Raw genomic sequence first — 107,776 nt, 5'->3', positions numbered from 1 at the left:
GGACGATCATGTCGGCCTTGCGGTCGCCGTTGACGTCGGCGAAGTACAGCCGGCCCAGGTCCTTCCAGGTCACGAAGCGGCCCCAGCCGCCGGACCAGTGGGTGCCCTGGTCCCAGTAGGTGCCGTGGTTGGTGCGGACCTCGATGTTGCCGTCGTTGGTGTGGACGATCATGTCGGCCTTGCGGTCGCCGTTGACGTCGGCGAAGTACAGCCGGCCCAGGTCCTTCCAGGTCACGAAGAGGCCCCAGCCGCCGGACATGACCCGGCCCGGGGCGAAGCTGTCCCCCTGGTTGCGGTGGACCGCGACGTCGCCGTTCGAGCGGAGGACGACCAGGTCGGCCTTGCCGTCGCCGTCGACGTCGGCTGAGTGGCTCCGGTCGCGGTTACGGACGTCCTTCACCCAGCCCGCCAAGCCGTCGACCCTGGCGTCCACGGCGCCGGTCCGGGTCTCCGTCCCGCCGAAGCACCCGCCCTGCCAGGAACGGCTGTGGATGGCCGTCAGCTCCACCCCACTGCCCGTGCGGCGCAGGGCCGGGCCCCCGGTGTCACCGTTGCAGACGGACGCCCCGTCCTGACCGGTCAGCGCCACGGTGGTGTCGGTGGTGGAGTCCACCAGGAACTCACCGGTGTGCAACTGGTTCGGGACCCACTCGGTGGCGGTCCGCCCGAATCCGGCACCGAGCAGAATCTCCCCCGCCTCGGGGGCGTCGGCGGCCAGCGCTACCGGCTCGACCGTGGTGACGGGCTCGGCGAGCCGGACCATGGCCACGTCCCGGTCGTCGCGCGGGACCACCTCGACGATGCCGAGGGTCTGCTCGCCCAGGGTCGCCTTGGACTTCAGCGCGGGCTTGCCCGCCTTGACCTCGCCGCCCGGGGTGGCGGCGAAACAGCTCGCGGCGGTCAGCAGCCACTGCTGGTGCACCAGCGCGGCGGAGCAGCCGCGCATGGCGTCGCCCTCGCCGATGTGAAGCCGTGCGGTGAAGGCATGGTCGCCCGCGGCCGCGGGCTTGCCCGACACCGCCTGCGCGGTCGGCGCCGTGGTGAGCAGGCCGGCAGTGGCCGCCAGGACGATGCCGGCGGTCATGGCGCCGCGAGTCTGCCGGGTGCGGATTCTTATGGTGGGCAACGTACTTCACTCTCCTGTTGCTCAACGTTCTGACTTCGTTGGTTGATCGTAAGGGTGATCAAGGCGACGTGACCCACGGCCTGTCACAGTCGCACGGTGGCCCGCTGAGCGGTGCGTGCGCACGTCCGCAAGGGAGTTGAGTCCGGCGAACGGTGACTGAGGTCGCACTCGTGACTCGTGAGGTCGTGCTCCCGTTCAGGTGGGTCTGACGGACGGGGCCCGTCCCGGCGAGGCAGCCGTCCATGAGCCCGGACGGTCACGGAGCGGGGCTGAGCGACCGTCGCGCACATACGGAGCGGGATGGAGGACACCGTGCGCACACAGCCGCTTCACTCCGACCCGCAGCCGATCCCGCGTACGCAGAACGCCGTCGCCGCCGCGATGCCCCTCCGCCCAGCCCATGGAGCTCCATCGCGAGAGGGGCGAAGCCACCCCCGAAACGATCAGCCATGTCCTGACGAACCGGCGGCTCCTCGTCCAGACGACAGGCGACTCCCGGACCGCTCGCACCGCCGCCGCGGTGAAGGCGCGCACCGCTCCCGGCCACCTTGCGTCCACAGTCATGCGAGAGCGGCGGGAGCACGGACGGTGAGCGACGGGTCCGGCCCGTACCGCGAACGGCGGCTTCCGGCGACGTCCACCTGCACATACGCGAAGACCCCGACCTCAGCGAACGCGCTGACGGCGGGGTCCTTGGGCACTTCGGGCGAAGTGCCCCCGGCAGGATTCGAACCTGCGCACACGGCTTCGGAGGCCGCTTGGGGCCTGGGCAACGCAGCAGGTCACGGGTCTGTACGCGGCAGGTTGGGCGCGACGAGTCCACAGGCAGGCCACGTCCAGCTTAAGGACGGTCCCGTAAACGATCTATGAGTCGCCCAGGGAAGGGTCGATCGCCGTGTGGTCGCTGGTCTATCCGGTGAGGGCGAGGTTGCGCATTCGGGCGATGCTTCCGGGGCCGGAGCGCGAGCAGGGGCCCGAGGTGGTCGATGATGCGGTCAGCTGCGGACTTCGCGATGCCGAACAGCGGGGCGAGCCGGCGCATTGTCAAGTTCGCGCGTCAGTACGTCGTGAAGTGGTATCCGGTCCTCCAGCGACAGACTCCACGGTCGACCCCTGCGAACTGCGTCCGCCCCGTCGCGCTGCCGCATCGTCACCAACTCGCTGAAACAGCGAGGGCTCAGCCCGGCGAACGGAGCTATCCACGCCGGCTGCGTAGCCGTGATCACAGCGGTCACGGCTGGATCGTTCAAACACCGCCCCGTGCCGTTGGACATTGTTGTGCGGGAGGCGCCAGCGCGGTGGCCACCTGAGCCAGGCGATCGGCTGACAGGGCGAAGAGGTTGGTGGGGTTGCGGAAGGAGTACTCGCCATCGTTCACGGAGAATCCGTGCCCGGCTACCGTCCAGCGCGCGGGGCCGGGGGCCCCTTGATCCTCCAGGAGAGCAGAGGCGAGGGTCTCGGGGTCTTCCACGCTCGTGCGGGCGCGTAGCGCACCCGCCAGGCGGCCAACAGCGTCGTCCGGTACTGCATCATCGCCGAACGCGGGCAGCAGGAGCAGCAGACGGGAGTGGGGATCGGTGGTGCTGCCGCCGGGCAGCAGTTGTCCGAAGCTGCCACGAGTTCAGACCACGACAGGCCCGGACCCATGAAGTGCCCGTCATCCCGGGCGAGGACCTCGGCCTGGCCCCAGTCGGGGTGGTGAACGAGGTAGTCGGTTCCGGTGTCGTCCGCGACTGTCCGGTAGACCACGCGAAGACGGTGATCAGCAGCGAGTGGAACCGTGAATGCCGGCCACTCGCCCCGCTTTCGCAGCTGCCGCTGGAAGTCGTCGGCCGCGTCGTAGTCCGCACCGAACAGCAGTTCCTCGGCCTCCTCACTCTGGATACGAGTAGAGGTGCCCCAGCCAGAAGAGCGGCTCGTCCAAGAGCCCGACCTGGTACGTGAGGGGACCACCGTCGTAACCCGCTATCCGGGCAGGATGCAGGTCTGCACTGTTCATCACGGAGGACATCATGCTGCTCTGACTCCGCGTCCTCGAGGCCGGGCGTACCAGATGATTTGGCTGGCAGGGGTGGTGGTGTTGGTGGCCGAAGCGGTAGGCACTCGCATGGGCCGAAGGCGGGCTCGTGCCGCTGAGCAGGAGCTTTGATGCCTTCAGGTTGCTGGCACTCAACTGCTGAATGCCTGCGTTGACCGTGGCTTCCCCCTGCATCGGGAGCGGCAGGCACTGCCGTCCGCCGTTGCCCGAGCCATGCGACGCGCCCTGTGCGAAGGATGGATTCCAACGGCTTCAGGTCCTCCTTGCACCTCAACCCGTCCGCCGACTTCATGCCCTGGCCCTGAGCGGAAGGTGAGCGCCGCTTGAGGAGTTCGGCCGGAGGTGGTCAAGCTCCTCGGCGTGCCCCACCGCGGTTTCCACTCAGGGTTCCCCCGGACAACCGTCATGCGCCAGCGTTGATGTCAGCTCACGGGTTCGGCACCTGCTCGTCTGCCGCCCTGCGCGGTCGCGCCAAGGCTGCCGCAGCCCGCCTGTCGTCTGCATGCTTTTGCTCTATCGAGGCTCGCAGCTCACCAGGAGTTGGCCATGGTGCGTGCCGATGGATCATGCGGTGACAGTTGGCGCAGATGAGGGCGAGATCGCTGAGCTTGGTGCGGCCTTCTCCAGCCTCGTGCAGCGGAACGACATGATGGCACTCGATGTACCCTCTCCCACGGGCACCGTAGATTCGTTCAAAATCGAAGCCGCACGACTCGCAGGCGAGCTGTCGGCCCTGGCGCAATGCCGCATCGATCTTCTTTTTACGCAAAGCCTTGTTCCGTTCACGGCTCCGATGGCGGCCAAGCAGCAACCTACCCTCGGGCGCGCTGAAGTCTTCTTCATCCTCGACCTCGGGTGACAGCTCCTGAAATTCTCCTGCGACCAGGCCTTGCCGGATGCGCCGGGCCACCTGCGCCATCTCAGTCGGCCGGGCGAGGAAGTCGTTCATGACTTCGACGTCCAGGGCATTCCCGTTCGTGGGCTTGCCCATGTAGCTGGGGTGCCGGCATGTGATGTCAACCGTCTTACGCGCTACGCCGTTGGGGTTTCGGAACAGCTCGTTGCGTAGCTCCTCGGGGTGGATCGGCATGGCCTGGAGCAGCGCAGACAGCTCGATCACACGGGGGTCGTCGAATTCCAGTCGCTTCCAGCCGTTGGCCATGGCCAGGTCGCAGGCAAGGATGATCTCGTCACGAGTCCAGTCGGGGCTCCGGGACGAACGGATTGTGAAGCCGAGTCGGGCGAGCCACCTGGCGGCGTGTGACCTTCCGCCGATCAGCTCGTCCGGCCTCAGTGCTCGACCTTGATCAAACTTGTGAGCCACGCCAGCGATGGCCTTGGAGTCGTAGGTTCGTTCCTCGTGCAGGAGGAAGTACCCGGTTGCCGGCTTGTACCCGTACATGGACAGAAACTCGTCCTGACCCAGGTCGTCATACTCCGCCAGAGCTTTGAGGACACCGTCTCGAGTGATCGCACCTTTGCGCATGGCGGAAGCGTAAGAGCCGCCACTGACAGACAGTCAGGCACGCGGCCCCTCACCGGTCCACCACTCACCCCAGCTCCCATGCCGTCCGCCTTCGACCCCCACACCGTGGAGCGGGTGCTGAACAACAGCGGCCTGGTGGGCCTGAGCGGGCATCAGGTGCTGGCGGCGGAGACCCTTGGCGGTCGTCAGGTGAGTGTGCGCATCGATGACGAGACGCTGTCGTTCTTCGATCCGGCCTCGCGGGAACTGCTGCGGGTGCGGTCCAACCCGCGGACCAGCGAGGAAGTCCGCAGGCTGCGGGGGCTGCGGGATCTGCGGCCGGCCGGGCCACAACCGCGGCCCCGCGTGGAGCCGGTGCAGGTGCAGCGGCGGGTCAGCGCGGTGGGCACGGTCACGGTCTGCCGCCAGACCGTCTCCCTCGGCCCCCTACGCGGGCCGGACGAAGCCCGGTGGGCAGAGGCACCGCCAGGCAGCGGGACAGCATGACGGACGCTTTGGCGACGGTCGTTCCCGTCCTGGCCAAGCCGGGACGGGAACGACCCGCTCCGGAGGCGCTGCGTCGGACCCTGCGGTCGTATGTCCTGCCTGTGCCGCGCAGGGAGTGAGAGCGCACGGAGGAGATCTCAGCTGCGGTGCGGTGGATCGGGAAGGCATCTCTTCCTGTGGGAGAGCTGCAAGAGATTGCCCGTGTGCATGAGCTGATCGACGGCCAGGAGCAGGAGATGAACGACCGGATCATGCAAGGGCTGGGGGAGGACGACGCCTGGAGCTGACGCACGACACACCAACCAACGACAGCCCCGGAGAGATCCGGGTTTTCGCCCGTCCACGGAGCTACGCCGAGAGCCTGCGTCACACCCGCTGACCTGCTGCGAAGCACTCCAAGATCAATACGCCATTACAACGTGATCACAGACAGACGGCTGCTTCCGACTGCTTCCGCCTGCACATACGCGAAGACCCCGGCCTCAGCGTTTCCGCTGGTGACGGGGTCTTGGACACACTTACACAGTGTGCCCCCGGCAGGATTCGAACCTGCGCACACGGCTCCGGAGGCCGTTGCTCTATCCCCTGAGCTACGGGGGCGTGTCCGCCGCGTTCGGTGTTGCTCGCGGCGACGGGTAGAACACTACCAGCTCCGCCGGGGTGGTCATGAACGGGTTTTCGCGGGTCGTGGGGTGTCCCGTGGGTGTCCCACGGGTCTCTCGGCGCGTCAGCCGCGCGGGCGTTGTCCCTCGCGCGGGGTGGAAGTGGGGAAAACCCGGACGCGGTGGCCGGTCCGGACCTACTCTCGAGTTGTGCCTAGGGCGTCTGGCCGAGTTCTTGTTGTGGACGACAACAAGGTCATCCGGCAGCTGATCAGGGTCAATCTCGAGCTGGAGGGCTTCGAGGTCGTGACCGCGGCCGATGGTGCCGAGTGTCTTGAAGTCGTTCATCAGGTGCAGCCCGACGCCGTCACGCTGGACGTGGTCATGCCCCGGCTCGACGGGCTCAGGACCGCCGCCCGGCTGCGTGCCGATCCGCGGACCCGGGGCCTTCCGATCGCCATCGTCAGTGCCTGTACCCCGTACGAGGTCGACGCCGGCTTCGACGCCGGGGCCGACGCCTTCCTCTCCAAGCCCTTCGAGCCCGCCGAGCTCGTCGGCCTGGTGCGGCACCTGGTCGAGCGGAAGGCCTCGTCTTCCTTCACCAGCCTCCTCGGTTTCGCCGGGGAGAGCGAATCGCCTGCTCAGGCCTAGTCGGTCCTGGACGGGCGGGTGGTGCGCGGCAACGGCTGCCGCGCGCTGGGCCGTCTCGCCACGCCCGTCCCCGCGAGGTCCCCGTCCACATCCCGGGACTGCCGCAAACCGGTTCGCCTACCCACCCCCCTCCTCCCCTACGCTTGACCCGTGACCCCCGTAGAGCTCTCCCGTACCGTGCTGCACGCGGTGCGTCGCGCTGTCGACGCGGGTGAGCTGAACGTGAGCGTCCCTGAGCGAGCCGTGGTCGCGCCGCCGGGGCCCGGAGGGTGCGGGGACTACGCCACCGGCATCGCCCTCCAGCTCGCCCGCCCGGCCGGGCAGCCGCCCCGCCGGGTAGCGGAGGTGCTGCGGCCGTACCTCGTCGACGTCGACGGAATCACCGACGTCGTCCTGACCGGGCCCGGGTTCCTCAACATCAGCCTCCACGGCACCGCGCCCACCGACCTCGTCGAGGAGATCCTGCGGTGCGGGGCACGGTACGGGTACGCCGACGGGACCGACCGGGCCGACGAGACTGACCGGGCCCAAAGGGCCGACAGGGCCGACCGGGCCGACACGGCCGGCCGTCGCATCGTGCGGCTGCACTGCCCCCACGACCTCCGTGCCGTCGTCGTCGCCGACGCCGCCGCGCGCATCCTGCGCTCCCAGGGCACCGCGGTCCGCACCAGCTGTGTCGCCCCGCTCGAACCCGAGTGGACCGCCGTGCTCGGCGTACACGTCGACGCGGCCGGTCCGGCGGTCGCGGCTCTGCCGGTGGACGTGCGGCCCGTCCCGGCCCCCGCCGACCCGCTCCTCCTCGGTCGCGACGCCGGCCGTTGGGCCCTGCTCCACCCCGCCGCCCACGACCGGCCCCGAATCGGCGACGAGCACCTCGTGCAGCGCGAGGGCAACCCGCTCTTCCGCGTGCGGTACGCCCATGCCCGCACCCGTGCCCTGACCCGCAACGCCGCGGATCTCCGCTTCGCCGCCGAGCCCGGCCCGGTGACCGGCACGGCGCGGGACGTCCTCGCCGCCCTCGCCGACCACCCCCGGGTCCTCGTCGCCGCCGCGGCGCACCGCGCCCCCGACCGGGTCGCCCGGCACCTCGTCACCGTCGCCGACGCCGCGCTGCCCCTGCTGCCCGCCGTGCTGCCCCGCGGTGGGGAGAAACCCTCGGCCGCCCACCGCGCCCGGCTGGCTCTCGCCGAAGCCGTCGGGGCGGTGCTGGCCGGCGGCCTGTCCCTCCTCGGTATCGACGCACCCGACCACCTCTGAGAGAGCGCAGTAGACGACATGAGCCGTTCCGCACACCCCGCCGGGCCCCGTCACGCCGACGTCCTTCCCGAGGGGCGCTCCGCGGCGAGCACAGCCCCGCCCGCCGACCTCAACGCCCTCGACGCCAAGGTCTGGGCCCAGACCGTCGGACGGGACGCGGACGGTGTCGTCACCGTCGGCGGGATCCCCGTCACGCGGCTCGCCGAGGAGTACGGCACCCCCGCCTACGTCCTCGACGAGGCCGACTTCCGGGCCCGGGCGCGGGCCTGGCGCACCGCGTTCGGCGCGGACGCCGACGTCTTCTACGCGGGCAAGGCGTTCCTGTCCCGGGCCGTCGTGCGGTGGCTGGACGAGGAGGGGCTGAACCTCGACGTGTGCTCGGGGGGCGAGCTGGCCACCGCGCTCTCCGCCGGGATGCCCGCCGACCGCATCGCCTTCCACGGGAACAACAAGTCGCCGGAGGAGATCGAGCGCGCCGTCCGCGCCGATGTCGGGCGGATCGTGCTCGACTCCTTCCAGGAGATCGTGCGCGTCGCCCACATCGCCCAGTCGCTGGGCAAGCGGCAGCGGGTGCAGATCCGTATCACCGTCGGGGTCGAGGCGCACACGCACGAGTTCATCGCCACCGCCCACGAGGACCAGAAGTTCGGGATTCCGCTGGCCGGCGGGCAGGCGGCGGAAGCCGTGCGGCGGGCGCTCCAGCTCGACGGGCTCGAAGTCATCGGGATCCACTCGCACATCGGGTCGCAGATCTTCGACATGTCGGGGTTCGAGGTCGCCGCCCACCGGGTGGTCGGGCTGCTCAAGGACATCCGCGACGAGCACGGTGTCGAGCTGCCCGAGATCGACCTCGGCGGTGGGCTCGGGATCGCGTACACCAGTGACGACGACCCCCGTGAGCCGCACGAGATCGCCAAGGCGCTGACCGAGATCGTCACGCGGGAGTGCGAGAGCGCGAAGCTGCGCACGCCCCGTATCTCCGTCGAGCCCGGGCGGGCCATCGTCGGGCCCACCGCCTTCACGCTCTACGAGGTCGGCACCGTCAAGCCGCTCGACGGGCTGCGTACGTACGTCTCCGTCGACGGCGGCATGTCGGACAACATCCGCACCGCGCTGTACGACGCCGAGTACAGCGTCGCCCTCGTCTCCCGCACCTCCGACGCCGAGCCCATGCTCGTGCGGGTCGTCGGCAAGCACTGCGAGAGCGGGGACATCGTGGTCAAGGACGCCTTCCTGCCGGGGGACCTGGCCCCCGGTGACCTCATCGCCGTACCGGCGACCGGGGCGTACTGCCGTTCCATGGCCAGCAACTACAACCACGTGCTGCGTCCGCCCGTGGTCGCCGTGCGGGACGGCGAGGCGCGGGTCATCGTCCGGCGGGAGACCGAGGAGGACCTGCTGCGTCTCGACGTCGGGTGACAGCCGGCAGACGGACAGGCGAACGGGCGGACGGGCGCGCAGGCGGACAGACGACGAGCCGGGCGGAAGATCTTCCGTCATCCGCCCGGCGAAAATGAAATAAACGTCTCACGATTCGGACGAATGGCAGAAAGTCCCGTCCGGTGCGTGAGACTGGTCCAACCGTAGACGGTATGAGGAAACGAGGTCGGATGATGCGTACGCGTCCGCTGAAGGTGGCGCTGCTGGGCTGTGGAGTGGTCGGCTCAGAGGTGGCGCGCATCATGACGACGCACGCCGACGACCTCGCCGCCCGGATCGGGGCCCCGGTGGAGCTCGCGGGCGTGGCCGTACGGCGGCCCGACCGGGTGCGGGAGGGCATCGACCCCGCCCTCGTCACCACCGACGCCACCGCCCTGGTCAAACGCGGGGACATCGACGTCGTCGTCGAGGTCATCGGCGGGATCGAGCCCGCCCGGACCCTCATCACCACCGCCTTCGAGCACGGCGCGTCGGTCGTCTCCGCCAACAAGGCGCTCCTCGCGCAGGACGGCGCCACGCTCCACGCCGCGGCGGACGCGAACGGCAAGGACCTGTACTACGAGGCCGCCGTCGCCGGTGCCATCCCGCTGATCCGGCCGCTGCGCGAGTCCCTCGCCGGCGACAAGGTCAACCGGGTGCTCGGCATCGTCAACGGGACGACCAACTTCATCCTCGACGCCATGGACAGCACCGGCGCCGGGTACCAGGAGGCGCTCGACGAGGCCACCGCCCTCGGGTACGCGGAAGCCGACCCGACCGCCGACGTCGAGGGCTTCGACGCCGCCGCCAAGGCCGCCATCCTGGCCGGGATCGCCTTCCACACGCGCGTGCGCCTCGACGACGTCTACCGCGAGGGCATGACCGAGGTCACCGCCGCCGACTTCGCCTCCGCCAAGGAGATGGGCTGCACCATCAAGCTCCTCGCCATCTGCGAGCGGGCCGCGGACGGCGGGTCGGTCACCGCGCGCGTGCACCCCGCGATGATCCCGCTCAGCCATCCGCTGGCGAACGTGCGCGGCGCCTACAACGCCGTCTTCGTCGAGTCCGACGCCGCCGGCCAGCTCATGTTCTACGGGCCCGGCGCCGGCGGCTCGCCGACCGCGTCCGCCGTGCTCGGCGACCTCGTCGCCGTCTGCCGCAACCGGCTGGGCGGTGCCACCGGACCCGGCGAGTCCGCGTACGCGGCGCTTCCCGTCTCGCCGATGGGCGACGTCGTCACGCGCTACCACATCAGCCTCGACGTGGCCGACAAACCGGGCGTGCTCGCCCAGGTCGCGACCGTGTTCGCGGAGCACGGTGTCTCCATCGACACCGTGCGCCAGTCCGGCAAGGACGGCGAGGCCTCCCTCGTCGTCGTCACCCACCGTGCGTCCGACGCCGCCCTCGGCGGTACGGTCGAGGCGCTGCGCAAGCTCGACACCGTGCGGGGTGTCGCCAGCATCATGCGGGTTGAAGGAGAGTAACCAGCAATGACCCACCAGTGGCGCGGAATCATCGAGGAGTACCGGGACAGGCTGCCCGTCTCCGACAGCACGCCCGTCGTGACGCTCCGCGAGGGCGGCACGCCGCTCGTGCCCGCGCAGGTGCTCTCCGAGCGCACGGGCTGCGAGGTCCACCTCAAGGTCGAGGGGGCGAACCCGACCGGGTCCTTCAAGGACCGCGGCATGACGATGGCCATCAGCAAGGCCAAGGAGGAGGGTGCGCAGGCCGTCATCTGCGCGTCCACCGGCAACACCTCCGCCTCCGCCGCCGCGTACGGCGTGCGGGCCGGGATGGTCTCCGCCGTGCTCGTGCCGCAGGGCAAGATCGCGCTCGGCAAGATGGGCCAGGCCCTCGTGCACGGGGCGAAGATCCTCCAGGTCGACGGCAACTTCGACGACTGCCTCACGCTCGCCCGCGCGCTCAGCGACAACTACCCCGTGGCGTTGGTCAATTCGGTCAACCCGGTGCGTATCGAGGGGCAGAAGACGGCCGCCTTCGAGATCGTGGACATGCTCGGCGACGCCCCCGACATCCACGTCCTGCCGGTCGGCAACGCGGGCAACATCACCGCGTACTGGAAGGGGTACAAGGAGTACGCCGCCGACAAGGTCAGCACGAAGGCGCCGCGCATGTGGGGGTTCCAGGCCTCCGGCAGCGCCCCGATCGTGCGCGGCGAGGTCGTCAAGGACCCGTCGACCATCGCCACCGCCATCCGCATCGGCAACCCCGCCTCCTGGGACCTCGCGCTCGCCGCGCGGGACGAGTCGGGCGGCGCCATCGACGAGGTGACGGACCGTGAGATCCTGCGCGCCTACCGGCTGTTGGCCTCCCAGGAGGGCGTCTTCGTGGAGCCTGCGTCCGCCGCGTCGGTGGCCGGTCTGCTGAAGGCCGCCGAGCAGGGCAAGGTCGACCCGGGGCAGCGGATCGTGTGCACCGTCACCGGCAACGGGCTGAAGGACCCGGACTGGGCCGTCGCCGGTGCCCCGCAGCCGGTCACCGTCCCGGTCGACGCGGCGACGGCGGCCGAGCGGCTCGGTCTGATCTGAGGGACCCCATCCGCGTCGTCCCCGGATCCCTGTGATCCCCGTGATCCTGTGGTCTCGCCGATCGCCGTGATCCTGTGGTCCCGCCGATCGCCGCGATCCCGTGGTCCCCGTGAAACGCGCCCAGCGTACGGGGGCGTAAGCGACGTCCAGCCGGGCATGTCCCTTACGGGGGGTGCACAGGGGGCTTACGACACGCATCGTGCGCCTCCTGTGCGCCCTATGTCGCCACAGAACCTTCCTTCGATAGGCTGTACCGAACCCGCCCGCCGCATATGCCGCGGTGCCGCGCCGTCTCCGCGGTCGGGAAGCGGCCGGGAGCCGTCGGGCAGGCAGTGGTCGGCCGTTGGGCAGGCAGCGGCGAGCCCGGGTTCCGTAAGTCATCGAATCTCATTCGACAGTCACGCAGCTCAAGGAGAGTCATCAAGCGATGGCCGGTCCAGCGTTCCGCGCCGCCGCCGTCCGGGTGCGCGTCCCCGCCACCAGCGCCAACCTCGGCCCGGGCTTCGACGCCCTCGGCCTCGCGCTGGGCTTGTACGACGACGTGGTCGTCCGGGTGGCCGACTCAGGGCTGCACATCGACATCGCGGGCGAGGGCAGCGAGACGCTGCCGCGCGACGAGAAGCACCTCCTCGTCCGCGCCCTGCGCACCGCCTTCGACCTCCTGGGCGGACAGCCGCGCGGCCTGGAGATCGTCTGCGCCAACCGCATCCCGCACGGCCGCGGCCTCGGCTCCTCCTCCGCCGCCATCTGCGCCGGCATCGTCGCGGCGCGCGCGGTGACCATAGGCGGCGAATCCCGCCTCGACGACGCCGCGCTGCTCGACCTCGCCACCGAGATCGAGGGCCATCCCGACAACGTGGCGGCCTGTCTGCTGGGCGGCTTCACCCTGTCCTGGATGGACTCCGGCGCCGCCCGGGCCATCAGGATGGAGCCCTCCGATTCCATCGTTCCGGTGGTTTTCGTGCCCGGAAAACCGGTACTGACGGAGACCGCGCGAGGCCTGCTCCCGCGCAGCGTCCCGCACGTCGACGCCGCCGCCAACGCCGGCCGCGCCGCGCTGCTCGTCGAGGCGCTCACCAGACGCCCCGAGCTGCTGCTGCCGGCCACCGAGGACCGCCTGCACCAGGAGTACCGCGCGCCGGCCATGCCGGAGAGCGCGGCGCTGGTGGAGCGGCTGCGCGGCGACGGCATCCCCGCGGTGATCTCGGGTGCCGGACCCACGGTGATGGCCCTGGCCGACGCCGACACGGCCGACAAGGTCGAGGCGCTGGCAGGTACGGACTGGGCGGCCAACCGGCTCAGCCTGGACCAGCAGGGCGCGAGCGTCCTGCCGCTGGCGCCCTCCAGCGACATTTAGAGGCATACGGTTGCCGGATTTCGAGAGGGGGAATATTTGTTGGATCCGGTAGTGTTAATCTCAAGTCTGCACCCGACCCCACCATGGCGAGGTGCCTCGTGTCCCCGTCCGGGACAGACATTCTTCCGGGAGCCCCCCAAGCCGCCTTGTGCCGTGGACGTCGTACGTGATCAGTACGGCCGACACGGACACTGAGCGGCCCGCCGGGCACGCTCCGGAACCGGTGCGACCACGCCGCATGACACAGACACTGGGTGCCACGGCTAGGGGAAGCGCCATCACCAGATATCTCTTCCGCCGTTCAGGCGGACCACCGCCCCGGCACGGTTCGCACAGCAAGGACCGAAGCCGGACAGCACAACCGGTCGCCGAGCCAGACAGGCCGACGTCCGCTCCAGGGAAGGACCCTTCGTGAGCGACACCACCGATCTGATGGGCGCACGTGTCGAGGAGACCGCTGCCGCGCCCTCCACGGACGCCTCCGCGCCTGCCACCGGTGCCGGCTCCCGGCGGCGCCGTGGTACCGGCCTCGAGGGCATGGTGCTGGCCGAGCTGCAGCAGGTCGCATCCGGCCTCGGCATCAGGGGCACCGCGCGGATGCGCAAGAGCCAGCTGATCGAGGTCATCAAGGAGGCGCAGGCCGCGGGCGGCGCCCCCGCCAAGGCCGCGCCCGCCGCGGCGGACGCCGCCGGCGAGACCAAGCCGAAGCGCCGCAGCACCTCCCGGGCCCGTACGGGTGACGAGGCCCCCGCCGAGAAGGCGGAGAAGGCCGGCCGGGCCGAGAAGAAGGCGGACAAGGCGGCCGCCGACAAGGCAGCCGCCCAGCAGCAGATCGACATCCCCGGCCAGCCGTCCCCCAAGGTCTCGCCGACGGCCGACAAGGCCACCGACGACGCTCCCTCCGAGCGCCGTCGCCGCCGGGCCACCGCCGACGCGGGCAGCCCGTCCGCCACCACCGAGACGGTGGCCGTCGAGACGAAGACCGAGCCGAAGACCGAGCCCTCCGGCCAGCAGCAGGGCCAGGGCGACGCCCGCTTCGACGGTGAGGGCGGCGAGGGCCGCCGTCGCGACCGCCGTGACCGCGGCGACCGCGACCGTGACCGTGGTGACCGCGACCGCGGCGACCGCGGACGCGACCGCGACCGCCGGGGCAAGGGCGACGACCAGCAGAACCAGGGCGGCGGCCAGCAGCGCCGGCAGCAGGGCGGCGGCCAGGACCGCCAGCAGCGGGCCGACGAGGACGGGGACGACTTCGACGGCGGACGCCGCGGCCGTCGTGGCCGCTACCGCGACCGCCGGGGCCGCCGCGGACGCGACGAGATCCAGGAGCCCCAGGTCAACGAGGACGACGTCCTCATCCCGGTGGCCGGCATCCTCGACATCCTCGACAACTACGCGTTCATCCGGACCTCCGGCTACCTGCCCGGCCCCAACGACGTGTACGTCTCCCTCGCCCAGGTCCGCAAGAACGGCCTGCGCAAGGGCGACCACCTCACCGGTGCCGTGCGCCAGCCCAAGGAGGGCGAGCGCCGCGAGAAGTTCAACGCGCTGGTGCGCCTGGACTCCGTCAACGGCATGGCGCCCGAACACGGCCGCGGACGGCCGGAGTTCAACAAGCTGACGCCGCTCTACCCGCAGGACCGCCTCCGTCTGGAGACGGACCCCGGCGTCCTGACCACCCGCATCATCGACCTCGTCGCGCCCATCGGCAAGGGACAGCGCGGTCTGATCGTGGCCCCGCCGAAGACCGGCAAGACCATGATCATGCAGGCGATCGCCAACGCGATCACCCACAACAACCCCGAGTGCCACCTGATGGTCGTCCTGGTCGACGAGCGTCCGGAAGAGGTCACCGACATGCAGCGGTCGGTGAAGGGCGAGGTCATCTCCTCGACCTTCGACCGCCCGGCCGAGGACCACACCACGGTCGCCGAGCTCGCCATCGAGCGCGCCAAGCGCCTGGTGGAACTCGGTCACGACGTGGTCGTCCTGCTCGACTCGATCACCCGTCTGGGCCGCGCGTACAACCTCGCCGCCCCGGCCTCCGGCCGCATCCTGTCCGGTGGTGTCGACTCGACCGCCCTGTACCCGCCGAAGCGCTTCTTCGGTGCGGCCCGCAACATCGAGGACGGCGGCTCGCTGACCATCCTCGCCACCGCACTGGTGGACACCGGGTCCCGCATGGACGAGGTCATCTTCGAGGAGTTCAAGGGCACCGGCAACGCCGAGCTCAAGCTCGACCGGAAGCTCGCCGACAAGCGCATCTTCCCGGCGGTGGACGTCGACGCGTCCGGCACCCGCAAGGAGGAGATCCTGCTCGGCAGCGAGGAGCTCGCCGTCACCTGGAAGCTGCGCCGGGTGCTGCACGCCCTCGACCAGCAGCAGGCGATCGAGCTGCTCCTCGACAAGATGAAGCAGACCAAGTCGAACGGCGAGTTCCTGATGCAGATCCAGAAGACGACCCCGACGCCGGGCAACGGCGACTGAGGGCCGGACTCCCGGCACGCATCGACGAAAGGGCCGCTCCCGCACCGGGAGCGGCCCTTCCGCGTCCGCCCGCCCACTCCACCCGCACACCGGCCGTTGCCGAAACGAGACCTTTGCCACACGCAACGTCACTGCCCGTATGGCGGACGTCCCTGGGCACCCGGAGCGAAAGTGCAGGTGAAAGCCGTGCGCGCACGGTCCGCGCACAGCGTCCGGACGCAACACGACCACACTCCGTGCCCGCTCCGTGTCCGCTGCGCACCGGGAGCCCACAGAGCGCTGTGCAACCCTGTGCCGGGTTTCCCCGTCCCTCCACGGAAGGGACGATGGTGAGGTACCGGCCATATCGCCGGCGCCGGCCGGCCCGACCCTGAGCGCAGGGGGCAACCGACCGTACTGGAGCCGAGGAGCACATGTCCGCCGAGAGCACACCGGATCCCGCCATACCCGGGAAGGCTTCCGGGCCCCGCCACCGGAGCAAGGGGCGCCGCCGCAGACCGCGCAGCGGGCGGCGCAAGGCCCTGCTGGTCGCGGCCTGGACCGCCGCGGGCGTCGTGGCCCTGGGCGGCACCGGCGCCGGAGTGCTGTTCTTCAAGCTCAACGGCAACCTCCAGAGCGTCGACATCGACCAGGTCCTCGGCACCGACCGGCCCGAGAAGGCCGGCAACGGCTCCCAGAACATCCTCGTCCTCGGCTCCGACACCCGCGCCGACGGCAACAGGGAACTCGGCGGCGGCACCGACGACGGCACCGCCCGCTCCGACACGGCGATGGTCGTGCACGTCCACAAGGGCCACAAGAAGGCCAGCGTGGTCTCCATCCCGCGCGACACCCTCGTCGACCGCCCCGCGTGCACCGACGCCGACGGCGGTGAGCACCCCGCCGCCGACGAGGTGATGTTCAACTCCGCCTACTCCACCGGCGGCGCCGCCTGTGCCGTGAAGACCGTGGAGTCGATCAGCGGTCTGCGCATGGACCACTACCTGGAAGTCGACTTCAGCGGCTTCCAGCAGCTCGTCGACGACCTCGGCGGCGTCGAGGTCACCACCAGCGAGGACATCGAGGACCCCGACAGCCACCTCGACCTGCAGGCCGGCACCCACACGCTCGACGGCGAGCAGGCCCTCGGACTGGTCCGCACCCGGCACGGCGTCGGCGACGGCTCCGACCTCGGCCGCATCCAGCTCCAGCAGGCCTTCGTCAAGGCCCTGGCCGACCAGGTCAAGGACATCGGCCTGCTCGGCAACCCCAAGAAGCTGTACGACATCGCCGACACCGCCACCAAGACGCTGACCACCGACTCCGACCTGGGCTCGGTGAACTCCCTGATGTCCTTCGCGAGCGGCCTCAAGGGCATCGACGCCTCGCACATGAACATGGTCACGATGCCGGTCGTCTACGACCCCGCGGACGCCAACCGCGTCCTGGTGGAGAAGACCAAGGCCGAGCAGGTGTGGACCGCCCTGAAGAACGACAGGCCCGTCCCGGCGGCGGCGACGCGGGGCACGGCGTCGGGCGGCGCCGAGGGCGTGGTGAACAGCGCCCCGTAGGGGCGACGGGAGGACCGGGGAATAGACGACCGCGGCCCCCGGTTTTGGGAGAGGACGACAGTCCTGGCAGACTGGTACGTCGGCCCCGGTTCACGCCCCCGCAGCCCGCGGCGGCGACCCGGCGCCCTCCCGGAACAGTAGGAGACACCTTGAAGCGCGACATCCACCCCGAGTACGTCGAGACGCAGGTCAGCTGCACCTGTGGCGCGTCGTTCACCACCCGCAGCACCATCCAGTCCGGTACCATCCGGGCCGAGGTCTGCTCCGAGTGCCACCCGTTCTACACGGGCAAGCAGAAGATCCTCGACACCGGTGGCCGTGTGGCCCGCTTCGAGGCCCGCTTCGGCAAGGCTGCCGCCGGCTCCAAGAAGTAGCGAGCCTCCAACCGCCGGTCCACGGCCGCGCCCCCAGCCGGGGCGCGCCGGGACCGGCGTTTTTGGTCGCCCGTCTTCCCCTTCCCAAGCAGTAGCAGGAGCCCAAGATGTTCGAGGCCGTCGAGGAACTCGTCGCCGAGCACGCCGACCTGGAGAAGAAGCTCGCCGACCCGTCGGTCCACTCCGACCAGGCCAACGCGCGCAAGCTGAACAAGCGGTACGCCGAGCTCACCCCGATCGTCGCCACGTTCCGCTCCTGGAAGCAGACCGGCGACGACATGGAGACCGCGCGCGAGCTGGCCGCCGACGACCCGGACTTCGCCGCCGAGGTCAAGGAGCTGGACAAGCAGCGCGAGGAGCTCACCGAGAAGCTCCGCCTCCTGCTCGTCCCGCGCGACCCCAGCGACGACAAGGACGTCATCCTGGAGATCAAGGCGGGCGCGGGCGGCGACGAGTCGGCGCTCTTCGCCGGCGACCTGCTGCGCATGTACCTGCGCTACGCCGAGCGGGTCGGCTGGAAGACCGAGATCATCGACGCCACCGAGTCCGAGCTGGGCGGCTACAAGGACGTCCAGGTCGCCGTGAAGACCAAGGGCGGCCAGGGCGCCACCGAGCCCGGACAGGGCGTCTGGGCGCGGCTGAAGTACGAGGGCGGGGTGCACCGCGTGCAGCGGGTGCCCGCGACCGAGTCCCAGGGCCGCATCCACACCTCCGCGGCCGGTGTGCTCGTCACGCCCGAGGCCGAGGAGATCGACGTCGAGATCAACCCCAACGATCTCCGCATCGACGTCTACCGGTCCTCCGGTCCCGGCGGCCAGTCCGTCAACACCACCGACTCCGCCGTGCGCATCACGCACATTCCGACCGGAGTCGTCGCCTCCTGCCAGAACGAGAAGAGCCAGCTGCAGAACAAGGAGCAGGCGATGCGTATCCTGCGCTCGAGGCTGCTCGCGGCGGCGCAGGAGGAGGCGGAGAAGGAGGCCGCGGACGCCCGCCGCAGCCAGGTCCGCACCGTCGACCGCTCCGAGAAGATCCGTACGTACAACTTCCCGGAGAACCGCATCTCGGACCACCGCGTCGGCTTCAAGGCGTACAACCTGGACCAGGTCCTGGACGGCGACATCGACCCGGTGATCCAGGCCTGCGTCGACGCGGACTCGGCGGCCAAGCTCGCCGCCGCGTAGGGACCGCCGCACCACCCGCACCGGACCACAGCTCAGCCCCCGGAGGACCAGCGTGAACCTGCTGCTCGCGGAGGTGGCCCAGGCCACCCAGCGGCTGGCCGACGCCGGCGTGCCCTCGCCGCGCACCGACGCCGAGGAGCTCGCCGCCCATCTGCACGGCGTCAAGCGGGGCGAGCTGCACACCGTGCCGGACGCGGACTTCGACGCCCGGTACTGGGAGGTGATCGCCCGCCGCGAGGCGCGCGAACCGCTCCAGCACATCACCGGACGCGCCTACTTCCGCTACCTGGAGCTCCAGGTCGGCCCCGGGGTCTTCGTGCCCCGCCCCGAGACCGAGTCCGTCGTCGGCTGGGCCATAGACGCCGTACGCGCCATGGACGTCGTCGAGCCGTGCATCGTCGACCTGTGCACCGGCTCGGGCGCCATCGCGCTCGCGCTCGCCCAGGAGGTGCCCCGCTCGCGGGTGTACGCCGTGGAGCTGTCCGAGGACGCCCTGGTGTGGACGCGGAAGAACATGGAGGGGTCCAGGGTCGAACTGCGCCAGGGCGACGCCCTGACGGCCTTCCCGGACCTCGACGGCCAGGTCGACCTGGTGGTCTCCAACCCGCCGTACATCCCGCTCACCGAGTGGGAGTACGTCGCCCCCGAGGCCCGCGACCACGATCCCCAGCTGGCCCTGTTCTCCGGCGAGGACGGCCTCGACCTGATCCGCGGCCTGGAACGCACCGCGCACCGCCTGCTGCGCCCCGGCGGCGTGGTCGTCGTCGAGCACGCCGACACCCAGGGCGGCCAGGTGCCGTGGATCTTCACCGAGGAGCGGGGCTGGGCCGACGCGGCCGACCACCCCGACCTCAACAACCGCCCGCGGTTCGCGACCGCCCGCAAGGCGCTGCCGTGACCGTCCTTCTGACTTCGACCCCGCAGTACGTGTACGAGGAGGCCCGCTAAATGGCACGGCGATACGACACCAACGACGCGACCGACCGTGTGACCGGTCTGCGCGAGGCCGCGTCCGCCGTCCGCCGTGGCGAGCTCGTGGTGCTGCCGACGGACACCGTGTACGGCATCGGCGCCGACGCCTTCACCGGGGAGGCCGTCGCCGACCTGCTGGACGCCAAGGGCCGGGGACGCAACATGCCCACCCCCGTCCTCATCGGCTCGCCGAACACCCTGCACGGCCTGGTCACCGACTTCTCCGAGCTGGCGTGGGAGCTGGTCGACGCCTTCTGGCCGGGCGCGCTGACGCTCGTCGCCAAGCACCAGCCGTCCCTCCAGTGGGACCTCGGCGACACCCGCGGCACGGTCGCCGTCCGCATGCCGCTGCACCCCGTCGCCATCGAGCTGCTCACCGAGGTCGGCCCCATGGCCGTCTCCTCCGCCAACCTCACCGGCCACCCGGCGCCCGAGGACTGCGACGCCGCCCAGCAGATGCTCGGCGACTCCGTCTCCGTCTACCTCGACGGCGGCCCCACCCCCGGCAACGTCCCGTCGTCCATCGTCGACGTCACCCGCGAGGTGCCCGTGCTGCTGCGCGCGGGCGCGTTGTCGGCGGAGGAGCTGCGCAAGGTGGTACCCGACCTCGAGGTGGCGAATTGACGGCCCCTGAGACGGGGCGTGGCATAGGCGACGGGGAACGCGCCGCGGAGATCACGACGACGTTCGGCTTCCCGCGCGACAGCTTCCGCATCCTCCACGTCAGCACCGGCAACGTCTGCCGCTCGCCCATCACCGAGCGGCTGACCCGGCATTTCGTGACGGAGCGGCTCGGCGTGCTGGGCGGCGGACTCATCGTGGAGAGCGCGGGCACCTGGGGCCACGAGGGCGCGCCCATGGAGTCGAACGCGGAGACGGTCCTCGCGGACTTCGGCGCGGACGCGGCCGGCTTCACCGGGCGCGAGCTGCTCGACGAGCACGTGATCCGCGCGGACCTCGTGCTGACCGCGACCCGGGACCACCGGGCGCAGGTCATCTCCATGGGGCACTCGGCCGGACTGCGCACCTTCACCCTCAAGGAGTTCACCCGCCTGGTGAACGCCATCGACCCGGCGACGCTGCCGCCCCTCGAGGACGGGGTGGTCGCCCGTGCGCGCGCCCTGGTCCGCGCCGCCGCCGCGCTGCGCGGCTGGCTGCTGGCCCCCACGGTGGAGGCGGACGAGGTGTACGACCCGTACGGGGCGCCGCTGCCGTTCTTCCGGTCGATCGGGGACGAGATACACCAGGCGCTGGACCCGGTGGTGACGGCGCTGACGGGGGTCGCGGCGCGGACGTAGGCGGGAAGGCCCGCGACGCCGGGCGGCTTCGGCCCCCCGGGCCTACATTGGTCGTACGTCACCGTCGACGCACGCCCGGAGCGCACCATGTCGGTCACCCGCGACCTCATCGAGGCCGATGACAGCATGCCCGGGGTCCTGCTGCGCCAGGACCCCGAACTGGCGGAGATCCTGCTCGCCGAACGCCGCCGGCAGTCGACGACGCTCCAGCTGATCGCCGCCGAGAACTTCACGTCCCCCGCCGTGCTCGCGGCCCTCGGCTCCCCGCTGGCCAACAAGTACGCCGAGGGCTACCCGGGCGCCCGGCACCACGGAGGCTGCGAGATCGTCGACGTCGCCGAGCGGCTCGCCGTGGAGCGGGCCCAGGACCTCTTCGGCGCCGAGCACGCCAACGTGCAGTCCCACTCCGGCTCCTCCGCCGTCCTGGCCGCTTACGCGGCGCTGCTGCGCCCCGGCGACACCGTCCTCGCCCTCGGCCTGCCCTACGGCGGACACCTCACGCACGGCTCCCCCGCGAACTTCTCCGGCCGCTGGTTTGACTTCGTCGGCTACGGCGTGGACGCGGAGACCGGGCTGATCGACTACGACCAGGTGCGCACCCTGGCCCGCACGCACCGGCCCAAGGCGATCGTGTGCGGTTCCATCGCCTACCCCCGCCACCTCGACCACGCCTTCTTCCGCGTCGTCGCCGACGAGGTGGGCGCCTACCTCATCGCGGACGCCGCGCACCCGATCGGGCTGGTCGCCGGGGGAGCGGCGCCCAGCCCGGTGCCGTACGCCGACATCGTGTGCGCCACCACGCACAAGGTGCTGCGCGGCCCGCGCGGCGGCATGATCCTGTGCGGCGGCGCACTGGCCGAGCGGGTGGACCGGGCCGTCTTCCCGTTCACCCAGGGCGGTGCGCAGATGCACACCATCGCCGCCAAGGCGGTCGCGTTCGGCGAGGCGGCGACCCCCGCGTACGCCGCGTACGCCCATCAGGTGATCGCCAACGCCCGGGTGCTGGCGGCGCACCTGGCAGCCGAGGGCCTGGTCGTCACCACCGGCGGCACGGACACGCACCTGATCACCGCCGACCCCGCCCCGCTCGGTGTCGACGGGAAGGCCGCGCGGGGCCGGCTCGCGGCGGCCGGGATCGTCCTCGACTGCTGCGCGCTGCCGCACGGCGACGCCCGGGGGCTGCGGCTGGGCACCGCGGCCCTGACGACGCAGGGCATGGGGGAGCGGGAGATGCGGGCGGTGGCCACGCTGCTCGCGGAGGTGCTGCGGGGCGGGACGGACGCCGCCGCGGCACGGAACGACGTGCGGGATCTGGTCACGGAATTCCCGCCCTACCCGGAGTGAGTCGGGGTAGGCGCACACGTGTGCACAGCCACACGTGCAACCATCGTCGATACCCGGAAGTCCTCAACCGTATGCGCGCATCGCTAGGGTGTGGGGTCGAGGATGGCCAGCGAGACCTGTGGGGAAGCCTGTGCGTGAATACCTGCTGACGCTCTGCATCACGGCCGCGGTGACGTATCTGCTCACAGGGCCGGTACGGAAGTTCGCGATCGTGGCGGGGGCGATGCCGGAGATCCGGGCACGTGACGTGCACCGGGAACCCACTCCGCGGCTCGGCGGGATCGCGATGTTCTTCGGACTCTGCGCGGGCCTGCTGGTCGCCGACCACCTCACCAACCTCAGTGAGGTCTTCGAGAACTCCAACGAACCCCGGGCCCTGCTGTCCGGAGCCGCCCTGATCTGGCTGATCGGCGTCCTGGACGACAAGTTCGAGATCGACGCCCTGATCAAGCTGGGCGGTCAGATGATCGCCGCCGGCGTGATGGTGGTGCAGGGCCTGACCATCCTGTGGATCCCGGTGCCCTGGGTCGGCACGGTGGCGCTCACCCAGTGGCAGGGCACCCTGCTGACGGTGGCGCTGGTCGTCATCACCATCAACGCGGTCAACTTCGTGGACGGCCTGGACGGTCTCGCGGCCGGCATGGTGTGCATCGCGGCGACGGCGTTCTTCATGTACGCCTACCGGATCTGGTACTCGTACGGCATCGAGGCCGCGGCCCCGGCCTCGCTCTTCGCGGCCATCCTCATGGGCATGTGCCTGGGCTTCCTGCCGCACAACATGCACCCCGCCCGGATCTTCATGGGCGACTCCGGCTCGATGCTGATCGGGCTCGTCCTGGCGGCCGGCGCGATCTCGGTCACCGGCCAGGTCGACCCGGACCTGATGAACCTGTTCTCCGGTTCCGAGCGCGCCTCGGTGCACCAGATGGTGCCGGTCTACATCCCGTTGGTGATGCCGCTGACCATCATCGCCATCCCGGCCGCCGACCTGATCCTGGCGATCGTGAGGCGCACCTGGCGCGGCCAGTCGCCGTTCGCCGCGGACCGGGGGCACCTGCACCACCGGCTGCTGGAGATCGGCCACTCGCACAGCCGCGCGGTGCTGATCATGTACTTCTTCTCGGCGCTGATCGCCTTCGGCGCGCTCGCCTACTCCGTGAACGCCGCGTCGATGTGGATCGTGCTGGGCGTCGTCTTCCTCAGCGCGATCGGCCTGGCCCTGCTCCTGACGCCGCGCTTCACCCCCCGTGCCCCCCGCTGGGCCGAGCGCTTCGTGCCGCCCCGCTACCGCCGCCGCAAGGCGGCCGTCGCCGCGGCGGAGCCCGCGGTGGCCGTGGAGGAGGGCAGGACCGGCCAGGGCACGAGCGACGAGGCCCCGACCGGCGACCGTGTTCCGGTCCCCGCGGGCGTCTCGGGCGTCAACGGGGCCACCGCCGTCGGCCCCCGTTCGCGCACAAGGTAAGAATCTGACTAGAGCATTGCCAACCCATGGGGAAGCGAATCGCCGCAATACCAGATAAAGCGGCTCTGTACTTGCACAAACGCGCACAGTCACTCTCATGTGTGACGGTCGGCACACCCTCAGGTAAAGACCTCATCAAATAGTTTGTGATACCGTTCACGAGAACCCCGGATGGAGCCGAAGGGCCGCAGTGCGACGGCCCATTGGTGAGAGTTATGCACTCGACCCGGGGGACTACGCTCGTCCATGACGACACCCCCTGCCCCCTGAAAGCGGAGCTGCCGCCATGCCCTCCAACGACGTCCGGATCCTGATCCAGGCTGCCGTGCCCACCGCTGTCGTCGGTGCGGTCGCAGTCGCGATCGGGGGTGCCGTCGAGGGGGGCGAGGGTGCGATCGGGGCGGTCGTCGGAGCGGTGGTCGTGATCCTCTTCATGGGAGCAGGGCTTTACGTCCTCCAGTGGACCGCGAAGTCGCTGCCGACGCTCTTCCAGGCGATGGCGCTGATGATGTACATGGCGCAAATTGCGCTGATGTTCATCTTCATCGTGCTCTTCAAGGACACGACGCTGTTCCATCCCAAGGTCTTCGCCCTTTCGTTGCTCGCCGGCACTCTCACCTGGGTCGCCGCGCAGGCGCGTGCCCAGATGAAGGCCAGGATCCTTTACGTGGAGCCCGAGTCGACGACGGCCGAGAAGAAGGAAACCCCGGGGCGCTCGTCGTGAGACGTAGGGCCGGGATAAAGGCGCATGAGAGACCCTGCTATCGTCCGGTGCCAACTGCGGCATCGCGGGCGCGGGCATCCCAGCTGACGCCTGCCACATCGCGAGGCGAGATGCCCCCCAGCCGCCCCCATACCCGTAACACCAGTCCCGTGCCGATCCGCGGCCCCGTGCCGCGCCGACACCACGAGGTTGCCGAATCCATGCGCCACGCTGAAGGAGCCCGCGGTGAGTGCTGACCCGACGCAGGTGCTCGCCTTCGAGACCGACTGCCACATCTTCGACGGCTGTGGCTTCCCGTCTCCCGGGCTGCACTCGTTCCTGTTCGAGCCCATGTGGGGCGACGGCGACAGCAACGTGTACTTCAACAAGACGATGCTGCTGGCGCTGCTCGGCTCGATCATCATCGTCGGCTTCTTCTGGGCGGCCTTCCGCCGGCCCCAGGTCGTCCCCGGCAAGCTCCAGATGGTCGCCGAAACCGGCTACGACTTCATCCGCCGCGGTGTCGTCTACGAGACGATGGGCAAGCGCGAGGGCGAGAAGTACGTCCCGTTCGTCGTCGCCCTGTTCTTCTTCATCTGGATGATGAACCTCTGGTCGATCATCCCGCTCGCCCAGTTCCCAGTGACGTCGATCATCGCGTACCCGATGGTGCTGGCCCTGCTCGTCTACATCGTCTGGGTCTCGCTGACCTTCAAGAAGCACGGCTTCGTCGGCGCCCTGAAGAACTTCACCGGCTACGACAAGTCGCTCGGTGGGGCCCTGCCGGTCGTCATGCTGATCGAGGCCTTCTCGAACCTGCTCGTGCGGCCCTTCACCCACGCCGTGCGACTGTTCGCGAACATGTTCGCGGGCCACATCCTGCTGGTGCTGTTCACCATCGCCAGCTGGTACCTGCTGAACGGGATCGGGATCGCCTACGCCGGCGTCTCGTTCGTGATGGTCATCGTGATGACCGGCTTCGAGCTCTTCATCCAGGCCCTGCAGGCGTACGTCTTCGTCCTGCTGACCGTTACCTACATCCAGGGCGCGCTCGCCGAGCACCACTGAGCGTCCCGCCCCGCCCCCAGTCGTCCGGTGGCCCACCCCCACCGGCCCGTGAAGAAAAGGAAGAACTGGCATGTCCCAGCTTGCTGCCGTCAGCGGTTCGATCGCTTCCATCGGTTACGGCATCGCCGCCTTCGGCCCCGGCATCGGCGTCGGCATCATCTTCGGTAAGGGCACCGAAGCCATCGCCCGTCAGCCCGAGGCCGCCGGCCTGATCCGCGCCAACCAGATCCTCGGCTTCGCCTTCTGTGAGGCGCTCGCCCTGATCGGCCTGGTCATGCCGTTCGTCTACGGCACGTGATCATCTGATCCGCGACCGGCTCACTAGACGAAAGGCACTCTGATATGAGCCCACTGCTTCATATCGCGGCCGAGGAGGCGCAGAACCCCCTCGTCCCGCCGATTCCCGAGCTCGTCATCGGCCTGCTCGCCTTCGTCATCGTCTTCGGCTTCCTCGCCAAGAAGCTCCTCCCGAACATCAACAAGGTTCTGGAGCAGCGTCGCGAGGCGATCGAGGGCGGGATCGAGAAGGCCGAGGCCGCTCAGACCGAGGCCCAGAGCGTGCTGGAGCAGTACAAGGCTCAGCTCGCCGAGGCCCGGCACGAGGCCGCGCGCCTGCGCCAGGAGGCGCAGGAGCAGGGCGCCGTGCTCATCGCCGAGATGCGCGCGGAAGGCCAGCGGCAGCGTGAGGAGATCATCGCCGCCGGACACACGCAGGTCGAGGCCGACCGCAAGGCCGCCTCGCAGGCGCTGCGCCAGGACGTGGGCAAGCTCGCCACCGACCTGGCCGGCAAGCTCGTCGGCGAGTCCCTCGAGGACCACGCCCGGCAGAGCCGTGTGATCGACCGCTTCCTCGACCAGCTCGAGGAGAAGGCCGAGGCCGGACGATGAACGGAGCGAGCCGCGAGGCCCTGGCAGCCGCACGCGAGCGGCTCGACGCGCTGACGGACTCCACGTCCGTGGACGCCGCGCAGCTCGCCGACGAGCTGGCCGCCGTCACCGCGCTGCTCGACCGCGAGGTCAGCCTGCGGCGGGTCCTCACCGACCCGGCGCAGGCCGCCGACGCCAAGGCCGAACTGGCCGGGCGCATCTTCGGCGGTCAGGTCGGCGGTCCGGCCGCCGACCTGGTGGCCGGTACGGTGCGCTCCCGCTGGTCGCAGTCGCGCGACCTGGTGGACGCGCTGGAGGAGCTGGCCGCCATGGCCGACTTCACCGCGGCCCAGAAGGCGGGCACGCTCGACGACGTCGAGGACGAGCTGTTCCGGTTCGGCCGGATCGTCTCCTCCGACACGGGACTGCGCTCCGCGCTGACCGACCGCGCGGCGAGCACCTCGGCCAAGAGCGAGCTGCTGCACAGCCTGCTCGGCGGCCGGGCCAAGGCCACGACCGAGCGTCTGGTGACGCGGCTTGTGACCGCGCCCCGGGGACGTAGCCTGGAGACGGGAATCGAATCCCTGTCCAAGCTCGCCGCCGAGCGTCGCGAGCGCACGGTCGCCGTCGTCACCTCGGCGGTCCCGCTGAGCGACACGCAGAAGCGGCGCCTCGGCGCTGCGCTGGCGCGGCTGTACGGCCGGGCGATGCACCTCAACCTCGACGTGGACCCCGAGGTCCTCGGCGGAATCCGGGTGCGGGTCGGCGACGAGATCATCAACGGCTCGCTCGCGGACCGGCTCGAAGACGCCGCCCGCCGCATGGCGAGCTAGCACCAACCGCATACGTAGGACTACGGCCCGGGTTGGGCCGTGCAGAGGATTCACCTCTTTCAGGGGGGAGTCCCCATCCCCCCAAAGTGAAACTTCGGGCCCAACAAGGAGAGCAGGGAACTCAGATGGCGGAGCTCACGATCCGGCCGGAGGAGATCCGGGACGCACTGGAGAACTTCGTCCAGTCGTACAAGCCGGACGCGGCCTCGCGCGAGGAGGTCGGTACGGTCAGCCTTGCCGGCGACGGCATCGCGAAGGTCGAGGGTCTTCCGTCGGCCATGGCCAACGAACTGCTGAAGTTCGAGGACGGCACCCTCGGTCTCGCCCTCAACCTCGAGGAGCGCGAGATCGGTTGCGTCGTCCTCGGCGAGTTCAGCGGTATCGAGGAGGGCCAGCCGGTCACCCGCACCGGCGAGGTCCTGTCGGTCGCCGTGGGCGAGGGCTACCTCGGCCGCGTGGTCGACCCCCTCGGCAACCCGATCGACGGCCTCGGCGAGATCGAGACGTCCGGTCGTCGTGCGCTGGAACTGCAGGCCCCCACGGTCATGCAGCGCAAGTCGGTGCACGAGCCGATGGAGACGGGCTACAAGGCCGTCGACGCCATGACCCCGATCGGCCGTGGTCAGCGTCAGCTGATCATCGGCGACCGCCAGACCGGCAAGACCGCCCTGGCCGTCGACACGATCATCAACCAGCGTGACAACTGGCGCACCGGCGACCCGAGCAAGCAGGTTCGCTGCATCTACGTCGCCATCGGTCAGAAGGGCTCGACCATCGCGTCGGTCCGCGGCGCGCTCGAGGAGAACGGCGCGCTGGAGTACACGACCATCGTGGCCGCCCCGGCGTCCGACCCGGCCGGCTTCAAGTACCTGGCGCCGTACACCGGCTCGGCCATCGGCCAGCAGTGGATGTACGAGGGCAAGCACGTCCTGATCATCTTCGACGACCTGTCGAAGCAGGCCGACGCCTACCGCGCCGTGTCGCTGCTGCTGCGCCGCCCGCCGGGCCGCGAGGCCTACCCGGGTGACGTCTTCTACCTGCACTCCCGTCTGCTGGAGCGCTGCGCGAAGCTCTCCGACGCCGAGGGCGCCGGTTCGATGACGGGTCTGCCGATCGTCGAGACCAAGGCCAACGACGTCTCGGCGTTCATCCCGACCAACGTCATCTCCATCACCGACGGCCAGTGCTTCCTGGAGTCGGACCTGTTCAACGCCGGTCAGCGCCCCGCGCTGAACGTGGGTATCTCCGTCTCCCGAGTCGGTGGCTCCGCCCAGCACAAGGCGATGAAGCAGGTCTCCGGCCGACTGCGCGTGGACCTCGCCCAGTTCCGTGAGCTGGAGGCGTTCGCCGCCTTCGGTTCCGACCTGGACGCCGCGTCGAAGTCGCAGCTGGAGCGCGGTCAGCGCATGGTCGAGCTGCTGAAGCAGGACCAGTACCAGCCGATGTCCACCGAGGACCAGGTCGTCTCCGTCTGGGCCGGCACCACCGGCAAGATGGACGAGGTGCCGGTCACCGACATCCGCCGCTTCGAGAAGGAGCTCCTCGAGTACCTGCACCGCCAGGAGCAGGGCCTCATGACCTCCATCCGCGAGGGCGGCAAGATGTCCGACGACACCCTGCAGGCCATCGCCGAGGCGATCGCGGCGTTCAAGAAGCAGTTCGAGACGAGCGACGGCAAGCTGCTCGGCGAGGACGCCCCGTCCGCCGCCAAGTGACGTAAGGAAGGGACCTGACTCATGGGAGCCCAGCTCCGGGTCTACAAGCGTCGCATCCGATCCGTCACCGCGACCAAGAAGATCACCAAGGCGATGGAGATGATCGCCGCCTCGCGCGTCGTCAAGGCGCAGCGCAAGGTGGCGGCCTCCACGCCGTACGCGCAGGAACTGACCCGCGCGGTCACGGCGGTCGGGACCGGTTCGGACACCAAGCACCCGCTGACCACGGAGGCGGACGAGCCGACCCGTGCGGCGGTCCTCCTCCTCACGAGCGACCGTGGCCTGGCCGGCGCCTTCAACTCCAACGCCATCAAGGCGGCGGAGCAGCTGACCGAGCGCCTCGAGCGCGAGGGCCGGCAGGTCGACACGTACATCGTCGGCCGACGCGGTCTCGCCCACTACAACTTCCGTGAGCGCAAGGTCACGGAGTCGTTCTCGGGCTTCACCGACGAGCCCACCTACGCGGACGCCAAGCAGGTCGCGGCACCGCTGATCGAGGCCATCGAGAAGGAGACGGCGGAGGGCGGCGTGGACGAGATCCACATCGTCTACACCGAGTTCGTCTCGATGATGACGCAGACGGCGGTCGACTCCCGGCTGCTGCCGCTCCGCCTCGAAGAGGTGGCTCAGGCGCAGACACCTGCGGCTGACGCCGCGGGGGCGACGAAGGACGAGGTCCTTCCGCTGTACGACTTCGAGCCGTCGGCGGAGGACGTCCTCGACGCCCTGCTGCCGCGCTACGTCGAGAGCCGCATCTACAACGCTCTGCTGCAGTCGGCCGCTTCCAAGCACGCCGCCACGCGGCGCGCGATGAAGTCGGCCACCGACAACGCGGGCGAGCTGATCAACACGCTCTCCCGTCTTGCCAACGCGGCCCGCCAGGCCGAAATCACCCAGGAAATCAGCGAGATCGTCGGTGGCGCGAGCGCACTGGCCGACGCGACCGCGGGGAGTGACAACTAATGACCACCACTGTTGAGCCGACCGCTGCGTCGGGCGTGGCCACCGGCCGCGTCGCGCGGGTCATCGGCCCGGTCGTCGACGTGGAGTTCCCCGTCGACGCGATGCCGGAGATCTACAACGCCCTCCACGTCGAGGTCGCCGACCCGGCGCAGGCGGGCGAGATCAAGACGCTGACCCTGGAGGTCGCCCAGCACCTGGGTGACGGCCTGGTCCGCACCATCTCCATGCAGCCCACCGACGGCCTGGTCCGCCAGGCCCCGGTGACCGACACGGGTTCGGCGATCTCCGTCCCCGTCGGCGACTTCACCAAGGGCAAGGTGTTCAACACCCTCGGTGAGGTGCTGAACGTCGACGAGACCTACACCGGTGAGCGCTGGCCGATCCACCGCAAGGCGCCGAACTTCGACGAGCTCGAGTCGAAGACCGAGATGTTCGAGACCGGCGTCAAGGTCATCGACCTGCTGACCCCGTACGTCAAGGGCGGCAAGATCGGTCTGTTCGGCGGCGCCGGTGTCGGCAAGACGGTGCTCATCCAGGAGATGATCTACCGCGTCGCCAACAACCACGACGGTGTCTCCGTGTTCGCCGGCGTCGGTGAGCGCACCCGTGAGGGCAACGACCTCATCGACGAGATGAGCGAGTCCGGCGTCATCGACAAGACCGCGCTGGTCTTCGGCCAGATGGACGAGCCGCCGGGCACCCGTCTGCGCGTCGCGCTGGCCGGCCTGACCATGGCCGAGTACTTCCGCGACGTCCAGAAGCAGGACGTGCTGTTCTTCATCGACAACATCTTCCGCTTCACCCAGGCGGGTTCCGAGGTGTCGACCCTGCTCGGCCGCATGCCCTCCGCGGTGGGCTACCAGCCGAACCTGGCCGACGAGATGGGTCTCCTCCAGGAGCGCATCACCTCGACCCGCGGTCACTCGATCACCTCGATGCAGGCGATCTACGTCCCCGCGGACGACCTGACCGACCCGGCCCCGGCCACCACCTTCGCCCACCTCGACGCGACGACGGTGCTCTCCCGTCCGATCTCCGAGAAGGGCATCTACCCGGCCGTGGACCCGCTGGACTCGACGTCCCGCATCCTCGACCCGCGGTACATCGCGGCGGACCACTACCAGGCCGCGATGCGCGTGAAGAACATCCTGCAGAAGTACAAGGACCTGCAGGACATCATCGCGATCCTCGGTATCGACGAGCTCGGCGAGGAGGACAAGCTCGTCGTCCACCGTGCCCGTCGCGTGGAGCGCTTCCTGTCCCAGAACACCCACGTCGCCAAGCAGTTCACCGGCGTGGACGGTTCGGACGTGCCGCTGGACGAGTCGATCGCCGCGTTCAACTCGATCTGCGACGGTGAGTACGACCACTTCCCGGAGCAGGCGTTCTTCATGTGCGGTGGTATCGAGGACCTGAAGAAGAACGCGAAGGAGCTCGGCGTCTCCTGAGCCGCGTGCTCAAGGTGAGCCCCAGGGCTCACACCGGAGGGGGCGGGCGCGTCCCGTCCCCTCCGTCACGCCCCTTAGACTTGTAACCAACACCCGGCTCTCCCGCCGGGTGGTGACCCGAGGAGCCACCCTTGGCTGCTGAGCTGCATGTCGAGCTGGTCGCCGCCGACCGTCAGGTCTGGTCCGGCGAGGCCACCCTGGTCGTCGCGCGTACCACGTCCGGCGACATCGGCGTCATGCCCGGTCACCAGCCGCTGCTCGGTGTGCTGGAGTCGGGCCCGGTGACCATCCGTACGAGTGACGGTGGGACGGTCGTCGCCGCTGTGCACGGCGGTTTCATCTCGTTCGCCGACAACAAGCTGTCGCTGCTGGCCGAGGTCGCCGAGCTGGCGGACGAGATCGACGTCCAGCGGGCGCAGCGGAAGCTCGAGCACGCGAAGGCGGAGGGCGACGCCCACTCCGAGCGTCGCGCGGACGTCCGACTGCGCGCGGCGGCGGGGCGCTGACCTACGGCGCTGTGCTATGACGTCACTCAGCCGCGGCTGGGACCGGAGCGATCCGGACCCGGCCGCGGCTGAGGCAGATCCGGGTGTTTTTTCCGTTCCGTTACCTAGGAGACGAGGAGGTCGGTGTCGATGGTCCTCGCTCTGACTGTGTGCGGAATTGTCGTCGCCCTGGTGGTGATCGGACTCTTCGTCTTCGGTCTGCGCCGCCGGCTGATCCAGCGATCGGGCGGCACCTTCGACTGCTCCCTGCGCTGGGACGCGCCCGAGGAGGGCGACGCCGGCGGCAAGGGCTGGTCCTACGGCGTGGCGCGTTACAACGGCGACCGGGTCGAGTGGTACCGGGTCTTCTCGTACTCTCCCCGTCCGCGCCGGGTCCTGGAGCGCTCCGCGATCGAGGTGGCCGGCCGTCGCGTCCCCGAGGGCGAGGAGGAGCTGGCGCTGCTCTCCGACGCCGTCGTCCTGGCCTGCCTGCACCGGGGCACGCGCCTGGAACTGGCCATGAGCGACGACGCGCTGACCGGTTTCCTCGCGTGGCTCGAGGCGGCACCGCCCGGACAGAGGGTGAACGTCGCGTAGAGCGACCTTCAGGGCCCCGCTGGGTGGGGGTGCCCCCGGCAGTGGAGCTACTGGGGGGAGGGTGAACGTGGCGTAGCCGCGTTCGCCCTCCCCCCAGGCAGCCCCGGGGGAGGGCGAACGCGGCTCGGAACCTGCCGGGACTACTTCAGACCGCTGTCGATGGCGCTCACCAGCTCGCCGTTCGCGGTGTCACCGCTGAACTCCCAGAAGAAGGCACCGCCCAGGCCCTGCTGCTCGGCCCAGTTCATCTTCGAGGTGATGGTCGCGGGGGTGTCGTAGGACCACCAGTTGGTGCCGCAGTGCGCGTACGCCGTGCCGGCGACGGTGCCGGTGGCCGGGCAGCTGTTCTTGAGGACCTTGTAGTCCTCGATGCCCGCCTCGTACGTGCCCGCCGCCGGGCCGGTCGCCGTGCCGCCGGGCGCGGACTGGGTGACGCCGGTCCAGCCGCGGCCGTAGAAGCCGATGCCGAGGAGCAGCTTGTCGGCCGGCACACCCTTCGCCTTGAACTTGGCGATCGCGTCGGCGGAGTTGAAGCCCTGCTGCGGGATGCCGTCGTACGAGGTCAGCGGCGAGTGCGGAGCGGTCGGACCGTTCTTCGCCCAGGCGCCGAAGAAGTCGTACGTCATCACGTTGTACCAGTCGATGTACGGCGCGGCGGCGCCGTAGTCGGCCGCGTCGATCTTGCCGCCGTCGGTGGCGTCGGCGGTGGTGGCCGCGGTGACCAGGTCGTCGCCGAACTCGGCGCGCATGGCCTTCATCATGGTGCTGAAGGCGTTCGGGGCGCTGGTCTCGTCACAGGTGAGACCGCAGGCGTTCGGGTACTCCCAGTCCAGGTCGATGCCGTCGAAGACGTCGGCCCAGCGCGGGTCCTCGACCAGGTCGTGGCAGGACTTCGCGAAGGCGGCCGGGTTCTTCACGGCGTCGGGGAAGCCGCCGGACCAGGTCCAGCCGCCGAAGGACCAGATGACCTTGATGTGCGGGTACTCGGCCTTCAGCTTGCGCAGCTGGTTGAAGCTGCCGCGCAGGGGCTGGTCCCAGGTGTCGGCGACGCCGTCGACGGACTGGTCGGCGGTGTAGGCCTTCTCGTAGTCGGCGTAGGCGTCACCGATGGTGCACTTGCCGTTCTGGACGTTGCCGAAGGCGTAGTTGATGTGCGTGATCTTCTCGGCGGAGCCCGAGGTGACCAGGTTCTTCACGTGGTAGTTGCGCCCGTAGACGCCCCAGTTGGTGAAGTACCCCAGCTTGACCTCTTCGCCGCCGCCCGGGTTGCCGCCGTCGTCGCCGCCGGTGGTGGTGACCTTCACCGAGCCGCTGGCCGGGCCGGTCTGGTCGGCGGTGTCGCGGGCCTGGACGGCGTACGAGTAGTCGGTGCCCTTGGTGAGGCCGGTGTCCGTGTAGGTGGTGCCGGTCACGGTGGCGACCTTGGTGCCGTCGCGCAGGACGTCGTAGTTCTTGACGCCCTTGTCGTCGGTCGCCGCCGTCCAGGACAGCTTCACCGAGGTGTCGGTGACGCCCGAGGCGGTGGGCGTGCCGGGTGCGGAGGGGGCCTCGTCGCCGGGGACGGAGGTGCCGTCGCAGCTGCCCCCGTTGAGCTTGCAGTTGGACGGGGAGCCGGGGCCGCTGCCGTTGAAGCCGAAGGTGACCGTCGCCCCGGGGGCGAGGGTTCCGTTCCAGCCGACGTTCTTGGCGGTCCAGTGGTCACCGGAGTTGGTGACCGTGGCGTCCCAGGCGGAGGTGACCTTGGTGCCGGAGGGGAAGTCCCACTCGACGTTCCAGGAGTTGATCGTCGTGGTGCCGGTGTTCTTCACGGTCCACTTGCCGCCGAAGCCGGTGCCCCAGTCCGAGGTCTTGGCGAAGGTGGCCGTCGCACTCGTGGCCGCCTGGGCCGGACTCGCCAGTCCGACGAGGCCGGCCAGGGGGAGCGCCAGGGTCGCGGCGAGTGCCGCGGCTCTGTGTCTGAAGCGCATGGTGCGCCTCCTTATGGGGAGTTGTTGTTGTGGGCATGACTGAGCCTCACACCCGCAGTGCCGCGAGAATAGAAAGGTCTGGACCATAGGTCAATAGGTCTGGACCACTGTTCCGGTGCGGTCTTCCCCGGACTGGCCCCCGGCTGTGACTGGTCTGGGGACACGCTCAACTGGTGCGCGGGGGGTGGGGGGTTGGGAACCGTTCAGTGACGTGACCTCGGCGGACGGGCGGGGCGGCCCGCTCCCCGGGTGGCTGTGTGAGCCATGGGCGCGGGGGGCCCGGCGGTCCCGCCGTGGTCGTGCCGAGGCCCGGAAACGGCGGAGCGGCCCCCGGGCGTAAATGCCCGGGAGCCGCTCGGCCTGCGATCAGCGAGTGCGGAGTCCACCGCGGCCCCTGTCGGTGCCGCGGTCGGGGGAAGCCGTCGGTGAGGACGGCTCGCCCGGTGGTCGACTCAGCGGTACTCGTGGTGCCGGTCCTCCGAGTCCTCGTCGGAGACGAGGAAGTTGGCCGTGGCGCTGTTGTCGTCCTCGTCGACGATGGTGACCTCGGTCTCCGTCTCCTCCTTGGTGTTCTCGGAGCAGTCGATGTTGTTGTTGGCCGACGACAGGATCGGGATGTCGATGACCTCGAGCGGCAGGCAGCTGAGGATCTGCGAGTTGTTCTCGAACTTCGAGGTGTCGTCGTCCGCGGCAACAGCAGTGCCGGCGGCGCCGCCGGCCATGACCAGCGCGGTGACGGTGCAGGCGAGCGCCTTCTTGAGAGCCATGCGGGTTTTCCTCCTGAATGGGGTCTGTCGAACTCGAGGCAGGCGAGATTCCTGAGGGCATCGCCCGCGCTCTGCGGTGACCGCGCCTTGCGGCTGCCAATCCGTCCTCCGGCAGCGCGTTTCCGACGCGACTACTCAATGAACGAAGCCGCGGTCGGGCGGGTGTTGCTCCGACGGAGTGAAGCCTTATTCGGGTGCCAGGTACGTGGTCGTCGTTTCCTCATGATGATCGGAACAATCGATGGTCGTTCCCGAAGTCGACGCGATCGGAAGGTCGAGAACTTCGATGTTCACGCAGGAGAGGATCTGGGTCTTGTTCACGTAGTACTTCACGGGCTCTTCTCCCGCTTGAGCGGTTCCGGCCTGCAGTGCCGCCAAGGGCACCGCGCACAAGGAGAGAAAGGCCAGACGAGTGCTCAACATTCCTTGGGTCCTGTCTGAGTCGGGGACGGGGGGCTGGGCGCCTGCGCATGACAAGAGTTCTCACCGGCCGCAGTTACCTGCGGCCGAACAATACTGAGCGTGCAGGCGGAGGCAAAGAAACGCGAAACCTGGTAGCCCGTTGGCGCCGGAGGTGAGGATCGCGTCCGAAGCCCGGGATTCGCAATTCACTCCGTTGGAGCAGAACTCGCGGGGTATGGATTCGTTGCATTAGTAGCCGCACGGAAAGCCCAGTCAAGTCCGGCTGAGCTTGTCCAAGCCCGGTGCAACTGCCGATTGCCTGATGCCCACCAGTGGGCAGACGGCTTCGGTGATCACACACCCCACTCAGGAGGAAACCCGCATGGCTCTCAAGAAGGCGCTCGCCTGCACCGTCACCGCGCTGGTCATGGCCGGCGCCGCCGCCGGCACGGCCGCTGCCGCCGACGACGACGTCTCGAAGTTCGAGAACGACTCGCAGGTCCTCAGCTGCGACGTCGTCGAGGTGATCGACATCCCGATCCTGTCGTCGGCCAACAACAACATCGACTGCTCCGAGAACAACAAGGAGGAGGACGAGCGGGAGCTCACCATCGTGGACGAGGAGGACAACAGCGCCACGGCGAACTTCCTCCTCCAGAGGGACTAGTACCCCTGACCGGTGGCCGGGCGAGCCGTCATTGACAGCTTTCCCGGCCCGGCACAGAGGCGACTGGTTGGCTTGCCTTTCCCAGCGGCCCCCGTTTCACTTCGGGGGCCACTTTCTTGTGCCCTGAGCACCGGGCGGGTGCTCGCTGCGGGCGCGTGGCGGGGGCGGCCGCTCAGGACCCGGCACCGGGCGCGACGGGGACGGCGCCCTAGACGCCCAACTCCTGCGCCAGCACCGCGGCCTGCACCCGGCTGCGCAGTTCCAGCTTCCCCAGCAGCCGGCTGACGTGCGTCTTGACCGTGGCCTCGGCCATGCCCAGCCGGTCGGCGATCGCCGCGTTGGAGAGCCCCTCGCCGAGACAGGCCAGGACCTCACGCTCGCGCCGGGTCAGGTCCTTCAGCACCGCCGGATCGACGGTCGGCTCCCGGACCGGCTTCGCGGCGAACTCGGCGATCAGACGCCGGGTGACGGCCGGGGCGACGATCCCCTCGCCGCCCGCCACCGTACGCACCGCCGCCAGGAGGTCCTGCGCCTCCGTGTTCTTCAACAGGAACCCGGCGGCCCCGGCCCGCAGCGCCCCGAACACGTACTCGTCCAGGTCGAACGTGGTCAGCACCAGGACGTCGGCGAGCTGCTCGGCGACCACCAGCCGGGTCGCCGACACCCCGTCCATGCGTGGCATCTGAACGTCCATCAGCACCAGGTCGGGCCTCAGCTCCCGGGCCAGCGCCACGGCCTGCTCGCCGTCCGCCGCCTCTCCGACCACATCGATGTCCGGTGCGCTGCCCAGGATCAGCACCAGTCCCGCGCGGACGGCGGACTGGTCCTCGGCGACGAGGACGCGGATCATGGCAGGTCTCCTTCGGTCAGGGGGAGGACGGCGCGTACCAACCAGATCTTGCCGCCCGGCGGGTCGGGGTCCGCCACCGGCCCGGCCTCGAAGGTGCCGCGCAGCAGCGCGGCCCGCTCCCGCATGCCGACCAGCCCGGCACCGGATCCGGGCGCACGCGGGGCTTCCCCGTCGCCGTACGGACTGGTCACCCGGACGCTCAGGACGTCGTCGCGCCGGGTGAGCTCGACCCGTACCGTCCCCTGCGCGGCGTGCTTGAGCGCGTTGGTGAGCGACTCCTGCACGATCCGGTACGCGGCCAGTTCGACCGGCGCGGGCAGGCCCTCGCCGGGTGCCGCCTCCAGGGTGACGTCGAGTCCGTTGGCGCGGGCGCCGTCGACCAGCGCGTCGAGGCCGTCAAGGGTGGGCGCGGTGGCCGTCCGCTCGTCCCCGGCGTCGTCCCGCAGGATGCCGATCAGCCGGCGCATCTCGGCCAGCCCCTCGACACTGTTCTCGCGGATCACGCCGAGCGCCTGTCGGGTGGTGGCCGGATCGTCCAGGGAGAGCGCGGCCGTGGAGTGGATGGCGATCGCGGAGAGATGGTTGGCGACCATGTCGTGCAACTCGCGGGCCATCCGCGACCGCTCGGCCGTCACGGCCTGGACGCGGTCCATCTCGGCCAGCAGCGCGGTCTGCTCGGCCCGCAGCAGGGCGGCGTCGGCGGCCTCGCGGTGGTTGCGTACGATCAGCCCCGTCGAGGCGGGCGCGAACGCCACGAAGGCGACGGCGACCCCGATGAGCAGCACCTCGGGCACCCGCCACACCGCGAACGGCACCAGCGTCGCGGCCACGGTGAGCAGTCCGGTGATCCACGGGACGCGCCGGGCCATGGCGGGCGGGCCGTACAGGACGGCGGCGTACATCACGTCGGTGTACATGATCAGCGTGACCAGGCTGCCCTGCGTGAGCGTGTCCGCGATCAGCGCGGCGGTGCCGATCAGCAGCCCGGGGCGCGGCGCGGCACGGCGCAGCAGCTCGCAGCCGGCCATGACGGCGAGCGGGACCAGCAGCGGCCAGCGGCCGTCGAACAGCACGATCGGCTCACCGGCGGGCCGTACGCCCAGACCGATGCCCCACAGCAGCAGCCCGCCGAGCAGACCGGCCGACGCGGCGTACACGTCGAAGCGGTGCGGGCGGGGGAGTCGTACGGCCATGCCACCATCCAACACGGCCCGTGTCCCGCTCGCTTGATCCCGGAGTAGGGTCCCGTGCTGCATCTTTCGATGTACCGGAGGTTCGTCACCGGCGACGACGACCCGGCCCGATCCGGACGGCAGCCTGGAAGGGCGATCGAAAGGAGCGAACCGTGATCGTCACACTGATCATCGTCTGCGAGATCGGCTTCTGGGTGCTTCTGGCGGCCGGGCTGTCCGTCCGATACCTGCTGAAAAGGGAACGCGCGGGTATGGCGCTGCTGCTGTGCGAGCCGCTGCTGGAGGTCGTGCTCCTGGTCGTCACGGCGCTGGACCTGAAGAACGGTGCCGACCCGAGCTGGAAGCACGGTCTGGCGGCCGTGTACATCGGCTACACCGTGGGGCACGGCCACCGCACCGTGAAGTGGCTCGACGGCCACGCCGCCCACCGGCTGGGCGGCGCGCCGAAACCGGCCGGCCCGCCGCGCTACGGCATGGCCCGCGCCCTGCACGAGGGCAAGGTGTGGCTCGGCACGCTGATCGCCGCCGCCGTGGCGACCGCGCTGCTCCAGGCCGCCATGTGGTACGTCGACGACCCGAGCCGCACCGGCTCCCTGGAGAGCTGGCAGTACACGGCCTGGCGCGCGGCCGGCATCCACGGCCTGGTCGCCCTGACGTACGCGATCTGGCCGAAGAAGGCTCCGGCCGGTCCGACGGCCGCACCCGGGTGGGAGAAGGAAGGCGCGGGCCGGTGAGGCACCTGTGGGAGGGCGGGGCCACCTTCCTGGCCGGCCTCGCCCTGTCGCTGTTCGCCGGGGACGTGGACGTCCCCGGCGTCGACCTGTCCAAGATCGGCATCGTGATGAGGTGCGTCGGCGGCGCGCAGACCGCCTGGGGCCTGTACCGGTCGGCGCGCCGGCCGCTCTAGCGCTCCCCGCCCGGTACCCACAGCACGTCCCCGACCTCCTTGTTGGCCACGCGGGCCAGGATGAAGAGCAGGTCGGAGAGGCGGTTGAGGTAGGTCGCGGTGAGCGGGTTCATCGTCTCGCCGTGGGCCTCCAGCGCCGCCCACGTGGACCGCTCGGCCCGGCGGACCACCGTGCACGCCTGGTGCAGCAGGGCCGCGCCGGGTGTGCCGCCGGGCAGGATGAAGGAGCGGAGCTTCTCCACCTCGGCCAGGAAGCGGTCGCAGTCCGCCTCCAGCCTGTCGACGTAGAACTGCTCGACCCGCAGCGGCGGGAACTCCGGGTTCTCCACCACCGGCGTGGACAGGTCCGCGCCCACGTCGAACAGGTCGTTCTGGACGCGGACGAGGACCTTGACGACCTCCTCGCGCAGGCCGCCGAGAGCGAGCGCCGTGCCGATCACCGCGTTCGCCTCGTTGGCGTCGGCGTACGCGGAGATCCTCAGGTCGGTCTTGGGGACCCGGCTCATGTCACCGAGGGCGGTGGTGCCCTGGTCGCCGGTCCGGGTGTAGATGCGCGTCAGGTTGACCATGGGGCCAGCGTAGTGAGGTCCCGGTGGTCCGGAGGGCGCGTGTGCCTCCCGTCACGGCCAGTGCGGAGCCCCGTGGCGACATCCGGGATGGTGGCGGCGCCGCCGGTGGGGGCGAGCAGTGCGGCGCGCTCTCCGACGGGCAGGGGCGGCGGCCGGCGGCCAGGGCGGCGAGCGCCGTGCCGCCGCCGGAGGACCTCTTCCTCGACCGCTCCAGGGGCGTGGTCGACCGGCTCCCCCGCTGGGGGCGCGGGCGGCGCGACGGGGAGCCGGCGGCGCGGGCCGTCCCTGCGCGGGCCGTCCCTGCGCGGGCCGCGCGCGGAGGCCGGGACGGTCTCGCGGATGTGGGCGGCCGGCCAGGAGGCGCTCCTCGACCGGGGGCGGACCTCGCGTGAGGAGACCGGCAGCGCGGACGGCGACACGACGCCCGCCCTGACGGCCGCTCAGGCAGGCCGGCTCCAGGCGACGGTCGTCGCGACCGGTCCGGGAGCGCCTGCCCGCGGGCGGGAAGCCGTCGGAGGCATCCCGCGACGTGCTCGTACTGCTGGACGGGACGGCGGAGTTGTTGAGCGAGAAGGTCCTCAACTACGCCGTACGGGGCGCGGACTGACGCCCGGACGCCACCCCTCGGTGTGATGTCCGTCATGTGAGACGTGACGCGCGTTACTAACCGGTCACACAGCCCTTCGGTCCCGATAATCTCCGGCCGAGAAGACATGAGCCTGTGCGGCGGATCAGGTCGCTGGAAAGTGGCGGACCCCGCGTATGCGGCACGATGTGCCCGGCAGGCCCTCAAGGACAGCCTGTATCAGGGGAGTCGCACAGTGGAACGGAAGCTCGCCGTCATCGGAGCCGGTCTCATGGGGTCCGGAATCGCCCAGGTCTCCGCCCAGGCGGGCTGGGACGTCGTCCTGCGCGACGTCACCGACGAGGCGCTGCGGCGCGGCACCGACGGCATCAGGGCCTCGTACGACAAGTTCGTGGCCAAGGGGAAGCTCACCGCCGACGACGCCGAGGCCGCCCTCGCGCGCATCACCCCGACCACCGACCTGGAGGCCGCCGCCGACGCGGACGTCGTCGTCGAGGCGGTCTTCGAGAAGCTGGACGTCAAGCACGAGATCTTCCGCGCGCTCGACAAGCTGGTGAAGGACGAGGCGATCCTCGCCTCCAACACCTCCGCCATCCCGATCACCAAGATCGCGGCCGTGACGGAGCGCCCCGAACGGGTCGTCGGCGCCCACTTCTTCTCACCGGTCCCGATGATGCAGCTGTGCGAGCTGGTGCGCGGCTACAAGACCAGCGACGAAACGCTCGCCACCGCGAGGGAGTTCGCCGAGTCCACCGGCAAGACCTGCATCGTCGTCAACCGCGACGTGGCCGGCTTCGTGACCACCCGCCTCATCTCCGCCCTCGTCGTCGAGGCCGCGAAGCTGTACGAGTCGGGCGTCGCCACCGCCGAGGACATCGACCTCGCCTGTAAGTTGGGCTTCGGCCACGCCATGGGACCGCTGGCCACCGCCGACCTGACGGGCGTCGACATCCTGCTGCACGCCACCGGCAACATCTACACCGAGTCCCAGGACGAGAAGTTCGCCCCGCCGGAGCTGATGCGCCGGATGGTGGATGCCGGTGACATCGGCCGCAAGAGCGGGCAGGGCTTCTACAAGCACTGAGGTCGCATCAGCCCCGGAAACGTCACACGCCGGGGTGAATTCGGTATCGGTTCGCTTACAGGCGGCAACCTCCGATCGTTTCGGCCAGTCAGAGGTTGCAACACCTGATGCCGTCGAGAAACCAGACGAAGAACCGTCACGAAGAATCGAAGAGACGACAAAGACGCACGCCGGGGAGCGCATATGCACATCAGGGGCGACCACGTCGAGCTGGTCGTCGGGGGCCGCCTCGACGTCCGTAGCGCGGCGGACGCCCGTACGGTCCTGCACTCGGCCGTCGACGACGGAGTCGGCGACCTGGTGCTGGACCTGACCGAACTGGACTCCTGGGACGCCACCGGACTCGGCGTGATCATGGGGGCCCACCGGCGGGCCGGGCGCTGCGGCCGGCGGCTGGTGCTGCGCGGTGTGCCACCGCAGATGCAGCGCCTGCTGGTGGCCACCCGGCTGCACCGGATCCTGGCCATCGAGGGCGGCATCGGCGTGGAGACCCTGCCCCGGGTGTGACGCCGCGGGCCGGTGTGGCGCGGTGGACCGGGGAGACCGGACACCACTCGGCGAACCGGTCGGCAAACGCCCGACGCACGCAATCCTCACGAGACTGTGACGTCTTGGACGGGTCGGCACCCCGGACTGTCGGAGATACTGAGAGAAGGTTTAGGGTCTGGCTGCCCGCTGTCTTGAGAACCCACTGGCGGGCCCGGACCAGAAGCGACAGCGCGGTGTGCGGCAAGGCCGGGAGGGGTGGCCCCGACCGGGGCCCGCACACGACGCTTTTGGGGGGCTTGAACCTATGGACCCGAACAACCGGGGACCCGAGGAGCACGGCCAAGACGGCGACCACCGGACGCCGCGCCCGCGCCCGCCCAGGGACCCGCTCACATCCGACTTCGGACAGCACACGCCCGCGCTCGCCCGCACGGTGCAGCTGGTGTCCGGCGACTTCCTGCTCACCGTCAACCCCGTCGACGGCAGCGAGATCGAGGTCTGCCCGCCCGCGGAGCGGCCCGCCCGGCCCGAGAAGCTCACCCCGGCCGAACGCGCCGAGGCCGAGCGCGCCGCGAGGCCGCCCGTCCCACCGGGACCGGTCCGGACCGTGCTGGGCCTGCTGGCCCGCGACGACGAACGCGAGCGACTGGTGCGGCTGCTCGCCCGCGGCCGTTCCGTCCGCCTCACCGGCCCCGCCGGCTCCGGCCGCACCAGCCTCCTCGACGTCGTCGCCGAGGACTGCTCGGGCCTCGCACCCGACGGCGTCGTCCGGCTCAGCGGCTTCCACCGCACGGCCGACGACCTGCTCCACGACCTCTTCTACGCCGTCCACCGCGCGCCGCTGCACCGCCCGGGGCGCGACGATCTGCTCGGTCGGCTCCGGGAGGTCGGCGCGGTCGTCGTCCTGGACGACATCGAGTTCGGCGGCACCGCCCTCGACGAGCTGCTGGACGCCACCCCCGAGTGCGCGTGGCTCATCGGCGCCACCCCTCAGGTGCCCGCCCCGTCCGCCGACTCGGCCGTCGAGGAGGTCTTCCTCACCGGCCTGGACCGCTCGGACGGCGTGGAACTGCTGGAGCGCGCCGCCGGCCGCACCCTCACCGAGGAGGAGGCCAACTGGGCCGGCGACCTCTGGTTCGAGTCCGAGGGCCTGCCGCTGCGCTTCGTCCAGGCCGGCGCCCTGCTGCGCCGACGCGACCGGCAGCGGGCCGGCGCCGACGCCGTCGACGAGTTCGGCGTCTTCGCCGACGCCCGCCCCGCCGACGACACGCCCTACGAGGCCGCCGAGGCCGACGAGGTGCCCCTGCCGTCCCTCGGGGAGGCCGCCGCGCCCGCGCCGCTCCTCGCCTCCCGGCTCAGCGCCTCCGCGCGCACCACCCTGGAGCTCGCCGTCGCGCTCGGCGGCGAGGTGCCGCACCAGGCGCACCTGCCCGCCCTGGTCGGCGACACCCACGCGGACGCCGCCCTCGGTGAGCTGACCGACTGCGGGCTGGTCTCGCCGGTCGGCTCCCGCTACCGGCTCGCCGCCGGGGTGCTCACCCAGCTGGAGAGCGCCGGATACGCCGACGGCGTACGGGAGAACGCGCTGGCCGCCGCCCAGCACTACGCCTGGTGGGCCGGGCACCCCTCGGTCACCCCGGAGCGGGTCTGCGCCGAGGCCGACGCCGTCCTGGCCGCCCTCGCCGTGCTGGTGCCGGCGACGACCCCGCCCGCGGACGGCACGGAGAGCCCCGCCGTCCTGCTGGCCCGCACCGCGGCACCGGCGTTCGCCGCCGGGCTGCACTGGAGCGCCTGGGAACGGGCGCTGCGTTCCGGTACCGAGGCCTCCAGGCTCGCCGGCGACGTCGCCGAACAGGCCTACTTCCACCACGAACTCGGCGTCCTCGCGCTGTGCGAGGGACAGCTCGACCGGGCCCGTGCCGAGCTGGAGGCCTCCATCGGGCTGCGCGGCGCGCTCTCCGACAAGCGCGGGGCCGTCGCGGGCCGCCGTGCCCTCGCGCTGGTCGCCGACCGGAGCGGGGACACGCCCGGCCTCGGCACCGGCGCGGGCGCGTTCGGTGGAGCGGGGGCCGCTGCCGGACTCGGCGTCGTCGGCCTCGGCCCGACCGCGGGGGAGGAGGTGCCCGACGCACGGAACGAGGAGTCGGCGTCGCCGCCCGGGGGCGTACCCGCGCCCTTCCCGCCGCTCCAGGCGCCTGTGCAGTCACCGACCCTGGTCACCAGCCGGGACCCGTCCACCGGGCCGTCCCGCAAGGCGGGCGTGAACATCAAGGGCTTCGCGCGGCGCAATCTGGTGGCCGCCGGAGCGGGCGCCCTGCTCGTCGCCGTGCTCGGCACGGTGGTGACGCTCGGCGCCACGTCGGAGAACGACGCCGGTGATCCGTCCGATCAGGTCGGCGTCAACCCGTCGGCCAGCCAGGGCGTCGACGACGGCAGTCTGGGCGCGGACCGGCCGAGTGACGAAGGCGAGGGCTCGGGCGACTCCCGCGGGGCCACCGGCCGGCCGACCGATCCCGGCCCGGACGGCACCCTCGGCACGTCGGACGACCCGACGCCGACGGATTCGGCACGGCCGTCGGACGACGCGAGCACGTCGGGTGAGCCCGACGACCCGGGCTCGGGGGACCCGGGCGACTCGGGGGAGCCGGACGACCCGACCTCGTCGTCCAAGCCGCCCACGTCCCACGAGCCGCCGCCGGACCCGACCTCGCCGAAGCCCACCGACACCGAGCCGGACCCCGACCCCACCACGTCGACGGAGGAGCCCACCACCCCCGGGGGCACCCCCACCGACACGGAGCCGCCCGCGCCGTCGACCCCGGAGACGTCCAACAGCGCCAGCGGCCCCGGTACGCCGCCCGGCACCGCCAGCTCCCCGGCCGGCACCGTGACCGCCTCGCAGAGCAGCACCGCGACGAGCGGCACGGGCCCCGGCACGCCGAGCGGATCGGGACCGGCGGCGAACCAGATCATCTGACCGGTCGCCGGGGCGGCGGGTGACCGCACGAGAGGGCCGGGTCCGTCGCACGGACCCGGCCCTCTCGCAGGCGATGTGACGTGACGCGGAAGCTCAGAACAACCGCAGCTTGTCGTCCTCGATGCCCCGCATGGCGTTGTAGTCCAGTACCTGGCAGCCGATGCCGCGGTCCGTGGCGAGCACGCGGGCCTGCGGCTTGATCTCCTGCGCGGCGAAGACGCCGCGCACCGGGGCCAGATGCGGGTCGCGGTTCAGCAGCTCCAGATAGCGGGTGAGCTGCTCCACGCCGTCGATCTCGCCGCGCCGCTTGATCTCCACGGCGACGGTCCGGCCCTCGGCGTCCCGGCACAGGATGTCGACGGGGCCGATGGCGGTCATGTACTCGCGGCGGATGAGGGTGTAGCCCTCGCCGAGCGTCTCGATACGGTCGGCGAGCAGCTCCTGGAGGTGCGCTTCCACGCCGTCCTTGATCAGACCGGGATCGACGCCCAGCTCGTGCGAGGAGTCGTGGAGGATTTCCTCCATCGTGATGATGAGCTTCTCGCCCGCCTTGTTGACGACGGTCCAGACGCCTTCCTCCTCGCCCGTGCCCTCCTTCAGGGTGCAGGGCGGCGACATCCAGTTGAGGGGCTTGTAGGCCCGGTCGTCGGCGTGGACCGAGACGCTGCCGTCCGCCTTGACCAGGATCAGCCGGGGAGCCGAGGGCAGGTGGGCGGTGAGCCGTCCGGCGTAGTCGACGGAGCAGCGGGCAATGACGAGACGCATGGTCGGCAACGCTACTCGACGCGCCCGGTCCGACGCGATTCGCCCATGCCGCGGCGACCCCGCACGCTGTCCCACTTCTCCCCTTGGCCCCATCTTGCACACTGGCCGATTGTGCGCCTACCCGATGGTGCCCATATAGCCATTCTCCTGGTGCGGTCACGATCGGTTGCTTACGGTATTGAACGGGAGGTCGCGAGGTGTGTACACAGTGTGTCCAATATCGCGCCCTCCCTCAACTGTCCGGCAACCCCTGCCAGTCGGGGGTGCGAGAGGAGAACTCATGTCGCTCGACGTCTCACCGGCCCTACTCGAACAGGCCGAGCGAGGCGAGGTCGACGAAGCAGCCTTCGTCGACTGCGTCCGGACTTCCCTGCCCTACGCATGGGAGATGGTCAGCTCCCTGGTGGCACAGCTGAAGGTCGACGGCGGTGCGTTCGCCGACAACCAGACGCCCCCGCCGGACGAGCAGGCACGCGGTCAGCTGCTGCGTGCGCTGGCCAGTGACGCCATACGCGGTGCACTGCAGCGGCACTTCGGAGTGCGGCTGGCCTTCCAGAACTGCCACCGGGTGGCGGTGTTCCCGTTGGACTCCTCCGTCGACGAGAAGCTGACCCGGTTCACCTCGGTACGCAGCCAGGTACTGAACCAGTCGCCCGAGTTCCGCGACTGCTGACGCGTCGCTCGTCCGCTTGCCGTTCCGTACGCGGGAGGTGCAGTTCGTACCGGAGCGGCAAGCTCGGCAGGGGCCGGCCTCTCGCGGGCGGGCGTCCGGGTGACGTCACCGGCTCGCTCAGCGGAGCTGGGGGAGTACCTCGGCCCCGAGCCGCCGGACGTTCTCCTCGGTCGCCGCGAGATCTCCGGATCCCTCGACGAGCAGGGCGAAACGGCTGATGCCGGTCCGTTCGCCGGTCGCCGCGAGCCGGTCGGCGCACAGCCGGGGCGGGCCCACCGGGTGCAGTCCGCAGAGCAGTTCGGTGTACGCGTACGGGTCGCGCATCCGCCGGGTGCGGCCGTCCACCGTGACGTGGGCGCCCAGCCCCTCCCGCAGCCAGCCCGGCATCGCCTTGAGCAGGGTCTCCGCCGCGTCCGTGCGGCGGTCCGCGATCTGGCAGACGCCGGCCGACACGTGGGCCGCGCGGTGGATCTCCGCCGCCGGCCGTCCGGCCGCGCGGGCGTGCTCGCGCCACAGAGCCACCATCTCGGTCTTCTCCTCGTCCCCGACGTGCATGCCGAGCAGCATCGGCAGCCCCCGCTCGGCCGCCGTGCGCACGCTCGCCGGGGACGTGCAGGCGACGACGACCTCGGGGCCGGGGCCCTCCGTCAGGGACTCCGACGGGCGCGGGACGACGGGTACCTCGCGGAACCGGAAGCGTTCGCCCGAGGCGCCGACGGACGGTTCGCGCAGCCAGCGGACCAGCAGATCGAGTGACTCCGGAAAGTCCTCCTCGTACGCCTCCAGACCGGCGCCGAACACCTCCAGGTCCACCCACGGGCCGCCCCGGCCCACGCCCAGCGAGAACCGGCCGCCGCTCGTGACGTGCAGCAGCGCGGCCTGCTCGCCGAGTGTCACGGGGTGGGCGGTGGGCAGGACGCTGACCGCGGTGCCGACCCGGATGCGACGGGTGCGGCCCAGCAGCAGTGCGGCCAGCGTGACGGCCGACGGGCACGTGCCGTAGGGCACGAAGTGGTGTTCGGCCAGCCAGACCGTGTCGAGCCCCGCCTCCTCGGCGACCTCGGCCGAGCGGACCGCGCGGTGCAGCGCCTCCCCCTGGCCCTGGCCCGGGAACTGGGCGCCCAACACGAAACTTCCTACGCGCATCGCTCTTCCTGCTTCCTCGGCTCCGACACGGAGCTCCCCCGCAGGGCATAACCGTCTGACACGTGCCGAGGACACGGCCGGGCGAAGGGATTGGCGGATTGTCTACAGAATCGGCCGTTGTGGAGAGGCCGCCAGGGCCTCCGCGCGGCCCGGCACGGGCGGAGTCGGGACGGTCGCGGGCGTACGCGGGCCCCTGCCCGTGCCGCGTAGGGTGGACGCCGCCCGTACTTCCTGTATAGCTCCGTGAGGTGTTCTGTGTCCCCGCGTCGCAACCGACCCAAGGGAGCCGGTTCGTCCGGCCGGAGCGCCGAGGAGGACGGCTCCGGCCGCTACGGCGGCTGGCAGTCGTCGGAGAGCTGGCAGGGCGAGGACTGGAGCGTACGGCATGTGGCGGGCGCGAGCGCCCAGGGCAAGTCGTACCGCTGCCCGGGCTGCGACCAGCTCATCCCGGGCGGTGTCCCGCACGTGGTGGCGTGGCCGGCGCACTCGGGTGTCGACGACCGCCGGCACTGGCACAAGGCCTGCTGGAACGCGAAGGACCGCCGCACCACGAGGGTGCAGCGGTCCCGTAACGCGCCGAGGTTCTGAGCGTTCCTACACGTTCCGCTTACTGGCACGTCCCGCGCCTTACACGTCCCGCTTCTCCAGCAGCGCCAACGCGCCGGCGAACGCGGCGGCCGTCACGCCGAGCATGATCCACAGCGGGTCCCAGCCGGACGGGCCGGAGTCGCTGAGCGAGTTGGCGTAGAAGATGCTCATCTGGTTCGGGATCGAGTACTCGAACAGTGCCTCCTGCACGTCCTTGAGCGAATCCGTGAACATGAACAACGCGATCACCAGCGGGGCGAGCAGCGTCCCGATCATGATGGTGATGGCGCCCGCGGAGTGCCGGATGACCGAGCCGACGGCGAGCGACAGCAGTCCGAGCAGCGCGATGTAGAGCGAGACGCCGACCGTGGCCTTCAGCCACTCGCCGCCGGTGGGGGCCTCGGCCCCGGTGCCGTCCAGGAGCGCCGTGTGCAGGAGGGCGGTGAGCGCCGTGCACACCAGCGTCACGACGAACGCCACGAGGAAGAACACGATCGCCTTCGCCGCGAGGACCCGGCTGCGGCTCGGACAGGCCGTCATCGTGGTCCGCACCATGCCGGTGCCGTACTCCGAGGCGGTGGTCAGCACACCGAGCGTGATGACGCAGATGCTGCCGAGGAGCAGTCCGAAGAAGCCCAGCTCCAGCCCGTTCGCTCCGGAGAGGTCGGGCGAGGAGCTCGCCACGACCAGGCCGGTCAGCAGCCCGATACCGAGGACCAGCAGGACGAACACGCCCAGCGTCCACATCGTCGAGCGCACCGACTTGATCTTCGTCCACTCGGAGGCGACCGCGTGCCCGAGGTGCGTGCGCACCACCGGGATCGGCGACGTGTAGGTCGGGTACGGCGAACCGGGCGTCGCCCGCCAGTCGGGTGCGGCCTGCTGCATCGGGGGCTGGGGCGTGCTCATCGGGCGTCCTCGGGCTTGGTCGGGTCGGTGACGGGCGCGGGCGCGGGCGCGTGGGCGGGTGAGGGGGCGGTGCCGGGCGGTGCGGCGGCCGGTGCGGGCGCCTGGGGAGCCTGCTGTACCGCGTACGGGTTGACGGGCGGGCCGCCCGGTACCGCGCCGGGCGCGACCGGGGCGCCGCCGTACGCTCCCGCCGGAGCCTGGCCCGGCGCGCCCTGGGGCGCCGCGAAGGGCTGACCGCCCTGCTGGGGCGGGGGCGGGGCGTACCAGCCGGGCTGGCCCTGGCCGGGCACCGGCATCGGCGGTTGGGCGCCGGGCGGCAGCGGCTGCTGGAGTCCGGCCTTCTGGTCGGTGGTCGACCGGTAGTCGACGGCGCCCTGGGTCATCCGCATGTACGCCTCCTCCAGCGAGGCCTGGTGCGGAGAGAGCTCCCAGAGCCGTACGTCGGTGTCGTGCGCGATGTCGCTGATCCGGGGGAGCGCCAGCCCGGTCACCCGCAGCGCGCCGTCCTGCTCGGGCATCACGTGCCCGCCGGCCTCGGCCAGCGCGGACGTCAGCTTCTCGCGCAGCTGCGGCTCGCTGTCCGGCGTCCGCACGCGCGCGAAGTCGGCGGAGTTGGCCGAGATGAAGTCCTTCACGCTCATGTCGGAGAGCAGCCGGCCGCGCCCGATGACGATCAGGTGGTCGGCGGTCAGCGCCATCTCGCTCATCAGGTGCGAGGAGACGAAGACGGTACGGCCCTCCGCCGCGAGCGCCTTCATCAGGTTGCGCACCCAGTGGATGCCCTCGGGGTCGAGGCCGTTGACCGGCTCGTCGAACAGCAGCACCTGAGGGTCGCCGAGCAGTGCCGCGGCGATGCCGAGCCGTTGGCCCATGCCGAGGGAGAAGCCCTTGGAGCGCCGCCTGGCCACGTCCTGGAGCCCGACCACGCCGAGCACCTCGTCCACGCGCCGGGCCGGGATGCCCGAGAGCTGGGCCAGGCTCAGCAGGTGGTTGCGGGCGGCCCGGCCGCCGTGCACCGCCTTGGCGTCGAGCAGCGCCCCGACCTGGCGGGCGGCGTTGGGGAGTTTGCGGTACGGGTGGCCGCTGATCGTCACATGCCCGGAGGTCGGGTTGTCCAGGCCGAGGATCATCCGCATCGTCGTCGACTTGCCCGAGCCGTTGGGCCCGAGGAAGCCGGTGACGGCACCGGGCCGCACCTGGAAGGAGAGGTTGTACACAGCGGTCTTGTCGCCGTAGCGCTTGGTCAGGCCGACAGCCTCGATCATGCTCCGCACCCATCGGAAGGTTCAGGGACAGCAGGGCACACGCCCCCGTAAGGGTTAGGAGGATATCGAGGCGCTGACGGTTCCGTTCAAGCCCGGGCAAAATCCGGGCGCGGAGGGAACCCTTCCAGCGTCTGCCCGGTCCTCATGCGTCCCGCCTCTTCAGCACAAGGTACCCGCCGACGAGCGCCGCGATCACCCACAGCGCCATGATCCCGAGTCCGCCCCACGGGCCGTACGGGACGTCGTCGTCGACCGGCGCGACCACCTGCATGATCTTGCTGCCGGCCTGGTCGGGCAGGAACCGGCCGACCTTCTCCGTCGCCGGGACGTTGCCCAGGATGTTGGAGATCAGGAAGAAGAACGGCATCAGGATGCCCAGGGACAGCATCGGTGAGCGCAGCATCGCGGCGACGCCCATCGAGAACATCGCGATGAGGGTCATGTAGAGGCCGCCGCCGATGACCGCGCGCAGCACGCCCGGATCGCCGATCGACGCCCTGAGGCCGCCGAGCATCGCCTGGCCGAGGAAGAAGGTGGCGAAGCTGGTGACCATGCTCACGATGAGGGCGAGTGCGGTGGCCACCGCGAGCTTGCTGAACAGGAAGGTGCCGCGCCGCGGCACGGCGGCCAGCGAGGTGCGGATCATGCCGGAGCTGTACTCGTTCCCCACGACCAGCACCCCGAACACGATCATCGCCAGCTGGCCGAGGCTGGTTCCGGCGAAGCTGATGAAGGTCGGGTCGAAGGAGAGCCGGTCCCGTTCGCCCAAGTTGTCGAACTCGCTCTTCGACAGCGCCGAGATCAGCATGCCGAGGGCGATGGTGACGACCACGGCGAGGCCCAGCGTCCACACGGTGGACGCGACCGACCGGATCTTGGTCCACTCGGACCGGACGACCTGTGCCGCCGCCATGCTCATCCCTTCCTCCAGTCGCTGCCCCACTGCTGCCGTTCCTGCTGCCGCGGCGGCACCGCGCCGGGCGGCTGCCCGTCGTGCGCGTGGTACTCCACGGACTCCGCGGTCAGCTGCATGAACGCCTCCTCCAGCGAGGCCCGCTGCGGGCTCAGCTCGTGCAGCACGATCTGGTGCCGCGCCGCCAGCTCCCCGATCGCCTCGGACCTGTCGCCGTCCACCTCCAGGGCCTCGGCGCCGGCCTCGACGACCGTGATGCCCTCGCCGTGCAGTACGTCGAGCAGCCGCTCGCGCTGCGGGGTGCGGATCCGGACGTAACTGCGCGAGTTCTCCGCGATGAACTCGGCCATCGAGGTGTCCGCCAGCAGCCTGCCCTGGCCGATGACCACCAGATGATCGGCGGTCAGCGCCATCTCGCTCATCAGGTGGGAGGAGACGAAGACCGTGCGGCCCTGGGAGGCCAGTGTCTTCATCAGGTTGCGGATCCAGTGGATGCCCTCGGGGTCGAGGCCGTTGACCGGCTCGTCGAACATGAGGATCCGCGGGTCGCCGAGCAGCGCGCCGGCGATGCCGAGCCGCTGGCCCATGCCGAGGGAGAAGCCCTTGGTCTTCTTGCGGGCGACCGCGGTGAGCCCGACCGTGTCCAGGACCTCGCGCACCCGGGTCGCCGGAATGCCGTTGCTCTGGGCGAGGCAGAGCAGGTGGTTGTAGGCGCTGCGCCCGCCGTGCCAGGCCTTGGCCTCCAGCAGGGCGCCGATGTACGTCAGGGGGTCCTTGAGCTGGGCGTAGTGCTTGCCGTCGATCCGGACGTCCCCCGCGGTGGGCCGGTCCAGGCCCAGCACCATCCGCATGGTGGTCGACTTGCCCGCGCCGTTGGGCCCGAGGAAGCCCGTGATGATGCCGGGTCTGACGGTGAAGGAGAGATTGTTGACCGCCACCTTCTCGCCGTACCGCTTGGTCAGCGCCTCGAGCTCGATCATGGAGCCCACGCTAGAACGGGACGAAGCCCCCTGCCACCCCAGTGACAGAGGGCTTCGTCCTCGCTCCGCACGCGTCCGGCCGGCGTGGGCCCGACGTCAGCGGGACTGCTGGGCCGGCACCCCGCGGGAGACCGGCTCGTCCTCGGCCGGCGTACCGGCGGCGGCCACCGCGGCGCCCGTGAGGGTCGCCAGCATCTCGCGCACGTTGGTCAGCTGCGCGTTGATGGAGTCGCGGCGGTTGGTGAGGGCCGCGAGCTCGCGCTCCGATTCCGAACGGATCCGGTCCGCCTTGGCGTTGGCGTCGGCCACGATGTCCTCGGCCTGACGCTGCGCCGTCTCGACGGTCTGGCGGGCGCGGCGCTCGGCGTCCGTGCGCAGCTTCTCCGCCTCCAGACGCAGCTGCTCCGCGCGGTGCTCGATCTCCGCGAGGCGCTTCTCGGCCTTGGCCTGACGGGAGGCCAGGTCGCGCTCGGACTGCTCGCGGCGCTTGGCGAGGTTCGTCTCGAAGTCGGCGGCGGCCTGGGCGGCCTTGGCGCGGGTCTCCTCGAAGAGGGCGTCCGCCTCCTCGCGCTTGGACTGCGCGTCCTTCTGCGCCTCGGAGCGCAGCTGCGAGGCGTCGCTCTTGGCCTTCTCGACGATCCGGACGCCCTCGTCCTCGGCCTTGGCCTTGCGCTCCGCGGAGTACGATTCCGCGTCGTTGCGCACCTGCTGGGCCGCCGACTCGGCGAGCTCGCGGTGCTGTTCGGCGGCGCGCCGGGCCTCCTCACGCAGGTCCTTCGCCTCTTCCTCGGCGAGGCGCAGGATCTTCTCGACCCGGGCGCCGAGACCGGCGTACGACGGCTCGGCGTCGTTGACCTGGGCCTGGGCGTTCTGAGTCTCGAGGTGGAGCTCCTCGATGCGCTTTTCCAGAGCGGTGATGCGGGCGAGAGCGCTGTCACGGTCGGAGACGAGCTTGGAGATCCGTTCGTCCACCTGAGCGCGGTCGTACCCACGCCGCACAAGCTCGAAGCCGTAGGGGGAAGTGTCGCTCATGGGGTTCCTGTCGAAAGAGACCGGGTGAGGTGATAGAGGGAATCCTAGGCGCCAACGCGGTGTGTCATCGAGCGGATGCACGTTTGGTACGGAGAATGACACCTCTTTCGGGTGGCTGACCCCCGGATGGCTTGCCAAAGGTCTGGTCAAAGGCTGGTCGGAAAAGCAGCCAAAGATCTCCAGGAGACACCGAATCCGTCCCGAACGCTAGCCGTCTGACGACTTGCCACCCGAACGTGGGGCACCGACCGCGGCTCCGGCCTTGACCCCGTTGTCCTTGCCGCCCGCCGGCGCCTCGAAGGACTCCAGCGCCTCCAACACGTCCTGCACCCGGGAGATCTCGGCGTTGATGTCCTCGCGGCGCCGCACCAGGACCTCCAGCTCGCGTTTGCCCTCCTCGACCGTGCGCCGGGCCTCCTCGACCGCTTCGGCCTTGAGCTCCTCGGCCTCCCGGACCAGGGACGCCTTCTTCTGCTCGGCCTCCTTGAGCAGTCCCTCCGCCTTCTTGACGGCGGCGATGCGCACCTTGCCGGCCTCGGAGTTGGCCTCCGACACCAGCTCCTTGGCCTTCGCCTCCGCCTTGGCGAGCTGCTCCTCGGCGGCCTTGACGAGCGCGTCGCAGCGGTCGCCGGCCGACTTCATCGTCTCGGCGGCCTCGCGGCGGGCCCGTTCGTGCAGCTCCTCGATCTCGGAGGTGAGCCGCTCGCGCAGCTCCTCCGCGCGCTCCCTGATGGCGGTCGCGTCCCGGCGGGCGCCGACCAGCAGCTCGTCCGCGTCCGTACGGGACTTCTCCACCCGCTTGTTGCCCTCGACCGTCGCCTCCGCGACGATCCGGTCCGCCTCCGCGCGGGCCGCGCCGACCATGGTGTCGGCCTGCGACTCGGCGTCCGCGGTGGCCTTCTGCGCCTGCTGCTGGGCCTCGGTGAGCAGCTTGTCGGCCTCGGCCGTGGTCTCCGTGATGAGCGTGTCGACCTGCTCGGCCGCCTCCGAGCGCCGCTTGTTGGCGTCCTTGCGGGCCTCGTCGAGGGTGCGCTCGGCCTCCTCGCGCGCGGCCGTGGTCACCCGCTCGGCCTCCGCGGCCGCCTCGGCCCGGACACGCGCCGCCTCGGTGCGGACGCGCTCGGCGTGCTGCTGGGCGGAGCCGACCGTCTCGGCGGCCTCGGCGCGCAGCCGCTCCGCCTCCCCGGTGGCGTCCGAGACCAGCTGCTCGGCCCGGGCGGTGGCCTCGGCGCGCACCCGCTCGGCCTCCGCGACCGTCTCGGTCCGCAGCCGCTCCGCCTCGCCGGCCGCCTCCGTCCGTACCCGCTCGGCCTCGGCCGCCGCCTCGGTACGGACGCGCTCCGCCTCGGCGAGCGTCTCCGTGCGGATCCGGTCGGTCTCGGCCGCCGTCTCCGCGGTGAGCCGCTCCGCCTCGGAGCGCGCCTCGGTGATCAGGGTGTCCGCCTGCGTCGCCGCGTCGGACCGGATGCGGTTGGCGTCCTCCCGGGCGTCCGCCCGGGTCCGCGCCGCGGACTGCTCGGCCTCGGCGATGGTGTCGGAGGCCTCCGTGCGCACCCGCTGGGCGTGCTCGGACACGTCCGAACGGATCCGGTCGGCCTCCGCGATGGCCTCGGACATCGTCCGCTCGGCCAGCGCCTTGGCGGCCTCCGTCTCCTCCTGCGCCTCGCGCCGCAGCCGCGCGGCGTCCTCGCTCGCGCGTTCCCGCTCCGCGTAGGCGTCGGCGCGGACCCGGTCCGCCTCCTCCTCGGACTCGCGACGGACGCGCTCCGCCGCGTGCTCGGCGGCGCTGCGCAGCCCGGTGATCTCCTCCTGGGCCTGCTCGTGCAGTCCGGCGACCGACTCCCGTACCTGAGTCGCGTGCTGTTCGGCGGCCGACACCATCTCGGTGGCGCGCCGGTCGGCCTCCTCGACCAGCCGGACCGCCTCGGCCTGCGCCTCCTCCACGCGCGTGCGCGCCGAGGCCAGCAGCTCCTCGCTCTGCTCGCGGGCCCGCTCACGGTCCTGGTCCGCCTCCTGCCGGGCGTCCCCCAGCAGCTCCTCGGCCTCGCGGCGGCGCCGGGCGGCCTCCTCCTGGGCGGCGGCCAGCGTCTCGGAGGCCTCGGCGGCGATGCGCTCGGCGGCGGTCTGCGCCTCCGCCCGCACCCGGTCGGCGCTCTCCTGCGCCTCCGACTTCAGCCGCTCCGCCTCGTTCGACGCCTCGGACCGCAGCCGTACGGCGACGGCCTCGCCCTCCGCGCGGGAGGCGGAGGCGTCCGCGGCGGCCTCGGTGCGCAGCCGCTCGGCCTCCGTCTCGGCCTGCTGCTGCAGCGTGCGGATCCGCTCCGCGGCCTCCGTGCGCAGCCGCTCGCTCTCCTCGGCGGCCTCGCGGCGGATCCGCTCGCCCTCCTCACGGGCCTCGGTCAGCGCCTGCTCGGCGGCGGTGCGGCGCTCCTCGGCCTCGGTCTGCAGCCGCGTCAGCTCCCCGGCGGCCTCCGCCTGCCGGGCCTCGACGGCGCGCTCGGTCTCCTCGCGCAGCTCGCGGGCGGCGCGCTCGGCGTCCGCCTGGAGCTCCTCGGCGCGCTCGACGGCCTCCACGCGGTGCCGCTCGGCCTCGGCGCGGGTGCGCTCCAGGGTCTCCTCGGCCTGCCGGCGCAGGGTCGTCGCCCGCTCGATGGCCTCGGTGCGGACCTTCTCGCTGTCCGTCGTCGCGGTCTGCCGCAGCTCGTCGGCGTCCGCCTTGGCCTTGGCGAGCAGCTCCTCGGCGGTCTTCGCCGCCTCCTCGATCTGCGCCACGGCCTCCTTGCGGGCCTCGGCGCGGATCTTCTCGCCCTCGGCGACGGCGTCGGCACGCAGCTGCTCGGCGTCGCCGCGCAGCCGGCGCGCCTCCTCCTGCAGCTCGACCGTCTTGGCGCGGTACTCCTTGGTGTCGTCCTTCGCCGCGCCCTTGAGCTCGGCGGCGATGTCGTGCGCCTCGGCGCGCAGCCGGTCCGCCTCGGCCTCGGCCTCGGTACGGATCCGCTCGGCCTCCTCGGCGGCGGCCTTCGTGGTCCGCTTGGCGTCCTCGGACGCCTTGTTCAGGACGTCCTCGGCGGTCTTCGCCGCCTTGGACAGCTGGGTGGCCGTCTCCTCGGCGGTGAGCGTGCGGGCCTTCTCGGTGGCCTCGGTGACGATCTTCTCGGCCTCGGCGCGGGCGTCCGCGACCAGCTGCTCGGCCTCGCTCCTGGTGGACTCGGCGTCCTTGGTGGCCTCGCCGACCAGCCGGGCGACCTGCTCCTTGGCGGTGCGGGTGCGCTGCTCGTTGGTCTGCTCGGCGCTCGCGAGTGCCTTGGCCGCGGCCTCCTTGGCCTCGGCGACCACCTTGTCGGCCTCGGCCTGCGCCTTGCGCAGCGCCTCCTCGGCGTCGGCCATGCGCTGCTCGGCGGCCCGGCTCAGCTCCTGCACCTGGCGGCGGGTGGCCTCCGACTCGGTGGCGGTGGAGGTGCGCAGCCGCTCGGCGTGGTCGGTGGCCTCCTGCGCCTGCGTGGAGGCCGCGTTCAGCAGCCGCTCGGCGTCGGCGCGGGCCCGGCGCAGGATCTGCTCCGCCTCGGCGCGGGCGCTCTCGGCGTCGTTGCGCAGCCGCTGCCGGGCCTCGGAGGTGAGCCGGTCCGCCTCCGCGCGGGCCGCGGCCATGGCCTGCTCGGCCTCGGCCCGGGACTCGTCGAGCAGCCGGCGGGCCTGCTGCTCGGTGCGGGCGCGCAGCTGTTCCGCCCAGGCCACGTTCTCGTTGACGTGCGACTCGACGGTCTGCCGGCGCTCGGCCAGCTCCTGGTCCAGCTGCTGGCGGCGGGTCACCGCCTCCTGGTGCAGCTCGGCCTGGAGCCGGGCGGCCTGCTCGGCGTGTTCCTGGAGGATGCGCTGGGTCTGCGCCCGGGCCTGGCTCAGCTCCCGCTCGGCGTCCGCGCGCAGCTGGTCGGCCTGCGTCTGCGCGTTGCGCAGCAACTGCTCGGCCTGGTACCCGAGGTCGCCGCCGTCGAAGGCGGGCCGGGACATGATGGTGCGCCGCGCCTCGTGCAACTTGGCGCGCAGCACCTCGACCTGGTAGCCGAGGTCCTCGGCGTGCTGGATCGCCTTTTCCCGCTCGGTCTTCAGCCGCTTCATCTCGGCCTCGAACCGAGAGAGGTGGTCGACGTCAGCCGCCGGCTCTCGCTCCTGGCTCTCGTAGCCCCGCACTGCGCGGTCCCATCCGTCCCCTGGTCGCAAATCTTCCCGAACGAGCTCCGTCCGTCCACCGGACGGGGCCCCCGGGGAATGGTGTCAGATCAACGGCGGAGCACGTGCTTCTGCCCCGGCGTCCGCCCCCCGAAACACGACCCCGGCGGTCCCGCCACCACTGACGGCAGGACCGGGTCACCCTGGACTGAGCGGCGACCGCGCCCAACCCTACCGGCCCATATGTACGGGAGTCAGTGCTCAGGTGACTCAACGGCCGCCGAAGTGACCAGTTCTGTCAGAACGCCATGGCAGTCCTTGGGGTGCAGGAAGGTGATCCGCGACCCCATGGAACCGCGCCGGGGCTCGTCGTACAGAACGCGGACGCCCTTGCCCCGGATGTCCGCGGCGTCCGCGTCCACGTCCGCCGTGCCGAACGCGATGTGGTGAACGCCCTCGCCGTTCTTGGCGAGCCACTTCCCGACCGCGGAGTCCTCGCGGACGGGCTCCAGGAGCTGGAGGTACGAGGCGCCGCCGTCCGACGTATCGTTGATCTTGAGCATGGCCTCACGCACGCCCTGCTCCTCGTTGACCTCGGTGTGGAACACCTCGAAGCCATAGGTGGCACGGTAGAACTCGACGGTCGCGTCGAGGTCACGGCAGGCGATTCCGATGTGGTCGATTCGCGTCAGCATGCATTGATTGCAGCGCTCCGGAGGTGGTTACGCAACGTGCGCGCGATCACACCGACAGCCCGGTGACGGGCGGGATACCGCTCAGTACATTCGAGTAAACCCTCGTTCACTCCTCGGCCTGTGCGGGCCGGAAAAGGGGACCGCAGCTCATGTCTTCTGGAACCGCTGAAACCTCTGGAACCACTGGAACGAACGGCACGACCTCCGTCATCGTCGCAGGTGCCCGCACCCCGATGGGGCGGCTGCTCGGCTCGCTGAAGTCCTTCTCCGGGGCCGACCTCGGCGGCTTCGCGATCAAGGCCGCCCTCGACCGCGCGGGGATCGGCGGCGACCAGGTCCAGTACGTGATCATGGGGCAGGTGCTCCAGGCCGGCGCGGGCCAGATCCCCGCCCGCCAGGCCGCCGTCAAGGCCGGCATCCCCATGAACGTCCCGGCGCTCACGGTCAACAAGGTGTGCCTCTCCGGTCTCGACGCCATCGCGCTCGCCGACCAGCTCATTCGCGCGGGTGAATTCGACGTGGTCGTCGCCGGCGGCCAGGAGTCCATGACCAACGCCCCGCACCTGCTGCCGAAGTCCCGCGAGGGCTACAAGTACGGCGCGGTCCAGATGCTCGACGCCATGGCGCACGACGGTCTGACCGACTCCTTCGAGGGCATCGCCATGGGCGAGTCCACCGAGAAGCACAACACCCGCCTCGGCATCGAGCGCGCGGCCCAGGACGAGATCGCCGCCCTGTCCCACCAGCGCGCCGCCGCCGCCCAGAAGAACGGCGTCTACGAGGCCGAGATCACCCCGGTCGAGATCCCGCAGCGCAAGGGCGACCCGGTGCTGTTCAGCAAGGACGAGGGCATCCGCGGCGACACCACCGCCGAGTCGCTCGGCAAGCTGCGTCCGGCCTTCTCCAAGGACGGCACGATCACCGCGGGCTCCTCCTCGCAGATCTCCGACGGCGCGGCGGCCGTGGTCGTCATGAGCAAGGCCAGGGCCGAGGAGCTCGGCCTGGAGTGGATCGCGGAGATCGGCGCCCACGGCAACGTGGCCGGCCCGGACAACTCTTTGCAGTCGCAGCCGTCCCACGCCATCCGGCACGCCCTGAAGAAGGCGGGCATGGAGGTCGGCGACCTGGACCTGATCGAGATCAACGAGGCGTTCGCGGCCGTCGCCGTGCAGTCAATGAAGGACCTCGGCGTATCCACCGAAAAGGTGAACGTCAACGGCGGTGCCATCGCGCTGGGCCACCCCATCGGCATGTCCGGGGCCCGGCTCGTGCTGCATCTGGCGCTCGAGCTGAAGCGGCGCGGCGGCGGGGTCGGCGCGGCGGCCCTGTGCGGCGGCGGCGGCCAGGGTGACGCGCTGATCGTGCGGGTACCCAAGGCCTGACGCCGCGTTACCGCGATACGACCTTCACCGACCGGGTGACGACTTCCCACTGAACGGAGCTGTGATGCAGGACGTCTCCTCGCTGGTCGCCCAGGCCAGGGAAGGCCGGCCGCGGGCCGTGGCCCGGCTGATCTCCCTGGTCGAGGGGGCGTCCCCGCAGCTCAGGGAGGTCATGCGGACGCTCGCGCCGTTGACCGGCGGGGCGTACGTGGTCGGGCTGACCGGCTCGCCGGGGGTCGGCAAGTCCACCTCCACCTCGGCGCTGGTGACGGCGTACCGCAAGCAGGGCAAGCGGGTCGGCGTCCTCGCCGTCGACCCGTCCTCCCCCTTCTCCGGCGGCGCCCTGCTCGGCGACCGCGTCCGGATGTCGGAGCACGCCTCCGACCCGGGCGTCTACATCCGCTCGATGGCGACCCGCGGCCACCTCGGCGGCCTCGCCTGGGCGGCCCCGCAGGCGATCCGCGTCCTCGACGCGGCCGGCTGCGACGTGATCCTCGTCGAGACGGTGGGCGTGGGCCAGTCGGAGGTGGAGATCGCCTCCCAGGCCGACACCTCCGTCGTCCTCCTCGCCCCGGGCATGGGCGACGGCATCCAGGCGGCCAAGGCCGGAATCCTGGAGATCGGCGACGTCTACGTCGTCAACAAGGCCGACCGCGACGGCGCGGACGCGACCGCCCGCGAGCTGAACCACATGCTGGGCCTCGGCGAGGCCCGCGGCCCCGGCGACTGGCGCCCGCCCATCGTCAAGACGGTCGCCGCGCGCGGCGAGGGCGTCGACGAGGTCGTCGAGGCCCTGGAGAAGCACCGCGCGTGGATGGAGGAACGGGACGTCCTCACCGAACGCCGCCGCTCCCGCGCCGCCCGCGAGGTCGAGACCATCGCCGTCACCGCCCTGCGCGAACGCATCGGCGACCTGCACGGCGACCGCCGCCTCGGCGCACTGGCGGAACGCATCGTCGCCGGCGACCTGGACCCGTACCGCGCGGCGGACGAACTGGTGGCGGGGCTGACGAGCGGCTGACGCCGGAACAGAGGAAAGCCGGTGCGGCCCCAGCGCCGCGCCGGTAAGTTGACCCGCATGTTCCTCCTCTTGGCCTAGGGCCCGCCCCGCACGCGACCGCCGCACCCGGCCGTCGCGTGCTTCGGCGTCCCCTCGTTGCCGTCCTCTGAGGAACTTCCGTGTCCACGCATGCTCCGCGGCCCTCGTACGCCGCCGTCCTCCGTGTCCCCCATGCCCGCCGTACCTTCGCCGCCGCCCTCGTCGGCCGGCTGTCGTACGGCACGGTCTCCCTCGCGCTGATGCTCTCCCTGACCCGGTCCACCGGGTCGTACGCCGTGGCCGGCACGGTCATGGCGCTCTTCGGCGCCACCAGCGTCATCCTGTCCCCCTACCGCGCGGCCCTCGTCGACCGGCACGGCCCGCGCCGGGCCCTGCTCCCCATGGCCCTGCTGTACGCCGTGCTGCTCTGCGCGCTGGCGGCGGTCTGCCGGCAGCCGGGCACACCCGCGGCCGTCCTCGCGGTGACCGCCGCGCTCGCGGGCGCCTGCACGCCGCCGCTCGGGCCCACGATGCGCGCGGTGTGGGCCGGACTGCTGCCCGACCGGGCCATGCTGCAGCGCGCCTACAGCCTGGACGGCGTCGCCGAGGAACTGCTCTTCGTCTCCGGCCCCCTCCTGGTCGGCGCGGTGATCGCGGTCGCCACCCCCGATGTCGGGGTGCTGCTCAGCGCGCTGCTGGTGGCGGTGGGCACCCTCGCCTTCGCCACGTCGCCGGCGGCGGGCGTGCTGCGTCCGGCGGAGCGTGCGAAGGAGGACTCGGTGCCCGCCGGCCGAGGGGGAGCGGGGCAGGGGAGCGCCCTGCTGCAGCCCGTGGTCGTCGCCGCCGCCGTCGGCGTCTCGGTGAGCGCCGTCGACCTCCTCGTCGTCGCCTTCGCGGGGCAGCGCGGGCTCGGCGGCTCCACCGTAGCCTGGGTGCTCGCGGCGCTGTCGGCGGGCAGTGCGGCCGGCGGGCTCCTGAACGGCGCCGTCGCCTGGGGCTCGTCCGCCCGCGCCCGGCTGCCCTTCCTCTCGGCCGGTCTCGGCCTCTGCCTGGTCGCCGCGGGCCTCGCGTCCGGCGTCGGCACGCTCGTCGTGGCCGTCGCCTGCGCCGGCCTGTTCGTGGCACCGGCGCTGACGACGGCGTACCTGATCGCCGAGGAGAGCGCGGCGCCCGGCTTCCGGATCCGGGCGGGAGCCTGGTGCAACACGGCGGTGAACGCCGGGAGTTCCGCCGGTGCCGCGGCGGTGGGCCTGCTGGTGGAGCGGCTGCCGCTGCCGGTGTGCTTCGCGGTGTCCGGCGTGGTCGCCGTGGCGGCGGCGCTGGTGCCGGGTCGCCGCCACGGCCGGTCCGCCGGGCGGACGGGGCTGCTCAGTCGTCGTCCGAGCCGGAGTCGTCGGAGTCGTCGGAGTCCGAGTGGTGTGAGCGATCGGCCGTGACCTTGCCGGTCTCCGGGTCGACCCGCCAGTCCTGCTCGTCCTCGCCCGAGGTGCGGGTCTCGACCTCCCAGGCCACCTCACCGTCGCCGTAGTAGCCGTCGTCGTCCAGCTCCACGGAGGTCACGGTGCCGTGGCCGGCGGCGGCCTTCGCGGCCTCGGCGGCGTCCACGGACGTGCCCCTCAGCGCGGCCCGCACCTCGTCGGTGTCGTCCTCGTCGTCGTCCTTCTCCGAGCCGAGGACCGTGCCGTCGACCGGGTCGATCCACACGCTGTGCCAGGTGCCGTCACCGGAGAGGACGTCGACCTCCCAGGCCGCGCGCTCGTCGCCGTCGTCGCCGTCGTCATCGTCCTCGTCGTCCAGTTCGGCGGAGACGACGGTGCCGGGGGCCTCCTTCAGGGCGGCGGCGATGGCGTCGGCCGCCGTCACCTTCGCCGAGGACACGCGGGAGGCGTCGTCGTCGCCGTCACCGTCGCGGGAGTCGTCCCGGTCGTCAGCGTCGTCGGCGTCGGCGTCGTCGTCCGCCCGGTCGCCCGCGTCGTCGTCCGAGGCGCCACGCACGTCCGTCTGACGCGTCGTCGTACCCGCGTCGTCGTCGTCCGTGGTCGCCAGGGCCGTCGCCGTACCGCCTCCGATCAGTGCGGCGGCGGTGACAGCGGCGATCACGATGTTGCGCTTCATGCGAGTTCCTCCCGAGTCGTACGGAGTCGCTTCGATTTCGACGCCTTCACTGTCGTCCACCGACGCTGAGGCCAGCCTGAAGCCGCCTGAAGGGATCTTCAGCTTGGTTTTGGGACCCTCTACCCATGCGTCTGTTGATCGTGGAGGACGAGAAGCGGCTGGCCCTGTCGCTCGCCAAGGGACTCACCGCCGAGGGCTACGCCGTGGACGTCGTCCACGACGGCCGGGAGGGCCTGCACCGGGCCGGCGAGGGCACGTACGACCTGGTCATCCTCGACATCATGCTGCCCGGCCTCAACGGCTACCGGGTCTGCGCCGCCCTGCGCGCCGCCGGGCACGACGTGCCGATCCTGATGCTCACCGCCAAGGACGGCGAGTACGACGAGGCGGAGGGCCTGGACACGGGCGCGGACGACTACCTCACCAAGCCCTTCTCGTACGTCGTCCTCGTCGCCCGCGTGAAGGCCCTGCTGCGGCGGCGGGCGCAGGGCGCCGGGGCGTCGCCCGTGCACGTCCACGGCGATCTGAAGGTCGACACCGCCGCCCGCCGGGTCTTCCTGGCCGAGCGGGAGGTCACCCTCACCGCCAAGGAGTTCGCCGTCCTGGAGCAGCTCGTGGTGCGGGCCGGCCACGTCGTGTCCAAGGCGGAGATCCTGGAACACGTCTGGGACTTCGCCTACGACGGCGACCCCAACATCGTCGAGGTGTACGTCAGCGCCCTGCGGCGCAAGCTGCGTGCCGGTCTCATCCGCACCGTGCGCGGCGCCGGTTACCGGCTGGAGGGCGGGCGGTGAGCCGGCTCTTCGGGTCGGTCCGGGCCCGGGCCACGCTCGGCGCCACCCTCGTGGTCGCCGTCGCCCTCGTCGCGGCCGGCACCGCCGTCCTGCTGTCCCTGCGTTCCAACCTGCTCGGGGAGGCCGGCACCCAGGCGGAGCGCTCCGCGCGGGAGGTCGCCGCCGAGCTGTCCGTCGGGACGCGGTACACCGAGCTGTCCCTGGACGTGGACGACCGCCCGGTGCAGATCGTCGACGAGGAGGGCACGCTCGTCGCCGCCAGTGAAGACCTGGAGCGGATCAGCGGCACGGGCGTCGACGCGGTGCAGCCGCAGCCGACCCCCACCGGCGACGACGGCGACGGCGACGATGACGGCGACGATGACGGTGGCGACTCGGACGACGACGGCGATTCGCTGGAGCCCGGTGAGATCGGCGAGCGGACCACCGTCAGCGACGGTTCGGCGACGATCGACGGCGACACGGAGGACTACCGCTTCGCCGCCGTACCCGTGGAGACCCGGGACGGTGACCGGCTCACCGTCTACGCCGGTGCCCCGCTGTCCGCCGAGCACGGCGCCGTGAACACCGCGCTGACCGTCATGCTGATCGGCTTTCCGCTGCTCCTCGCGGTCGTCGGGTGGGTGACCTGGCTGGTCACCGGGCGTGCGCTGCGCCCCGTGGCGGGCATCCGCCGGGAGATGGCCGCGATCACCGCCAGCGAGGACCTCGCACGCCGCGTCCCGGTGCCGGACACCCACGACGAGGTGGCCCGGCTCGCCTCGACCACCAACGAGACGCTGGCCGCCCTGGAGTCCTCGGTGGAGCGGCAGCGGCGCTTCGTCGCCGACGCCTCGCACGAGCTGCGCAGCCCCATCGCCTCGCTGCGCACCCAGCTGGAGGTGGCCGCCGCCCACCCGGAGCTGCTCGACCTCGACGGTGCCGTGGAGGACACCGTACGGCTGCAGCGGCTCGCCGCCGACCTGTTGCTGCTGGCCAGGCTGGACGCGGGGGAGCGGCCCGCCGACGCGCGCGTCGACCTCGCGGCGCTCGCGCGGGAGGAGGCCGGGGGCCGGCCGGGGGTGAGCGTGCGGTCCCAGGGCGACGGAGCGGGTGACGGAGCGGAGGAAGCGGGCGAGGTGACGGTGGCGGGGTCGCGGGGGCAGCTGGGGCGGGTGCTGGCCAACCTCCTCGACAACGCGCAGCGGCACGCACGCTCGGCGGTCGAGGTGTCCGTGCGCCGCGACGGTGATCTGGCCGTGGTCGCGGTGGCCGACGACGGGGAGGGTGTGCCGGCCGCCGACCGGGAGCGGATCTTCGAGAGGTTCGTCCGGCTCGACGCCGCCCGCAGCCGCGACGACGGCGGGGCCGGGCTGGGTCTGGCCATCGCCCGTGACGTCGCCGTGCGGCACGGGGGCACGCTCACCGTCCACGAGGCGCCGGCGGGCGGCGCCCTGTTCGAGCTCCGCCTGCCGACCGCCCAGACCTTCACGCCCCCGAGGACGTGATCAGGGACGTGAGGTCGGGGACGTGATCAGGGACGCCCCCGCTGCCCGCGCAGGTGCTCCGCGATCGGCTTGAGCGCCTTGTCGAGGGCGGTCAGGGCCTCGGGGGCCAGCAGGTCGATGAAGTGCCTGCGGACGGACGCCACATGGTGCGGTGCGACCTTCCGCATCGTCTCCAGACCGTGCTCGGTGAGGACGGCGTAGAGCCCGCGGCGGTCGGACTCGCAGTTCTCCCGCCGGACCAGGTTCGCGTTCTCCATGCGGGTGATCTGGTGGGAGAGGCGGCTCTTGGACTGCATCGTGGCGGTGGCCAGGTCGCTCATCCGCAGTCTGTCGTCCTCCGCTTCGGAGAGGTTCACCAGGATCTCGTAGTCGTTCATCGTCAGGCCGAACGGCTGCAGGTCCTTCTCGAGCTGGTGCGTCAACAGCCTGTTGACCTCCAGGTGGGTGCGCCAAGCACACTGCTCCGTATCGGTCAGCCAGCGGGTGGCCGTCTCGGTCTCCATGAATGAAGTCTACCTAAAAGGTTGAAAGGCGAACTAGTAAGGGGCGTGACGACGACGGTGCGCACGCGTTCGACGTCACACTCCGCAGATTACCGCTCACAGCCCGAAGCGGCGCTGGAGGTCCCCCAGCTGTCCGGGAAGCCCCGGTACCCCTGACCGGCCGCCCTGAGGTGCGGGGGGCCCGCCGCCGGGCACCCCCGGCTGCTGCGGAGCGGCTCCCGTGGACTGCTCCGCCATCAGCGCCTCGCTCGACTGCAGCAGCACCGTCCCCGCCCCCGCGAACTCGAACTGGTGCTCCTCCCCGGAGGCCCCGCCGAGGCCCGTCATCGCACGTAGACCGCCCAGCAGGCCGGTCATGTACCCGTGGTCGTAGTGGTGGCACGGAGACGGGCAGTCGGCCCAGCCGACCAGGGCCTGCGGGTCGACCCGGATCGGGGGTTCCATGAACACCACCGGCCCGTTCGACGCGGCCACGAACGTCCCGGTTCCGATCAGTGTCAGGAAGCCCGGCACGATCGACTGCTTGAGGGCGAGACTTGGCTGAAAAGCAAGCAGGTTGCCTGAGCGAATGGTCAGGTTGCCGTCTTCCAGGTCATACGAATTCACATCGAAGGCCCGGTCGGCGAGGAGCATCTTGCCCGAGCCCTCGGCCACGACCCAGTCGCTCGCGTGCAGAGGCGAATGGAAGGACGTCCGCACCAGACGGTCCAGCCGGCCGTGCCCGATCCCGTTGAACTCGATCGTCCCGTAGTAGGCGATCATCTTCCCCTTCTGCAGGAACCACTGGCTCCCCCTGAGTTCCACACAGAAGGTGTACGCGTTGACGTTGTCATCCGCCGGCAGCGTCGCCGGGTCGTGGTGAACGGTGCTCACAGCTTCTCCTCCGACGCCTGGACGTACACCGTGCCGCTGCCGCTGAGCTCCAGCTGGAACGCCTCGCCGGAGCCGCGCCCCACCATGTCCCGCCAGCCCATCGCCGTGGACAGCTTGTTGCGTACGTCGCCGTGGTGGGCGACGTACGCCTGCGGGTCGACCCGCACCGGTCGCTGCGGGGTGACGGGGATCCCGAAGACGCCCCCGTGGGCCATCACCGCGACGGAGCCGTGGCCCTTGAGGGAGGTCGTGAACAGCCCCTGCCCGCTGACCTGGCCGCGCACCATGCCCATGACCCCGCCCTGCGAGCCCAGGAACACCGTGCCCTGCTCCAGGGTGCCCTCGAAGGCGAGGAGGCGGTCCGCCTCGACGTACAGGGTGTCCCCGGCGAGGGCGATCACCTGGACGTGGTGGCCGCCGTGCCCGAAGAGGACGGTGCCGCTGCCCTCGACGGTCATCAGCGGCGTGTCCTCGTTCGCCACCCGGCGGCCGATCATCGACATGACGCCGCCCTGGCCGCCCCGCAGGTTGGGGGTGAAGGACACCTCGCCCTGGTAGGCGAGCATCGCGCCGCGCTGACTGAACAGCCGCTGCCCGGGCGCCACGGTCGCCTGGACCATCTTGGAGTTGATCTCCCGGAAGGCCATCTCACACATCCCCCGCGATCGTGTTCCGCTCGCTCGGCTGCACGTACACCAGGCCGTCGCCCTCGAAGCGGATCTGGAAGGCCTCCCCGCCGCCCTCCCCGAACAGGGTGCGGAAGGTCACACCCGACTGGAAGGACTGCCGCAGGTTCCCCTGGTGGGCGACGTACGCGCCCGGGTCGACCGTCAGCGGGTACTGCGCGCTGACCCGCAGCACCACCGCCGGCCCGTCCGACATGATCGCGACCTGCCCGTGCCCCTGCACGGTGGTGGTGAACAGCCCGTTGCCCTGGGAGGCGCCGCGCGTCCCCGTGAAGCCGGTGCCGGTCCGCAGCCCGGCGTCGGCCGCCAGGAAGTTGCTGGACTCGACGTACAGCGTGTCGCCCTGGAGACCCACGAGGCTGATCTCCGAGGCCCGGTCCGCGAACCAGCAGGTCCCGTGCCCCTTCACCTCCATCACCGTCATCTGTTCGCCGGTGATCCGCCGGGTCACCATCCCCCGGATCCCCTCACCGCCGCCGCTCAGCTTCTTGAAGGCCATTTCCCCGTCGTACGCGACCATCGAGCCGTTCTTCGCCTTCACGGCGTCCCCGGTCATGTCGACGGCGAGTACCTTGCTGTCTTGGAGTCGGAACATCGCCACAAATGCGAAGGTAGCCCCCCGGCGTGCCCGCCGACAGATCCCACGGACACGGACGCGCCCCGGGCCGGGGTGTCACAAGCGGGTGTCCGCCCCCCTCACCCGGGCGCGTCGGGGGTTTGCCACAATGGACGCGCGCTTGTGCGCACGTTCACAAACCGCCCGTCCCGGCGGTGCCCGACGTATCGACACCCCTCTCACCGAAGGTGACCCGTGGACCTCAAGACCGCCTCCGCCCTCCGCCGCCTCCGCCTGGTCTCCGGCCCCGAGGCGATCTCGTTCCTGCTGCTGATGGTCTGCTCCGTCCTGAAGCGGACCACCGACTTCAACGCGGTGCCCGTGATGGGCGCGGTCCACGGTTTCCTCTTCGTCGTCTACGTGATCTTCTGGGCGGACGCCTGGAACCGCGCCAAGTGGTCCTTCGGCACCGCCGCCTTCTACTTCGTCATGTCGGTCCTGCCGACCGGCGGCTTCTTCGCCGACCGCAGGCTCAAGCGGGAGGCCGAGGACGCGGTCATCGCCTCCCGCGCCCGCCAGGAAGGCGTGGTGGGAGCATGATCGTCGCCTTCTCCGTGACGCCGCTGGGCGTCGGCGAGGACGTGGGGGAGTACGTCGCCGACGCCGTACGGGTGGTCCGCGAGTCGGGCCTGCCGAACCGCACCGACGCGATGTTCACCTCGGTCGAGGGCGAGTGGGACGAGGTCATGGACGTCGTCCGGAGGGCCGTCGCCGCCGTCGAGGCACGGGCGCCGCGCGTCTCCCTGGTCCTCAAGGCGGACATCCGCCCCGGCGTGACGGACGGCCTCACGTCGAAGGTCGACACGGTGGAGCGGCACCTCGCGCAGTAGGGGCAGCCGTGCGGCGCGGGCGGTGGTATCGAAAGGCGAGACGGGGCTGACCGGGATATGACCGGCCGGTAGGGTCTGGTGCCGTGCCGAAGCCCCTCAGTCTCTCCTTCGATCCCATCGCCCGTGCCGACGAACTCTGGAAGCAGCGCTGGGGCGCCGTGCCCTCCATGTCCGCCATCACCTCGATCATGCGGGCCCACCAGATCCTGCTGGGCGAGGTCGACGCGGTGGTCAAGCCGTACGGGCTGACCTTCGCGCGCTACGAGGCGCTGGTGCTGCTCACCTTCTCCAAGTCGGGCGAGCTGCCGATGTCCAAGATCGGCGAGCGCCTCATGGTGCACCCCACCTCCGTCACCAACACCGTCGACCGGCTGGTGAAGTCCGGCCTGGTGGACAAGCGTCCCAACCCCAACGACGGCCGCGGCACACTCGCCACCATCACCGACAAGGGCCGCGAGGTGGTCGAGGCGGCCACCCGCGACCTCATGGCGATGGACTTCGGCCTGGGCGTGTACGACGCCGAGGAGTGCGGGGAGATCTTCGCGATGCTCCGGCCGCTGCGGGTCGCCGCGGGAGACTTCGAAGAGGCCTGAGCGAGTCGCGGGCCCGCTCGAAGATCGCGCGAAACGGACGGTTACGCTCGGACCCATGAAAAAGAGCGTGCTGACCCGCTACCGGGTCATGGCGTACGTCACCGGTGTGCTGCTGATCCTGCTCTGCCTCGGCATGATCGCCAAGTACCTGCTGGACATGGACGGTGCCGCCGACTTCACCCGCATCGTCAGCATCGCGCACGGCTGGCTGTACGTCGTCTACCTCGTCTTCGCCTTCGACCTGGGCGCCAAGGCGAAGTGGAAGGTCAGCAAGCAGCTGTGGGTGCTGCTGGCCGGGACCGTCCCGACCGCCGCGTTCTTCGTGGAGCGCAGGATCAGTCAGGAGCTGGACGCCAAGTCCGCCGCCGCGGAGGCACCCGCGGCAGCCAAGGCGTAGCCGGCCCCCGCCGGGCCCTCTCACCGCCGTACGGACACCCGTACGGCGGTACCCCATCGACATTTACTTGGACGTCCTAGTAAATTCGAGGGTATGGACGCTCACGCCATAGAGGAGGGCCGCCTTCGCTGGCAGGCCCGGTACGACGCGGCGCACAAGCGCGACGCGGACTTCACCACGCTCTCCGGCGACCCCGTGGAGCCGGTGTACGGGCCCCGACCCGGGGACGCGTACGAGGGCTTCGAGCGGATCGGCTGGCCGGGGGAGTACCCCTTCACCCGCGGCCTGCACCCGACCGGCTACCGGGGGCGGACGTGGACCATCCGGCAGTTCGCCGGGTTCGGGAACGCCGAGCAGACCAACGAGCGCTACAAGATGATCCTCCGCAACGGCGGGGGCGGGCTCTCGGTCGCCTTCGACATGCCGACGCTGATGGGCCGCGACTCCGACGACCCGCGCTCGCTGGGCGAGGTCGGACACTGCGGGGTGGCCATCGACTCGGCCGCCGACATGGAGGTGCTGTTCCAGGACATCCCGCTCGGCGACGTGACGACCTCCATGACGATCAGCGGGCCCGCGGTGCCCGTGTTCTGCATGTACCTGGTCGCCGCCGAACGGCAGGGCGTCGACCCGTCCCTGCTCAACGGCACGCTCCAGACCGACATCTTCAAGGAGTACATCGCCCAGAAGGAGTGGCTCTTCCAGCCCGAGCCGCACCTGCGCCTGATCGGCGACCTGATGGAGTACTGCGCGGCCGGCATCCCCGCCTACAAGCCGCTCTCCGTCTCCGGGTACCACATCCGCGAGGCCGGATCGACGGCCGCGCAGGAGCTCGCGTACACGCTGGCGGACGGTTTCGGGTACGTGGAGCTGGGGCTGTCGCGCGGACTGGACGTCGACGTCTTCGCCCCCGGCCTGTCCTTCTTCTTCGACGCGCACCTCGACTTCTTCGAGGAGATCGCCAAGTTCCGCGCGGCCCGCCGCATCTGGGCCCGCTGGATGCGCGACGTGTACGGCGCGCGGAGCGACAAGGCGCAGTGGCTGCGTTTCCACACGCAGACCGCGGGTGTCTCGCTCACCGCCCAGCAGCCGTACAACAACGTCGTCCGTACGGCCGTGGAGGCCCTGGCGGCCGTGCTCGGCGGCACCAACTCCCTGCACACCAACGCGCTCGACGAGACCCTCGCGCTGCCCAGTGAGCAGGCCGCCGAGATCGCCCTGCGCACCCAGCAGGTGCTGATGGAGGAGACCGGCGTCGCCAACGTCGCCGACCCGCTGGGCGGCTCCTGGTTCGTCGAGCAGCTCACGGACCGGATCGAGGCCGACGCCGAGAAGATCTTCGACCAGATCAAGGAACGGGGGATGAGGGCCCACCCCGACGGACAGCACCCCATCGGGCCGGTCACCTCCGGCATCCTGCGCGGCATCGAGGACGGCTGGTTCACCGGCGAGATCGCCGAGTCCGCCTTCCGCTACCAGCAGGCCCTGGAGAAGGACGACAAGAAGGTCGTCGGCGTCAACGTGCACACCGGTTCCGTCACCGGCGACCTGGAGATCCTGCGGGTCAGCCACGAGGTGGAGCGCGAGCAGGTGCGGGTCCTGGGCGAGCGCAAGGCCGCCCGCGACGACGCGGCCGTGCGTACGGCCCTGGACGGCATGCTCGCCGCGGCCCGGTCCGGCGGCAACATGATCGAGCCGATGCTGGACGCCGTACGCGCCGAGGCGACGCTCGGGGAGATCTGCGGGGTGCTGCGGGAGGAGTGGGGGGTGTACACGGAGCCGGCGGGGTTCTGACCGCCCGCGCCGGAGCCCGGTCCGGCGCGGGCGACTCCCCGTCGGCCCGCCGCGGCCCGGTGAGCGGCGTCAGCCGGAGGCACGGAACGTGCGCCGGTACGCCGACGGTGCGACCCCCGCCTCCGCCGCCAGGTGCCGCCGCAGCGAGGTGGCGGTGGCGAAGCCGACCTCGTGGGCGATCCGTTCCACCGGGAGATCGCTGGACTCCAGCAGGTGCCGTGCCCGCCGCAGCCGCTGCTGGGTCAGCCACCGGCCGGGGCTCAGACCGGTCTCCTCCCGGAAGCGCCGGGCGAAGGTGCGCGTGCTCATCGCCGCGTGCCCGGCCAGGTCGTCCAGCGACAGGGGCAGTTCCAGCCGCCGCAGCGCCCAGTCGCGGGTGGGCCCGGTGCCGGTCGCGCCGGCCGGCGGCAGCGGCCGCTCGATGTACTGCGCCTGCCCGCCGTCGCGGTACGGCGGCACGACGCAGCGGCGGGCGACCTGGTTGGCCACCTCGCTGCCGTGGTCCTGGCGTACCAGGTGCAGGCAGACGTCGACGCCGCTCGCCGCGCCCGCGGAGGTCAGCACGTCGCCGTGGTCGACGAAGAGCACACCGGCGTCCAGCTCGACCCGGGGGAACAGCTCCTGGAAGTGGTCGCTGAGCGCCCAGTGGGTGGTGGCCCGGCGCCCGTCCAGGAGGCCGGCGGCGGCCAGCAGGAAGGCACCGGTGCAGATGGACACCAGACGGGTGCCGGGGCGGACGCGGGCCAGGGCGGCGAGGGCCTGCGGGTCCGGGACGGCGGCCGAGGCGGCGGTGATGGCGTACGGGGGGATGACCACGGTGTCCGCGCCGGCCAGTACCTCGGGACCGTGCCCGGGGGTGACGGTCAGGTCGGAGTCGGTGCGCACGGGCCGCCCGTCCACGCTCGCGGACAGCACCTCGTAGCGGCCGTCGGCGGAGCCCAGGACGCGGTGCGGGATGCCGAGTTCGAAGGGATAGACGCCGTCCAGCGCGAGGACGACGACCTTGTGGGAGCCGGGCAGCGGGTCCGGGCGCATCCGGCTCTCCAGTTCGGCGGCGCGGGCGGCGGAGTCGATGGGCATGGCAGAAATGTATCGGAGGATGACCTTCTTGCCATCGCCCCGGGTCGCGTCGTACCAGCACGATCGGGGCATGACCTCGACGGACACCTCTGCGAACCCCACCTCCTCGGATCCGGCGGCCGCCCAGGACGGCGCCCCCGTGATGCTCGCCCTGCACCAGACGGCCCTCGGCGGACCCGAGGTACTGCGGCTGACGGCCCTGCCCCGGCCCACGCCCGGCCCTGGCGAGATCCTCGTCGCCGTGCACGCGGCCGGGCTCAACCCCACGGACTTCAAGCACCGCGCGCTGACGGTCTTCCTGCCCCCGCCGCCGCTGACCCTCGGCTGGGACGTCTCCGGCACCGTGGTGGAGACCGGCTTCGGCGTCACCCTCTTCCAGCCCGGCGACGAGGTGTTCGGCATGCTGCCCTACCCGCACGGGGCCGGCTCCCACGCCGAGTACGTGACCGGACCCGCCCGCGCCTTCGCCGCGAAGCCCGCCGGGATCGACCACGTCCAGGCGGCCGCCCTGCCGCTGGCCGCGCTCACCGCCTGGCAGGCCCTCGTCGACACCGCCGGCCTCCGGGCCGGGCAGCGGGTGCTGATCCACGCCGCGGCCGGCGGCGTCGGTCATCTCGCCGTACAGATCGCCAAGGAGCGCGGCGCGCACGTCACGGGGACGGCGAGCGCCCCCAAGCACGACTTCCTGCGCGAGCTGGGCGCGGACGCCTGCGTCGACCACCGCACCGAGGACTTCACCGACACCGGCGAGCCCTACGACGTCGTCCTCGACGCCCTCGGCGGGGAGACCGCCACCCGGTCCGCGGGCGTGCTCCGACCCGGCGGTGTCCTCGTCTCCCTGCTGCCGGGCGCCGCGGACACCCGGGCAGCGGCCGAGAAGGCCGGGATCCGCGCCGTGAACCTGCTCGTCGAGCACGACCGGGCCGGGATGTGTGCCGTCGCCGACCTCGTCGAACGGGGCAGGCTCCGCGCCCACGTCTCCGGCACCTTCCCGCTCGCCGAGGGCGCCCGGGCGCACGCCCAGGCCGAGACCGGCCGCACCACGGGGAAGCTGGTCCTCACCGTGCGCTGAGAGGGTGTCCGCCGGCCGTGTCCTGCCGGGGCGCGGCCGGAGGCTTTTCCGCCGAGCCGGCCAGGCCGGCCAGCAGGACCCGGGTCAGGCCGCGCACCCACTCCTCGTCAGCGGCTTCCGCGCTGACCAGCGTGCGGTGCACCACCGCGCCCGCGACCAGGTCGAAGATCAGGTCCACGGTGCGGGCCGCCTCCGCGGCGTCCGGCTCGGGCGGCAGTTCGCCGCGTGCCTGGGCGCGGGCCCTTCCCTCCAGCACCAGGCGCTTCTGGCGTTCGACGATCGACGTGCGGATGCGCTCGCGCAGCGCGTCGTCGCGGGTGGACTCGGCGACCACCGCCATCAGGCCGCTCCTGGCCTCCGGGCGGGCCAGGATCGCCGCGAACTGGAGCACCACGCCCTCGATGTCGGCGGCGAGGGACCCGCGGTCGGGGAGCCGGAGCTCGTCGAAGAGTTCGGCGACCGCGTCGACCACCAGCTCGTTCTTGCCCGTCCAGCGGCGATAGAGCGTCGTCCTGGCAACCCCGGCCCGCGTGGCCACGTCTTGCAGGGTGAGCTTCGACCAGCCCAGGTCGACCAGGGCCGCCCGCGTCGCGGCCAGGATCGCGGAGTCCGCCGCGGTACTGCGCGGGCGCCCGGTACGGCCGGCGGGGGTGCTGCTCTGCATTCCCCGACCATAACCGGCGGGTAACCCGTTGAATCGCCGTGATGTAGATCACGGAAGCCGGGTGTTCCGGGGGTCACTTGTGGCATTACGCTACGGGTCGTAGCGAAAGTGCGGGTCCGCCCGTACCGCAGCGACGACCACCGGCGTGGGGTGGGGACCCGGCGTCAACGGAACACTTCAGGGCGGGCTTTCGGCCCGCTTTTCACGCACGCGCGGAGTACGGGGGAGGATAGACCCATGCAGCCACGGAACATGTCCATGAGCGGGGTCGTCGACCTCGCCGCGGTGAAGCAGGCCCAGGAGGCCAAGGCGAAGGCGGAGCAGGCGCGCGCAGAGGCGGCCCGGCACGGCGGGGCGGGGGCCGTCTCCCCGGCCGATCTCGTCATCGACGTCGACGAGGCCGGCTTCGAGAGCGAAGTCCTGCAGCGGTCCACCGAGGTCCCGGTCGTCATCGACTTCTGGGCCGAGTGGTGTGAACCCTGCAAGCAGTTGAGCCCGGTGCTCGAACGGCTCGCCGTCGAGTACAACGGCCGCTTCCTGCTCGCCAAGATCGACGTCGACGCCAACCAGATGCTGATGCAGCAGTTCGGTGTCCAGGGGATCCCGGCCGTGTTCGCGGTCGTGGCCGGACAGGCGCTGCCGCTCTTCCAGGGCGCCGCCGGCGAGGCGCAGATCCGGCAGACCCTGGACCAGCTGGTGCAGGTCGCCGAGGAGCGCTTCGGCCTGACCGGTCTCGCCGTCGACCCGGAGGCGGAGCCGGGCGCACAGCCCGCCGCCCCCGAGCGTCCGGCCGGCCCGCACGACGCGGCCCTGGAGGCCGCCGTTCAGGCGCTCGACGCGGGCGACCTGGCCGGGGCGGTCCAGGCGTACCGGAACGTGCTGAGCGAGGACCCGGGCAACACGGAGGCCAAACTCGGCCTGGCCCAGGCCGAGTTGCTCCAGCGCGTGCAGAACGCCGACCCGCAGCGGGTCCGTCAGGACGCGGCCGACAAGCCCGGTGACGTCGAGGCGCAGATCGCCGCCGCCGACCTGGACCTGGTGGGCGGTCACGTCGAGGACGCCTTCGGGCGCCTCATCGACACGGTGCGCGTCACGGCCGGGGACGACCGGGAGACCGTACGGGTGCGGCTGCTGAAGCTGTTCGAGGTGATCGGCGCCGACGATCCGCGGGTGACCGCGGCCCGCAGGGCGCTGGCTCGCGCCCTGTTCTAGGGGCGGTGCGGGCGCCCGTAACCGACCGGTCGGCGACCGTTCGTCCGGGTGATGCCCGTGTGAAAGAGCTGTCGACGGAACGCCAGTGCGGCCGCGCTTTGCCAAATCTTGGCAATCGCGGCCGCTGTTACTGCGAGTAAGTCGGTCTCGCCGATCTGTCGGACTCTGTCCGGCGATCCACGGTTTTGTTCCGTCCGTATGGCACACCCTGCGTCGCCGTTCGGGGCCGGTGTGTCGTTCCCCGGTCGTCCGGCCGTTACCAGCGAGTAACGAACCCCCTTGTGTCGGCGGCGAGAATGCACCACGATCGGCGACGCTCGGTCCGTTCCCGTACCCCGAAAGCCAGTCGGGTCGCGGGGGTTCCTGGGTCCCCACCGAGCAGGGCCGGCGGCAGTGGAGCCGGCTCTTGGGCAGGGGGGTCTTCGCCCACCCGGCGAAGCCTGTCCAGCAGGGTTGTGCGTGATCGTGTCAGGCGCGACCAGTGGTTGTCGCTCGGGGGTGATCGCCGGTGATTCGGGCGCGTCGTACGCGCCGCCGAGTGCGGGCGCTCTCCTTCCCGAGGACGTAGCACTTCTCCCATCCCTGCCCGGCCGAGCCGCCGATCCCGGGGCCGGCCGAGGCCAGGAGATGTACGTCCGAGAAGGAGGAAATATGGAGTCCCAGGTGCGTGGCGGGACCAGATGGAAGCGGTTCGCTGTGGTCATGGTGCCCAGCGTTGCCGCGACGGCGGCGATAGGTGTCGCGATGGCGCAGGGCGCTCTCGCCGCGTCGTTCAGTGTGTCGGGGCAGTCGTTCAAGGTGACGGCGAAGGAGCTTCGAGGCGAGGGCTTCACGCAGTACGGCGCTCTCACCGAGGGGTACACGCTCACCGGCGACAAGGTCCACCACCCGGTGGCGGTCTCGTCGTTCCGCGAGGCGCACATCGAGAAGATGTGCCAGTCCGTCGTCACGCCGAACATCCCGGTGATCGGCTCTGTCACCCTCCGGCTGGAGGCGGGTAACAGCTCGGACGAAGACAAGCAGGTCTTCGCCAAGAACCTGCAACTCGACGTCGAGAAGCTCGAAGCCGACGCCACCTTCGAGGGCATGGAAATCGGCGTGGCCGCCGGTGACCTGAGCAAGGGCCCCGGCATGCAGGGTGGCAAGGAGCAGGCCAACAGGTTCGGCTTCGCTCAGCAGTCCGACAGGGCCGTGCTCAAGGACGTGAAGCAGACGGCGTGGGCCACCACCGCCGGAACCTTCAAGCTCCCCAATCTGAGCATGTCCCTGCACAAGGGCAAGGGCAAGAACATCGAGTGCTACTGAGCGCTCGCTGACGGGCGGGGCCCCTGGCGCCCCGCCCGTCTCCCCACCGGCCGCGCCGTCGTGCGCGGCCTGCTTCTCCACCACAGCAAAGCCGTACCAGGGAGCTGTTTTCCATGAGCGCCGAGACTCCTGCCGCCGTACCCGGCCAGTTCACCCGCCGGAGGCTGCAGTTCCGTGCCTGGCGAGGCGCGCGGCCGTTCTGGGCCGGTCTGTTCGTCGCGCTGGCCGGATTTCCGATCATGTACTTCCCGTACGCGAATCTGCAGATCGGTCACCTGACGCTGGCGATGTCGACCACCGCGGGTGCCGGGTCCCTGATCATCGGTGTGCTGCTCGTGGTCCTCGGACTGAGCCTGTGGTTCCAGCGGCACATCAGGGTTTTCGCGGGCGTCGCGGCGATCCTTCTGGGACTGGTCTCCATTCCGGTGTCCAACTTCGGCGGTTTCGTCATCGGGTTCCTGCTCTCGCTGGTCGGCGGGGCGATGGCGGTGTCGTGGGTGCCGGGCACGCCCCCCGAGCCCGAGCCGCCGGCCGCGGGCAACGGAACGGACGACACCCCCGAGGGCGCGGTCCTCGACGGCCCGGAGCCCGACACCGTCATGCCGCGGCGGACGGGAGCCGGCATGCCGGACGAGCCGAACGACCTGTCAGGAACGAGCCCGGGCAACGGGGCGAACGGGAGGCACAGTGCCGGCTGACGAGGCGACCCGCGGAACTGACGTGGAGGCGTCCCGCGCGAGAACCGGGCCGCGCCACGCGGCTCCCAAGAAGCCGCTGCTCACGAGGCTCCACATGCCGGCCGGGAAGGCGATCGCCCTGGCGGCGATGCCCACGGCGGTCCTCATGGGGCTGGGGTTCACGCCGACCCTCGCCGTCGCGGACGGCAACGACCAGGGCGCGCCGTCGGCCAACAGCATGACGGCCGAGGAGTACAAGGCCTGTGTGGAGGCCATGACGGGCGCCGACAAGGGATCGTCCGCCTCCCCCACCCCCTCGGCGCCGGCGACCGGCAAGGCCGGCGACGCCAAGGGTGACGACGCCAAGGACGACGCGGGCGAGCCGAGCCCCTCGGCCTCGGCAGGGGGCTCCGGCAGCGACAAGGGCACGGAGACGGGTGCTGCCTCTTCGTCGGATTCAGGTTCCGACGACAAGGCCGAGCCCGCCCCGAGCGCTTCCGCCTCGCAGGAGAAGGAGCCGCGGAGCGAGGAGGCGTCCCCCTCGGCGACCGAGAGCGGCGGCGGTCTGCTGGAGGGCCTCGGCGACGCCATCGAGGGCATCTTCACCGGCGGCGAGAAGGCCGAGGAGAGCCCGAGCCCCACGCCGTCCCCCTCGGCGTCCGGGAGCACCGGCGAGGACGCGTTGGACCCGGCGAAGGACACCACGGACAAGGACACCGGCACGGCGTCGGGGGCGGCAGGGTCCGCCGAGGAACCGGGGGACGAGGCGACCGGGAAGGCGAAGGGCGAGGCGGAGGACGGAGCGAAGGGCGAGGCGGAGACCGGGGCGAAGGAGACGGCCGGGGAGGCCACCGCCTCGCCCGGCCCCAGCGCCTCCGAGAGCGCCGGCACGGACCCGGAGGACTGCCCGGTCGCCACGGACGAGGTGGGCGGCGTCGACAACTCCATCCCGGTGCCGGACGACCCCTGGCACCTCGAGGCCAGCTCGCTGCTCCTCAAGGGAGCCTCGTACGAGGGGATCGTCGAGGTGAAGACGGCGAGCGGCAAGACCAAGAAGGCGCTGAAGTACGTCATATCGAAGGGCACCGACATCGGTGACCTGCACCAGATCGTGAAGGACGAGCAGATCGGCAAGACCTACCACGTGCAGGCGGCCAAGGGCTCGACGTCCACGATCACCAACGGTGACACGGTGATGTACACGGAGAGCATCTCGGGCAACCTGCTCGGGCTGATCCCGATCACCTTCGACCCGGAGCACCCGCCGCCGCTGGACATCCCGCTGATCTACTTCACCGACGTGAAGGTGGTGCAGGCCGGTCAGTTCGGCGGGACCCTGCACATCCCCGGGCTGCATCAGTACATCACCGACTGAGAGCGGCCGGAACGGTGCCGAGGGCGCCCCCTGCCACAGGGGGCGCCCTCGGTGCGTACGGGACGGAACGTCAGCCGCGCCGCGTCTCCCCCAGGTGGTGCACGCGGACCATGTTGGTGGTGCCGGGCACGCCGGGGGGCGAACCGGCGGTGATCACGACGATGTCGCCGTCGCTGAACCGGCCGAGGCGCATCGTCTCCTGGTCCACCAGGTCGACCATCTCGTCGGTGCTGTTCACGAACGGCACCACGTGCGGCTCCACGCCCCAGCTGAGCGCCAGCTGGTTGCGGGTGGACTCGTCGGTGGTGAAGGCGAGGATCGGCTGGGCCGCGCGGTAGCGGGACAGCCGGCGGGCGGTGTCACCGGACTGGGTGAAGGCCACCAGGCCCTTGCCACCGAGGAAGTCGGCGATCTCGGCGGCGGCGCGGGCCACCGAACCGCCCTGGGTGCGCGGCTTCTTGCCCGGCACCAGCGGCTGCAGGCCCTTGGAGAGCAGTTCCTGCTCGGCGGCGGTGACGATCTTCGACATCGTCTTGACGGTCTCGATCGGGTACGCGCCCACCGACGACTCCGCCGACAGCATGACCGCGTCCGCGCCGTCCAGGATCGCGTTGGCCACGTCGGAGGCCTCGGCGCGGGTCGGGCGCGAGTTGGTGATCATCGACTCCATCATCTGGGTCGCCACGATCACCGGCTTGGCGTTGCGCCGGCACAGCTCGATGAGGCGCTTCTGCACCATGGGGACCTTCTCGAGCGGGTACTCGACGGCCAGGTCGCCGCGGGCGACCATGACGGCGTCGAAGGCCGCGACGACGCCCTCCATGTTCTCCACCGCCTGCGGCTTCTCCACCTTGGCGATGACGGGGACCCGGCGGCCCTCCTCGTCCATCACGCGGTGCACGTCGGCGACGTCCTTGGCGTCCCGGACGAAGGAGAGCGCGACCAGGTCGCAGCCCATGCGCAGCGCGAAGCGGAGGTCCTCGATGTCCTTCTCGCTCAGCGCGGGCACGTTCACGGCCGCGCCGGGCAGGTTGATGCCCTTGTGGTCGGAGATGACGCCGCCCTCGATGACGATCGTCCGCACCCGGGGGCCCTCGACCTCGGTGACCTTCAGCTCGACGTTGCCGTCGTTGATGAGGACCTGGTCGCCCTTGGTGACGTCGCCGGGCAGGCCCTTGTACGTCGTGCCGCAGATCGTCCTGTCGCCCGGCACGTCCTCGGTGGTGATGGTGAACTCGTCACCGCGCACCAGCTCGACGGGGCCCTCCGCGAAGGTCTCCAGGCGGATCTTCGGGCCCTGCAGGTCGGCGAGGACACCGATGGCCCTGCCGGTCTCCTTGGCGGCGGCCCGGACACGGTCGTAACGCCCCTGGTGCTCGGCGTGGGTGCCGTGGCTGAAGTTGAAGCGGGCCACGTTCATGCCGGCCTCGATCAGCGCTACGAGCTGCTCGTGGGAGTCGACCGCGGGGCCGAGAGTACAGACGATTTTCGAACGGCGCATGGGGCGATCCTATCGGTTTGTTTCGCTGCGGAATATTCCGTCTGGCGGAATGTACAAAAGGGCGGGATGCCGCTCAGGTGAGATTCCCCGAACCATTTACCAGCGCGTAGGTCTGTGACGCGATCTCCATTTCCTCGTCCGTCGGCACCACGGCCACCGCCACCCGCGCGCGGGCCGGTGAGATCAGCCGCGCCCCGTCGCCGCGCGCGGCGTTCAGCTCGCCGTCGACCACCAGGCCGAGCTCCTCCAGGCCCGCCACCGCGGCCTCCCGCACCGGCGCCGAGTTCTCCCCGACCCCGGCGGTGAAGGCCACCGCGTCCACCCGTCCGAGAACGGCGTAATAGGCGCCGATGTACTTCTTCAGCCGGTGAATGTAGATGTCGAAGGCCAGCCGCGCCCGCTCGTCGCCGGCGTCGACACGGCGGCGGATCTCCCGCATGTCGTTGTCGCCGCACAGCCCGATCAGACCGCTCCCCTTGTTGAGAAGAGTGTCGATCTCGTCGGCGGACATTTCGCCAACACGCATCAAATGGAAGATGACGGCCGGGTCCATGTCTCCCGAGCGCGTACCCATCACGAGCCCCTCCAAAGGCGTCAGCCCCATGGAGGTGTCCACGCAACGCCCGCCCCGCACCGCCGAGGCGGACGCCCCGTTGCCCAGGTGCAGCACGATGACGTTCACGTCCTCGGGCGCCTTGCCCAGCAGCTGCGCGGTCCGGCGGGAGACGTACGCGTGCGAGGTGCCGTGGAAGCCGTAGCGGCGCACGCGGTGCGCGTCGGCGGTCTCGACGTCGATCGCGTAGCGGGCCGCGGCCTCCGGCATCGTCGTGTGGAAGGCGGTGTCGAAGACGGCGACCTGCGGCAGGTCCGGGCGCAGTGCCTGCGCGGTGCGGATACCGGCGAGGCCCGCCGGGTTGTGCAGCGGGGCGACCGGGATGAGGCGCTCGATCTCGGCGAGCACCGCGTCGTCCACGACGGTCGGCTCGGTGAAGCGCTTCCCGCCGTGCACCACCCGGTGACCTATCGCGGCCAGCTCGGGCGAGTCCAGGCCGAGGCCGTCCTTGGCCAGCTCCGCCGCGACGGCCTTCAGCGCCGCGTCGTGGTCGGGGACGGTTCCGTTCCACTCACGGGCCCCGCCGCCCGCCGGCGTGTGCCTGAGCCGTGAGGTCTCCTCCCCGATCCGCTCGACGAGGCCCACCGCCAGCCGGTCGCCGCCGCGCATGTCGATCAGCTGGTACTTCACCGACGACGAGCCGGAGTTGAGGACGAGGACGCGGGCAGCGCTCACAGGTCGGACGCCTTCTCGGTGGGGGACTCGGTGGGGGACTGCTGGGCCTGGATCGCCGTGATGGCGACGGTGTTGACGATGTCCTGGACGAGCGCGCCCCGGGACAGGTCGTTGACCGGCTTGCGCAGGCCCTGGAGCACCGGGCCCACCGCGATCGCGCCGGCCGAGCGCTGCACGGCCTTGTACGTGTTGTTGCCGGTGTTCAGGTCCGGGAAGATCAGGACGCTGGCCTGGCCGGCGACCTCCGAGCCGGGCAGTTTGGTCGCGGCCACCGAGGGCTCGACGGCGGCGTCGTACTGGATCGGCCCCTCGATCCTGAGGTCCGGCCGGCGCGAGCGGACCAGCTCGGTCGCCTCGCGCACCTTGTCGACGTCGGCGCCGGAACCGGACGTGCCCGTCGAGTACGACAGCATCGCGATCCGCGGATCCACCCCGAACCGCGCCGCCGTGGAGGCCGACTGGGTCGCGATGTCGGCGAGCTGTTCCGCGTCCGGGTCGGGGTTGACCGCGCAGTCGCCGTAGACCAGGACCTTGTCGGCCAGGCACATGAAGAAGACGGACGACACGATCGACGCCTGCGGCCTGGTCTTGATGATCTCGAAGGCCGGGCGGATCGTCGCCGCCGTCGAGTGCACCGACCCCGACACCATGCCGTCGGCCAGCCCCTCCTGCACCATCAGCGTGCCGAAGTAGTTGACGTCGGAGACGACGTCGTACGCGAGTTCCACCGTCACGCCCTTGTGGGCGCGCAGGGCGGCGTACTTCTCGGCGAAGGAGTCGCGCAGCTCGCTGGCGGCCGGGTCGACCAGCTGCGCGTCGCCGAGGTCGATGCCCAGGTCGGCGGCCTTCTTGCGGATCTGCTCGACGGGTCCGAGGAGGGTCAGCTCGCAGACGCCGCGGCGCAGCAGAACCTCGGCCGCGTGCAGCACCCGCTCCTCGGTGCCCTCCGGGAGGACGACCCGGCGCCGGTCGGAGCGGGCCTGCTCCAGCAGCTTGTGCTCGAACATCATCGGCGTGACGCGGTCGCTGCTCGGCGCGGAGACCCGCTTGCTGAGGTCGGCGGTGTCGACGTACCGCTCGAAGAGGCCGAGGGCGGTCTCCGCCTTGCGCGGGGTGGCCGCGTTGAGCTTGCCCTCCAGGGAGAAGAGCCGCTCGGCGGTGGGGAAGCTGTTGCCGGTCACCGAGAGCACCGGCGTGCCGGGGGCGAGGCGGTCGGCGAGGGTGAGGATGCCCTCGCCGGGCACCTCGTCCAGGGTGAGCAGGACGCCGGCTATCGGCGGGGTGCCCGCGCTGTGCGCGGCGAGCGTGCCGACGACCAGGTCGGCGCGGTCGCCGGGGGTGACGACCAGGCAGCCGGGGGTCAGGGCGGCCAGCAGGTTGGGCAGCATGGCCCCGCCGAAGACGAAGTCCAGCGCGTCGCGGGCGAGCCCCGAGTCGTCGCCGAGGACCACCTCGGCGCCGAGGGCGTGTGCGATCTGGGAGACGGTCGGCGCGGACAGGGCGGGTTCGTCCGGTACCACCCAGCACGGCACCGGCAGCCGGTCCGTGAGCCGCTCGGCGATCTCGTCCCGGTCCTCGCGGGCGACCCGGTTGGTCACCATGGCCAGGACGTCGCAGCCGAGCCCGTCGTAGGCGCGGAAGGCGTTGACGGTCTCGGCGAGCACGGACTCCGCGGGCTGCTTGCGGCCGCCCACCACCGGCAGCACCGAGGCACCGAACTCGTTGGCGAGCCGCGCGTTCAGCGACAGCTCGTCCGGGAACTGGGTGTCGGCGAAGTCGGTGCCGAGGACGAGGACGACGTCGTAGTCGCGGGCGACCAGGTGGAACCGGTCGACCAGCGCGGACACCAGCTCGTCCGTGCCCTGTTCGGCCTGGAGGGCGGACGCCTCCTGGTAGTCCATGCCGTACACGGTGGCGGGGTCCTGCGCGAGCCGGTAGCGGGCGCGCAGCAGCTCGAAGAGCCGGTCGGGTCCGTCGTGGACCAGGGGACGGAAGACGCCGACCCGGTCGACCTGCCGGGTCAGGAGCTCCATGACCCCCAGTTCGACGACCTGGCGGCCGTCGCCGCGGTCGATACCGGTCACGTACACGCTGCGCGTCACGCGTGGTCTCCGTTTCGTCTGGTGGCGGCTGTCCCGTGCACAGAGATCACCCACCGGGGTGAGCAGAGCCCTCTTGACAATACCTCCGGGGATGGCTAAGGCGCCCGTCAGTGTCCGTGAGTGCCCGCCGGGGGGCCGGCCATGAAAGAATTGGTTCGGCTCACCGGTGTCAACAGCGAGCAGGAGACACAGCACGATGCGTATCGGAGTTCTCACCGCAGGCGGCGACTGCCCCGGCCTGAACGCAGTGATCCGGTCGGTCGTGCACCGAGCGGTCGACAACTACGGCGACGAGGTCATCGGCTTCGAGGACGGCTACGCGGGCCTGCTGGACGGCCGTTACCGCGCCCTCGACCTGAACGCGGTCAGCGGCATCCTGGCCCGCGGCGGCACCATCCTCGGCTCCTCCCGGCTGGAGCGGGACCGGCTCCGCGAGGCCTGCGAGAACGCCGGCGACATGATCCAGAGCTTCGGTATCGACGCGCTCATCCCGATCGGCGGCGAAGGCACCCTGACCGCCGCCCGGATGCTGTCGGACGCCGGCCTGCCGGTGGTCGGCGTGCCGAAGACCATCGACAACGACATCTCCTCCACCGACCGCACCTTCGGCTTCGACACGGCGGTCGGCGTGGCCACCGAGGCGATGGACCGGCTGAAGACCACCGCCGAGTCCCACCAGCGCGTGATGGTCGTCGAGGTCATGGGCCGGCACGCCGGCTGGATCGCCCTGGAGTCCGGCATGGCCGCCGGCGCCCACGGCATCTGCCTGCCCGAGCGCCCCTTCGACCCCGCCGACCTGGTCAAGATGGTCGAGGAGCGGTTCTCCCGCGGCAAGAAGTTCGCGGTCGTCTGCGTCGCCGAGGGCGCCCACCCCGCCGAGGGCTCCATGGACTACGGCAAGGGCGCCATCGACAAGTTCGGCCACGAGCGCTTCCAGGGCATCGGCACGGCACTGGCGTACGAGCTGGAACGCCGGCTCGGCAAGGAGGCCAAGCCGGTCATCCTCGGCCACGTCCAGCGCGGCGGCGTACCGACCGCCTACGACAGGGTGCTCGCCACCCGCTTCGGCTGGCACGCGGTGGAGGCCGCGCACCGGGGCGACTTCGGCCGGATGACCGCGCTGCGCGGCACGGACGTCGTCATGGTGCCGCTGGCGGAGGCCGTGACCGAGCTGAAGACGGTGCCGAAGGACCGGATGGACGAGGCGGAGTCGGTCTTCTAGCTTCCTGGTCCCCAGATCCTGTCGCAGCAGGGAGGGCCGGGGGGGGGGCGTCGCCCCACCGTTCGACCTGGCTGATCCAGGGCGAGGTAAATCTGGAGCGGCTGTTCTCGATACCCGCGGGACGGTCCTGAGCAACGACTGAGGCCCCGCCCTTCCACCACGTGGGAGGGCGGGACGGACGGGGCCGCACATGGGAGGCGTCAGGGCGTGGGCCAGGTGACCCGCTGCCCTTGGGGTGTGATCATGATCTCGAAGCGGTCCAGGGCCGGAGAGCCGTCCGTCTGCCAGCGCAGCAGGTGATCCTCCATGGCGTCCCACAGCGGCACCGGCCCGCCTTGTCGGACGGTCCACTGCTCGCGATCCAGAGCGAGGGCTGCCCAGGCGCCGGCCTCCACATCGACGAGGACGTGCCGGGTTCCGTCAGCCGACGTCAGGCTCAGCCTCTGCGTACGCGGCGCCGCGAGCTGGGCGACGAACCGCGCGTCCCAGTCGTCCAGGACGTCAGCGCCGACCCGCGTCGACCGTTCCTCGCCGGACTCGAAATCGGGCAGTATCCCGAGCGGCGGCGGCAAGTGCGGCCGGGCAAGCATGAAGGACACCTGCCTCCCGAGAAATCGGCCGTGCGCCACCCCGTCATGACCGACGGTAAGCTGGGCCAGCTCCGAAGAATGCATCCACCCGCACAGGGTGGCGAGGACCATGCCGCCCGGTTTGGTCTGCTCGAGCCAGGTGTGCGGCACCTCCCGCACGCCGCACGTCGCGACGAGCCGGTCGTACGGGGCGCCGTCTTGGTGTCCGGCCAGGCCGTCACCGACGACCAGGTCCGGGAAGTAGCCGCACGCCCCCAGGCCGATGCCGGCGCGACGGGAGACTTCGGCGTCCACCTCCACCGACGTCACCAGGCCGTCGCCGAGCCGGTGGCAGAGCAGGCCGGTGGAGTATCCGGTGCCGGTGCCGATCTCCAGCACCCGGTCGCCGTCCTGGACCTGGAGGTCTTCCAGCATCTGCACCACCAGGCTCGGCAAGGTGCTGGACGAGGTGGGTTCGCGCAGGATCTCGCCGCGGATGTCGCCGGGCACGATGGTGCCCGCGATCTGGGTGACCAGCGACTCGTCCGTGTAGCAGCGCTCCAGCCAGTCTTCCCGGTCGGCAGGCACCGGCTGCCAGGCGTCGCCGAAGCGCCGGAAAAAGCCGTCGCGCAGGAACTCGTGGCGGGGCACGGCTTCGACGGCCGCGCGCCAGGGCTCGCTGCGCAGGGCACCGTCTGCGGTGAGCCGGTCGACGAGCTCCCGACGCAGGGCTGTGGTGTCCGTGAGGGTCATCAGCGGCTCCTTCTTTCCAGGAGGTCGGCCATGGCCGCGAGCATGGGCAGGCTGGTCTCGAGCTCCAGCCAGTACCACTGGCCGGAGGGATTGCACTCCAGGAACCACCATCGGTCCTCGCGGTCGATGGCGAAGTCGAAAGCGCCGAAGACGAGACCGAAGTGGGACAGGTAGGCGTACAGCGATTCGGCGACGCCGTGCGGGAGCGGGACCACGGTGTAGGTGAGGCGGTCGTAGGCGGTGCGCCAGTCCAGCAGGTCAGAGTCGATACGGACGGCGAAGACCTGTTCCCCGATGACAGTGACCCGTACGTCTGCGGTCTTGTCCACGCGCTGCTGGAACAGGTGCGCGGTGCCGGCCACGGCTTCGTCGATGTCGTCGGCCGCGACTTCGGCGACCTTCACCGTGGAGGAGATGCCGTCGAGGCGGTACAGCGGCGCCGACAACGGCTTGTAGATCACCGGGCAGTGCTGCTTGATGAAGGCCCGGGCTGCATCAGGGTCGCTGGTGATGGTCGTGGGCGGAAGACGGAAACCCGAACTCGCCGCTGCGGCGAGACCGGACGGCTTGAATTCGGCATCGCCGATGCGGTGGGGATGGTTGACGTACCGGCAGTCCGGCAGGGAGGCAAGGACGCCACCGAGACCGTAGCGGGCCTGAGCGACGGCGAACCGTGCGTCCTGATCGTTCAGGTGGGGGAACGCGAAGCCGGAAGGCCGGCGGTAGTACAGGGACCGGACCTTGGCGAGGTCGGCGGTCCGGGACGGCGTGGAGAGTGTGCCTTCCACACCGGTCGACGTGATCGTGGCCGCGACCGACAGTGCGTAGGGGAAGTCCCCCGAGTCGAGCTTCACGACCGGGACTTCCCGGTCGTGAAGCTCGCTGATCACCACGTCGGCCGTGGGGTCGTCCAGGTTGGTGACGACCAGCACCGGACCGGCATCGGTCACTGGTCGGTGTCGTTCCCGGTGTCGGTGTCCTGCGTGGAGCCGTTGCCGTCAGGGCTCGTGCCCGTGGCCGGGTTGGTGCCGGTACTGGTGCCGTGTCCGCCCATCTCCATGACGCGACCGTCGGCGTCGAAGTACCGGGTGGTCTGCGTGGCAGGGTCCAGGAGGGCCCGGGCGTAGCCGGGGGCGGGCGATGGGTAAGGGGCCATGCGGCGCACGCCCCAAGGGACCGGGGTGAGTGTGCCGGACGGCAGCGGCGTCCCGGTGGGCAGGCGGTCAGAGTGTGCGAACAAGGGATCGTCCTCTCTCGTGATCTTTCGGTGGTTCCGCCCGGGGGCTCGACCTCTCCGGGGTGGGGCGGGCGGGAGTCTCGGGACCTGTTTCGCCGGTGTCGTGCGCACCACCAGCGAGACGGGCGTTCTCGGGGGGTGCGACCGTGACCCTGCGGTCGCCGTGGGTCCGCCTGGGGCGCCGGGAGGCGCTGGGCGGTCACTCGCCTCTCGGGAGGCGCGCGCGAGCAGGGTGTGTGTCGTGGCACGGACGGTCACCGGATGCGGCTCGATGATTCGATCGGCGTGCGCGCGGTGGGTCCGCACGTGCCGGCCGGGCCGGAGCTGCCGGCCTCCTGTGTGATCAGGACCGCGTCATCCGGGCCTGCCGCACATGCGTTCGTGGTGCTCGCACAGGGCGTGCAGGACGCGGGCCAAGCGGCGGGCGTAGGCGACGGAGCCACCCGGTCGCAGGATCGGCTGTGTGCGGAGCTTGTCGCGGGCTTCGCCGATGCAGGCGAGCGCGCAGTAGCGTGCAATGCTGTCCGGCAGCGTCCCGACCGCTGCCTCCACTTCGGGGGCCAGCATCTGGAGGTGGCCGCGCAGCAGCTCGGTCAGCGTCGCCGCTTCCGGGTCCGCTGGTTCTGGGACGGCCGGGCTGCCGTCGGGGTTCAGGAGGGCGAGGACGGTCTCACGCATCTCCTCCAGGTCGACGGCGGTCGCCTTGCTCTGTTGCGTGGCGTTCACCGTGCCGTCGTCGTCGGTGACCGTGCCATGGGTGGTGACGCGGCAGACGTGCAGGGTCATCTTGACCCCGGCCGTTCTGCGGGCTGTAGCGTTCATGATGTTGGCGCTCCCTCGTTGAGCGTTGGCCGCGCCCCGGGGCCGTTCGCCCGGCCGCCGGGGTCTTGGAACGTCCGTGCACCGGTTACGTGGCACCCGCCGTGAACACCTGCCACACGCGGTTGCCGCCTCGGACCGTGACGTGCCCAGCTACGCGCAGGGTCTTGTGGACGGCCCCGCAGTCGAAGCAGGCCTCGCCACGCAGTCGGACAACGCTCGCGCGCCCGTGAATGACCGTGGGCGCGAACGGGAGTACGTCAGGCATCCCGGTTCCCGTCTGCTGGTTCCTGCGCGTGCAACAGATGGTGAGGGCCGGTGAAGGTCACAAGTACCCCGACAAGGGGTACCTGGGGCAGGCCGCTCAGGTCGCGGCGCACCACTCAGCGAAGTGCGTGAGTGTTTCCGCATCCGCTCGCTTCAGGCGGCGCAGCTTGGCCGCGTCCTCGCGGACCCACGGGTGTTCCCTCGTGTGCTGCGGCGCGATGTGCCGGGCGACCTTCAGGGATGCGAAGGCGTCATCGGGGAGTCCGGTCCACAGCTGGGCGCGGGCGAGTTCGATGTAGAAGCCGCTGCGGCGCTCCGCCGGCATGCCTTCGGGAGGCTTCCACTCGCGGGCGATGTCCAGGGCGCGGCCGACGTGTACGTCTCCGAGGCTGACGGCCACCGACACCTCGTGGGTACGCACTGAGTCGGGGCCGAACGCGGTGCCGCAGTACACGCCCTCCGGCACCTGGTCGGCCATCTCCCGGGCGTCGTCGAGATGGCTGGTCGCGGCAGTGGAGTCGTGCGCCCGGCCGGCGATGACCGCGGCTCTCATGTGAAGTGCACCGCGGGCGGCGATGGCCGACGCGCTCACCGGAGCAGGGGCCGCGTCCAGTGCCTGCTCCAGTGCCCGCAGACCGGCAGCGTGGGCGCGAGCCGCGAAGAACGTCTCCGTGCGAACGTAAGCGACGGACGCGGCCAACGTGGGATCGCCTGCCTCGGGGGCTGCCCACCGCATCAGGTCGACGAGGCGAGCAGACAGGTCCTGGGCGCCGAACTTGTAGGCGACTGCGTCCGCGGACCGGTAGGCCTTGACCAGCAGCCCGGCCGACTCGGCTCGGTCTTCGGCGGGCGCGTCGTGGAAGGCGCGGGCGAGTTCGACCAGCAGGCCGGGAAGCGAGCGGACGATGCGCGTGTACTGCGCGGCCAGCCTCCATCGTGCTGCTTCAGCTACCTCAGTACGCAGGTCGCGCAGCGGGCGGACCGGCCCGTCGTCGGGAAGATCGTAGGTGGCGATGGCAGCGGAGAGCGCAGGCAGCGCGGCCCGGACACGAGTGTGCGCCGCACCGCGATCGGAGCGCAGACGGGCAGGGTCGACCCCGAGGGCATCCGCGATGGCTTCCAGGGTGGCGTCGGTGACGCCCCGCTCGCCCCGCTCGATCTTCCGGACGGTGCCGAGTGCGACACAGGCCGCGTCGGCGAGCTGCTGCTGCGTCATCTTGGGTCGGACCACGCTGCGGTAATAGGCGATCCGCCGACCCACCCCGTCATCCGTGAGTGCAGGCATACTGACTCCAGTTCGGTGCGCCCAGTTCGAACGGTACTCGCGTCCACACGCTGCGTGCCCACGAGCGGCTACCGACCTCGGGTGGTGGGGCTGTTCCTTCCGGTCAGCCGCGGATGACTCCAATGAGGTCGGTGAGGCTGTCGATTCGCCAGTCCGCCGCCGCTACCACGTCCGGGTGGTCCGCCCACAAATGCCCCCAGGGGCCGCGGCGAAGCTGAGCGCATCGCAGCCCGGCTGCTTTCGCCGGGAACACGTCGTTGGCTGGATGGTCGCCAACGTACAGGGTCGCTCCTGGGGTCGCCTGCGCTACCTCCAGTACGCGGTGAAAGAACTCGGGTTGTGGCTTCGCCACACCCAACTGCCCCGAGGTGGTGATGAGATCCGCCGGGAGGTCCAGGTCGCGCAGCAGCTCCCCAGCGCGTCGAGTCTGGTTCCCCGCGATGATCACGCGTACGCCCAGTTTCCGCAGCTGCGACAACGCAGGTCGCACGTCATCGTAAAGGTCACTCTCGTCCAGATACTCGCCACGGCCGGCGGCGTCGCGGGCGCGGTACTCGGCAGCGACGTCGATTCCCGGCCGTGCGAGACGGAGAGCTTCGGCGTTGTCCTTGCCCTGAGCGACGACGGCACCGACGAGGGCTGACAGGGTATGCCGGGGAATCTCCAGCCAGTCAGCCCACGATGCCCAGTAACGGTCGTCCCGGGTGAGCGTCTCGCCGACGTCGAACACGATTGTTTCCATCACGACCGGAAGCGTAGGGCCTGTCCGACGGGTCCCGTGCGGGTGATGAGCCCGAGGTCAGTGCAGGTCTGCTTGGAAGGCGTGACGGTCATCGGCGGGGCAGGTGAAGATGCGCAAGTCTCCCCACCGGCCGACGACGACCCCTGTCTCGTCGTCGCTGGCTGCGGTGGACAAGGAGCGTCATGGGCGTGCCACAGTCACCGGCACCATGGCCGTGGCAGGCACACCGCCTGCCTTCGTCGGGCAAGGAGCACGTGGGCCACGGTTCATCAGCCGGCCACAGCAGGGGTCCGCCGATCGAACTGTTCCGGCAATCCGGCTCTGCCCGTTCGGGGTGGAGCACGACTGCTGCGCGCGCGTGGGGGGCGAGTTCCGGGAGCACGGCGAGTATCGCTTCGAGTGAGGGCCTGGAGGTGTGCGCCATCACGGCTGAGCCTGTTTGATCCGGCGCCTGCGCAGGTAATGCCGGTTGCTGCGGGACGAGTACGCCTGTCCCGCGTGGATGCGGTTCAGAAACGGGATCACCTGTGTCGCGCCGCCCCGCAGGCCCGGCAAGATCAGCAGTGCTGGCGGGGCGCCGCCTCCTCTGTGTCACCGCTCACGGGTGCTTCTCGACCGCCGCCCAGAAGTGCTCCACGATCCGGTCGAGGAAGTCGCGGCCCCCGGCGTTCGCGTCGGGGCCGCCGCCGCCCCAGCTGAGGGTCGCGGTCATGTGCCCCTGGTAGTCCTGGTGCAGTACCTGGAGGACGTTCGCCAGGACCCGCCGGTCCAGGGGTGCCACCTTGGCGACCGGGCGCACGTAGCCCTGCCAGCGGGTGGTCACCGCGCTCGTCAGCAGGTCGGCGAGTTTCCCCTCGCGTCCCGTGACGGTCACGAAGTCGGGCAGCGCGAGGCCGAGCACGTCGGCGAGGGCGGCCGACTGGCGGTCGGTGCCGCGCCAGCCGTCCGTCTCCTCCATCCGCAGGTAGGCCGGGAGCGCGACGCCGACGGCACGGGCCACGTCCTCCGGCGCCAGGGAACGGGCGACGCGGTGCTCGCGCAGGGTCTGCGGCCGGCCGATCAGGTCACCGGGCGAGCACCACAGCACCCCCGCGAGCGCGGTCAGCTCGGAGTTCCGGGGGGAGGCGACGCCCCGCTCCCAGGCGGCGACGAGGTCCGGGGTGACGTACGGCAGCCCGTACGAGACCCGCATGCCGTGGGCGACGTGCTCGGGCCCCATGTTGAGGGCGGCACGGAGCCGGCGGGCGGCGAGGGCGTTGAACGGGGGACCCGACTGATGCGGGTGGGGTGAGGGTCGGCGCACGCGCCACACCGTAGGGGGCCTGGGAGCCCTTGACTACGGGCTGTTCGGCTAGTGATACGGATCGTACGAACCTACGGATGCGTACGGGCGCGTACCGGCGCATGCGAATGCCGCGCGCGCCTGCCGGAGCCGCCCCCGCTCACCCCGCGACCGCCCGCTCACCCCGCGACCGCCCCCTCACCCCTTGACCGCCCCGCCCAGCGCGAACCCGCCGCCCAGCCGCCGGGAGATCAGCACGTACAGCAGGATGACCGGCGTCGAGTAGACGATCGAGAACGCCGCCAGCTGCCCGTACGCCACCATGCCCCGGTTGCCGAAGAAGTCGTTGATGCTGACCGAGGCGGGCATCTGGTCCGGGGTGAGCAGCAGCATGAACGGGACGAAGAAGTTCCCCCACATCATCACGAACGAGAACACCGTCACCACCGCCACCCCCGGACCCATCAACGGCAGCACGATCCGCAGCAGCGACTGGAACGACGACGCCCCGTCCGTCCACGCCGCCTCCTCCAGCTCCTTGGGCACGCCGTCCATGAAGTTCTTCATCAGCCAGATGGCGAAGGGGAGCTGCGAGGCGGCGAAGAAGAAGATCGTCCCCTGCACGGTGTCGATCATGTTCACCCGCACGAAGAGGGCGTAGACCGGCACCATGATCGCCGTGATGGGCAGGCTGGTCGCGAACAGGATCGTCAGCAGGAACGGCCGGTTCAGCCGCGACCGGAAACGGGAGAGCGGATACGCCGCGAGCGCCGCGCACACCACCGTCAGCGCCGTCGCCCCGCCGCACAGGACCAGGCTGTTGAGCAGCGGGGTGAAGGTGATCTCCGGGGTGAGGATCGCGTCGAAGTTGTCCAGCGTCACCCCGTCGGGGACCTTCACCCGCAGGCCGGCGTGCGGGTCCAGGGCGGACAGGACCACCCAGGCCAGCGGCAGCACGAAGGCCGCGGCCGCCACCAGCAGCCCCGCGTCGGCGGCCAGCCGGCGCCGGCCGCGACGGGAGGCGGGGGTGCGCCGGGGAGCGGGGGTTGTACGGCGGGCAGTGCGGGAGGTGAGCGTGGACGCCATGTCAGACCTCCGTCCGCAGCAGGCGCAGGTACACGACCGAGAACAGCGAGCCGATCAGCAACAGCAGCAGCGCCACCGCGGTGCCGTAGCCGATCAGGCTGTTCTGGAAGGCCTGCTCGTACATGAACAGCGGCAGCGTCTGGCTCTTGCCGCTCGGGCCGCCCCGCGTCATCACCCAGATCAGGCCGAAGACCGACAGGGTCTGCAGGGTGTTCAGCATGAGGTTGGTGCCGATGGACCGCCGGATCATCGGCAGCGTGATGTGCCACATCCGGCGCCAGCCGCTCGCCCCGTCCACCTCGGCGGCCTCGGTGACCTCCTTGGGGATCTCGTTCAGCGCGGCCGAGTACACCAGCATCGAGAACGCGGTGCCCCGCCACACGTTGGCGAAGGACACCGCCAGGATCGGCAGCGTGAACAGCCAGTTCTGGGACGGCAGACGGAGCCAGTCCAGGACGGCGTTGAGGGTGCCCTCGCGGCGGAAGAAGGCGTAGAGCAGGAAGCCCGCCACCACCTCCGGCAGCACCCACGCCGTGACGACGATGCCGCCGGTGAGCGTACGGACCGGCTTCGACGCCCGCTGCATCAGCGAGGCCAGCGCGAGCCCCAGCGTGTTCTGCCCGATCAGCGAGGACAGCACGGTGAACACCAGGGTCAGCCACACGGCGTTGAGGAACGCCTCGTCCTGGAAGGCCCGCCGGAAGTTCTCCAGGCCGACGAAGGACTCCTCGGCCTGCCCGGTGAGCTGGAGGTCGGTGAAGGCGATGACGACGCAGTACGCGATCGGGCCGGCGAGGAAGAGCAGCAGCAGGACGGCGGCGGGGGAGACGGGCAGGGCGCGCAGCAGGGAGCGGCGGACGGTACCGGACCGCGCGCCGGAGGCCGGGGACGCCGGGGCCTTCCGGACCTCCGGCCCCGCGTGCCGGGGCGTGGCCGCGGTCACCTGCTGACCACCTGGTTGCCGGTGGCCTCCCTCAGCGCCTCGTCGTAGTCGCGCGCCGCCTCCTCCACCGACTTGTCGCCGGTCGTCACGCCCTCCATCGCCTCCTGGATGGCGACGGACACCTTCGGGTACGCCGGGTAGGCGGGCCGGTAGTGGGTGTCGGCGACGAGGTCGGTGAAGAACTCGATGCCGGGCTGGGCGTCGACGTACGCGGGATCGTCCGCGACGTCCTCGCGGACCGCGATCCCGGAGTTGGCGACGTACCACTTCTGGGCGTTGTCCTTGGTCTGCATCGTCTTGATGAACTCGAAGGCCAGGTCGGGGTTGCCCGCCTTGTCCGGGATCGCCCAGGTCCAGCCGCCCGACATGCTCACCCGGCCCGGAGCCTGCCCGTGCTGCGTGGGCATGGCGGCCAGCCCCAGCTCCTTCGACCACTCGGGCCACTCGTGCCCGCTGCCCTCCAGCCAGTCCTGCGGCAGCCAGGAGCCGTCGAGCGCGATGCCGAGCCTGCCCTGCGGGAGCAGTTCGCCGCGGACCGTGGTGGAGAAGTTGGGGTCGAGCGCGTCGGAGACCTCCGGGCCGAGCTTCTCCTTGTAGACCGTCTCGACGAAGGCGAGGGAGTCCCTGAACCCCTGCCCCGCCGTGATCCACTTCTTGCTGCCCTTGTCGTACAGCGGGTCAAAGCCGCCGTTCCCCGTGCCGTACAGCAGCATCTGGAAGCCCTGCATGGTGGCGGCCTCGCCGGCGGGCTTGCCCGTGTACACGTTGAGGGGCACGACGCCCGGCACCTTCTCCTTGATGGTGCGGGCGGCGTCGAGGACCTCGTCCCAGGTCTTCGGCTGCCAGTCGGCGGGCAGACCCGCCTCGGCGAACACGTCCTTGCTGAACCACAGGCCCCGGGTGTCCGTCCCGTCCGGGACGCCGTACGTCCTGCCGTCCTCGCCCTTGGCGGCGGCCTTCGCGGTGTCGATGAACCGGTCCCAGTCCTTCCACTCGGCGAGGTAGTCGTCGAGCGGCTTCAGATACCCGCTGGTGATGTCGGAGTTGATGAGGAAGGTGTCCTCGTAGACCAGGTCCGGCGCGGTCTTGGGGGAGCGGAGCATCTGCTGGAGCTTGGTGTAGTACTCCGAGTCCGGGGCCTTGATGGGGACGAGTTCGACCTTCTTGCCCGGGTTGGCCTTCTCGAACTGCGTCTTGATGTCGCCGAGATAGGTGTCCATCACCTTGATGGAGTTGTCCGTCGACTGCTTGAAGGAGACCTTCACCGTGTCCGGGTCGCTGCCGGAGCCGCTCCCGCAGGCGGCGAGGGCGGTGGAGGCGAGTGCGGTGAGGGTGAACAGAGCGGTGAACCGGACGGTGGGACGCACGGTGGGACGCACGGGCACGACCTCCTACGGGCACGACGCTGTGGCCGGGACGGCTGCTCGGCGAACGTAAGAGGGGTGGTCCAGCCAGGTCAATGCGTGTGCGGTGGACAACCTGTGTTCATCGGCCCCGCTCGGCCTCCCGCACCCACCGGTACACCAGCTCCGGCCGTCCCACCTGCCCGTACAGGGGCCTGCGCCCCGCCCGCCCCGTGTCCACCAGGTGCTCCAGGTAACGCCGGGCCGTGATCCGCGAGATGCCCACCGCCTCGGCCACCCCGGCGGCGGTGAGGCCCTCCTCCGAGCCGCGCAGCGTGCCCGTCACCCGTTCCAGGGTCGGCCCGCTCAGTCCCTTCGGCAGGGCGGCCGGGCCCGGCGCCCGCAGGGTGGCCAGCGCCCGGTCCACCTCGTCCTGGCCGCTCGCCTCCCCGGCGGCGCCCCGGAACTCGGCGTACCGCACCAGCCGGTCCCGCAGGGTGGCGAACGTGAACGGCTTCAGCACGTACTGGACGACGCCCAGCGACACGCCCTCCCGGACGACCGCCAGGTCCCGCGCCGACGTCACCGCTATCACGTCGGTGTGATGCCCCGCCGCCCGCAGCGAACGGGCCAGCTGCAGCCCGTGCACGTCCGGCAGGTGCAGGTCGAGCAGGAGCAGGTCCACCGGTGTACGGTCCAGCACGCGCCGTGCCTCGGCCCCGGTGTGGGCCTTGCCGACGGCCGTGAACCCCGGCACCCGGCCGACGTACATCACGTGCGCGTCGGCGGCGACGGGGTCGTCCTCGACGACCAGGACACGGATGGGTTCCGGGCCGGTCATACGGCGCCTCCCACGCCCGGTCTGCCCGTCGGTGCGGCCGGCGCCGGCGCGCGGCCGGCGCCGCCGTCCAACGGCAGCCGGGCCTCGAACCGGGCGCCGCCGCCCTCGGCCTCCGTCACCGTCAGGGTGCCGCCGTGCCGCCGCACCGCCTGCCGCGCCAGCGCCAGCCCGAGGCCCCGCCCGCCCTCACCGGCCGGCTTCGTCGAGAAACCCCGCTGGAAGACCAGGTCGGCGTGGGCGGGATCGACCCCGGCGCCGGTGTCCGACACGCGCAGCACCAGCTCACAGCCGCCGCCGTGCGCCGCGCCCGTGTACGCCGCCACCGTCACCCGCGAGGGAACACCGCCCTGCGCCGCGTCCACCGCGTTGTCGACCAGGTTGCCCAGGATGGTCACCAGGTCCCGGGCGGGCAGGGACGGCGGCAGCAGCCCGTCGTCCAGTCGGCTGTCCTGCGACACCACCAGCTCCACTCCCCGCTCGTTGGCCTGCGCCGTCTTGCCCAGCAGCAGCGCGGCCAGCACGGGCTCGCCGACCGCCGCCACCACCTGGTCGGTGAGCGCCTGCGCCAGTTCCAGTTCGGCCGTCGCGAAGTCCACGGCCTCCTCCTCGCGCCCCAGCTCGATCAGCGAGACGACCGTGTGCAGCCGGTTGGCCGCCTCGTGCGCCTGCGAGCGCAGCGCCTGCGTGAAGCCGCGCTCCGAGTCCAGCTCGCCCGTCAGGGACTGCAGCTCGGTCACGTCGCGCAGCGTCACCACCGTGCCCCGGTGCTCGCCGCCGGAGACCGGCGAGGTGTTCACCACCAGCACCCGCTCCGCCGCCAGGTGCACCTCGTCCACCCGGGGCTCCGACGCCAGCAGCGCCCCCGTCAGCTGCGCCGGCAGCCCCAGGTCGGCGACCGAGGTGCCCACCACGTCACCGGTCACACCGAGCAGCTCCCGTCCGCCGTCGTTGATCAGCGCGATCCGGTACTGCCCGTCCAGCATCAGCAGACCCTCCCGCACCGCGTGCAGCGCCGCCTGATGGTAGTCGTGCATCCGGCTCAGCTCGTCCGCGTTCATCCCGTGCGTGTGCCGCCGCAGCCTCGCGTTGATCACGTACGTGCCGACCGCGCCGAGCAGCAGCGCGCCGGCCGCCACCCCGAGCAGCGCCGTCAGCTGCTCCTGCGCCCGCTTGCTGATCTCCTCCACCTTGATGCCCGCGCTGACCAGGCCCGCGACCCGGCCGTCGTCCAGCACGGGCGTGACCGCCCGCACCGACGGTCCGAGCGTGCCGGTGTAGGTCTCGGTGAAGGTCCCGCCCCGCTGCGCGCGCTCGATGTGGCCGCGGAAGGGATGGCCGATTTGCCTCGGGTCGGGGTGGGTCCAGCGGATGCCCTCCGGATCCATGATCGTCACGAAGTCCACGTCGGTGTCCCGCATGACCCGCACCGCGTACGACTGGAGCCGCGCCGTCGGGTCGGGGGTGCGGATCGCCTCCAGCACGGACGGCGAGTCGGCGATCGCGAGCGCCACCGACCTGGCCTGCCGCCCGGCCGCCTCCTCCGCCTGCTGCCGGTCGCTGACGTAGGTGAACAGCGCGTACCCGGCGACCACGACCGCTATCAGCACGGCCTGCATGGCGAAGAGCTGACCGGCCAGGCTGCGGGGTCTGGGGAGGCTGAGGCGCATGCCGCCAGTCTCTCGCGTGGCTGATTGTGAACTAAATGAACGCAAGGGTGACCGCGCTCACAACACGGGAGATAGTCACCAGATCCCCGATGCACACCCCCGGACGTGAGCCGCACGCCGGTGATGCCGACGACGTCGTCAAGGAGGGCCGCCGTGACCAGCGAAGCCGCTACGGCACCTGCCGCACCCAAAGCCAAGCGCGACCGCACGCACTTTCTCTACATCGCGGTGATCATCGCGGTCGCCCTCGGTATCGCCGTCGGTCTGATCGCGCCCGACTTCGCGACCGAGCTGAAGCCGCTGGGCACCGGTTTCGTGAACCTGATCAAGATGATGATCTCGCCGATCATCTTCTGCACGATCGTGCTGGGCATCGGTTCGGTGCGCAAGGCCGCCAAGGTCGGCGCGGTCGGCGGCATCGCCATGGTCTACTTCCTGGTCATGTCCCTGGTGGCCCTCGCCATCGGCCTGGTCGTCGGCAACATCCTGGACCCGGGCACGGGCCTCGCGGTCACCGACGCCATCAAGGAGACCGGCCAGGCGCAGGTCGACGCGGAGGCCAAGGGCACCACGGAGTTCCTGCTGGGCATCATCCCGACCACGATCGTCTCGGCGTTCACGGCCGGCGAGGTCCTGCAGACCCTGCTGATCGCCCTGCTCTGCGGCTTCGCCCTGCAGGCCATGGGTTCCGCCGGGCAGCCCGTCCTGCGCGGCATCGAGCACATCCAGCGGCTGGTCTTCCGCGTCCTGGCCATGATCATGTGGGCCGCCCCGATCGGTGCCTTCGGCGCCATCGCCGCGGTCACCGGCTCGGCCGGTGTCGACGCGCTCAAGAGCCTGGCCGTACTGATGCTCGGCTTCTACGTCACCTGCTTCCTCTTCGTCGTCCTGGTGCTGGGCGCGATGCTGCGCTTCGTCGCCGGTGTGAACGTCCTCTCGCTCTTCAAGTACCTGGGCCGCGAGTTCCTGCTGATCCTGTCCACCTCCTCGTCGGAGTCGGCGCTGCCGCGCCTCATCGCCAAGATGGAGCACCTGGGCGTCAGCAAGCCGGTGGTCGGCATCACCGTCCCGACCGGCTACTCGTTCAACCTCGACGGCACCATGATCTACATGACCATGGCCTCGCTGTTCATCGCCGACGCCATGGGTACGCCGATGTCGATCGGTGAGCAGATCCCGCTGCTGCTCTTCCTGCTGGTGGCCTCGAAGGGCGCGGCCGGCGTCTCCGGTGCCGGTCTCGCCACGCTGGCCGGCGGCCTCTCCTCGCACAAGCCGGCCCTGGTGGACGGCATCGGCCTCATCGTCGGCATCGACCGCTTCATGAGCGAGGCCCGCGCCCTCACCAACTTCGCGGGCAACGCCGTCGCCACCGTGCTGATCGGCACCTGGACCAAGGAGATCGACAAGGACCGGGTGGACGAGGTGCTCGCCGGGCGGGCCCCGTTCGACGAGAAGACGCTCCTGGACGACCACGTCGGCGCCGACGACGGGGGCGACGGGGACGACCCCACGGCGGTGCCCGACCGGGGCGGCGAGAAGGAGCTGGCCAAGGCCTGAGGCCTGGGGCTTGAGGCCTGAGGCCTGAGGCGAAGCCCCGAGCCAGGCCCTGAACCAGGGCCCGCGGCCAGGGCGACGCCCACACACTCCGGGCGGCTGAGGTGCTCCCCCCGTTGCTCAGCCGCCCGGTCTCCCTCCCCTCCTCCCCTTCCCCTCCTCCCCTTCCCCTCCTTCCCTTCCCCTCCTTCCCTTCCCCTCCCTCTCTCCGGTCCTCCGGCCCCGCGCTTTCGGCGCGGGGCCTTGTTGTCCCGAGGCCGTGCCTCGACGTCTTTCCTCGACGTCTTGCCTTGACGTCCGCGTCAAGGCTTACGTTCGTCCGTATGCGAATCGGCGAGCTGGCCGCACGCGCCGGGACCACGACGCGGACGCTGCGGTACTACGAGTCGCGCGGGCTGCTGTCCGCACGGCGCACCGGCAACGGTTACCGGACGTACGACGAGGACGACCTGAAACTGCTGCGGCAGATCAGGACGCTGCAGGACTTCGGGTTCGACCTGGAGGAGACCCGTCCGTTCGTGGAGTGCCTGCGCGCCGGGCACCCCGAGGGCGACGCGTGCCCGGCGTCCCTCGTCGTCTACCGGAGCAAGCTGGCGGAGCTGGACACGCTGATCGAGGAGCTCACGTCGGTGCGGGCGCAGGTCGCCGCACAGCTGGCGCGGGCCGAGGCGGCGGTTCCGGGGGGTCCGGAGCCCAAGTGCGAACTGGGAGGGCACGTATGAAGGGCACAGGGGTGGCCGAGGTGACGGACGCGGATTTCGCGGCGGAGGTGATCGAGGCGGAACTGCCGGTGCTGGTCGAGTTCACCGCGGACTGGTGCCCGCCGTGCCGGCAGATGGCCCCGGTGCTCAGCGCCCTGGCCGAGGAGGAGGGCGACCGGCTCCGGGTGGTGCAGTTGGACGTCGACCGGAACCCGGAGACCACGAACGCGTACAAGGTGCTGTCGATGCCGACGTTCATGGTGTTCCGCGGCGGTGAGCCGGTGAAGTCGATGGTGGGCGCCCGGCCCAAGCGGCTGCTGCTGCAGGAGCTGTCCGACGTGCTGTAGGCGGTGGCTCACCAGCGGTGACCCGCAACGAGAAATCCCCCGAGCAATTGCGCTCGGGGGATTTCTTTGCGTATATTCGTTGATTCGTGACTTCAACAAGGCGAGGGCACGAAGAAGTTCATGGGCAGAGTATATCCGGGCGGGAGTGGAATTGTCAAACACCGAATTTCCGGACGATGAATTGCGGCACGAGCAGGAATTCATCGACGGACTGTACGCACGCGTGGACGCGTTGCGCGGCGACACCGAGGGCTCGGTCACGGACGCGCTCGCGCAGGGCAACACCCCCATGCAGGCCCGGCTGGAGCGGGACATCCTGGTCGCCGAGCGCTCCGGGCTGCTCGCCGCGCTCAACGCGGTGGACGGCTCCCTCTGCTTCGGCCGCATCGACCTCACCTCCGGGGCGGGCCACCACATCGGCCGCATCGGGCTCCGTGCCGACGACGCCGAACGCACCCCGGTCCTGATCGACTGGCGGGCCGACGTCGCCCGCCCCTTCTACCTGGCCACCGGCCACACCCCGATGGGCCTGCGCCGCCGCCGGCACATCACGAGCGAGGGCCGCACGGTCACCGCCCTGCACGACGAGATCCTCGACCTCGGCGACGAGACGCGGACCGGCCACGAGGACCCGTCCGGCGACGCCGTGCTGCTCGCCGCGCTGAACTCCGCGCGCACCGGCCGCATGGGCGACATCGTGCAGACCATCCAGGCCGACCAGGACCGCATCATCCGCGCCCCGCACCGCGGCGTCCTGGTCGTCGAGGGCGGTCCCGGCACCGGGAAGACCGCCGTCGCGCTGCACCGCGCCGCCTACCTCCTCTACGAGCACCGCGAGCTGCTCGCCAAGCGCGCCGTCCTCATCGTCGGCCCGAACCCGGCCTTCCTCGGCTACATCGGCGAGGTGCTGCCCTCCCTGGGCGAGACCGGCGTGCTCCTCGCCACCGTCGGCGAGCTGTTCCCCGGGGTGAAGGCCACCGCGACGGACACCCCCGAGGCGGCGGCGGTGAAGGGCCGGGCCGGCATGGCGGACGTACTCGCCGAGGTGGTCCGCGACCGGCAGGCGCTGCCCGACCCGGTGATCGCCATCGAGCACGACCGCGAGGTCCTCATGCTCGACGACGACCTGGTCAACGTCGCCCGTGAGCGCACCCGCGCCACGAAGCTGCCGCACAACGCGGCCCGCGAGCACTTCGAGGGCCACATCCTCAACACCCTCACGGACATGGTCGCCGAACGCATCGGCACCGACCCCTACGACGGCACCAACCTCCTCGACCCCAGCGACATCACCCAGATCCGGGACGAACTCGCCGAGAACCCCGAGGTCTGGTCGGCCGTCGACGAGCTCTGGCCCCGGCTCACCCCGCAGCGCCTCGTCGCCGACTTCCTCGCCGCCCCCGAGGGCTACCTCCCCGCCGAGGACGCCGCCGCCGTCCGCCGCCCGGTCACCCGGCACTGGACCGTCGCCGACGTGCCCCTCCTCGACGAGGCGGCCGAACTGCTCGGCGAGGACGACCGGATCGCCCGCACCCGCGCCGAACGCGAACGGCAGCAGCAGATCGCCTACGCGCAGGGCGTACTGGACGTGTCGTACGCGTCCCGGACCTACGAGTTCGAGGACAAGGTCGAGGAGGAGGCGGAGGTCCTGTCGGCGCACGACATCATCGACGCCGAGCGGTTCGCCGAACGCCAGGAGGAGGAGGACCACCGCAGCGCCGCCGAACGCGCCGCGGCCGACCGCACCTGGGCCTTCGGGCACATCATCGTCGACGAGGCGCAGGAGCTGTCCCCGATGGCGTGGCGGCTGCTGATGCGCCGCTGCCCGACCCGCTCGATGACCCTGGTCGGCGATCCGGCGCAGACCGCGGAGGCGGCCGGCGTCGGTTCCTGGTCGAAGATCCTCGCCCCGTACGTCGAGGACCGCTGGGACCACACCCGCCTGGGCGTCAACTACCGCACCCCCGCCGAGATCATGGACGTGGCGGCGGCGGTGGTCCGGGCCGAGGACCCGTCCTTCGCACCGCCGAGTTCGGTCCGGTCCACGGGCGTACGCCCCTGGATCCGCGCCACCGGCGACCTCCCGGCCGCGGTGGCCGAGGCGGTCGGCGAGCTGACCCCCGAGGAGGGCCGCCTCGCCGTCATCGCCCCGCGCGAGCTGCACGCCGGGCTCGCCGCCCGGCTGGACGGGGTGACGGCGGGCGCCGAGCCCGACCTGACGCACACGGTCGTCCTCCTCGACCCGCGCCAGTCCAAGGGCCTGGAGTTCGACTCCGTCCTGGTCGTCGAGCCCGGCCGCTACGGCACCAGCGACCTGTACGTGGCCCTCACCCGGGCCACCCAGCGGCTCGGCGTCCTGCACACCGGGCCGCTGCCGAAGGGACTCGTGGACGCGTCCTGACCGTCAGCGTCCTTCCCGGCCGTCAGCGTCCTTCCTGACCGTCAGGCCGGACGCAGCCACACCGTCGCCAGGGGCGGCAGGGTCAGCCGGATGCTCGCCGGCCGGCCGTGCCATCCCTGCGGCTCCGGCTTGACCGGGTCCGGGTTGCCCACCTCGCCGCCGCCGTACCGCGCGGCGTCGGTGTTGAGCACCTCGTGCCAGGCGGGGACGTCGTCGGGGACGCCGAGGCGGTAGTCGGTGCGGACGACCGGGGAGAAGTTGGCCACCGCGAGCAGCGGGGTGCCGTCGGCGGCCAGGCGCAGGAACGCGAGGACGTTGTCCTCGGCGGCGTCCCCGGCCACCCACGCGAAACCGGAGGGGTGGGTGTCGCGCTGCCACAGCGCGGGCGTGGCCCGGTAGACGGCGTTCAGGTCGCGGACCAGGTCCAGCACCCCCCGGTGGTCCGCCGCCGCCCCGTACTGCGGGTCGAGCAGCCACCAGTCGGGACCGTGCGCCTCGGACCACTCCGCGCCCTGCGCGAACTCCTGCCCCATGAAGAGCAGCTGCTTGCCCGGGTGCGCCCACATGAAGCCGAGGTACGCCCGGACGTTCGCGCGCTGCTGCCACCAGTCGCCGGGCATCTTCGACACCAGCGACTTCTTGCCGTGCACCACCTCGTCGTGGGATATCGGCAGGCAGTAGTTCTCGCTGTAGGCGTACACCATCGAGAAGGTCATCTCGCCGTGGTGGTACTTGCGGTGCACCGGCTCGTGGCTCATGTACTGCAGCGAGTCGTGCATCCAGCCCATGTTCCACTTCAGCCCGAACCCGAGCCCGCCGAAGCCGCTCGGCCCCGTGTGGTGCGTGGCCCGGGTGACGCCGTCCCAGGCCGTCGACTCCTCCGCGACCGTCACGACGCCCGGCACCCGCCGGTACACCGTCGCGTTCATCTCCTGGAGGAACGCCACCGCGTCCAGGTTCTCCCGGCCGCCGTGCTCGTTCGGCGCCCACTGGCCCGGCTCGCGCGAGTAGTCCAGGTAGAGCATCGAGGCGACCGCGTCGACGCGCAGCCCGTCGATGTGGAACTCCTCGCACCAGTACACGGCGTTGGCGACGAGGAAGTTGCGCACCTCCCGGCGCCCGAAGTCGAACTCCAGCGTGCCCCAGTCCGGGTGGGCGGCCCGCAGCGGGTCGGAGTGCTCGTACAGCGGACGCCCGTCGAACTCGGCGAGCGCCCAGTCGTCGCGCGGGAAGTGGGCCGGCACCCAGTCCATCAGGACGCCGATGCCGGCCTGGTGGAGCCGGTCCACCAGGTACTTGAAGTCGTCCGGGTCGCCGAGGCGGGCCGTGGGCGCGTAGAAGCCGGTGACCTGGTAGCCCCAGGAGCCGCCGAAGGGGTGCTCGGCGACCGGCATCAGCTCGACGTGCGTGAAGCCGAGGTCCGCCACGTACGCCGGGAGCCGGTCGGCCAGCTCACGGTAGGTCAGCCCCGGCCGCCAGGACGGCAGGTGCACCTCGTACACCGACAGCGGTGCCTCGTGCGCGGGGGCGTCCGCGCGGCGGGCCAGCCACTCCCCGTCCCCCCACGTGTAGTCCGAGGCGTGTACGACGGAGGAGGTGGCGGGCGGGACCTCCGTGCGGCGGGCCATCGGGTCCGCGCGGAAGGTGCGGGAGCCGTCCGGCCGGGTGATCTCGAACTTGTACAGCTCTCCCACGCCGATGCCCGGCAGGAACAGCTCCCACACGCCGGTGCCGCCCAGCGACCGCATGGGGTGCCCGGTGCCGTCCCAGAAGTTGAAGCCGCCGGCCACCCGCACCCCGCGCGCGTTCGGCGCCCACACCGTGAAGCGGGTGCCCGCGACGCCCTCGTGGACCGTCGGGTGCGCGCCGAGCGCCTGCCACAGCTGCTCGTGCCGGCCCTCGCCGATCAGGTGCAGGTCCAGTTCGCCCAGCGTGGGCAGGAAGCGGTACGGGTCCTCGGCCTCCTGGACCGCGCCCTCGTACGTCACGAGGAGCCGGTGGACGGGGACCTCCCGGAGCGGCAGCAGCCCGGAGAAGAACCCGTCCCCGTCGTCGTGCAGCTCGACCCGCGACTCCCCGGACAGGACGGTCACCGCCAGGGCGTACGGCCGCAACGCCCGGAAGGCGACCCCGCCGGGCACCCGGTGGGCACCGAGCACGGAGTGCGGGTCGTGGTGCGTGCCGGCGAGCAGCCGCTCCCGGTCGCCGGCGTCCAGGGACGGGGAGACGGCGCTCTCGGCCGGCACGGCCGCCTTCACCGCCGTCCTCGCGGCCTTCCCGGCGGCCGGTTTCCCGGGAGGCGTGCTCTTCGCGGTCGTCTTCCTCGCGGCGGCCTTCTGCGCGGTCGTCTTCTTGGCGGCGGCCTTCTTCCCGGTGGTCTTCTTCCCGGCCGACTTCGCGGCGGCGGCCTTCTTCCCGGCCGCCTGTGCGGCCACCGCCTTCCGAGGCGGCACCGCCTTCTTCGCGGCGCTCCCCTCCTCGGCCGTCTTCTTCGGGTCGGGACCGCTGGACGAGGGGCGGGGGGTCACGGGCAGGGCCTCCTGGGCGAAGGGGGATCAGGAAGGGCGAGCGGAGGGCGGCGTCACGCCGGTTCGGGCGCGGACAGGCGGTGTACGGCGGACAGGGGGACCGGAAGCCAGTCGGGACGGTGCCGGGCCTCGTACAGGACCTCGTAGACCGCCTTGTCCGTCTCGTGGGCGCGCAGCATCACCGGGTCGGTGCGCGGGTCGGCGCCGGCGACCTCCGCGTATCCGGTGCAGTACGCGGAGCGGCAGGAGCCGGCCCAGCCCGGCAGCGGGGCGTCGGCCGAGTGCGCGGCGTAGTCGAAGGAGCGCAGCATGCCGGCGACGTCCCGCACCGGCGGCTGCGGCATCCGCCGCTCGGCCAGCGGTTTCGCCGGTTCCCCCTCGAAGTCGATCAGCGACCACTCGCCCGAGGGCGAGCGCAGGCACTGCCCGAGGTGCAGGTCGCCGTGGACGCGCTGGGCGGTCCAGGTACGGCCCTCGGCGGCCAGGTCCCCCAGCGCGGTGAACGCCGTACGCAGCGCCGGCGCGTACGGCCGCAGCAGGGGTACCGCGTGGGCGGCCTCCTCCAGCCGTCCGATCATGCCGTCGGCGAGCTGCCGCAGCTGGCCGTGGCCGAGGGTGACGGTCGGCAGTGCGCGGGCCAGCGCGGTGTGCACCTCGGCGGTGGCCCGCCCGAGGGCGCGGGCCTCGGCGGCGAAGTCCTCCCCCTTCGCCAGCTCGCGCAGGGCCAGCTCCCAGCCGTCGGTGGCGCCCTGCACATAGGGCTGGAGCACGCCCAGCACCCAGGACCGGCCGGCCAGGTCCGCCACCATCCATCCGGTCGGCGCCGGCACCCGCGGGCAGCCCTCGCGGGCCAGCGCCAGCGGCAGCTCCAGGTCGGGGTTGACGCCGGGCACGATCCGGCGCAGCACCTTGAGGATGAACGTATCTCCATAGACGACCGACGAGTTCGACTGCTCCGCGGTCATCAGCCGGGGCACCAGCCCGGCGCGTATCTCCGGGCTCCGTTCCCGCTCGAAACGGAGCCCGCCGATGCGGGCCCCGGTGCGCAGCGCCTCCAGGAGCACCTCGGTGGGCCGGGTGTCGTACAGGGCGTCGTAGGCGGTGCGGCCGGCCAGTGGGCCCTCGGTCACGTGTCCGATGAGCGCGGGCGCCAGCCGGGGCGGCAGCGCCTCGCGCGTGCCTATGAGGAGCTGGTAGCAGTCGCCGGGCTCCTCGGGCCCGCCCGGGGCCGGTGCGAGCTGCTGGCGGGCGCGCACCAGCACGTGGTGGAGGCCGAGGCGGGCGTCGGCCGGGAGCAGCTCGGTGGCGGCGACCAGCGAGAACCCGGTGACCGGACGGCCCTTGCCCGCGAACCAGCGCTGCCGCGGCAGCCAGTCCCGCAGCAGTGGATCGAGTGACGCAAGGAGGCCTGGCGGGCTCGTGACGGTGCGTGTGACGGCTTCCGACATGGCGTCGCGTCCTTTCCCCGGGTCGTCGGGGTGCTACTGATGCGTGCCCCGGGCGGGGCGGCGGAAACCGCCCCGCGCCGGGGATGGGGCCGCTGAGGCCTAAACGGCGTCCTTGCGGAGCCGGAACCAGAAGAAGCCGTGCCCCCCGAGGGTCAGCAGGTACGGCAGTTCGCCGACCGCCGGGAAGCGGACCCCGCCGAACAGTTCGACCGGGTGGCGTCCCTGGAAGGCGCTCAGGTCGAGTTCGGTGGGCTGGGCGAACCGGGAGAAGTTGTGGACGCACAGCACCAGGTCGTCCCCGTCCTCGCCGTTCGGGGGAGCCTCCCGCAGGAAGGCCAGTACCGCGGGGTTGGAGGACGGCAGTTCGGTGTAGGTGCCGAGGCCGAAGGCGGGGTTCTGCTTGCGGATCTCGATCATGCGGCGGGTCCAGTGGAGCAGGGACGAGGGCGAGGCCATGGACGCCTCGACGTTCGTCACCTGGTAGCCGTAGACCGGGTCCATGATCGTCGGCAGGAACAGCCGCCCCGGGTCCGACGACGAGAAGCCGGCGTTGCGGTCCGGGGTCCACTGCATGGGGGTGCGCACCGCGTCGCGGTCGCCGAGCCAGATGTTGTCGCCCATGCCGATCTCGTCGCCGTAGTAGAGGATCGGCGAGCCGGGCAGGGAGAGCAGCAGGGCGGTGAACAGCTCGATCTGGTTGCGGTCGTTGTCGAGGAGCGGGGCCAGACGCCGGCGGATGCCGATGTTGGCGCGCATGCGCGGGTCCTTGGCGTACTCCGCGTACATGTAGTCGCGTTCCTCGTCGGTGACCATCTCCAGGGTCAGCTCGTCGTGGTTGCGCAGGAAGATGCCCCACTGGCAGCCGGACGGGATGGCCGGGGTCTTGGCGAGGATCTCGGAGACCGGGTAGCGGGACTCGCGGCGGACGGCCATGAAGATCCGCGGCATGACCGGGAAGTGGAAGGCCATGTGGCACTCGTCGCCGCCCGCGGCGTAGTCGCCGAAGTAGTCGACCACGTCCTCCGGCCACTGGTTGGCCTCCGCCAGCACCACCGTGTCCGGGTACTGCGCGTCGATCTCCTTGCGCACCCGCTTCAGGAAGGCGTGCGTGGCCGGGAGGTTCTCGCAGTTGGTGCCCTCCTCCTGGTAGAGGTACGGCACCGCGTCCAGCCGGAACCCGTCGATGCCCAGGTCCAGCCAGAACTTCAGGGCGGAGATCATCTCCTCCTGGACGGCCGGGTTCTCGTAGTTGAGGTCCGGCTGGTGGGAGAAGAAGCGGTGCCAGAAGTACTGCTTGCGCACCGGGTCGTAGGTCCAGTTCGACGCCTCGGTGTCCACGAAGATGATCCGCGCGTCCTGGAACTGCTTGTCGTCGTCGGCCCAGACGTAGTAGTCGCCGTACGGGCCGTCGGGGTCCTTGCGCGACTCCTGGAACCACGGGTGC

General features: G+C 71.1%; 96 protein-coding genes, 2 tRNA genes and 2 pseudogenes. 54 read left to right on the top strand and 46 right to left on the bottom strand.

All coding sequences use genetic code 11. The annotated features are described in order from the left end of the window. The 5 genes and pseudogenes from ACP4IX_RS27950 to ACP4IX_RS27930 all read right to left on the bottom strand — a co-directional run. Positions 1–1,126: trypsin-like serine protease (locus tag ACP4IX_RS27950; protein ID WP_426557212.1), on the bottom strand; the 1,126-nt coding region annotated here is incomplete at its 3' end. A gap of 712 nt (positions 1,127–1,838) precedes the next feature. After that, a tRNA-Ser gene (locus ACP4IX_RS27945) sits at positions 1,839–1,897 on the bottom strand. Between the two features lie 175 nt (positions 1,898–2,072). Further along, positions 2,073–2,361, bottom strand: a pseudogene (locus ACP4IX_RS27940) (transposase family protein); the annotation flags it as partial. Positions 2,362–2,999: 638 nt separating this feature from the next. Next, complete coding sequence (locus tag ACP4IX_RS27935; protein WP_426557210.1) at positions 3,000–3,128, bottom strand: hypothetical protein; 129 nt, start codon at positions 3,126–3,128, stop codon at positions 3,000–3,002. Between the two features lie 463 nt (positions 3,129–3,591). Continuing rightward, positions 3,592–4,650, bottom strand: coding sequence for an HNH endonuclease (locus ACP4IX_RS27930; protein ID WP_426557208.1), 1,059 nt, complete (start codon positions 4,648–4,650; stop codon positions 3,592–3,594). Positions 4,651–4,755: 105 nt separating this feature from the next. Here ACP4IX_RS27930 and ACP4IX_RS27925 point away from each other — a divergent pair. After that, positions 4,756–5,092, top strand: a pseudogene (locus ACP4IX_RS27925) (IS481 family transposase); the annotation flags it as partial. A gap of 572 nt (positions 5,093–5,664) precedes the next feature. On the opposite strand, the gene ACP4IX_RS27920 reads toward ACP4IX_RS27925, so the two are convergent. After that, positions 5,665–5,736: transfer RNA gene (locus ACP4IX_RS27920), tRNA-Arg, on the bottom strand. A gap of 212 nt (positions 5,737–5,948) precedes the next feature. Between ACP4IX_RS27920 and ACP4IX_RS27915 the strand changes: the two genes are divergently transcribed. The 25 genes from ACP4IX_RS27915 to ACP4IX_RS27795 all read left to right on the top strand — a co-directional run bounded on the left by ACP4IX_RS27915 (position 5,949) and on the right by ACP4IX_RS27795 (position 32,321). After that, complete coding sequence (locus ACP4IX_RS27915) at positions 5,949–6,389, top strand: response regulator (protein WP_426526966.1); 441 nt, start codon at positions 5,949–5,951, stop codon at positions 6,387–6,389. Positions 6,390–6,539: 150 nt separating this feature from the next. Next, the gene (gene nrtL, locus ACP4IX_RS27910) at positions 6,540–7,646 is read left to right on the top strand and encodes an ArgS-related anticodon-binding protein NrtL (protein ID WP_426557206.1); all 1,107 of its coding nucleotides are present in this window, start codon (positions 6,540–6,542) and stop codon (positions 7,644–7,646) included. Positions 7,647–7,664: 18 nt separating this feature from the next. Next, a complete protein-coding gene (lysA, locus tag ACP4IX_RS27905) occupies positions 7,665–9,065 on the top strand; it encodes a diaminopimelate decarboxylase (protein ID WP_426523582.1) in 1,401 nt (466 codons plus the stop codon). A 194-nt stretch (positions 9,066–9,259) separates the two neighbouring features. After that, positions 9,260–10,549 (top strand): homoserine dehydrogenase, encoded by a 1,290-nt coding sequence (locus ACP4IX_RS27900; protein WP_426523588.1) that lies wholly within the window; start codon positions 9,260–9,262, stop codon positions 10,547–10,549. A 6-nt stretch (positions 10,550–10,555) separates the two neighbouring features. Continuing rightward, positions 10,556–11,614: a threonine synthase gene (thrC, locus tag ACP4IX_RS27895; protein WP_426523581.1), complete on the top strand. Its 1,059-nt coding sequence runs from the start codon at positions 10,556–10,558 to the stop codon at positions 11,612–11,614. A 427-nt stretch (positions 11,615–12,041) separates the two neighbouring features. Continuing rightward, positions 12,042–12,971, top strand: a complete 930-nt coding sequence (gene thrB / locus ACP4IX_RS27890) for a homoserine kinase (RefSeq protein ID WP_426523580.1) — start codon at positions 12,042–12,044, stop codon at positions 12,969–12,971. 411 nt (positions 12,972–13,382) lie between these two features. Then, positions 13,383–15,458, top strand: a complete 2,076-nt coding sequence (rho, locus tag ACP4IX_RS27885; RefSeq protein WP_426523579.1) for a transcription termination factor Rho — start codon at positions 13,383–13,385, stop codon at positions 15,456–15,458. Between the two features lie 413 nt (positions 15,459–15,871). Then, entirely contained in the window at positions 15,872–17,008 is a 1,137-nt protein-coding gene (locus ACP4IX_RS27880; protein ID WP_426557204.1) for an LCP family protein, read from the top strand. A gap of 149 nt (positions 17,009–17,157) precedes the next feature. Further along, positions 17,158–17,382 (top strand): 50S ribosomal protein L31, encoded by a 225-nt coding sequence (rpmE, locus tag ACP4IX_RS27875; RefSeq protein WP_030672379.1) that lies wholly within the window; start codon positions 17,158–17,160, stop codon positions 17,380–17,382. Positions 17,383–17,489: 107 nt separating this feature from the next. Continuing rightward, a complete protein-coding gene (gene prfA, locus ACP4IX_RS27870; RefSeq protein WP_426523577.1) occupies positions 17,490–18,566 on the top strand; it encodes a peptide chain release factor 1 in 1,077 nt (358 codons plus the stop codon). Between the two features lie 52 nt (positions 18,567–18,618). Beyond that, positions 18,619–19,464 carry a peptide chain release factor N(5)-glutamine methyltransferase gene (prmC, locus tag ACP4IX_RS27865; protein WP_426523576.1) on the top strand — a complete coding sequence of 282 codons (846 nt, stop codon included), beginning with the start codon at positions 18,619–18,621 and terminating at the stop codon, positions 19,462–19,464. Positions 19,465–19,514: 50 nt separating this feature from the next. Continuing rightward, the gene (locus tag ACP4IX_RS27860; protein ID WP_053137111.1) at positions 19,515–20,162 is read left to right on the top strand and encodes an L-threonylcarbamoyladenylate synthase; all 648 of its coding nucleotides are present in this window, start codon (positions 19,515–19,517) and stop codon (positions 20,160–20,162) included. Continuing rightward, positions 20,159–20,836 (top strand): protein-tyrosine-phosphatase, encoded by a 678-nt coding sequence (locus tag ACP4IX_RS27855; protein WP_426523575.1) that lies wholly within the window; start codon positions 20,159–20,161, stop codon positions 20,834–20,836. Before ACP4IX_RS27860 ends, ACP4IX_RS27855 begins: the two co-directional genes overlap by 4 nt. A gap of 87 nt (positions 20,837–20,923) precedes the next feature. Then, complete coding sequence (glyA, locus tag ACP4IX_RS27850) at positions 20,924–22,180, top strand: serine hydroxymethyltransferase (protein ID WP_426557202.1); 1,257 nt, start codon at positions 20,924–20,926, stop codon at positions 22,178–22,180. A 130-nt stretch (positions 22,181–22,310) separates the two neighbouring features. Next, on the top strand, positions 22,311–23,642 hold the full coding sequence (locus ACP4IX_RS27845; RefSeq protein WP_426523573.1) for an MraY family glycosyltransferase: 1,332 nt from the start codon (positions 22,311–22,313) through the stop codon (positions 23,640–23,642). A gap of 286 nt (positions 23,643–23,928) precedes the next feature. Then, positions 23,929–24,366 carry a hypothetical protein gene (locus ACP4IX_RS27840; protein ID WP_426523572.1) on the top strand — a complete coding sequence of 146 codons (438 nt, stop codon included), beginning with the start codon at positions 23,929–23,931 and terminating at the stop codon, positions 24,364–24,366. Between the two features lie 225 nt (positions 24,367–24,591). Then, on the top strand, positions 24,592–25,413 hold the full coding sequence (gene atpB / locus ACP4IX_RS27835; RefSeq protein ID WP_426523571.1) for a F0F1 ATP synthase subunit A: 822 nt from the start codon (positions 24,592–24,594) through the stop codon (positions 25,411–25,413). A 70-nt stretch (positions 25,414–25,483) separates the two neighbouring features. Continuing rightward, entirely contained in the window at positions 25,484–25,711 is a 228-nt protein-coding gene (gene atpE, locus ACP4IX_RS27830; RefSeq protein WP_426523570.1) for an ATP synthase F0 subunit C, read from the top strand. 44 nt (positions 25,712–25,755) lie between these two features. Further along, on the top strand, positions 25,756–26,301 hold the full coding sequence (locus ACP4IX_RS27825; protein WP_043379868.1) for a F0F1 ATP synthase subunit B: 546 nt from the start codon (positions 25,756–25,758) through the stop codon (positions 26,299–26,301). Then, positions 26,298–27,113, top strand: a complete 816-nt coding sequence (locus tag ACP4IX_RS27820) for a F0F1 ATP synthase subunit delta (RefSeq protein WP_426523569.1) — start codon at positions 26,298–26,300, stop codon at positions 27,111–27,113. The genes ACP4IX_RS27825 and ACP4IX_RS27820 overlap by 4 nt, the downstream gene beginning before the upstream one ends. A 125-nt stretch (positions 27,114–27,238) precedes the next feature. Further along, the gene (gene atpA, locus ACP4IX_RS27815; RefSeq protein WP_426523568.1) at positions 27,239–28,828 is read left to right on the top strand and encodes a F0F1 ATP synthase subunit alpha; all 1,590 of its coding nucleotides are present in this window, start codon (positions 27,239–27,241) and stop codon (positions 28,826–28,828) included. 21 nt (positions 28,829–28,849) lie between these two features. Then, positions 28,850–29,791: a F0F1 ATP synthase subunit gamma gene (locus ACP4IX_RS27810; RefSeq protein ID WP_426523567.1), complete on the top strand. Its 942-nt coding sequence runs from the start codon at positions 28,850–28,852 to the stop codon at positions 29,789–29,791. Continuing rightward, on the top strand, positions 29,791–31,239 hold the full coding sequence (atpD, locus tag ACP4IX_RS27805) for a F0F1 ATP synthase subunit beta (protein ID WP_426523566.1): 1,449 nt from the start codon (positions 29,791–29,793) through the stop codon (positions 31,237–31,239). Before ACP4IX_RS27810 ends, atpD begins: the two co-directional genes overlap by 1 nt. A 131-nt stretch (positions 31,240–31,370) precedes the next feature. Then, a complete protein-coding gene (locus tag ACP4IX_RS27800) occupies positions 31,371–31,745 on the top strand; it encodes a F0F1 ATP synthase subunit epsilon (protein WP_426523565.1) in 375 nt (124 codons plus the stop codon). A gap of 129 nt (positions 31,746–31,874) precedes the next feature. Continuing rightward, positions 31,875–32,321 carry a DUF2550 domain-containing protein gene (locus ACP4IX_RS27795; RefSeq protein ID WP_426523564.1) on the top strand — a complete coding sequence of 149 codons (447 nt, stop codon included), beginning with the start codon at positions 31,875–31,877 and terminating at the stop codon, positions 32,319–32,321. A 140-nt stretch (positions 32,322–32,461) separates the two neighbouring features. Here ACP4IX_RS27795 and ACP4IX_RS27790 read toward each other — a convergent pair whose 3' ends face one another. The 3 genes from ACP4IX_RS27790 to ACP4IX_RS27780 form a co-directional block, all read right to left on the bottom strand. Then, positions 32,462–34,288 (bottom strand): glycosyl hydrolase family 18 protein, encoded by a 1,827-nt coding sequence (locus tag ACP4IX_RS27790; protein WP_426523563.1) that lies wholly within the window; start codon positions 34,286–34,288, stop codon positions 32,462–32,464. A gap of 452 nt (positions 34,289–34,740) precedes the next feature. Then, positions 34,741–35,055, bottom strand: a complete 315-nt coding sequence (locus ACP4IX_RS27785) for a hypothetical protein (RefSeq protein WP_426523562.1) — start codon at positions 35,053–35,055, stop codon at positions 34,741–34,743. Between the two features lie 186 nt (positions 35,056–35,241). Continuing rightward, complete coding sequence (locus ACP4IX_RS27780; protein WP_426557200.1) at positions 35,242–35,478, bottom strand: hypothetical protein; 237 nt, start codon at positions 35,476–35,478, stop codon at positions 35,242–35,244. 361 nt (positions 35,479–35,839) lie between these two features. Between ACP4IX_RS27780 and ACP4IX_RS27775 the strand changes: the two genes are divergently transcribed. Continuing rightward, positions 35,840–36,124, top strand: coding sequence for a hypothetical protein (locus tag ACP4IX_RS27775; protein ID WP_426523560.1), 285 nt, complete (start codon positions 35,840–35,842; stop codon positions 36,122–36,124). 208 nt (positions 36,125–36,332) lie between these two features. Here the strand turns inward: ACP4IX_RS27775 and ACP4IX_RS27770 are convergent, their stop codons facing one another. Continuing rightward, positions 36,333–36,974 carry a response regulator gene (locus tag ACP4IX_RS27770; protein ID WP_426557198.1) on the bottom strand — a complete coding sequence of 214 codons (642 nt, stop codon included), beginning with the start codon at positions 36,972–36,974 and terminating at the stop codon, positions 36,333–36,335. Then, positions 36,971–38,167, bottom strand: a complete 1,197-nt coding sequence (locus ACP4IX_RS27765) for a sensor histidine kinase (protein ID WP_426557196.1) — start codon at positions 38,165–38,167, stop codon at positions 36,971–36,973. Before ACP4IX_RS27765 ends, ACP4IX_RS27770 begins: the two co-directional genes overlap by 4 nt. A 152-nt stretch (positions 38,168–38,319) precedes the next feature. On the opposite strand from ACP4IX_RS27765, the gene ACP4IX_RS27760 reads away from it, so the two are divergent. Together ACP4IX_RS27760 and ACP4IX_RS27755 are read left to right on the top strand one after the other, a co-directional pair. Further along, a complete protein-coding gene (locus ACP4IX_RS27760) occupies positions 38,320–38,901 on the top strand; it encodes a hypothetical protein (protein WP_426523557.1) in 582 nt (193 codons plus the stop codon). Continuing rightward, positions 38,898–39,074: a DUF5708 family protein gene (locus ACP4IX_RS27755; RefSeq protein WP_426557194.1), complete on the top strand. Its 177-nt coding sequence runs from the start codon at positions 38,898–38,900 to the stop codon at positions 39,072–39,074. The genes ACP4IX_RS27760 and ACP4IX_RS27755 overlap by 4 nt, the downstream gene beginning before the upstream one ends. Here ACP4IX_RS27755 and ACP4IX_RS27750 read toward each other — a convergent pair. Then, a complete protein-coding gene (locus ACP4IX_RS27750; RefSeq protein WP_426523555.1) occupies positions 39,071–39,643 on the bottom strand; it encodes a cob(I)yrinic acid a,c-diamide adenosyltransferase in 573 nt (190 codons plus the stop codon). The genes ACP4IX_RS27755 and ACP4IX_RS27750 overlap by 4 nt on opposite strands. 821 nt (positions 39,644–40,464) lie before the next feature. Between ACP4IX_RS27750 and ACP4IX_RS27745 the strand changes: the two genes are divergently transcribed. The 3 genes from ACP4IX_RS27745 to ACP4IX_RS27735 all read left to right on the top strand — a co-directional run bounded on the left by ACP4IX_RS27745 (position 40,465) and on the right by ACP4IX_RS27735 (position 44,779). After that, complete coding sequence (locus ACP4IX_RS27745) at positions 40,465–41,313, top strand: 3-hydroxyacyl-CoA dehydrogenase family protein (protein WP_426523554.1); 849 nt, start codon at positions 40,465–40,467, stop codon at positions 41,311–41,313. Positions 41,314–41,496: 183 nt separating this feature from the next. After that, entirely contained in the window at positions 41,497–41,820 is a 324-nt protein-coding gene (locus tag ACP4IX_RS27740) for an STAS domain-containing protein (RefSeq protein ID WP_279561763.1), read from the top strand. A gap of 286 nt (positions 41,821–42,106) precedes the next feature. Further along, positions 42,107–44,779 (top strand): ATP-binding protein, encoded by a 2,673-nt coding sequence (locus tag ACP4IX_RS27735; protein WP_426557192.1) that lies wholly within the window; start codon positions 42,107–42,109, stop codon positions 44,777–44,779. A 93-nt stretch (positions 44,780–44,872) separates the two neighbouring features. Here the strand turns inward: ACP4IX_RS27735 and nucS are convergent, their stop codons facing one another. Beyond that, complete coding sequence (gene nucS, locus ACP4IX_RS27730) at positions 44,873–45,544, bottom strand: endonuclease NucS (RefSeq protein WP_426557191.1); 672 nt, start codon at positions 45,542–45,544, stop codon at positions 44,873–44,875. Positions 45,545–45,824: 280 nt separating this feature from the next. On the opposite strand from nucS, the gene ACP4IX_RS27725 reads away from it, so the two are divergent. Further along, complete coding sequence (locus tag ACP4IX_RS27725) at positions 45,825–46,217, top strand: SCO5389 family protein (protein WP_055421911.1); 393 nt, start codon at positions 45,825–45,827, stop codon at positions 46,215–46,217. Between the two features lie 117 nt (positions 46,218–46,334). On the opposite strand, the gene ACP4IX_RS27720 is transcribed toward ACP4IX_RS27725, so the two are convergent. After that, complete coding sequence (locus ACP4IX_RS27720) at positions 46,335–47,363, bottom strand: LLM class flavin-dependent oxidoreductase (RefSeq protein ID WP_426523551.1); 1,029 nt, start codon at positions 47,361–47,363, stop codon at positions 46,335–46,337. Between the two features lie 255 nt (positions 47,364–47,618). Here ACP4IX_RS27720 and ACP4IX_RS27715 point away from each other — a divergent pair, with 255 nt between their 5' ends. After that, positions 47,619–47,951, top strand: coding sequence for an ATP/GTP-binding protein (locus tag ACP4IX_RS27715; RefSeq protein WP_426523550.1), 333 nt, complete (start codon positions 47,619–47,621; stop codon positions 47,949–47,951). Between the two features lie 39 nt (positions 47,952–47,990). On the opposite strand, the gene ACP4IX_RS27710 is transcribed toward ACP4IX_RS27715, so the two are convergent. From ACP4IX_RS27710 to mce, 7 genes are all read right to left on the bottom strand, one after another. Continuing rightward, positions 47,991–48,860, bottom strand: coding sequence for an ABC transporter permease (locus ACP4IX_RS27710; protein ID WP_426523549.1), 870 nt, complete (start codon positions 48,858–48,860; stop codon positions 47,991–47,993). Then, a complete protein-coding gene (locus ACP4IX_RS27705; protein ID WP_426557189.1) occupies positions 48,857–50,125 on the bottom strand; it encodes an ATP-binding cassette domain-containing protein in 1,269 nt (422 codons plus the stop codon). Before ACP4IX_RS27705 ends, ACP4IX_RS27710 begins: the two co-directional genes overlap by 4 nt. Before the next feature lie 142 nt (positions 50,126–50,267). Next, positions 50,268–51,044, bottom strand: coding sequence for an ABC transporter permease (locus ACP4IX_RS27700; protein WP_426523547.1), 777 nt, complete (start codon positions 51,042–51,044; stop codon positions 50,268–50,270). Continuing rightward, positions 51,041–52,018: an ABC transporter ATP-binding protein gene (locus tag ACP4IX_RS27695; protein WP_426557187.1), complete on the bottom strand. Its 978-nt coding sequence runs from the start codon at positions 52,016–52,018 to the stop codon at positions 51,041–51,043. The genes ACP4IX_RS27700 and ACP4IX_RS27695 overlap by 4 nt, the downstream gene beginning before the upstream one ends. A 96-nt stretch (positions 52,019–52,114) precedes the next feature. Next, the gene (locus tag ACP4IX_RS27690; RefSeq protein ID WP_398136312.1) at positions 52,115–53,050 is read right to left on the bottom strand and encodes a cellulose-binding protein; all 936 of its coding nucleotides are present in this window, start codon (positions 53,048–53,050) and stop codon (positions 52,115–52,117) included. A gap of 207 nt (positions 53,051–53,257) precedes the next feature. Next, positions 53,258–57,238, bottom strand: coding sequence for a polarized growth protein Scy (gene scy, locus ACP4IX_RS27685; RefSeq protein WP_426523545.1), 3,981 nt, complete (start codon positions 57,236–57,238; stop codon positions 53,258–53,260). Between the two features lie 233 nt (positions 57,239–57,471). Then, on the bottom strand, positions 57,472–57,912 hold the full coding sequence (gene mce, locus ACP4IX_RS27680; protein WP_426523544.1) for a methylmalonyl-CoA epimerase: 441 nt from the start codon (positions 57,910–57,912) through the stop codon (positions 57,472–57,474). A 149-nt stretch (positions 57,913–58,061) separates the two neighbouring features. Here mce and ACP4IX_RS27675 point away from each other — a divergent pair, with 149 nt between their 5' ends. From ACP4IX_RS27675 to ACP4IX_RS27665, 3 genes are all read left to right on the top strand, one after another. Beyond that, positions 58,062–59,294 carry an acetyl-CoA C-acetyltransferase gene (locus ACP4IX_RS27675; RefSeq protein WP_426557185.1) on the top strand — a complete coding sequence of 411 codons (1,233 nt, stop codon included), beginning with the start codon at positions 58,062–58,064 and terminating at the stop codon, positions 59,292–59,294. Positions 59,295–59,358: 64 nt separating this feature from the next. Beyond that, positions 59,359–60,315, top strand: coding sequence for a methylmalonyl Co-A mutase-associated GTPase MeaB (gene meaB, locus ACP4IX_RS27670; RefSeq protein WP_426523542.1), 957 nt, complete (start codon positions 59,359–59,361; stop codon positions 60,313–60,315). Between the two features lie 158 nt (positions 60,316–60,473). Next, positions 60,474–61,769, top strand: a complete 1,296-nt coding sequence (locus ACP4IX_RS27665; protein ID WP_426557183.1) for an MFS transporter — start codon at positions 60,474–60,476, stop codon at positions 61,767–61,769. On the opposite strand, the gene ACP4IX_RS27660 is transcribed toward ACP4IX_RS27665, so the two are convergent. Then, a complete protein-coding gene (locus ACP4IX_RS27660; protein ID WP_426557181.1) occupies positions 61,702–62,448 on the bottom strand; it encodes a PepSY domain-containing protein in 747 nt (248 codons plus the stop codon). The genes ACP4IX_RS27665 and ACP4IX_RS27660 overlap by 68 nt on opposite strands. Before the next feature lie 125 nt (positions 62,449–62,573). Between ACP4IX_RS27660 and ACP4IX_RS27655 the strand changes: the two genes are divergently transcribed. After that, complete coding sequence (locus ACP4IX_RS27655; RefSeq protein WP_426523539.1) at positions 62,574–63,242, top strand: response regulator transcription factor; 669 nt, start codon at positions 62,574–62,576, stop codon at positions 63,240–63,242. Further along, on the top strand, positions 63,239–64,729 hold the full coding sequence (locus ACP4IX_RS27650) for a sensor histidine kinase (protein ID WP_426557179.1): 1,491 nt from the start codon (positions 63,239–63,241) through the stop codon (positions 64,727–64,729). The genes ACP4IX_RS27655 and ACP4IX_RS27650 overlap by 4 nt, the downstream gene beginning before the upstream one ends. Before the next feature lie 26 nt (positions 64,730–64,755). Here the strand turns inward: ACP4IX_RS27650 and ACP4IX_RS27645 are convergent, their stop codons facing one another. From ACP4IX_RS27645 to ACP4IX_RS27630, 4 genes are all read right to left on the bottom strand, one after another. Continuing rightward, the gene (locus ACP4IX_RS27645; RefSeq protein ID WP_426523537.1) at positions 64,756–65,232 is read right to left on the bottom strand and encodes a MarR family winged helix-turn-helix transcriptional regulator; all 477 of its coding nucleotides are present in this window, start codon (positions 65,230–65,232) and stop codon (positions 64,756–64,758) included. Positions 65,233–65,328: 96 nt separating this feature from the next. Next, positions 65,329–66,105 (bottom strand): AIM24 family protein, encoded by a 777-nt coding sequence (locus tag ACP4IX_RS27640; RefSeq protein WP_426523536.1) that lies wholly within the window; start codon positions 66,103–66,105, stop codon positions 65,329–65,331. Beyond that, the gene (locus ACP4IX_RS27635) at positions 66,102–66,752 is read right to left on the bottom strand and encodes an AIM24 family protein (protein WP_426557222.1); all 651 of its coding nucleotides are present in this window, start codon (positions 66,750–66,752) and stop codon (positions 66,102–66,104) included. The genes ACP4IX_RS27640 and ACP4IX_RS27635 overlap by 4 nt, the downstream gene beginning before the upstream one ends. Before the next feature lies 1 nt (position 66,753). Continuing rightward, positions 66,754–67,386 (bottom strand): AIM24 family protein, encoded by a 633-nt coding sequence (locus ACP4IX_RS27630; RefSeq protein ID WP_426523535.1) that lies wholly within the window; start codon positions 67,384–67,386, stop codon positions 66,754–66,756. Positions 67,387–67,602: 216 nt separating this feature from the next. On the opposite strand from ACP4IX_RS27630, the gene ACP4IX_RS27625 reads away from it, so the two are divergent. From ACP4IX_RS27625 to ACP4IX_RS27605, 5 genes are all read left to right on the top strand, one after another. Continuing rightward, positions 67,603–67,947: a DUF3817 domain-containing protein gene (locus ACP4IX_RS27625; RefSeq protein WP_426523534.1), complete on the top strand. Its 345-nt coding sequence runs from the start codon at positions 67,603–67,605 to the stop codon at positions 67,945–67,947. Beyond that, positions 67,944–68,237, top strand: a complete 294-nt coding sequence (locus tag ACP4IX_RS27620) for an MTH1187 family thiamine-binding protein (protein WP_426523533.1) — start codon at positions 67,944–67,946, stop codon at positions 68,235–68,237. The genes ACP4IX_RS27625 and ACP4IX_RS27620 overlap by 4 nt, the downstream gene beginning before the upstream one ends. Before the next feature lie 83 nt (positions 68,238–68,320). Continuing rightward, positions 68,321–68,830 carry a MarR family winged helix-turn-helix transcriptional regulator gene (locus ACP4IX_RS27615; protein WP_426523532.1) on the top strand — a complete coding sequence of 170 codons (510 nt, stop codon included), beginning with the start codon at positions 68,321–68,323 and terminating at the stop codon, positions 68,828–68,830. Between the two features lie 55 nt (positions 68,831–68,885). Then, positions 68,886–69,227 (top strand): DUF3817 domain-containing protein, encoded by a 342-nt coding sequence (locus ACP4IX_RS27610; protein ID WP_426523531.1) that lies wholly within the window; start codon positions 68,886–68,888, stop codon positions 69,225–69,227. A 93-nt stretch (positions 69,228–69,320) separates the two neighbouring features. Next, entirely contained in the window at positions 69,321–71,021 is a 1,701-nt protein-coding gene (locus tag ACP4IX_RS27605; protein WP_426557177.1) for an acyl-CoA mutase large subunit family protein, read from the top strand. Positions 71,022–71,090: 69 nt separating this feature from the next. On the opposite strand, the gene ACP4IX_RS27600 is transcribed toward ACP4IX_RS27605, so the two are convergent. Next, entirely contained in the window at positions 71,091–72,101 is a 1,011-nt protein-coding gene (locus ACP4IX_RS27600; RefSeq protein WP_426557175.1) for a GlxA family transcriptional regulator, read from the bottom strand. Positions 72,102–72,171: 70 nt separating this feature from the next. On the opposite strand from ACP4IX_RS27600, the gene ACP4IX_RS27595 reads away from it, so the two are divergent. Further along, positions 72,172–73,173: an NADP-dependent oxidoreductase gene (locus ACP4IX_RS27595; protein ID WP_426523528.1), complete on the top strand. Its 1,002-nt coding sequence runs from the start codon at positions 72,172–72,174 to the stop codon at positions 73,171–73,173. Here the strand turns inward: ACP4IX_RS27595 and ACP4IX_RS27590 are convergent. After that, positions 73,160–73,837 carry a TetR/AcrR family transcriptional regulator gene (locus ACP4IX_RS27590; protein ID WP_426523527.1) on the bottom strand — a complete coding sequence of 226 codons (678 nt, stop codon included), beginning with the start codon at positions 73,835–73,837 and terminating at the stop codon, positions 73,160–73,162. The genes ACP4IX_RS27595 and ACP4IX_RS27590 overlap by 14 nt on opposite strands. Before the next feature lie 237 nt (positions 73,838–74,074). Here ACP4IX_RS27590 and ACP4IX_RS27585 point away from each other — a divergent pair, with 237 nt between their 5' ends. The 4 genes from ACP4IX_RS27585 (at position 74,075) to ACP4IX_RS27570 (ending at position 78,406) form a co-directional block, all read left to right on the top strand. Further along, positions 74,075–75,049, top strand: coding sequence for a tetratricopeptide repeat protein (locus ACP4IX_RS27585; protein WP_426523526.1), 975 nt, complete (start codon positions 74,075–74,077; stop codon positions 75,047–75,049). A 651-nt stretch (positions 75,050–75,700) separates the two neighbouring features. Further along, complete coding sequence (locus tag ACP4IX_RS27580) at positions 75,701–76,354, top strand: DUF6230 family protein (RefSeq protein WP_426557173.1); 654 nt, start codon at positions 75,701–75,703, stop codon at positions 76,352–76,354. A gap of 113 nt (positions 76,355–76,467) precedes the next feature. Continuing rightward, positions 76,468–77,052 (top strand): DUF6114 domain-containing protein, encoded by a 585-nt coding sequence (locus ACP4IX_RS27575; protein WP_426557171.1) that lies wholly within the window; start codon positions 76,468–76,470, stop codon positions 77,050–77,052. Next, positions 77,042–78,406 (top strand): hypothetical protein, encoded by a 1,365-nt coding sequence (locus ACP4IX_RS27570; protein WP_426557169.1) that lies wholly within the window; start codon positions 77,042–77,044, stop codon positions 78,404–78,406. The genes ACP4IX_RS27575 and ACP4IX_RS27570 overlap by 11 nt, the downstream gene beginning before the upstream one ends. A gap of 70 nt (positions 78,407–78,476) precedes the next feature. Here ACP4IX_RS27570 and pyk read toward each other — a convergent pair whose 3' ends face one another. The 3 genes from pyk to pta all read right to left on the bottom strand — a co-directional run bounded on the left by pyk (position 78,477) and on the right by pta (position 83,297). Further along, positions 78,477–79,907 carry a pyruvate kinase gene (gene pyk, locus ACP4IX_RS27565; protein WP_426523522.1) on the bottom strand — a complete coding sequence of 477 codons (1,431 nt, stop codon included), beginning with the start codon at positions 79,905–79,907 and terminating at the stop codon, positions 78,477–78,479. 73 nt (positions 79,908–79,980) lie between these two features. After that, complete coding sequence (locus ACP4IX_RS27560; RefSeq protein ID WP_426523521.1) at positions 79,981–81,195, bottom strand: acetate kinase; 1,215 nt, start codon at positions 81,193–81,195, stop codon at positions 79,981–79,983. After that, a complete protein-coding gene (gene pta, locus ACP4IX_RS27555) occupies positions 81,192–83,297 on the bottom strand; it encodes a phosphate acetyltransferase (protein ID WP_426523520.1) in 2,106 nt (701 codons plus the stop codon). Before pta ends, ACP4IX_RS27560 begins: the two co-directional genes overlap by 4 nt. Before the next feature lie 196 nt (positions 83,298–83,493). Between pta and ACP4IX_RS27550 the strand changes: the two genes are divergently transcribed. Then, complete coding sequence (locus ACP4IX_RS27550) at positions 83,494–84,519, top strand: ATP-dependent 6-phosphofructokinase (RefSeq protein ID WP_426523519.1); 1,026 nt, start codon at positions 83,494–83,496, stop codon at positions 84,517–84,519. 200 nt (positions 84,520–84,719) lie between these two features. Here ACP4IX_RS27550 and tgmC read toward each other — a convergent pair whose 3' ends face one another. From tgmC to ACP4IX_RS27490, 12 genes are all read right to left on the bottom strand, one after another. Next, complete coding sequence (gene tgmC / locus ACP4IX_RS27545; protein WP_426557167.1) at positions 84,720–85,841, bottom strand: ATP-grasp peptide maturase system methyltransferase; 1,122 nt, start codon at positions 85,839–85,841, stop codon at positions 84,720–84,722. Then, positions 85,841–86,791 (bottom strand): ATP-grasp ribosomal peptide maturase, encoded by a 951-nt coding sequence (gene tgmB / locus ACP4IX_RS27540; RefSeq protein WP_426557165.1) that lies wholly within the window; start codon positions 86,789–86,791, stop codon positions 85,841–85,843. Before tgmB ends, tgmC begins: the two co-directional genes overlap by 1 nt. After that, positions 86,788–87,081, bottom strand: coding sequence for a putative ATP-grasp-modified RiPP (gene tgmA, locus ACP4IX_RS27535; RefSeq protein WP_426557163.1), 294 nt, complete (start codon positions 87,079–87,081; stop codon positions 86,788–86,790). The genes tgmB and tgmA overlap by 4 nt, the downstream gene beginning before the upstream one ends. A gap of 351 nt (positions 87,082–87,432) precedes the next feature. Beyond that, a complete protein-coding gene (locus tag ACP4IX_RS27530) occupies positions 87,433–87,900 on the bottom strand; it encodes a DUF6415 family natural product biosynthesis protein (protein WP_426557161.1) in 468 nt (155 codons plus the stop codon). 361 nt (positions 87,901–88,261) lie between these two features. Continuing rightward, positions 88,262–89,449 (bottom strand): helix-turn-helix domain-containing protein, encoded by a 1,188-nt coding sequence (locus ACP4IX_RS27525; protein ID WP_426557159.1) that lies wholly within the window; start codon positions 89,447–89,449, stop codon positions 88,262–88,264. A 103-nt stretch (positions 89,450–89,552) separates the two neighbouring features. After that, positions 89,553–90,191 (bottom strand): HAD family hydrolase, encoded by a 639-nt coding sequence (locus tag ACP4IX_RS27520; protein WP_426557220.1) that lies wholly within the window; start codon positions 90,189–90,191, stop codon positions 89,553–89,555. Positions 90,192–90,789: 598 nt separating this feature from the next. After that, positions 90,790–91,503 carry a helix-turn-helix domain-containing protein gene (locus ACP4IX_RS27515; RefSeq protein WP_426523518.1) on the bottom strand — a complete coding sequence of 238 codons (714 nt, stop codon included), beginning with the start codon at positions 91,501–91,503 and terminating at the stop codon, positions 90,790–90,792. Between the two features lie 168 nt (positions 91,504–91,671). Then, the gene (locus ACP4IX_RS27510; RefSeq protein ID WP_426557157.1) at positions 91,672–92,559 is read right to left on the bottom strand and encodes a carbohydrate ABC transporter permease; all 888 of its coding nucleotides are present in this window, start codon (positions 92,557–92,559) and stop codon (positions 91,672–91,674) included. Between the two features lies 1 nt (position 92,560). After that, complete coding sequence (locus ACP4IX_RS27505) at positions 92,561–93,502, bottom strand: carbohydrate ABC transporter permease (RefSeq protein WP_426523516.1); 942 nt, start codon at positions 93,500–93,502, stop codon at positions 92,561–92,563. Then, positions 93,499–94,869 carry an extracellular solute-binding protein gene (locus tag ACP4IX_RS27500; RefSeq protein ID WP_426557218.1) on the bottom strand — a complete coding sequence of 457 codons (1,371 nt, stop codon included), beginning with the start codon at positions 94,867–94,869 and terminating at the stop codon, positions 93,499–93,501. Before ACP4IX_RS27500 ends, ACP4IX_RS27505 begins: the two co-directional genes overlap by 4 nt. Before the next feature lie 118 nt (positions 94,870–94,987). After that, positions 94,988–95,686: a response regulator gene (locus ACP4IX_RS27495; RefSeq protein WP_426523515.1), complete on the bottom strand. Its 699-nt coding sequence runs from the start codon at positions 95,684–95,686 to the stop codon at positions 94,988–94,990. Next, entirely contained in the window at positions 95,683–97,353 is a 1,671-nt protein-coding gene (locus tag ACP4IX_RS27490) for a sensor histidine kinase (protein ID WP_426523514.1), read from the bottom strand. The genes ACP4IX_RS27495 and ACP4IX_RS27490 overlap by 4 nt, the downstream gene beginning before the upstream one ends. Before the next feature lie 153 nt (positions 97,354–97,506). On the opposite strand from ACP4IX_RS27490, the gene ACP4IX_RS27485 reads away from it, so the two are divergent. The 4 genes from ACP4IX_RS27485 (at position 97,507) to ACP4IX_RS27470 (ending at position 102,356) form a co-directional block, all read left to right on the top strand. After that, positions 97,507–98,910: a cation:dicarboxylate symporter family transporter gene (locus ACP4IX_RS27485; RefSeq protein WP_426523513.1), complete on the top strand. Its 1,404-nt coding sequence runs from the start codon at positions 97,507–97,509 to the stop codon at positions 98,908–98,910. Positions 98,911–99,230: 320 nt separating this feature from the next. Next, entirely contained in the window at positions 99,231–99,629 is a 399-nt protein-coding gene (locus ACP4IX_RS27480; RefSeq protein WP_426557155.1) for a MerR family transcriptional regulator, read from the top strand. An 11-nt stretch (positions 99,630–99,640) separates the two neighbouring features. Then, positions 99,641–99,955, top strand: coding sequence for a thioredoxin family protein (locus tag ACP4IX_RS27475; protein WP_426557216.1), 315 nt, complete (start codon positions 99,641–99,643; stop codon positions 99,953–99,955). A gap of 133 nt (positions 99,956–100,088) precedes the next feature. Beyond that, entirely contained in the window at positions 100,089–102,356 is a 2,268-nt protein-coding gene (locus ACP4IX_RS27470) for a HelD family protein (protein ID WP_426557214.1), read from the top strand. 41 nt (positions 102,357–102,397) lie between these two features. On the opposite strand, the gene glgB is transcribed toward ACP4IX_RS27470, so the two are convergent. The 3 genes from glgB to treS all read right to left on the bottom strand — a co-directional run. After that, positions 102,398–104,884 (bottom strand): 1,4-alpha-glucan branching enzyme, encoded by a 2,487-nt coding sequence (gene glgB / locus ACP4IX_RS27465; protein WP_426557153.1) that lies wholly within the window; start codon positions 104,882–104,884, stop codon positions 102,398–102,400. A gap of 53 nt (positions 104,885–104,937) precedes the next feature. Next, positions 104,938–106,332 (bottom strand): maltokinase N-terminal cap-like domain-containing protein, encoded by a 1,395-nt coding sequence (locus ACP4IX_RS27460; protein ID WP_426557152.1) that lies wholly within the window; start codon positions 106,330–106,332, stop codon positions 104,938–104,940. Positions 106,333–106,431: 99 nt separating this feature from the next. Continuing rightward, positions 106,432–107,776 (bottom strand): maltose alpha-D-glucosyltransferase (treS, locus tag ACP4IX_RS27455; protein WP_426523509.1); only part of this gene is annotated, 1,345 nt, incomplete at its 5' end.

It is taken from the genome of Streptomyces sp. WG5 (assembly GCF_049974565.1).
In the GTDB taxonomy this organism is placed as follows: domain Bacteria; phylum Actinomycetota; class Actinomycetes; order Streptomycetales; family Streptomycetaceae; genus Streptomyces.
Note: the sequence above shows the minus strand (reverse complement) of the source record. Positions and strands in the feature narration are given on the sequence as shown.

Bases quoted from the DNA above. Each gene is read 5' to 3' on its own strand.
- ACP4IX_RS27930 (WP_426557208.1), bottom strand. From the start codon at position 4,650: ATGCGCAAAGGTGCGATCACTCGAGACGGTGTCCTCAAAGCTCTGGCG.
- lysA (WP_426523582.1), top strand. From the start codon at position 7,665: ATGAGCCGTTCCGCACACCCCGCCGGGCCCCGTCACGCCGACGTCCTT.
- ACP4IX_RS27900 (WP_426523588.1), top strand. From the start codon at position 9,260: ATGCGTACGCGTCCGCTGAAGGTGGCGCTGCTGGGCTGTGGAGTGGTC.
- thrC (WP_426523581.1), top strand. From the start codon at position 10,556: ATGACCCACCAGTGGCGCGGAATCATCGAGGAGTACCGGGACAGGCTG.
- thrB (WP_426523580.1), top strand. From the start codon at position 12,042: ATGGCCGGTCCAGCGTTCCGCGCCGCCGCCGTCCGGGTGCGCGTCCCC.
- ACP4IX_RS27880 (WP_426557204.1), top strand. From the start codon at position 15,872: ATGTCCGCCGAGAGCACACCGGATCCCGCCATACCCGGGAAGGCTTCC.
- prfA (WP_426523577.1), top strand. From the start codon at position 17,490: ATGTTCGAGGCCGTCGAGGAACTCGTCGCCGAGCACGCCGACCTGGAG.
- ACP4IX_RS27860 (WP_053137111.1), top strand. From the start codon at position 19,515: ATGGCACGGCGATACGACACCAACGACGCGACCGACCGTGTGACCGGT.
- glyA (WP_426557202.1), top strand. From the start codon at position 20,924: ATGTCGGTCACCCGCGACCTCATCGAGGCCGATGACAGCATGCCCGGG.
- ACP4IX_RS27840 (WP_426523572.1), top strand. From the start codon at position 23,929: ATGCCCTCCAACGACGTCCGGATCCTGATCCAGGCTGCCGTGCCCACC.
- atpE (WP_426523570.1), top strand. From the start codon at position 25,484: ATGTCCCAGCTTGCTGCCGTCAGCGGTTCGATCGCTTCCATCGGTTAC.
- ACP4IX_RS27825 (WP_043379868.1), top strand. From the start codon at position 25,756: ATGAGCCCACTGCTTCATATCGCGGCCGAGGAGGCGCAGAACCCCCTC.
- ACP4IX_RS27820 (WP_426523569.1), top strand. From the start codon at position 26,298: ATGAACGGAGCGAGCCGCGAGGCCCTGGCAGCCGCACGCGAGCGGCTC.
- atpA (WP_426523568.1), top strand. From the start codon at position 27,239: ATGGCGGAGCTCACGATCCGGCCGGAGGAGATCCGGGACGCACTGGAG.
- ACP4IX_RS27810 (WP_426523567.1), top strand. From the start codon at position 28,850: ATGGGAGCCCAGCTCCGGGTCTACAAGCGTCGCATCCGATCCGTCACC.
- atpD (WP_426523566.1), top strand. From the start codon at position 29,791: ATGACCACCACTGTTGAGCCGACCGCTGCGTCGGGCGTGGCCACCGGC.
- ACP4IX_RS27795 (WP_426523564.1), top strand. From the start codon at position 31,875: ATGGTCCTCGCTCTGACTGTGTGCGGAATTGTCGTCGCCCTGGTGGTG.
- ACP4IX_RS27790 (WP_426523563.1), bottom strand. From the start codon at position 34,288: ATGCGCTTCAGACACAGAGCCGCGGCACTCGCCGCGACCCTGGCGCTC.
- ACP4IX_RS27785 (WP_426523562.1), bottom strand. From the start codon at position 35,055: ATGGCTCTCAAGAAGGCGCTCGCCTGCACCGTCACCGCGCTGGTCATG.
- ACP4IX_RS27780 (WP_426557200.1), bottom strand. From the start codon at position 35,478: ATGTTGAGCACTCGTCTGGCCTTTCTCTCCTTGTGCGCGGTGCCCTTG.
- ACP4IX_RS27775 (WP_426523560.1), top strand. From the start codon at position 35,840: ATGGCTCTCAAGAAGGCGCTCGCCTGCACCGTCACCGCGCTGGTCATG.
- ACP4IX_RS27770 (WP_426557198.1), bottom strand. From the start codon at position 36,974: ATGATCCGCGTCCTCGTCGCCGAGGACCAGTCCGCCGTCCGCGCGGGA.
- ACP4IX_RS27765 (WP_426557196.1), bottom strand. From the start codon at position 38,167: ATGGCCGTACGACTCCCCCGCCCGCACCGCTTCGACGTGTACGCCGCG.
- ACP4IX_RS27750 (WP_426523555.1), bottom strand. From the start codon at position 39,643: ATGGTCAACCTGACGCGCATCTACACCCGGACCGGCGACCAGGGCACC.
- ACP4IX_RS27740 (WP_279561763.1), top strand. From the start codon at position 41,497: ATGCACATCAGGGGCGACCACGTCGAGCTGGTCGTCGGGGGCCGCCTC.
- ACP4IX_RS27735 (WP_426557192.1), top strand. From the start codon at position 42,107: ATGGACCCGAACAACCGGGGACCCGAGGAGCACGGCCAAGACGGCGAC.
- nucS (WP_426557191.1), bottom strand. From the start codon at position 45,544: ATGCGTCTCGTCATTGCCCGCTGCTCCGTCGACTACGCCGGACGGCTC.
- ACP4IX_RS27725 (WP_055421911.1), top strand. From the start codon at position 45,825: ATGTCGCTCGACGTCTCACCGGCCCTACTCGAACAGGCCGAGCGAGGC.
- ACP4IX_RS27720 (WP_426523551.1), bottom strand. From the start codon at position 47,363: ATGCGCGTAGGAAGTTTCGTGTTGGGCGCCCAGTTCCCGGGCCAGGGC.
- ACP4IX_RS27710 (WP_426523549.1), bottom strand. From the start codon at position 48,860: ATGAGCACGCCCCAGCCCCCGATGCAGCAGGCCGCACCCGACTGGCGG.
- ACP4IX_RS27705 (WP_426557189.1), bottom strand. From the start codon at position 50,125: ATGATCGAGGCTGTCGGCCTGACCAAGCGCTACGGCGACAAGACCGCT.
- ACP4IX_RS27700 (WP_426523547.1), bottom strand. From the start codon at position 51,044: ATGAGCATGGCGGCGGCACAGGTCGTCCGGTCCGAGTGGACCAAGATC.
- ACP4IX_RS27695 (WP_426557187.1), bottom strand. From the start codon at position 52,018: ATGATCGAGCTCGAGGCGCTGACCAAGCGGTACGGCGAGAAGGTGGCG.
- ACP4IX_RS27690 (WP_398136312.1), bottom strand. From the start codon at position 53,050: ATGAGCGACACTTCCCCCTACGGCTTCGAGCTTGTGCGGCGTGGGTAC.
- mce (WP_426523544.1), bottom strand. From the start codon at position 57,912: ATGCTGACGCGAATCGACCACATCGGAATCGCCTGCCGTGACCTCGAC.
- ACP4IX_RS27675 (WP_426557185.1), top strand. From the start codon at position 58,062: ATGTCTTCTGGAACCGCTGAAACCTCTGGAACCACTGGAACGAACGGC.
- meaB (WP_426523542.1), top strand. From the start codon at position 59,359: ATGCAGGACGTCTCCTCGCTGGTCGCCCAGGCCAGGGAAGGCCGGCCG.
- ACP4IX_RS27660 (WP_426557181.1), bottom strand. From the start codon at position 62,448: ATGAAGCGCAACATCGTGATCGCCGCTGTCACCGCCGCCGCACTGATC.
- ACP4IX_RS27655 (WP_426523539.1), top strand. From the start codon at position 62,574: ATGCGTCTGTTGATCGTGGAGGACGAGAAGCGGCTGGCCCTGTCGCTC.
- ACP4IX_RS27645 (WP_426523537.1), bottom strand. From the start codon at position 65,232: ATGGAGACCGAGACGGCCACCCGCTGGCTGACCGATACGGAGCAGTGT.
- ACP4IX_RS27635 (WP_426557222.1), bottom strand. From the start codon at position 66,752: ATGGCCTTCCGGGAGATCAACTCCAAGATGGTCCAGGCGACCGTGGCG.
- ACP4IX_RS27630 (WP_426523535.1), bottom strand. From the start codon at position 67,386: ATGTTCCGACTCCAAGACAGCAAGGTACTCGCCGTCGACATGACCGGG.
- ACP4IX_RS27620 (WP_426523533.1), top strand. From the start codon at position 67,944: ATGATCGTCGCCTTCTCCGTGACGCCGCTGGGCGTCGGCGAGGACGTG.
- ACP4IX_RS27610 (WP_426523531.1), top strand. From the start codon at position 68,886: ATGAAAAAGAGCGTGCTGACCCGCTACCGGGTCATGGCGTACGTCACC.
- ACP4IX_RS27605 (WP_426557177.1), top strand. From the start codon at position 69,321: ATGGACGCTCACGCCATAGAGGAGGGCCGCCTTCGCTGGCAGGCCCGG.
- ACP4IX_RS27600 (WP_426557175.1), bottom strand. From the start codon at position 72,101: ATGCCCATCGACTCCGCCGCCCGCGCCGCCGAACTGGAGAGCCGGATG.
- ACP4IX_RS27595 (WP_426523528.1), top strand. From the start codon at position 72,172: ATGACCTCGACGGACACCTCTGCGAACCCCACCTCCTCGGATCCGGCG.
- ACP4IX_RS27590 (WP_426523527.1), bottom strand. From the start codon at position 73,837: ATGCAGAGCAGCACCCCCGCCGGCCGTACCGGGCGCCCGCGCAGTACC.
- ACP4IX_RS27585 (WP_426523526.1), top strand. From the start codon at position 74,075: ATGCAGCCACGGAACATGTCCATGAGCGGGGTCGTCGACCTCGCCGCG.
- ACP4IX_RS27580 (WP_426557173.1), top strand. From the start codon at position 75,701: ATGGAGTCCCAGGTGCGTGGCGGGACCAGATGGAAGCGGTTCGCTGTG.
- ACP4IX_RS27575 (WP_426557171.1), top strand. From the start codon at position 76,468: ATGAGCGCCGAGACTCCTGCCGCCGTACCCGGCCAGTTCACCCGCCGG.
- pyk (WP_426523522.1), bottom strand. From the start codon at position 79,907: ATGCGCCGTTCGAAAATCGTCTGTACTCTCGGCCCCGCGGTCGACTCC.
- ACP4IX_RS27550 (WP_426523519.1), top strand. From the start codon at position 83,494: ATGCGTATCGGAGTTCTCACCGCAGGCGGCGACTGCCCCGGCCTGAAC.
- tgmC (WP_426557167.1), bottom strand. From the start codon at position 85,841: ATGACCCTCACGGACACCACAGCCCTGCGTCGGGAGCTCGTCGACCGG.
- ACP4IX_RS27530 (WP_426557161.1), bottom strand. From the start codon at position 87,900: ATGAACGCTACAGCCCGCAGAACGGCCGGGGTCAAGATGACCCTGCAC.
- ACP4IX_RS27525 (WP_426557159.1), bottom strand. From the start codon at position 89,449: ATGCCTGCACTCACGGATGACGGGGTGGGTCGGCGGATCGCCTATTAC.
- ACP4IX_RS27520 (WP_426557220.1), bottom strand. From the start codon at position 90,191: ATGGAAACAATCGTGTTCGACGTCGGCGAGACGCTCACCCGGGACGAC.
- ACP4IX_RS27510 (WP_426557157.1), bottom strand. From the start codon at position 92,559: ATGGCGTCCACGCTCACCTCCCGCACTGCCCGCCGTACAACCCCCGCT.
- ACP4IX_RS27495 (WP_426523515.1), bottom strand. From the start codon at position 95,686: ATGACCGGCCCGGAACCCATCCGTGTCCTGGTCGTCGAGGACGACCCC.
- ACP4IX_RS27490 (WP_426523514.1), bottom strand. From the start codon at position 97,353: ATGCGCCTCAGCCTCCCCAGACCCCGCAGCCTGGCCGGTCAGCTCTTC.
- ACP4IX_RS27480 (WP_426557155.1), top strand. From the start codon at position 99,231: ATGCGAATCGGCGAGCTGGCCGCACGCGCCGGGACCACGACGCGGACG.
- ACP4IX_RS27460 (WP_426557152.1), bottom strand. From the start codon at position 106,332: ATGTCGGAAGCCGTCACACGCACCGTCACGAGCCCGCCAGGCCTCCTT.